General features: G+C 70.7%; 78 protein-coding genes (2 of these 78 running past the window's edge). 42 read left to right on the top strand and 36 right to left on the bottom strand.

Annotated features, from left to right (window positions below; all coding sequences use genetic code 11):
* Both KYK13_RS26900 and KYK13_RS26895 read left to right on the top strand, forming a co-directional pair.
* Window positions 1–1,016, top strand: the 3' end of a protein-coding gene (locus tag KYK13_RS26900) for an alkaline phosphatase PhoX (RefSeq protein WP_223635111.1). Its footprint begins 1,321 nt before the window's first position; 1,016 of the gene's 2,337 nt are visible here — the last part of the coding sequence; the start codon falls outside the window, past its left edge; it ends in the stop codon at window positions 1,014–1,016.
* Window positions 1,017–1,052: 36 nt separating this feature from the next.
* Window positions 1,053–2,714 (top strand): hypothetical protein, encoded by a 1,662-nt coding sequence (locus KYK13_RS26895; protein WP_223635109.1) that lies wholly within the window; start codon window positions 1,053–1,055, stop codon window positions 2,712–2,714.
* 34 nt (window positions 2,715–2,748) lie between these two features.
* Here the strand turns inward: KYK13_RS26895 and KYK13_RS26890 are convergent, their stop codons facing one another.
* The 7 genes from KYK13_RS26890 to cglC all read right to left on the bottom strand — a co-directional run bounded on the left by KYK13_RS26890 (window position 2,749) and on the right by cglC (window position 10,289).
* The gene (locus tag KYK13_RS26890) at window positions 2,749–4,518 is read right to left on the bottom strand and encodes a bifunctional diguanylate cyclase/phosphodiesterase (protein ID WP_223635107.1); all 1,770 of its coding nucleotides are present in this window, start codon (window positions 4,516–4,518) and stop codon (window positions 2,749–2,751) included.
* A 139-nt stretch (window positions 4,519–4,657) separates the two neighbouring features.
* The gene (locus tag KYK13_RS26885; protein WP_223635105.1) at window positions 4,658–5,878 is read right to left on the bottom strand and encodes a hypothetical protein; all 1,221 of its coding nucleotides are present in this window, start codon (window positions 5,876–5,878) and stop codon (window positions 4,658–4,660) included.
* Between the two features lie 80 nt (window positions 5,879–5,958).
* Entirely contained in the window at window positions 5,959–6,435 is a 477-nt protein-coding gene (gene ybaK / locus KYK13_RS26880) for a Cys-tRNA(Pro) deacylase (RefSeq protein WP_223635103.1), read from the bottom strand.
* 4 nt (window positions 6,436–6,439) lie between these two features.
* Window positions 6,440–7,582 (bottom strand): 5-(carboxyamino)imidazole ribonucleotide synthase, encoded by a 1,143-nt coding sequence (gene purK / locus KYK13_RS26875; RefSeq protein WP_223635101.1) that lies wholly within the window; start codon window positions 7,580–7,582, stop codon window positions 6,440–6,442.
* Entirely contained in the window at window positions 7,579–8,082 is a 504-nt protein-coding gene (gene purE / locus KYK13_RS26870) for a 5-(carboxyamino)imidazole ribonucleotide mutase (RefSeq protein WP_223635099.1), read from the bottom strand. Before purE ends, purK begins: the two co-directional genes overlap by 4 nt.
* Before the next feature lie 170 nt (window positions 8,083–8,252).
* Window positions 8,253–9,680, bottom strand: coding sequence for a VWA domain-containing protein (locus KYK13_RS26865; protein ID WP_223635097.1), 1,428 nt, complete (start codon window positions 9,678–9,680; stop codon window positions 8,253–8,255).
* A 102-nt stretch (window positions 9,681–9,782) separates the two neighbouring features.
* Window positions 9,783–10,289, bottom strand: coding sequence for an adventurous gliding motility lipoprotein CglC (gene cglC, locus KYK13_RS26860; protein ID WP_223635094.1), 507 nt, complete (start codon window positions 10,287–10,289; stop codon window positions 9,783–9,785).
* A gap of 272 nt (window positions 10,290–10,561) precedes the next feature.
* On the opposite strand from cglC, the gene KYK13_RS26855 reads away from it, so the two are divergent.
* The 7 genes from KYK13_RS26855 (at window position 10,562) to pcnB (ending at window position 20,026) form a co-directional block, all read left to right on the top strand.
* Window positions 10,562–11,389 carry an outer membrane beta-barrel domain-containing protein gene (locus tag KYK13_RS26855; RefSeq protein ID WP_223635091.1) on the top strand — a complete coding sequence of 276 codons (828 nt, stop codon included), beginning with the start codon at window positions 10,562–10,564 and terminating at the stop codon, window positions 11,387–11,389.
* Window positions 11,386–12,300 (top strand): outer membrane beta-barrel domain-containing protein, encoded by a 915-nt coding sequence (locus tag KYK13_RS26850; RefSeq protein WP_223635088.1) that lies wholly within the window; start codon window positions 11,386–11,388, stop codon window positions 12,298–12,300. The genes KYK13_RS26855 and KYK13_RS26850 overlap by 4 nt, the downstream gene beginning before the upstream one ends.
* Before the next feature lie 5 nt (window positions 12,301–12,305).
* Entirely contained in the window at window positions 12,306–14,390 is a 2,085-nt protein-coding gene (gltC, locus tag KYK13_RS26845; protein WP_223635085.1) for an adventurous gliding motility protein GltC, read from the top strand.
* Between the two features lie 106 nt (window positions 14,391–14,496).
* Window positions 14,497–15,816: an MFS transporter gene (locus tag KYK13_RS26840; protein WP_370645168.1), complete on the top strand. Its 1,320-nt coding sequence runs from the start codon at window positions 14,497–14,499 to the stop codon at window positions 15,814–15,816.
* 10 nt (window positions 15,817–15,826) lie between these two features.
* The gene (gene plsX, locus KYK13_RS26835; RefSeq protein WP_223635082.1) at window positions 15,827–16,861 is read left to right on the top strand and encodes a phosphate acyltransferase PlsX; all 1,035 of its coding nucleotides are present in this window, start codon (window positions 15,827–15,829) and stop codon (window positions 16,859–16,861) included.
* Window positions 16,858–17,904, top strand: coding sequence for a phosphatase domain-containing protein (locus tag KYK13_RS26830; protein ID WP_223635079.1), 1,047 nt, complete (start codon window positions 16,858–16,860; stop codon window positions 17,902–17,904). The genes plsX and KYK13_RS26830 overlap by 4 nt, the downstream gene beginning before the upstream one ends.
* Window positions 17,905–18,301: 397 nt before the next feature.
* Window positions 18,302–20,026: a polynucleotide adenylyltransferase PcnB gene (gene pcnB, locus KYK13_RS26825; RefSeq protein ID WP_223635076.1), complete on the top strand. Its 1,725-nt coding sequence runs from the start codon at window positions 18,302–18,304 to the stop codon at window positions 20,024–20,026.
* Window positions 20,027–20,103: 77 nt separating this feature from the next.
* Here pcnB and KYK13_RS26820 read toward each other — a convergent pair whose 3' ends face one another.
* Entirely contained in the window at window positions 20,104–21,309 is a 1,206-nt protein-coding gene (locus KYK13_RS26820) for a DNA polymerase IV (RefSeq protein ID WP_223635073.1), read from the bottom strand.
* 41 nt (window positions 21,310–21,350) lie between these two features.
* On the opposite strand from KYK13_RS26820, the gene KYK13_RS26815 reads away from it, so the two are divergent.
* Window positions 21,351–21,764 (top strand): secondary thiamine-phosphate synthase enzyme YjbQ, encoded by a 414-nt coding sequence (locus KYK13_RS26815; protein ID WP_223635070.1) that lies wholly within the window; start codon window positions 21,351–21,353, stop codon window positions 21,762–21,764.
* Here the strand turns inward: KYK13_RS26815 and KYK13_RS26810 are convergent.
* Window positions 21,761–22,702, bottom strand: coding sequence for an RluA family pseudouridine synthase (locus KYK13_RS26810; RefSeq protein WP_223635067.1), 942 nt, complete (start codon window positions 22,700–22,702; stop codon window positions 21,761–21,763). The genes KYK13_RS26815 and KYK13_RS26810 overlap by 4 nt on opposite strands.
* Window positions 22,699–23,817, bottom strand: a complete 1,119-nt coding sequence (locus tag KYK13_RS26805) for a serine/threonine-protein kinase (protein WP_223635063.1) — start codon at window positions 23,815–23,817, stop codon at window positions 22,699–22,701. The genes KYK13_RS26810 and KYK13_RS26805 overlap by 4 nt, the downstream gene beginning before the upstream one ends.
* A 128-nt stretch (window positions 23,818–23,945) precedes the next feature.
* Between KYK13_RS26805 and KYK13_RS26800 the strand changes: the two genes are divergently transcribed.
* Window positions 23,946–25,760 (top strand): serine/threonine-protein kinase, encoded by a 1,815-nt coding sequence (locus tag KYK13_RS26800; RefSeq protein ID WP_223635060.1) that lies wholly within the window; start codon window positions 23,946–23,948, stop codon window positions 25,758–25,760.
* A 20-nt stretch (window positions 25,761–25,780) separates the two neighbouring features.
* On the opposite strand, the gene KYK13_RS26795 is transcribed toward KYK13_RS26800, so the two are convergent.
* Window positions 25,781–27,784 carry a MopE-related protein gene (locus KYK13_RS26795; RefSeq protein WP_223635057.1) on the bottom strand — a complete coding sequence of 668 codons (2,004 nt, stop codon included), beginning with the start codon at window positions 27,782–27,784 and terminating at the stop codon, window positions 25,781–25,783.
* On the bottom strand, window positions 27,781–28,623 hold the full coding sequence (locus KYK13_RS26790; protein ID WP_223635055.1) for a tetratricopeptide repeat protein: 843 nt from the start codon (window positions 28,621–28,623) through the stop codon (window positions 27,781–27,783). The genes KYK13_RS26795 and KYK13_RS26790 overlap by 4 nt, the downstream gene beginning before the upstream one ends.
* Window positions 28,624–28,761: 138 nt before the next feature.
* On the opposite strand from KYK13_RS26790, the gene uppS reads away from it, so the two are divergent.
* The 10 genes from uppS (at window position 28,762) to KYK13_RS26740 (ending at window position 38,895) form a co-directional block, all read left to right on the top strand.
* Complete coding sequence (uppS, locus tag KYK13_RS26785; protein WP_223635053.1) at window positions 28,762–29,556, top strand: polyprenyl diphosphate synthase; 795 nt, start codon at window positions 28,762–28,764, stop codon at window positions 29,554–29,556.
* Complete coding sequence (locus tag KYK13_RS26780) at window positions 29,553–30,383, top strand: phosphatidate cytidylyltransferase (protein ID WP_223635051.1); 831 nt, start codon at window positions 29,553–29,555, stop codon at window positions 30,381–30,383. The genes uppS and KYK13_RS26780 overlap by 4 nt, the downstream gene beginning before the upstream one ends.
* 84 nt (window positions 30,384–30,467) lie before the next feature.
* Window positions 30,468–32,102, top strand: a complete 1,635-nt coding sequence (gene rseP, locus KYK13_RS26775; protein ID WP_223635048.1) for an RIP metalloprotease RseP — start codon at window positions 30,468–30,470, stop codon at window positions 32,100–32,102.
* A gap of 11 nt (window positions 32,103–32,113) precedes the next feature.
* Window positions 32,114–32,599, top strand: a complete 486-nt coding sequence (locus tag KYK13_RS26770; RefSeq protein ID WP_223646782.1) for a septal ring lytic transglycosylase RlpA family protein — start codon at window positions 32,114–32,116, stop codon at window positions 32,597–32,599.
* A 22-nt stretch (window positions 32,600–32,621) separates the two neighbouring features.
* Window positions 32,622–33,365 (top strand): tRNA (adenosine(37)-N6)-threonylcarbamoyltransferase complex dimerization subunit type 1 TsaB, encoded by a 744-nt coding sequence (gene tsaB, locus KYK13_RS26765; protein ID WP_223635045.1) that lies wholly within the window; start codon window positions 32,622–32,624, stop codon window positions 33,363–33,365.
* 67 nt (window positions 33,366–33,432) lie between these two features.
* A complete protein-coding gene (locus tag KYK13_RS26760) occupies window positions 33,433–34,464 on the top strand; it encodes an aspartate-semialdehyde dehydrogenase (protein WP_223635042.1) in 1,032 nt (343 codons plus the stop codon).
* A gap of 136 nt (window positions 34,465–34,600) precedes the next feature.
* Window positions 34,601–35,671, top strand: coding sequence for an MXAN_2561 family MXYO-CTERM-anchored protein (locus KYK13_RS26755; RefSeq protein WP_223635039.1), 1,071 nt, complete (start codon window positions 34,601–34,603; stop codon window positions 35,669–35,671).
* Complete coding sequence (locus tag KYK13_RS26750) at window positions 35,668–36,387, top strand: MXAN_2562 family outer membrane beta-barrel protein (RefSeq protein ID WP_223635037.1); 720 nt, start codon at window positions 35,668–35,670, stop codon at window positions 36,385–36,387. The genes KYK13_RS26755 and KYK13_RS26750 overlap by 4 nt, the downstream gene beginning before the upstream one ends.
* A gap of 11 nt (window positions 36,388–36,398) precedes the next feature.
* Window positions 36,399–38,207, top strand: a complete 1,809-nt coding sequence (locus KYK13_RS26745) for a PKD domain-containing protein (RefSeq protein ID WP_223635034.1) — start codon at window positions 36,399–36,401, stop codon at window positions 38,205–38,207.
* A gap of 25 nt (window positions 38,208–38,232) precedes the next feature.
* Window positions 38,233–38,895 carry a molybdenum cofactor biosynthesis protein MoaE gene (locus tag KYK13_RS26740; protein WP_223635030.1) on the top strand — a complete coding sequence of 221 codons (663 nt, stop codon included), beginning with the start codon at window positions 38,233–38,235 and terminating at the stop codon, window positions 38,893–38,895.
* A 1-nt stretch (window position 38,896) separates the two neighbouring features.
* On the opposite strand, the gene KYK13_RS26735 is transcribed toward KYK13_RS26740, so the two are convergent.
* The 4 genes from KYK13_RS26735 to KYK13_RS26720 all read right to left on the bottom strand — a co-directional run bounded on the left by KYK13_RS26735 (window position 38,897) and on the right by KYK13_RS26720 (window position 45,491).
* Entirely contained in the window at window positions 38,897–39,577 is a 681-nt protein-coding gene (locus KYK13_RS26735) for a hypothetical protein (RefSeq protein ID WP_223635027.1), read from the bottom strand.
* Between the two features lie 85 nt (window positions 39,578–39,662).
* Window positions 39,663–43,460 (bottom strand): ATP-binding protein, encoded by a 3,798-nt coding sequence (locus KYK13_RS26730; protein ID WP_223635024.1) that lies wholly within the window; start codon window positions 43,458–43,460, stop codon window positions 39,663–39,665.
* A 163-nt stretch (window positions 43,461–43,623) separates the two neighbouring features.
* A complete protein-coding gene (locus KYK13_RS26725; RefSeq protein WP_223635021.1) occupies window positions 43,624–45,048 on the bottom strand; it encodes an RIP metalloprotease in 1,425 nt (474 codons plus the stop codon).
* A gap of 20 nt (window positions 45,049–45,068) precedes the next feature.
* The gene (locus KYK13_RS26720) at window positions 45,069–45,491 is read right to left on the bottom strand and encodes an NUDIX hydrolase (RefSeq protein ID WP_223635018.1); all 423 of its coding nucleotides are present in this window, start codon (window positions 45,489–45,491) and stop codon (window positions 45,069–45,071) included.
* A gap of 73 nt (window positions 45,492–45,564) precedes the next feature.
* Here KYK13_RS26720 and KYK13_RS26715 point away from each other — a divergent pair, with 73 nt between their 5' ends.
* Entirely contained in the window at window positions 45,565–46,047 is a 483-nt protein-coding gene (locus KYK13_RS26715) for a hypothetical protein (protein ID WP_223635015.1), read from the top strand.
* 63 nt (window positions 46,048–46,110) lie between these two features.
* On the top strand, window positions 46,111–48,063 hold the full coding sequence (gene acs / locus KYK13_RS26710) for an acetate--CoA ligase (protein WP_223635012.1): 1,953 nt from the start codon (window positions 46,111–46,113) through the stop codon (window positions 48,061–48,063).
* 27 nt (window positions 48,064–48,090) lie between these two features.
* Here acs and KYK13_RS26705 read toward each other — a convergent pair whose 3' ends face one another.
* Window positions 48,091–48,246: a hypothetical protein gene (locus KYK13_RS26705; protein ID WP_223635009.1), complete on the bottom strand. Its 156-nt coding sequence runs from the start codon at window positions 48,244–48,246 to the stop codon at window positions 48,091–48,093.
* A 234-nt stretch (window positions 48,247–48,480) separates the two neighbouring features.
* On the opposite strand from KYK13_RS26705, the gene KYK13_RS26700 reads away from it, so the two are divergent.
* The 3 genes from KYK13_RS26700 (at window position 48,481) to KYK13_RS26690 (ending at window position 51,944) form a co-directional block, all read left to right on the top strand.
* Complete coding sequence (locus tag KYK13_RS26700) at window positions 48,481–50,211, top strand: dipeptidase (RefSeq protein ID WP_223635006.1); 1,731 nt, start codon at window positions 48,481–48,483, stop codon at window positions 50,209–50,211.
* Window positions 50,212–50,355: 144 nt separating this feature from the next.
* Entirely contained in the window at window positions 50,356–51,327 is a 972-nt protein-coding gene (locus KYK13_RS26695; protein ID WP_223635004.1) for a squalene/phytoene synthase family protein, read from the top strand.
* 50 nt (window positions 51,328–51,377) lie between these two features.
* Complete coding sequence (locus tag KYK13_RS26690; protein WP_223635002.1) at window positions 51,378–51,944, top strand: hypothetical protein; 567 nt, start codon at window positions 51,378–51,380, stop codon at window positions 51,942–51,944.
* Here the strand turns inward: KYK13_RS26690 and KYK13_RS26685 are convergent.
* Window positions 51,928–52,455: a hypothetical protein gene (locus tag KYK13_RS26685; RefSeq protein ID WP_223635000.1), complete on the bottom strand. Its 528-nt coding sequence runs from the start codon at window positions 52,453–52,455 to the stop codon at window positions 51,928–51,930. The genes KYK13_RS26690 and KYK13_RS26685 overlap by 17 nt on opposite strands.
* A gap of 114 nt (window positions 52,456–52,569) precedes the next feature.
* Here KYK13_RS26685 and dusA point away from each other — a divergent pair, with 114 nt between their 5' ends.
* Window positions 52,570–53,571, top strand: a complete 1,002-nt coding sequence (gene dusA, locus KYK13_RS26680) for a tRNA dihydrouridine(20/20a) synthase DusA (RefSeq protein ID WP_223634998.1) — start codon at window positions 52,570–52,572, stop codon at window positions 53,569–53,571.
* Window positions 53,572–53,573: 2 nt separating this feature from the next.
* On the opposite strand, the gene KYK13_RS26675 is transcribed toward dusA, so the two are convergent.
* A complete protein-coding gene (locus KYK13_RS26675) occupies window positions 53,574–54,641 on the bottom strand; it encodes a hypothetical protein (protein WP_223634996.1) in 1,068 nt (355 codons plus the stop codon).
* Window positions 54,642–54,813: 172 nt separating this feature from the next.
* Here KYK13_RS26675 and KYK13_RS26670 point away from each other — a divergent pair, with 172 nt between their 5' ends.
* The 7 genes from KYK13_RS26670 (at window position 54,814) to KYK13_RS26640 (ending at window position 62,724) form a co-directional block, all read left to right on the top strand.
* Window positions 54,814–55,212, top strand: coding sequence for a cupin domain-containing protein (locus KYK13_RS26670; protein WP_223634994.1), 399 nt, complete (start codon window positions 54,814–54,816; stop codon window positions 55,210–55,212).
* 801 nt (window positions 55,213–56,013) lie between these two features.
* Complete coding sequence (locus KYK13_RS26665) at window positions 56,014–57,705, top strand: chemotaxis protein CheA (RefSeq protein ID WP_223634993.1); 1,692 nt, start codon at window positions 56,014–56,016, stop codon at window positions 57,703–57,705.
* Window positions 57,706–57,732: 27 nt separating this feature from the next.
* Entirely contained in the window at window positions 57,733–59,421 is a 1,689-nt protein-coding gene (locus KYK13_RS26660; protein ID WP_223634991.1) for a methyl-accepting chemotaxis protein, read from the top strand.
* 17 nt (window positions 59,422–59,438) lie between these two features.
* The gene (locus tag KYK13_RS26655) at window positions 59,439–59,993 is read left to right on the top strand and encodes a chemotaxis protein CheW (RefSeq protein ID WP_223634988.1); all 555 of its coding nucleotides are present in this window, start codon (window positions 59,439–59,441) and stop codon (window positions 59,991–59,993) included.
* Between the two features lie 4 nt (window positions 59,994–59,997).
* On the top strand, window positions 59,998–60,891 hold the full coding sequence (locus KYK13_RS26650) for a protein-glutamate O-methyltransferase CheR (RefSeq protein WP_223634985.1): 894 nt from the start codon (window positions 59,998–60,000) through the stop codon (window positions 60,889–60,891).
* A gap of 85 nt (window positions 60,892–60,976) precedes the next feature.
* Window positions 60,977–61,765, top strand: a complete 789-nt coding sequence (locus KYK13_RS26645; protein WP_223634983.1) for an SDR family oxidoreductase — start codon at window positions 60,977–60,979, stop codon at window positions 61,763–61,765.
* A 14-nt stretch (window positions 61,766–61,779) separates the two neighbouring features.
* Entirely contained in the window at window positions 61,780–62,724 is a 945-nt protein-coding gene (locus tag KYK13_RS26640) for a LysR family transcriptional regulator (protein WP_223634981.1), read from the top strand.
* A 23-nt stretch (window positions 62,725–62,747) separates the two neighbouring features.
* On the opposite strand, the gene KYK13_RS26635 is transcribed toward KYK13_RS26640, so the two are convergent.
* Window positions 62,748–63,638 carry a CPBP family intramembrane glutamic endopeptidase gene (locus KYK13_RS26635; protein WP_223634979.1) on the bottom strand — a complete coding sequence of 297 codons (891 nt, stop codon included), beginning with the start codon at window positions 63,636–63,638 and terminating at the stop codon, window positions 62,748–62,750.
* Between the two features lie 100 nt (window positions 63,639–63,738).
* Here KYK13_RS26635 and KYK13_RS26630 point away from each other — a divergent pair, with 100 nt between their 5' ends.
* Window positions 63,739–64,110, top strand: a complete 372-nt coding sequence (locus KYK13_RS26630) for a type II toxin-antitoxin system PemK/MazF family toxin (protein ID WP_223634977.1) — start codon at window positions 63,739–63,741, stop codon at window positions 64,108–64,110.
* A 563-nt stretch (window positions 64,111–64,673) separates the two neighbouring features.
* Here the strand turns inward: KYK13_RS26630 and KYK13_RS26625 are convergent.
* The gene (locus KYK13_RS26625; protein ID WP_223634975.1) at window positions 64,674–65,510 is read right to left on the bottom strand and encodes a nuclear transport factor 2 family protein; all 837 of its coding nucleotides are present in this window, start codon (window positions 65,508–65,510) and stop codon (window positions 64,674–64,676) included.
* Between the two features lie 71 nt (window positions 65,511–65,581).
* On the opposite strand from KYK13_RS26625, the gene KYK13_RS26620 reads away from it, so the two are divergent.
* Entirely contained in the window at window positions 65,582–66,436 is an 855-nt protein-coding gene (locus tag KYK13_RS26620) for a LysR family transcriptional regulator (RefSeq protein ID WP_223634973.1), read from the top strand.
* A 45-nt stretch (window positions 66,437–66,481) separates the two neighbouring features.
* Here KYK13_RS26620 and KYK13_RS26615 read toward each other — a convergent pair whose 3' ends face one another.
* Window positions 66,482–67,360 (bottom strand): aldo/keto reductase family oxidoreductase, encoded by an 879-nt coding sequence (locus KYK13_RS26615; RefSeq protein ID WP_223634971.1) that lies wholly within the window; start codon window positions 67,358–67,360, stop codon window positions 66,482–66,484.
* 93 nt (window positions 67,361–67,453) lie between these two features.
* Between KYK13_RS26615 and KYK13_RS26610 the strand changes: the two genes are divergently transcribed.
* Window positions 67,454–68,362, top strand: coding sequence for a LysR family transcriptional regulator (locus KYK13_RS26610; RefSeq protein WP_223634969.1), 909 nt, complete (start codon window positions 67,454–67,456; stop codon window positions 68,360–68,362).
* Between the two features lie 263 nt (window positions 68,363–68,625).
* A complete protein-coding gene (locus tag KYK13_RS26605) occupies window positions 68,626–70,980 on the top strand; it encodes a M4 family metallopeptidase (protein ID WP_223634967.1) in 2,355 nt (784 codons plus the stop codon).
* Window positions 70,981–71,062: 82 nt separating this feature from the next.
* Here the strand turns inward: KYK13_RS26605 and KYK13_RS26600 are convergent, their stop codons facing one another.
* The 3 genes from KYK13_RS26600 to KYK13_RS26590 form a co-directional block, all read right to left on the bottom strand.
* Window positions 71,063–72,784: a GMC oxidoreductase gene (locus KYK13_RS26600; protein WP_223634964.1), complete on the bottom strand. Its 1,722-nt coding sequence runs from the start codon at window positions 72,782–72,784 to the stop codon at window positions 71,063–71,065.
* Between the two features lie 166 nt (window positions 72,785–72,950).
* Window positions 72,951–73,559 carry a VOC family protein gene (locus tag KYK13_RS26595; protein WP_223634961.1) on the bottom strand — a complete coding sequence of 203 codons (609 nt, stop codon included), beginning with the start codon at window positions 73,557–73,559 and terminating at the stop codon, window positions 72,951–72,953.
* Window positions 73,549–74,022: a MarR family winged helix-turn-helix transcriptional regulator gene (locus tag KYK13_RS26590; RefSeq protein ID WP_223634958.1), complete on the bottom strand. Its 474-nt coding sequence runs from the start codon at window positions 74,020–74,022 to the stop codon at window positions 73,549–73,551. Before KYK13_RS26590 ends, KYK13_RS26595 begins: the two co-directional genes overlap by 11 nt.
* 105 nt (window positions 74,023–74,127) lie before the next feature.
* On the opposite strand from KYK13_RS26590, the gene KYK13_RS26585 reads away from it, so the two are divergent.
* Window positions 74,128–75,915 carry a DUF885 domain-containing protein gene (locus KYK13_RS26585; protein ID WP_223634955.1) on the top strand — a complete coding sequence of 596 codons (1,788 nt, stop codon included), beginning with the start codon at window positions 74,128–74,130 and terminating at the stop codon, window positions 75,913–75,915.
* A gap of 12 nt (window positions 75,916–75,927) precedes the next feature.
* On the opposite strand, the gene KYK13_RS26580 is transcribed toward KYK13_RS26585, so the two are convergent.
* From KYK13_RS26580 to KYK13_RS26540, 9 genes are all read right to left on the bottom strand, one after another.
* A complete protein-coding gene (locus KYK13_RS26580) occupies window positions 75,928–77,001 on the bottom strand; it encodes a hypothetical protein (protein ID WP_223634952.1) in 1,074 nt (357 codons plus the stop codon).
* Between the two features lie 166 nt (window positions 77,002–77,167).
* The gene (locus tag KYK13_RS26575; protein WP_223634950.1) at window positions 77,168–78,055 is read right to left on the bottom strand and encodes a hypothetical protein; all 888 of its coding nucleotides are present in this window, start codon (window positions 78,053–78,055) and stop codon (window positions 77,168–77,170) included.
* Between the two features lie 395 nt (window positions 78,056–78,450).
* Window positions 78,451–79,086 carry a hypothetical protein gene (locus KYK13_RS26570; protein ID WP_223634947.1) on the bottom strand — a complete coding sequence of 212 codons (636 nt, stop codon included), beginning with the start codon at window positions 79,084–79,086 and terminating at the stop codon, window positions 78,451–78,453.
* Window positions 79,083–79,961: a ribonuclease HII gene (locus KYK13_RS26565; protein WP_223634944.1), complete on the bottom strand. Its 879-nt coding sequence runs from the start codon at window positions 79,959–79,961 to the stop codon at window positions 79,083–79,085. Before KYK13_RS26565 ends, KYK13_RS26570 begins: the two co-directional genes overlap by 4 nt.
* Before the next feature lie 279 nt (window positions 79,962–80,240).
* Entirely contained in the window at window positions 80,241–80,630 is a 390-nt protein-coding gene (locus KYK13_RS26560; RefSeq protein ID WP_223634941.1) for a carboxypeptidase-like regulatory domain-containing protein, read from the bottom strand.
* Window positions 80,631–80,697: 67 nt separating this feature from the next.
* Window positions 80,698–82,125 carry a hypothetical protein gene (locus tag KYK13_RS26555; protein WP_223634938.1) on the bottom strand — a complete coding sequence of 476 codons (1,428 nt, stop codon included), beginning with the start codon at window positions 82,123–82,125 and terminating at the stop codon, window positions 80,698–80,700.
* A 13-nt stretch (window positions 82,126–82,138) separates the two neighbouring features.
* Window positions 82,139–83,911 carry a M61 family metallopeptidase gene (locus tag KYK13_RS26550; RefSeq protein ID WP_223634935.1) on the bottom strand — a complete coding sequence of 591 codons (1,773 nt, stop codon included), beginning with the start codon at window positions 83,909–83,911 and terminating at the stop codon, window positions 82,139–82,141.
* A 36-nt stretch (window positions 83,912–83,947) separates the two neighbouring features.
* On the bottom strand, window positions 83,948–85,438 hold the full coding sequence (locus KYK13_RS26545) for an RsmB/NOP family class I SAM-dependent RNA methyltransferase (RefSeq protein WP_223634933.1): 1,491 nt from the start codon (window positions 85,436–85,438) through the stop codon (window positions 83,948–83,950).
* A gap of 513 nt (window positions 85,439–85,951) precedes the next feature.
* Window positions 85,952–87,592: a metallophosphoesterase gene (locus KYK13_RS26540; protein ID WP_223634931.1), complete on the bottom strand. Its 1,641-nt coding sequence runs from the start codon at window positions 87,590–87,592 to the stop codon at window positions 85,952–85,954.
* Between the two features lie 208 nt (window positions 87,593–87,800).
* On the opposite strand from KYK13_RS26540, the gene KYK13_RS26535 reads away from it, so the two are divergent.
* Window positions 87,801–87,998, top strand: coding sequence for a hypothetical protein (locus tag KYK13_RS26535; RefSeq protein ID WP_014398265.1), 198 nt, complete (start codon window positions 87,801–87,803; stop codon window positions 87,996–87,998).
* 324 nt (window positions 87,999–88,322) lie between these two features.
* Here KYK13_RS26535 and KYK13_RS26530 read toward each other — a convergent pair whose 3' ends face one another.
* Together KYK13_RS26530 and KYK13_RS26525 are read right to left on the bottom strand one after the other, a co-directional pair.
* Complete coding sequence (locus tag KYK13_RS26530) at window positions 88,323–88,856, bottom strand: winged helix-turn-helix domain-containing protein (RefSeq protein ID WP_223634929.1); 534 nt, start codon at window positions 88,854–88,856, stop codon at window positions 88,323–88,325.
* A 296-nt stretch (window positions 88,857–89,152) separates the two neighbouring features.
* Window positions 89,153–90,109 (bottom strand): peptidylprolyl isomerase, encoded by a 957-nt coding sequence (locus tag KYK13_RS26525; protein WP_223634927.1) that lies wholly within the window; start codon window positions 90,107–90,109, stop codon window positions 89,153–89,155.
* 178 nt (window positions 90,110–90,287) lie between these two features.
* On the opposite strand from KYK13_RS26525, the gene KYK13_RS26520 reads away from it, so the two are divergent.
* Window positions 90,288–91,196, top strand: coding sequence for a peptidylprolyl isomerase (locus tag KYK13_RS26520; protein WP_223634925.1), 909 nt, complete (start codon window positions 90,288–90,290; stop codon window positions 91,194–91,196).
* Between the two features lie 28 nt (window positions 91,197–91,224).
* On the top strand, window positions 91,225–115,343 hold the 5' portion of the coding sequence (locus KYK13_RS26515) for an Ig-like domain-containing protein (RefSeq protein ID WP_223634923.1). It continues 7,219 nt past the right edge of the window; the window shows 24,119 of its 31,338 coding nt (coding positions 1–24,119); the start codon lies at window positions 91,225–91,227; its stop codon lies beyond the right edge, outside the window.

The raw sequence follows: 115,343 nt of genomic DNA, 5'->3' as shown, positions 1-115,343 counted from the left end.
CGAACTGGAAGCTGCTCGCGAACCAGCCCATCGTCATCTACGGCGGCGATGACCGGCGCGGCGGGCGCATCTTCAAGTTCGTGTCGCAGGGCAGGTATACGCCCGGGATGACCAAGGCGCAGGTGCGCGCGCTGCTGGACGCGGGCACGCTCTACGCGGCGCACTTCGCGGGCCTGGACAACGCGACGGGCGACACGCTGGTGGGCGGGGTGGTGCCCACGGACGCGGCGCCGGGCCACGGCCGGTGGATCCAACTGGGCCTGGACAGCACGGACCTGGCTCCGAACGGCGAGGCCTTCGGGAAGCCGACGCTCCAGGTGGGCGCGGCGCTGCGCGACGTGAACCACAACGCGATGGGCGGCTTCACCAACGACGACCAGGTGCGCAAGCTCTTGTGGACGGCCGCGAACAAGGTGGGCGTGATGGAGCTCAACCGCCCCGAGGACACGGAGTGGAACCCGAAGGACCCCAGCGGCACGCCGCTGCTCTACGTGGCCTTCACCGAGCACGGCGACCCCACGGCGTTGGATCAGCAGGGCCGGGTGGCCACCGCCGAGCTGAAGGACGGCGCGTGGGTGAAGAAGGAGCGCGGCGCGCAGGACAACCGCGCGGTGGACAAGGTGGGCTCCATCTTCGCCATCCGTGAGGCGGATCCGGCGGCGCCCGCGGGCTCGCGCACCTTCGACTTCTTCCGCGTGTGGAAGGGCGAGGCGGCGGCCACCAGCGCGGCGCCGGAGTTCGCGGCGGCCAAGCCGGACAACCTGGTCATCGACCGCGAGGGCGGCGTGTGGTTCGGCACGGACGGCAACTTCGGCGTCAACAAGGTCGCGGACGGCATCTTCTACCTGGACCAGGCGCCCGCGCACCGCGGCAGCCCGTACTTCCGCAAGGCCTTCCGCGTGCTGTCCATGCCGAGCGACGCGGAGGCCACGGGCCCTGCGTTCAACGCGGACATGACCAGCCTGTTCGTCAGCGTCCAGCACCCGGGCGAGGACAACTTCAGCGTCTGGCCGTAGTCCGTTCCGACGGTCCCCGAAGACGGAGCCTTGTGCATGCGTTCATCCGTGCTCGATGGGGTGCGAGGCCCCGTCTTCATCGTCCTGACGTTGGGGGCCTTCGCCGCGGCGGCGGGCGTGTGGCGGTTGCGCGCGCCCGCCGCGGTGGCGCCGCCGTTCGATCCGCTGGAGCAGGCCCTCGCGGCGGGCAGCCGCGTGGCCAACCGCGAAGCCCCGGTCCCGTCCATGTGCTACACGAAGACGGCCGGGGTCTCGAACCCATGCTGGACCTGTCACACGGGCGGCGTGGGCAACAACGTGATGGCCGACGACTCGCTCCAGGCGGAGTACGCCTTCAGCGACGTGGGCCTGACGAACCACTGGACGAACCTCTTCACGGACCGGACGCGCGAGATGGCGTCCATCTCCGATGACGAGGCGCTCGAGTACATCCGTGAGGACAACTACACGCCGCTGCGCGCCGCGCTCCTGGGGCGAGCGGGCGGCTACAAGGGCTGGGTGCCGGACCTGGACCTGACGCGGGGCTTCGACGCGGAGGGCTTCGCGCGGGACGGCAGTGGCTGGCGGGCCGTGCGCTACAAGCCGTTCCTGGGCACGTTCTGGCCCACCAACGGCAGCACGGACGACGTCTACATCCGGCTCCCGGAGGCCTTCCGGAAGGACGCGAGCGGACAGCCGTCGCGCGAGGTGTATCGCATCAACCTCGCGGTGCTGGAGGCCGCGATGACGGTGGATCCGGGCCTCCTGGACGTGAAGCGCGCGAGCCGCCGGGTCGAACCGGTGGACGAGCGCGTGGGCGGCATGGACCTGGACGGTGACGGGGTCCTGTCCGCGAGCGTGGAGCGCGTGAACGGCCTGCCCGCGCACTACGCGGGGAGCGCGGCGGACGTGCGGGTGCGGCGCTACACGTACCCGAAGGGCACGGAGTTCCTGCACACGGTGCGGTACGTGGATCCGGACGCGCCCTCGCTGCTGTCCACGCGGATGAAGGAGCTGCGCTATTCGCGCAAGGACGAGGAGCCGGCGGACGACCGGGTGCGGAGCTTCTACGCGGAGGAGCAGGAGAAGAAGGCGCGGGGCCGGCTGCCCGCGTTTCCGGGTACGCCGGAGCTGGGGTTGATCAACGAGTTCGGCTGGCGCCTCCAGGGCTTCATCGAGGACGCCAGGGGACGGCTGCGCCTCCAGACGTTGGAGGAGCACGTCTACTGCATGGGCTGCCACACGAACCTGGGCGTGACGGTGGACCAGACCTTCGCGTTCCCGCGCAAGGTGCCGGGGCGCGAGGGCTGGAGGCCGCAGGACCTGCGAGGACTGCCAGACGTGCCGCAGGCAGGGCACACCGCGCCGGAGACGGCGACGTACTTCGAGCGCGTGCAGGGCGGCGATGAGTTCCGCGCGAACCAGGAGCTGCTCCATCGCTTCTTCCCAGGAGGCGTGCTGGACCTGCCCGCGGTGCGGCGCGCGGCACCCGGTGGGGACCGCGACCTGGCCTGGCTGGTGACACCCTCGCGGGAGCGTGCGCTCCAACTCGACAAGGCCTACCAGGCGCTGGTCCGGGAGCAGGCGTTCGCGCTGGGACGGGACACGCTGCCGTCACCGCCCGCGAACGTGCACCGTGCCGTGGAGAACGGCTCCACGGGGCTGGAGGCCACGGACCGCCTCTACAAGGACGGACGGCTGCACCTCGCCTGGGAGTAGGGCGCGCTTCACCGGGACGTGAGGCGCGCTCCGGCTACTTCACCGCGCCAGGCTGGAACAGGAACGTGCTGGTCTGCGTCTGCGCGGAGACGGCCTTCACGCGCTTGCGCAGGGACGCGGCGACGGAGGACAGCTCGGCGGGGTGGGGCTGGGCGGACAGGCCGTGGTGGTCCACCGCGGCGAGGCTGAGCGTCACCGGCACCCTGTCTCCCGCCGCCATGGCACCGCCGCGCCGCAAGTCCTCCGGACCGTAGAGCGGCACCTTCTCCGCGTCGAAGCGCTGGCAGAGCGTGCGCAGCACGTCCGGCGCCACCGCGTCCGGACACACGAGCACGAAGTCGTCTCCGCCCACGTGGCCCAGGTTCGAGCCCTCCGGCAGCAGGTGCAGGCACTCCGACAGGATGCTCGCCGTGTGGCGGATCACCCGGTCACCCTGGAGGAACCCGTAGCGGTCGTTGTACGCCTCGAAGTGATCCAGGTCCGCGTAGATGATGGTGAACGCGCGGCCCTGGAGCGCGGCGCGGATCCACCGTTCGATCATCCGGCTTCCCGGCAGGTCCGTGAGCGGATGCGCGCCCGTCGCCGCGTGCTGCTCCAGGTCCGAGGCCCGCGCGATGAGCTGCTTCATCGTCACCGTGCCCAGGAAGTGGCCCTGCGCGTCCGTCACCACCACCGGGTCGTAGACGGACTCGGGCGGACGGCGCATCGCCATGCGCGCCAGCGCCGTGATGGCCGTCGCGTCCTCCACCACCATCGGGGCCTCGCGCGGACCCTCCGGAAGCGCGGACTCCGTGCTGGCGGCGGCACCCCCGAGCCGGGCGTAGAAGCTCCGCCGCGTCACCACCGCTCGCGGCTGCTCTCCGTCCAGCAGCACGACGTGGTCCTCGCCCGGCGTGCGGCGGAAGAGCCGGTCGAGCTCCACGGCCTGCGCCGTCACCGGCGCGCACGGCGGACGGATGATCATGCTGCCCACCGTCTCGTCGTCCTCGTGCTCACGGTGGTGCAGGGCACGGATGGCCTCGCGGCAACGCTCCGCGAAGTCCGCGCCCGGCCGCTGCGGCGAGCTCACGGGCCGCGCGAGCAGATAGCCCTGCGCGTGCCGGATGCCCAGGCGCAAGAGCACCGCCAGCTCGTTCCACGTCTCCACGCCCTCGGCGATGAGGATCGCGTCCACGCGCTGCGCGAACGCCACCAGCGACTTCACCAGGTGCTGCCGGTACGTGTGCAGGTGGATGTCCCGCACCAGCGCCTGGTCCAGCTTGATGAAGTCCGGCGCGCTGTGCACCAGCGTCACCAACCCCGAGTGCCCCGCGCCGAAGTCGTCCAGCGCGATGCCGAAGCCCTGCTCCGCGTACCGCCGCGCGAGCATGCGCAGCTGCTCCGTGTCCTCGAACGTGCTGCGCTCGGTGATCTCCAGCACCAGCTGCTGCGGGCTCAGGCCGTGCTGACGCAGCAGCTCCAGCGTGGACGCGCCGCCAAAGCGCTCGTCGCTCAGCACGTCAGGGCTGACGTTGAAGAAGAAGGGCCCGCGCCGCTGCGCCTCCGGCAGCGTGGCGATGCGGCGCACCGCCGCGGTCCAGCACGCGCGCTCCAACTCGAAGGTGAAGCCCTCCACCCGCGCGCGGTTGAACAACTCGTTGGGGGACTCCACCGGGCCCAGGCCTCGCGACAGCACCTCATGGCCAAGGACCTCGCCGCTGAGCAGATCGACGATGGGCTGGAAGACGGTGGCGACCCTCGGCTCGTCACCGTTCCATAGCCAGGGCGGTGGTGGTGCGGGCGTGCTGGGGGAGGGCAGGCTCATGACCCCCGAAATGTACCGCGCTCTGGCGCAAGCTTCAGTCCCCCCCGACCACCTGACAGGGCCAACATCGAAAACGGACGCTTCCCCCGGGGGCCGCCTCGGGCCCGGGGCGGGGGCGTCCTGGGGGCCTCCCCAGGTTCTATTCCCCCTGAATCCGCTGGATTTCCGGCAGTTTGGCGCCCCCGGAGGCCGTCGGAGCGCCACCCACCGGGGCCACCGGGGCGATTTCCACCGGCGCCACCTGGGTCAGGGTGACCTGAGCCGCGACCGCGTCCATCGCCTGGCCTTCCTCTCCCTGGGCGGTCGAGAGGGCACGGAACCGGCGGGCCAGCGAGGCCAGCTCGGCCGCCTTCAGCTGCGCCTGGCCGCTGCGCAGCGACAGCAGCGCCACGCGCGCACGCTCCAGCAGCGCCACCTCCGCACGCAGCCTCGCGAGGATGCGCTCGCGCCGCTGCCGCATGTCCCCCAGCCGTTCCACCTCCTCGGCCAACGACGCCGCCGCGGCCTCCAGCTGCCGGCGCGCCACCACGTCGGTGCTCGCGCGAGCACTGCGCTCCAGGCTGTCGCGCTCCGCCTGCAACTCCGCCGCGGCGCGCTCCTCCAGCTGTGCTTCCACGCCGGCCCACTCGGACGCGAGCTCCACCGCGCCCTGGGTGATCCGCGCCAGCGTCCGGGCCAGCTCCTCGCGCGCGGGCTCCCGGGGCAGCTTCGCCAGCGACTGCCCGCACTGGCGATAGAGCGACAGCGCGCGCTCGGACAGCGTGTGGAAGTCACCGGTGAGCTGCGGGAGCAACTCCTCCGCGCGCGCCTCCACCGGGTCGGCCGTCAGGCCCAGGTGCGCGGCGATGGCGCCCAGCCCCACGAAGAGCCCCACGATGCCGCCCACCACCGCCGCCGCCAACAACGTGGGCGTGGCCACGGACGCCAGCCGCGCGGACAGGATGTTCGCCACCACGCCGCCCGCGAGCGTGAGCCCCGCGCCCAGCACGGCGCCCAGGCCGTAGTGCACGAGGGTGGGGCGGGCCTCCGCGACCTGTCCCTCCTCGCCCAGGTCGTTGAGGCGCGCGCGCACCAGCAGCGCACCGGCGGCCGCGCCGCTGGTGGCCACCGTCCACGCGGGCGACAGGCCCAACCCGTAAGGCAGCGCGACGAGCACCAACCCCAGGCCGCTCAAGAGGCCCCGGTCCCACCGGTCGCCGCGCGCGCAGGCCAGCACCACCGCGGCGGGCACCAGCCACGTCAGCGGCACCGGCATGCCCGCGCGCAGGCCGAGCCACTGCACGAGCCCTGCCCCGGCGCCTGCCGCCAGCGCGCGCGTGACGGTGTGCTCGAAGGCTTCGCGGTGATGGAATTGCAACACGGCGGCATTCATCGGGACACCCCGGGAACGGCCCCAAGGGCCGGGAATGTCCCTTTGAACGCGCGGCGCGCGAAAAGGGTCTACGCCTTCGGCCGCGAAATGGGTCCCGTCCTGCCCTTCGTCACGCGGAGGTAGTCCGCCGGGGCGAGGACGAGCTGCGTCCCGCGCACCCCCGCGGACACCGCCACCGCGTCGAACAGCTCCAGCGTCTCATCCACGAAGACGGGATAGTCCTTCTTGCCCCCGAGCGCGGTGACGCCGCCCCGGATGTAGCCGGTGAGCGGCTGCAGCTCCTTGAGGGGAACGGTGTCCACCTTGCGGTCGCCGGACAGCCGCGCCAGGGCCTTCAAGTCCAGCTCCGCGTTGCCCGGCACCACCGCCATCAGCACGCCGGTGCGGTCGCCCTTGGCCACCAGCGTCTTGAAGACCTGCTCCGCCGGCATGCCCACCTTCGCGGCCACCGTCTCCGCGGACAGGTCGTCCGGATCCACGTCGTAGTCGCGCAGCGCGTACGCGATGCCGAGCGAGTCCAGGAGCCGGGCGGCGTTCGTCTTCATGGCGTTACATCCCCAGGGCCGTGGCGGCGGCCTTCACCCGCTGGAGCGCGTCCTCGGGCGTGCTGCCCACCGCGGACAGGTGGCCCATCTTGCGGCCCTTGCGCGCGTCGCGCTTGCCGTACAGGTGCAGCCGGACGCCGGGCAGCGCCAGCGCCTGCGCGAAGCGGGGCCCGCCCTCCTGGAGCCACAGGTCGCCCAGCAGGTTCACGATGGCCGCGGGGCGCACCACCTCCACGGAGCCCAGGGGCAGGTTGCACACCGCGCGCACGGCCTGTTCGAACTGGCTCGTCAGGCACGCCACCTCCGTCGAGTGGAAGCTGTTGTGCGGCCGGGGCGCCACCTCGTTGACGAGCAGCGTCCCGTCTCCCAACAGGAACATCTCCACCACCAGGAGGCCCTCCACCTTCAGCCCGTCGGTGATGTCGCGCGCCACCTGCGACGCCTGCGTCAGCACGGCCGGAGGCAGCGGGCCGGGGAGCAGCGACCACGCGAGGATGCGCTCCTCATGGTGGTTGAACGCGGGCGGATACACCGCGAGCTGGCCATCCGGCCCCCGCGCCACCAGCACGGACAGCTCCGCCTTCAGGTCCAGCGCGGCCTCCACCACCACGGAGCGCCCGCCCAGCTCCTTCCACGCGACGGCCGCCTCGGAGGCCGACGTCACCTCGTACTGGCCGCGCCCGTCGTAGCCACCCTCGCTGGACTTGATGAAGCACCTGCCGCCCAGCGCGGTGATGGCCTGGGACAGCGCCTCCTCCGAGTTCGCCTCGCGCCACGGGCCCAGCGGGAAGCCGCCCCTGGCGAGCCAGGCCTTCTGCCGGCCGCGGTGCTGCACCACCTCCAGCACGGAGGCGCCGGGCCGCATGGGCGCGTGCCGGGCCACCGCGTTGAGCGTGGACAGCGACACCTTTTCAATCTCCAGCGTCACCACGTCGCACTGTCGCGCCAGGTCCTCCGCCGCCGCCGTGTCGGAGAAGGACGCGGTGAGGCAGCGGTCCACCACGGAGCGGGACGGGCACGCCGAGTCCGGATCCAACGCCTGCACCTGGTAGCCCAGCGTGCGCGCCGCGAGCGCCATCATGCGCCCCAGCTGGCCGCCGCCCAGGATGCCCAGCGTCCCGCCCGGAAGCACCATGGGGCCGCTCATCCCGCCACCTCGCGCTGCGCCAGCACCTCATCCGTGCGGGCCTTGCGCCATGCGGCCAGCCGCTCGCGCAGCTCCGGGTACTTCAGCGCCAGGATGGCCGCCGCGTGCAGCGCCGCGTTGGCGGCCCCGGGCTTGCCAATGGCCTGCGTCCCCACCGGCACGCCCTTGGGCATCTGCACGATGGAGAGCAGCGCGTCGAAGCCGGACAGCACGGTGGTGGGCATGGGCACGCCCAGCACGGGCAGCAGCGTCTTGCTGGACACCATGCCGGGCAGGTGCGCCGCGCCGCCCGCCGCGGCGATGATGACGGACAGGCCGCGCGACTCCGCGCTGGACGCGTACTCCATCATCCAGTCCGGCGTGCGGTGCGCGGACACGACGCGCACCTCGTGCGGGATGCGCAGCTCGGCGAGGATGTCGATCGCCGGTTGCAGGTGCTCCAGGTCGCTCTTGCCGCCCATGATGACCCCGACCCACGGGGTGCTCGCGCTCGCCGCCATGCTGTTCCGCGCCTCCAGTGCGCCCTGCTTCCAGGGGGTGAAGCCTGGAAGAACGCGGAGATAGGGCCACGCGATTCCGCAGGTCAACCGCGAAGATGTGACGTCGCGGCGACAGGCAGGCAGGGGGCCGGGCGCCGCCCCCTCGCACGTTGCTCCCGGGCTTCGGGCCTTCAGTACGTCGAGCCCATGCGCCCGAAGCTCTTGAGCGCCTTCACCTTGGTGGCCTTCGTCGCGGCCTTCAGGGCCTCGTCGGTCTGCGCGGCGTCGTATTCCTGCATCGTGCGGGACTGCTCCTCCTGATCCGCCGCCACCGCCGCCGCGCCCGCCACCGCGCTCGCCTCCATGAAGAGGGCCTGGTTCTGGGAGAGGTAGCCCTTCGCCTCGGCACGGTTGCCCTGGCTCATGGCCTCCGCGGCCTTCTGGAGGTTCTGCGCGCTGCGGGCCCGGGCCGCGTACACCGTGGCCTCCTTGTCCTGGCGCCGGACGACCTCCTCCTGCACGTCCGTGGCCACCGCGGCCAGCAGGGACTGGTCCTCCACGTCCTTCTGCACCAGCAGGTCCGTGTACGCGACCATCAGCCCCGCCACCTGCACGGACTGGCCCGGAGCGGTCCCCGTCACGTGGAGGCGCGCCACCACGCGCTCCACCTGGCCCGCGGAGAAGTCCGGCAGCGCCACGCGCACCGTGTTGCCGGCCTGGTGGTAGCGGTAGCCCAGTACCTCATCCAGCGTCGTGCCCGGGGGCAGGTCGAAGGACAGCTCCACGTTGCGCGCCACCGCGGTGGTGGCCTGCTGCAGGTCGCGCTGGAAGAGGGTGGACAGCTTGCTCGCGTCCTCGAGGAAGCCGTACGCGCCGGCGCCGTACTCCGCGAAGGCCTGCATCAGGTTCTCGTTGAAGTCCGTGCCCACGCCAATGGAGCTCACCGTGATGCCGGACGCGCGGATCTCCTTCACCACGTTCTTCAGCCCCTCCTCGTCGGACACGCCCTCGGTGGGCTGGCCGTCGCTCATCAGGATGAGGCGGTTCACCGGGGTCGCCGCGCCCATGGCGGAGGCCAGCTGCGCGCGGCCCACGGACAGGCCCGCGCTGATGTTGGTGCCACCGTCATCCCAGATGCCGTCGATGAACTGGAGCATCCGCTCGCGGTTGGCCCCGGTGGCCGGCAGGGACGGCAGGCTCTTCACGTCGCTGCCGTAGTGCACGATGGCCAGCCGGTCCTCGTCGCGCAGCAGCGACACCAGGTGCCGCGCGGCCTGCTTCGCCTGCTGGAGCTTGTAGCCGCTCATGGACCCGGACCGGTCGATGACCACCGCCAGGTTCACCGGGCTCCTCTTCGCCCCGGGCACCTCCGCGCCGGTGAGGTCCACCGTCACGTACGTCTCGGACGGCCCCACCGGCACGTACGGATGCGACAGCCGGCTCGTCACCTGGAGGCTGCCGGAGGACGCGCGCGTCCCCTGCGCCGGGGTGGGCAGCGGGGAGGGCACGACGACGCCGGTTCGTGTGGGGGGGAACATGTCCCCGTGGGGCATGCCCAGCACCAGCGCGGTGAGGGCCAGGCCACCAGCCAGGGCGAGGAACAGGACCGTACGATTCATGGCAGGGCTCCAAAGGCGTTTGAAACGCGGGCCCTGCCTTTACGTACGGGGTGCGCGAAAAGGTCTAACCCTTTCGCGCGAGGCGACTGTTCAGTGCGCCGTTCAGTTGCCCTGGGCCGCCGGCGTGGCGCCCGCGCAGAAGTAGGGCGAGTTGTTCTCGCCGAAGGTGCGCCGGTAGAAGCTCTCGTCGGCGACCTTGATGGCATCCAGCGTGTCCTGGTCCAGGAGCAGGGGGCGGCACGTCATGCGCTCCTTGAGCCCCTTCTCCACGTCATCCACGGTGCGGGTGATATCGCAGCCCGTCGTCGTGCCCTGCACGCACTCCTTGCTGCAGTAGCCCAGGGCCGGCGCCTCCGGATCCTCGCTGCGGGGGCTCTGGTCGTCGCGCACGCAGATGAGGTCCTCGCACTCCAGCGAACCGAAGGAGATGAAGTCCTGATCCGCGGCGATGTCCTTCTCCTTCACCTCCACCACCTCGCGGCCCTGCTCCGCCTTCTCCTGGGCCGTGGCCTTGCGCACCAGGGTGCACGGCTTGCCCAGCTCGGTTTTGACGTCGCAGCCACCCAGCATCAGGACGGCGGACAGGAAGAGCGCGGATCGCACGAACATCTTTGAGACCTCTAGGAAGGATGGAGACAGGGCGCGCGTGGGGGATGACGGCGCCCGGAACCCGGAAACGGTAGCACACCACTTCCTCGCGCCAACCCCTGACCCGCGGGGCCTGAGCCCAGTGGAATTGTGAAGGGATACGAGAGGAATCCAGAGGGTGCGGGCGCATTCTGCTGGTTGATGGTTGGGAATACGGCCGATAGGATGGTGAGGCTGATGTGATGCTGCCTTCCGGTGGCAGTACGTTCCCTCCCCCCACGGAGCGCCCGGACTTGAACCGCCCCACGCTGCTGCTTGCGCTGAGCCTGATGTGGCCCGCGCTGGCCCCCGCCCAGACCCAGGAAGGCATGGGCCTCGATCTCACCGAGGACGCCCAGGCCAAGCCGCCCGCAGAGAACCCCGCGCCGCCGCCGGACGAGGAAGCCCGCCCCGCGTCGCCGCCTGCCGCCACGCCGGCGAAGGACATCCCGATTGAAGCGCTGATGCCGCTCACGGACATCACCCAGGACGACCGGGTGAAGAGCGTGCAGCGCAAGGTCTACCTGAAGAAGAACCGCCTGGAGATCTCACCGTTCGTGAGCATCTCCGTGAACGACCCGTTCTATTCGAAGTTCGGCGGGTCGCTCCGGGCGGCCTGGTACCTGTCCGACACGCTGGCCATCTCCGCGCGCGGCTCGTTGATCCAGGTGCTCCCGTCGGATGACGTCCGCACGGCGAAGCGCACCTTCAACAGCAAGATCTACAACTCCGTGCCGAACTGGTCCGCCATGGGCGACCTGGAGTGGGCGCCGCTCTACGGCAAGGTGTCCTTCCTCAACTCCATCCTCCACTTCGACGGCTACCTGCTGGGCGGCATGGGCGTGGTGAGGACGGAGACCTCCGCGCTGCCCGACCGCGGGCTCAACCCGGCCTTCGACCTGGGCCTGGGCATGCGCTTCGTCACCAAGGACTACCTGGCCGTCAACGTGGCCCTGATCAACACCTCCTATGTGGACCAGCCCCTGGGCAGCAGCAAGGGCGCCATCCAGAACGTCATGACCCTCAACGCGGGCATCTCCATCTTCCTGCCCCTCAAGTCGACGGGGAGGGAGTCCGAATGAAGCCCGCCGTCCGTCTGCTCCTGACCCTGTGCGCGGGCGTGCCCGCGCTCGCCTCCGCCGCCGACCAGGCCCCCGCTCCGGCCGCCGCCGCGCCCGCGGCTCCCGCACCGGCCACACCGGCTCCGGCTCCGGCGCCCGCGGCTCCGAAGACCGCGGCTCCGAAGACCGCGGCCAACTCCAACCCGCCCACCACCTCCCAGGAGGAGGAGGCCGGCGACGTGTCCGAGGTGGACAAGGACGCCCTGGGGCCCCTTCGCGAGCGCATCCGGCCGGTGTCCGGCCACATGTTCCTCAAGAAGGGCCGCTTCGAGCTGAGCCCGTCCGCGTCCGTCACCATCCGCGACGCGTTCTTCAAGAAGTACCTCTTCGGCGGCACCCTCACGTACTTCCCCATGGAGACGCTGGGCGTGGGCCTGCGCGCCGGCTACGCGCTGAACTCCGTGGCGGGCTCCGCGCAGATCTGCACCTTCACGCCGGGCGAGGGCGGTGACACCCGCGGCTGCCGCGCGCCCACCAAGGGCGAATTGGATGGGTACGCGCCCGGCCAGATGACGCTCATGGGCGGCGTGGACGTCCAGTGGGCGCCCATCTACGGCAAGCTGTCGCTGCTGGCGGAGAAGTTCGTCCACTTCGACATGTACGGCGTCGTGGGCGCGTCCGTGGTCCAGTACAAGGGCCCGGCGACGTCGCTGACGGACGGCACGCCCGTCGCGGGCAGCAAGTCGTACCTCACGGGCGGTGGCAACGTGGGCGTCGGCCTGCGCTTCTTCTTCAACCGCTGGATGACGCTGCGCACGGAGCTGCGCGACCTCATCTACGTGGAGAAGGGCCGCGACCCCACGCCCAACTACCTCCGCAACCAGATCATGTTCGAGCTGGGCCTGTCCTTCTTCTTCCCCTCCGGTTCCTGAGACTCATGCGCACCCACCGGTTCCTCCGCCTCGCCGTCCTCGGGCTCACGCTCGCGTACACGGCCCCCACGCTGGCCCAGTCCTTCGAAGGGCTGGACCTGGCGGGCCAGTCGAAGAAGAAGAAGAAGGGGGCCTCCTCCAAGGCCTCCGCGAAGAAGAAGAAGCCGTCCGCCAGGCACGGCAAGGGCAAGGCGGCCGCCACGGCTGACGACGCGGACGCGGACTCGGATGTGTCCCCCTCCGCCGCCACCAGCGCGCCTGCCCCTGCGGGCAACCCGGCCACGCCGCCCGCGGCCCTGACGACGACGCCCACGCCGGCCATGCCCGCCTCTGCCGCCTCCAAGCCCGCGCCCGTCTCCAAGCCCGCGCCCGCCTCCAAGCCGGCGCCCCAGGGCTCCCCCGGGCTGGGCCTGGACCTGACGGGTGACAACGACAAGCCGCCCGCGCCGACGATGACGTTCGACGCGGTGGACGTGTCCGGCAAGACGGCGGACCGCCAGCGCTTGGACGCGGCCATCAGCCTGTTCAAGAACGACGAGTACGAGAAGGCCGCCATGGCCTCCCACGAGCTGCTCGGCGACCCCAAGCTCCAGGGCCTGCACGTCGAAGCGCGCTACGTGCTGGCGAAGTCGCTCTACCGCATGGGGCTGTACCACTCGTCGCTGGGCGAGTTCTCCAAGATCCTCGCCGCGGGCCCGTCCACGAAGTTCTTCAAGACGAGCCTGGAGTGGCTGTTCTTCATCAGCCGCAAGACGCAGAACGAGACGGTCATCCTGGATGAGATCGCCCGGTACGCGAACTACGAGTTCCCGGAGAAGTTCCGGAACGAGTTCCGCTACCTGCTGGCGCGCTACCACTTCGTGCGGGGCCGCGCGTTGGACCAGGTGGGCCAGACGGAGAACGCGGACAAGTCCTTCGAAGAGGTGAAGCGCCTGGCGCTGACCATCCCGCGCACGGATCCGTTCTACCCGCGCGCGAAGTACCTGGAGGGCCTGGCCTTCTTCCGCAACGGCACGAACCACAAGGACGCGGCGGCCAAGCGCGGCAACACGGACGTCATGGCGTCCCTGGAGGCGATGAAGGAAGTCGTGCGCCTCACCCGTCCCCAGGCGGGCCGCACCGGCGAGGCGGCGAAGCTGGACAAGTCGCTGCGCGAGCTGGCCTTCATGCAGCTGGCCCGCACGCACTACGGCATGCAGCAGAACCGCTTCTCCATCTTCTATCTGAACAAGGTGGAGCGCGGGAACACGCAGTGGCTGGAGGCGCTCTTCGAGTCCTCCTGGGCCAACTACCGCATCGGTCAGTACGAGCAGGCGCTGGGCAACCTCATCACCCTGTCGTCGCCCTTCTTCCGCGAGGAGTACTTCCCGGAGGCGCTCATCCTCAAGGCGGTCATCTACTACGAGAACTGCCGCTACCGGGAGTCCAACCTCATCCTCCAGGACTTCGAGCGCACCTACCTGCCCGTGCACGACGAGCTGGACGCGCTCGTGAAGAAGAACATGGACGCCTCCGAGTACTACACGGTGCTCGCGGACGTGCAGAAGAAGAACAAGGAGGGCCTGGAGAAGAACGGCACGGACATCATCCTGGAGCGCATCCTCCGGCTGGCCCTCACGGACCAGGACCTGAAGAAGACCAACGACTCCATCCTGGAGCTCGAGGGGGAGATGGACCTGTTCGCCAAGAAGGGCGACACGTTCAAGTACTCGGAGCTGACCAAGCAGCTGCTGGAGGGCCTGAAGGTCCAGCGCACCAGCCTCATCGCCAAGGCGGGCATCATGGCCAAGGGCAAGCTGGAGACGGAGCTGGGCTCGCTCAAGCTGCTGCTCGCCAACGGCCTGCGCATCAAGTTCGAGACCACCACCAAGGAGAAGGAGTTCCTGGAGGAGCAGCTCAAGGCGGGCGGCCGCACGGCCATCGTCAAGAAGTACAAGTACTCCGTGGCGGTGGCGGACGATCAGCTCTACTGGCCCTATGAGGGCGAGTACTGGCGTGACGAGCTGGGCACGTACCAGTACACGCTGACCAAGGGCTGCATCGAGCGCGACACGGCCAACCGTCAAATCCAGTCCGCCGAGGCGATGTAGACGCCTCGCGCCGAGAGTGGGATTGTCCCCGGCCGCCGGAGCGCCCCGTACGCGCTCCGGCGGTCTTGTTTTTTCCAACGGTCCCGCGCGAAGGGGACGAGGGAGTGTGAAGTTGGCTCGGGAGGCGTCGCTGCGGGTGGTGTTCGGCATCGCCGTCCTGGACCTCATCGGGTTCGGCATCCTGATTCCGCAGCTGGGCGTGTACGGCGTGCGCTTTGGCGCTTCCCCCTTCGCGGTGGGGCTGCTCGTCGCGGTGTACTCGCTGATGCAGCTGGTGGCGGCGCCCGTCATGGGGCGGCTGTCGGACCGCTTCGGCCGGCGGCCGGTGCTGCTGGTGTCGCAGGTGGGGTCGCTGGTGGGCTACGTGCTCTTCGCCTTCGCGCACACGCTGCCCCTGTTGTTCCTGTCGCGCGTCATCGACGGGGTGTCCGGCGGCAACGTGTCCACGGCGCAGGCGGTGGTGGCGGACATCACCAGGCCGCATGAGCGCGCGCGGGGCATGGGGGTGATTGGCGCGGCGTTCGGCCTGGGCTTCGTGCTGGGGCCCGCGCTGGGCGGCTTCCTGGGGGCGTGGGGCGGCAACCGGGCCATCGGCCTGTTCGCGGCGGGGCTGTCCGCGCTGAACCTCTTCAACACCTGGTTCTTCCTGCCGGAGACGCGCAAGGCGGACTCGCCCTCCGCCACCACGCGCACCATGCGGGGCGCGGCCGCCGCGTTGACGCTGCCCGTCGTGGGCCGGTGCGTGGTGCTGGTGCTGCTCTACACGGTGGCCTTCTCGCAGATGGAGGGCACCTTCTCCGTGTACCTGCTGACGCGCTTCCTCTCCTCCGGGCCGGTGCCGCTGGAGGGCGGGTGGCTGGTGCACGCGGTGCATCCGGACGCGGCCATCCTGAGGGAGGCGAGCCTGCGCTCGGGGGCGCTCTTCGCGGTGGTGGGCGTGCTGTCCGCGCTGGTGCAGGGCGGGCTGGTGCGCCGGCTGGTGGCGGCGGGCCATGGCGCATCGCGTCCGGCGGCGCCCGGTGGCCCGGGGAGCAGGGGAGGGCGGGAGGCCCCGGTGGCCGTGGTGGGCTTCGGGCTGACGGCGGCGGGGCTGGCGCTGCTGCCGGTGGCGCCGTCGTACGGATGGCTGTTTCCGGTGATGGGCCTGCTGGCGGTGGGCTCCGCGCTGGTGACGCCGTGCCTGTCCGCGCTGGTGTCACTGCACGCGCCCATGGAGCGGCAGGGCGCGGTGTTGGGGGCTTATCAGGCGTCCGGTTCACTGGGCCGCATCGTGGGCCCGGCGCTGGGCGGGCTGCTCTTCACCCGTCTGGGCCCGACGGCCCCTTACGGGACGGGCGCGGTGCTGGTGGCGCTGGGTGGACTTTTGGCACTGTCCCTGGTGACACAGGTGCGAATGTCGGGGGCGGGCGCGGAGCAAAGCTCATAGGATGGGGACCATGGTGGGCAAGCCGCAGCACATCACCATCGCGTTCGACGTGATGGGGAGCGATCACGGCCCGGCGGAGGTGGTGCGAGGTGCCGCCCAGCTCTCGCTGGAGTCTCCGAACATCCACGCGCTGCTCGTGGGGGACCGGCCGGTCATCGACGAGGCCCTGGCGGGCATCAAGCACAACGGGGAGCGCATCTCCGTGCACCACGCGGGGGACTACGTGGGCATGGACGAGAAGCCCGGTGAGGCGCTGGCTCGGAAGCCCGAGTCCTCCGTCGCGGTGGCCGCCCGGCTGGTGGCGGAAGGGGAGGCGCATGCGCTCGTCTCCGCGGGCAACACGGGCGCGGGCGTGCTCGCGTGCAAGCGCCACTTCCAGCTGATTCCCGGCGTGCGCCGCGCGGCCCTGGCCACGGTGTACCCCACGCGCAGCGTGCGCGGCGCGAAGCAGGACCCCTTCAGCCTCATCCTGGACGTGGGCGCCACGGTGGAGGCCACCGCGGAGGACCTGGTGGCGTTCGCCGTCATGGGGAGCGCCTACGCGCGCATCATCTCCCGCAACGACCGGCCCAAGGTGGCGCTGCTGTCGAATGGCGTGGAGCCCCAGAAGGGCCCGCCCCGGGTGGTGGAGGCGCACCAGCGGCTGTCGCAGATGCCGGGGCTCAACTTCATGGGGAACGTGGAGGGCATCGACATTCCGCGCGGCACGGTGGACGTGATTGTCACCGACGGCTTCGTGGGCAACGTGTGCCTGAAGATGCTGGAGGGCGTGCACGACACGGTGATGGAGCTGGCCCAGTACGCCTACAAGGAGAGCCTGCGCTGGCGCGCGGGCCTGGCCATGCTGTCCTCCGGCATCGAGCGGCTGAAGGACATCACGGACTGGGAGCAGTACGGCGGCGCGCCCATCCTGGGGTTCGACCGCATCTTCATCAAGGCGCACGGCCGCTCCAGGGCGCGCGCCATCGCGAACGCGGGCAAGGTGGCCGCCAAGGCGGTGGCGAACGAGCTGGGCACCGCCATCCAGGAGGGCCTGGCGAAGTGAGCCTGCCGGACCGCATCGATCCGCGTCCCCCGCGCCGCATCTACCGGTGGGACCTGGACAAGACGTACCTCCAGACGGACTTCGAGTCGCTGCGGGACTTGTTCCGCACCGCGTTCCAGAAGGCCCATGAGAAGGTCGCCGTCCCGGGTGCGTCCGCCCTCATCCGCGAACTGGCGGAGCAGGGGGACTCGCGGCTGTGCATCGTGTCCGGCAGCCCCAAGCAGATGCGCGCGGTGCTGGAGGAGAAGCTCAAGCTGGACGGCGTCCAGTGGGACGAGTTCGTCCTCAAGGACAACGTGGGCAACCTGTTGCGCGGGCGCTTCCGGGCCCTGCGAGGGCAGGTGGGCTACAAGCTGCCCGCCATCCTGGAGAGCCGCGTCAACGCGCCGGTGGAGGCGGAGGAGGTGCTCTTCGGCGACGACGCGGAGGCGGACGCGTTCATCTACTCGCTCTACGCGGACCTCATCGCGGGCCGGGTGGACGAGCGCGTGCTGTCCCAGGTGCTGGAGGCGGGCGGGGTGTACCCGGACGACGCCGCCCGGGTGCACGAGGCGTGGAAGAAGATTCCCATCGCGGACCCGGTGCGGCGCATCTTCATCCACCTGGACAAGCTGACGCCGCCCGCGCACTTCACGCCCTACGGCCCGCGCGTGGTGCCCATCTTCAACTACTTCCAGGCGGCGCTGGTGCTGCTGGCGGACGGCCACCTCACGGCGCCGCAGGTGCTGAAGATCGCCGTGGAGATGGTGCAGACGGCGGGGCACAACATCATCACGCTGTCGAACTCGTTCCAGGACCTGCTGCGGCGCGGGCTGCCGCTGCAGCAGGCGGCCATCGCGCTGTCCCAGGCGCTGGAGGGGCCCAACGCGCTGCTCAACGCCATGCGCCCCGTGCCGGACATCCTGGCCGCGTTCAGCAAGCGCCTGGCCGCGCTGGGCACGCAGCCGCCCCCACCGCGCGTGCAGGCGGTGGACTACGTGTCGCTCATCTCCCACGCGCTGCCCCGGACCCACAAGGGGCGCTCCCTGAAGCCCCCGACCTGAGCGCTGGAGCCCGCCGGGGCCCGTCCCGGGGCCCTGGCTGCCCGCTTGCTTCGCGGCCCCTCCAGCGGTGGGGGCCCGCGCGGGGCGGGGTGCGGCCCGGGCCCGGGTGTTATCCAGTGGAAGCGCCTTTCCGATGGGCAGCGGGCGCATGGAGGGCGGGCAGGGGGCCCCGGGTGGACCCCCGGCGTCCCTGAAGAATGTCCTTAAGCGCGACCCCCATGGGTGGGAGGATGCGTGCTAGACGGCTGCCCTTCCGAGGCGAATGACGCGAGACCCGACCCATCCCCCGCCCCCTGGCGGAACGCTGCCAGCCGCGCCCGGAGACGACGCGCGCGGAGAGGCCTCCTTCGAGGCGGCAGCGGCGCAGGCATCCGGGTCCGCGCACGAGGTTCATTCCATGTCTTCCCCCCTGGAACTGACGGGCTCCGAGGAGCGCTCCGAGCGCACCGAGGCCCAGGTGCACGCGGACTCCGCCGAGCACCCCAGCGAACACGCAACCCCTGTCCGGGCCTCCGAGGCCCCGGTGGAACCCCCCGATGCCGTGGACGCGGCGGAGGACGACGGGTTCGACGACGATGACGACGCCGAGGACGCCGGCCCCGAGGTCAGCGACGAAATCCTGCGCGCTACCGAGGCCTTGAAGGCCGCGGAGGCGGAGGACGCGCAGGCCGCCGCCGAGGCGGGCGACGAGGCCGAGGAGCCCGAGGCCGTCATCCTGGAGCCGGAGCCCGAGCCCGCCGCGAACGAGCCGGAGCTGCACGCGCCCACGACCACCCGCACGGGCGAGCCCGCGGAGATCAACCCGGACGAGATGGATCCGGACGCGCTCAAGGTGGTGCTGCGGCTGCATCAGCACGGCCACCAGGCCTACCTGGTGGGCGGCTGCGTGCGCGACCTGCTGCTGGGCCGCAAGCCCAAGGACTTCGACGTGGCCACCAGCGCCCACCCGGGCGAGGTGCGCGCCATCTTCCGCAACTGCCGCCTCATCGGCCGGCGCTTCCGGCTGGCGCACGTCTACTTCAAGGGCGGGAAGATCGTGGAGGTGTCCACCTTCCGCGCGAACCCCACGGAGCTGGAGCCGGCGGCGGGCGGAGCGGAGGAGGGGCAGAGCGGCGAGGACCTCCTCATCACGCACGACAACGTCTTCGGCACCGCGCAGCAGGACGCGCGCCGCCGTGACTTCACCATCAACGGCCTGTTCTACGACGCGAGCGAAGGCCGGGTCATCGACTACGTGCGCGGCCGGCGCGACCTGGATGAGCGCTTCATCCGGACGATTGGCGACCCCGAAATCCGCATGCGCGAGGACCCGGTGCGCATCCTGCGCGCGGTGCGCTTCGCGGCGAAGCTGGACCTGGACATCGAGTCGCGCACGTACGCGGCGATGGAGGGCGCGGTGGAGGACCTGCCGCGCTGCGCGCCCGCGCGCCTGTTGGAGGAGACGTTCCGGCTCATCCGCGGCGGCGTGTCCGCTCCGGCGCTGAAGCTGCTGGCGGCGCTGGACGCGCTGAAGATTCTGCTGCCGCCCGTGGACGCGTACCTGCGCGAGCACGGCAAGGAAGGGGAGAAGACCTTCTACGCCTTCGCGCAGGCGCTGGATAAGCGCGTGTCGGCGGGCGAGGTGCTGGACGACGCCATCCTGCTGGCGACGCTGCTGGTGCCCATCAGCCGCGCGCAGCCGCCGCCGGATGACTCGCAGGACGACGGTCGCGCGTCGGTGTCGCGCGTCATCGAGGACCTGCTGGCGGGCTTCGTGGAGTCCGCGCGGCTGCCGCGCCGCATCGCCGAGCGCTGCCGCATGCTGCTCCTCATGCAGCGCACGCTGACCGGAGAGCGCCGCCGCAAGACGGGCGCCTTCCGCCGCCACCCGCTCTTCAACGAGGCGCTGGCCGTCTACGCGATGACGGTGGAGGCCACGGGCGAGGGCCGCGAGGCGCTGGAGGCCTGGCAGGCCGGTGAGGTGCCGCCGCCGCGCGCTGGTGCGAGCGCCGGTGGGGACGCGGACGGCCCCCGCCGCAAGCGCCGCCGCCGCCGTCGCCGCCGTGGCAATGGGAGCGCAGAGGGCAGCAGCGCGGGCTCGGACCGCCCGGCATCCTCCGGCTCCGACGCGGGCGAGGGGTAGCGCCGCGCGGCATCCGCGCGTCGCGAAGGGGCCGGGGCGCCCAGGTGCTCCGGCCCGTGTCGTGTCCGGGGACCGCGCTACCGCTTCGGCTTCTCCACGGGCTTCTCGGAGCGGTGCGGGGCGTCATCCGACGCCTCCGCCCCCGCGATGTCCGCCATGGTGATGGCCTTGCTGCCGAAGCGGGCCGCGATGCGGTCCATCGCCTCGTTCAGCTTGGACGACCGGGCCTCCGCCGCCGGGAACAACCCCAGCTGGGGCTCGTCCTCGTCCAGTTGCACGCTCACGCCGGTGAGCCGCAGGGGCTTGCCCTCGTGCGCGCGCTCCAGCAGCTCCAGCGCCGCGCGGTAGAGGGCCTGGCCGTCGTCCGTGGCCTCGCGCAGCGTGACGCGCCGGGTGATGAGCGTGAAGTCCGCGAACTTCAGCTTGAGCTGCACCACGCGCCCCTTGAGCGCCGCGCGCCGCAGCCGCCGGGCCACCCGCAGGGCCTGCGCGTGCACGTGCGGCTTGAGCGCCTCCAGGCCCGTCAGGTCCTCGTCGAAGGTGTCCTCCGCGCCCACGCTCTTGGCCGCCCGGTCCGGCACCACGTCCCGCGCGTCGAGGCCGTGCGACAGCTCCCACAGGTGCTTCGCGCTCGCCGCGCCGAAGCGCTCCTCCAGCCAGTCCACGTCGCGCGCCGCCACGTCCCCAATGGTGACGAGCCCCGCGCGCTTCATCGCCTCTTCCGTCTTGGGCCCCACGCCCCACAGCCGCGACACCGGCAGCCCGGCGAGGAACGCCACCGTCTCCTCCGGGCGCACCTCGCGCTGGCCGTTGGGCTTCGCCAGGTCGGAGGCGATCTTCGCCACGAACTTCGCCGTCGCGATGCCCGCGGACGCCGGCAGCTTCAGCTCGTGGGCAATCTCCTGGCGGATCCGCTTCGCGATGTCCGCCGCCGCGCCGAACAGCCCCACCGAGGCGGTGACGTCCAGGAAGGCCTCGTCCAGCGACAGGGGTTCAATCAGCGGCGTGTACCGCTCGAAGATGGCGAACACCTGCTCGCTGGCCTCCGCGTAGGCGGAGAAGCGCGGCTTCACCACGATGGCGTGCGGCGCCTGCTTCACCGCCCTCGCCATGGGCATCGCGCTGCGCACCCCGAAGGGACGCACCTCATAGGACGCGGCCACCACCACGCCGCGCTGTGCATGCCCGCCGACGATGACCGGCTTGCCCCGCAGGGCCGGGTTGTCGCGCTGCTCGACGGACGCATAGAAGGCGTCCATGTCCACGTGGAGGATGGCTCGCATGGCGTGAGTCACTCTAGTGGTCCCCTCTGACAGTGCGAGCCATGAAGACCCTCACCGAATACCTCTGGTTCGAGACGAAAACCCGCCGCGAGCTGGTGCGGCTCACGGACACCGTGGCCGCCCTGGTGAAGAAGAGCGGCATCCAGGAGGGCATGGTGCTGGTGTCCGCCATGCACATCACCGCGGGCGTCTTCGTCAACGACGACGAGCCCGGCCTCCACGAGGACATCTGGGACTGGCTCCAGCACCTGGCGCCCCAGGGCCCCGACTACCGCCACCACCGCACCGGCGAGGACAACGGCGACGCGCATCTGAAATCCATGCTCGTCCACCATCAGGTGCTGATTCCCGTCACCGCCGGCAAGCTCGACCTGGGCCCGTGGCAGCAGGTCTTCTACGCGGAGTTCGACGGCCAGCGCCGCAAGCGCGTCATCGTCAAGGTGATGGGCGACTAGCGGGCGACCGGCCACGACAGCCCGTGCCGCGCCAGCTCCGCCACCAGGTCCGGCGGCAGCGGGCTCTCCACCTTCACGGGCTGCTTCGTCACCGGATGCGGCACGGTGAGCGAGCGGGCGTGCAGGAAGAACCGTCCCAGCTCCGGCGCCTCGCGGCCACCGTAGAGCGCATCCCCCACGAGCGGCGCGCCCACGCCCGCCAGGTGCGCGCGCACCTGGTGCAGCACGCCCGTCAGGATCTTCACCTCCACGAGGCTGTAGTCCCCGGCGCGGGCCAGCACCTGGAAGTGGGACAGCGCCTCGCGGGCGTCCTCGGCGCCGTAGGGGGCGGGCTCCACGCGGTCCGGGTGGCGCGGGTGGTGGCGCAGCGGGACCTCCACCTCGCCCTCGTCCGCCAGCGGACCCGTCACCAGCGCGAGGTAGCGCTTGTCCACCGCGCGGGTGCTGAAGGCCTCGCGCACGGCGGTCCACGCTTCACGCGTGCGGGCCGCGACGAGGACGCCGGACGTCTCCACGTCCAGCCGGTGGCACAGGCCACCCTCGCGCGGGTCCTGGGACGCCCGCGCGACCTCCGGGAAGCGCGCCACCAGGGCGTTGGCCACCGTGCCCGTCTCGCCCGGCTGCAGCGGGTGCGAGGGCCGGCCGGCGGGCTTGTCCACGAAGAGCAGGGCCTCGTCCTCGTGCAGGACGGCGAGCGGGAGCTCCGTGTCGGGCACGGCCTCGCGCGGGGCCTCCTCCACCGTCACGGCGACCTTCTGGCCGGCGGTGACGGTAAGCCCCTTCTTCGCGGTGCGGCCGTCCACGCGCACCTGGCCTTCCTCGAAGAGGCGCTTCAGGCGCGCGCGGGACAGGCCCAGGGCCTCGCCCACGAACAGGTCCACCCGCTGGCCCGCCTTCGGGGCGTCCACGGTGAGGGTGTGCGTCGTCGTCGTGGTCACTCGGAGAGGGCCTCGTAGACTTCCTCGGCCGTCTGGAACCGGTCGTCCGGCTCCTTGCGGATGAGGCGATGGGCCACCCGCGCCAGCTGCGGGTCGCCATGCAGGTTGAGCGCGAGCAGCGGCGGAGGTTCCGTCTCCAGCACCTGACGCCACAGCTCGTGCGGCGTTTTCGCGTCGAACGGCGGACGCCCGCTCATCAGCTCGTACAGGATGACGCCCAGGCTGTACAGGTCCGCGCGCCCATCCAGCGGTTCGCCCAGGATCTGCTCCGGGGCCATGTACCGGTAGGTGCCCACCAGCTTGCCGTCCGCGGTGATGCCCGCGTCATCCGCGAGGAACTTCGCCAGGCCGAAGTCCATCAGCCGCACCTGGCGGTCGTCGTCCACCATGATGTTGGACGGCTTCAGGTCGCGGTGCACCAGCCCGTGGCCGTGGATGTACGCCAGCGCCTCGCACACCTGGAGCATGGCGTCCTTCAGCTTGCCCATGCGCTCCGGGCGGTTGAGGTCCGCCACCTTCGGAGGCGAGGCGCGCGACGGCGGCTGCGGCGTGCGAGGGGCCGCGCGGCGCGGATCCACCAGGAGCATCCCGTCCGAGTCCGAGTCGTCGTCACCGGCGCCGTGGAAGCTGGCCAGGTCCTCGCTGGGCGCTTCTTCCGCGAAGGCGTTGAGGTCGAAGGTGCCGTCGTCCTCGCTGGCGTCGTCCGCGTCCTCGTCCGGGCCGTCCTCGCTGCCGAAGTCGTCGTCCGCGGTGCGGCGCACGGTGAGCGGGAATCGCGAGGAGGGCGTGGGCGTGTGCAGGTCGTTGAAGCTCACGTCCAGGTAGTGGCGCAGCGTGAGCCCTTCGATGAGCTCCATGGCCAGGTACGGCTGGCCCGCGTGGACGCCGGCCTCGAAGACCTTCACGACGTTGGGGTGGGACAGGTCCGCCAGCGTCTCGAATTCGCGCGCGAGCCTCCGGGCCGCGCGGTCGTCCAGCGACGGGCCACCCGTCGACAGGAGCTTCAGCGCGACCTCGTCGTTGCTGCGGCGGTCCAGGGCCCGATAGACGGTCCCGGCCCCGCCACTGCCGAGCGTTTCCAGCACGCGGTAGGGACCAATGGCCTTGGGGGGCATGGGAGCGCGGATCCTACGGAGCACGTCGCGTCAGGGTCAAACGTCCTGGAGGCGGGCCCGCGCCACCGAACGCTCGCTCGTGCGGAGGGTTTCACTTTTCCGTTGAACCGTGGGAAAGCTCACTGTCCATGCAATTGGGGAAGTACCAGCTGATGCGGAAGCTCGCCACGGGTGGCATGGCGGAGGTGTTCCTCGCGAAGGCGGCGGGGCCGCGCGGCTTCGAGAAGACGCTGGTGCTCAAGCGCATCCTGCCGCACCTGGCGGAGGACGAGGCGTTCGTTGAGATGTTCCTGGGCGAGGCGCAGCTGGCCGCCCGGCTGGACCACCCGAACGTGGTGCAGATCTTCGACTTCGGCGAGGTGGACGGCAGCTACTTCCTGGCGATGGAGTACATCGACGGGCCCACGCTGCGCCGGCTCATCAAGCGCTCCCTGGAGCTGAAGCAGCCGCTGCCCCCGGGCGTGTGCGCGAAGATGGTGGCCGCCGCGGCGGAGGGGCTCGCGTTCGCGCACGAGCTGGCGGACCCGGAGACGGGGGCGCCGCTGGGGCTGGTGCACCGGGACATCAGTCCGGAGAACGTGCTGGTGTCGCGGCAGGGCGCGGTGAAGGTGGTGGACTTCGGCATCGCGAAGGTGGCGGGGCAGGGGCACCGCACGGCGACGGGGGTGGTGAAGGGCAAGGTGGCGTACATGCCGCCGGAGCAGCTCCAGGCGAGGGCCATGGATGGGCGCGTGGACGTGTACGCGCTGGGCATCGTGCTCTACGAGCTGCTCACCGGGAGGCGCCCGTTCGAGGCGACGACGGACGTGAGCATGATGCAGGCCATCCTCTTCGAGCCGTTCGTGCCCGCGGTGACGCGCCGGCCGGACCTGCCGGAGGCGATGCAGCGCATCCTGGAGAAGGCGCTCGCGAAGGACCGGGAGCAGCGCTACCCGGACTGCCGCGCGTTCCAGGCGGACCTGGAGCGCTTCGTGCTGTCGCTGGGCGAGCCGGTGGGCGCGTACCAGATTGCGCGGCTGGTGGCGCAGGTGATGGAGGGCGTGGAGGGTGCGCCCGCCGCGCCTACGCCCGCGAAGGGGCGGGATGCGGCGGCCCGTGCGGCGGAGGCCGCGACGACGCCCATGCCGGGCCGGGCGGGCACGGCGTGGGCGCCGTTGCCCTCGCGAGCGTCCATGGACGTGCCCTCGGTGACGGCGCCCAGCGCGGACATGCCGTCGAGCCGGTTCGACGCGGCGACGGACCCCGCGACACCGTCCGCGGGGAGCCTCCTGCCGGAGGCCTCCGCGTCGCGGGCTCCGCGCGTTCAGAAGCCTCCCGCTGCCGCGCCGCCAGCGCCGGTTGACGGGGCGGGGGCGCCCCGGCGGAAGTGGGTGGGAGCGGCGGTGGCGGTGAGCGTGGTGGGGATCCTGGGTGGACTGGCGCTGATGGGGCGCGGGGAGAAGGCCGCTCCGGTGATGGCGCCCGCTCCGCTGGTCCGGAAGGACGACGCACCCGTGAAGCCGCCGGAGCCGAAGGTGACGCCGGCCGTGCCTGAGCCGCGCGTGGAGCCAGAGCCCCTCGCCTCCGTGGACAGCGGCACGCCGGTGGCTGAGATCGAGGTGAAGCCCGAGGAGGTGGCTCCGCCTGTGACGCCGACACCTCCGTCCACGGTCGCCGTGAAGCCCGCGACGACCCACACGAGCACGCCGCCCGTTCGCCGACCGCCTCCTCAGACTCGCCGCGAGCTGCCCAAGGGAAAGGTGGAGTTCCGCGTCCGTCCGTTCGGCACGGTGTACCTGGACGGCAAGAGCCTGGGACAGACGCCCTTCGCCGCCGTGGATGTGACGGAGGGCTCACATCAGGTGCGCGTCGTGAACAAGGACCTGGGCAAGGACGTGACCCGCGCCTTCGAGGTGAAGGCGGGGCAGGACAACGTCTTCAAGCTCAACCTCGCGGCGGAGTGACACGCGGGTCCGAGGAGGCGTCAGTTCAAAGCCCCCGGACCTGTGATCTGCTTGGGGGCAAGGACATCCATCGACGAATCGTCGATCAGCCCATCGGCGTTGAAACCCCAACCCCAGACGCTGCCGTCCTTCTTCACGGCCAGGGAATGCTCACTGCCCGCGGCCAGGGAGGCGACGTCGGTCAGTCCGGGGAGCTGTACCGGCTGCTTGCGTTCCGTGGTGGTCCCGTCTCCAAGCTGGCCGCTGGAGTTGGCACCCCATGCCCAGACCGTTCCGTCCTGCTTGAGCGCGAGCGCATGGTCGCCGCCAGTCGCGAGGGTCACCACGGTGGCGATGCCCGTGAGCTGTTGGGGTGGGGCCTTGGTGAGGTCCCTTCCCCATGCCCAGAGCGTTCCATCCGCCTTCAAGGCCAGGTCAGACGAGGCGGTTGCTGCGATTGCCGCGACGCCCGTCAGCCCGGGAACCCTCGAGGGGAGGGCCCCGATGGCTGGGCTGTCGAGCCGCCAGACCGTGCCATCGGCTCTCAGGGCAAGCGACCTGTCACTCGTCGCGGCGAGGGCCATGACGCCTGTCAAACCCGGGACCCTGACCGGAGCCACTCGCAGGTCCCGAGTCCCGTCACCCAGCTGCCCCGAATCGTTCCTGCCCCAGGCCCACACGGTGCCATCGCGCGTGAGCGCCAGGGAATGGAACTCTCCAGCGGCCACTGCGACGACATTGGTGAGGCCGGGGACCTGTTGGGGTGACGAGACGGGCGGAGCCCTGTTTCCCAGCCCCAGTTGTCCGTAAAGGTTGTCTCCCCACGCCATGACCGTCCCGTCTTGCATCAGGGCCAACGCATGAATCAGGCCGGTGGCAAGCGCGGAGACGTGGCTGAGCATGGATTCGTGGATCCGGCCGGGATGGGTGTAGTCGGCGCGGTCTCCCTGGAGCTGGTAGACGCTGCTCCCCCATCCCCAGACCGTTCCCGAGGGCGTCAGGGCGAGGTTGGTTCGCTGCGTGGCGGCCATGCGCGGGCCTGGGGTGAGCCACTCGTCGATGGCGCCGTTGCAGTTGTTGTCCCTGAGGTCCCGGGTTTCAGGGAGCCCGGGATGGATGTCCGCGCGGGTGTCATCGCAATCCGTGGCGATGGCCACATGGCCCGGCGGCGGTGCGCAACCCGAGACGGCCTGGGTCACGTCTCCATAGCCGTCTCCATCCGCGTCCCGGTACCAGTCCTGGATGGGCAGGTCTTCATCCTTCGCGCCATCGCAGTTGTCGTCGCGGCCGTCGCACCGGAACTCGCTCTGTCCGGGATGGACGGAGGCGTCCTGATCGTCGCAGTCGCCGCCCTGGTCCGCCAACCGCTCCGCGGGCTCCACGCACGCCATCACGGCTTCGCCGTAGCCATCCCCGTCCCGGTCCACGTACCACGTCCGCATGCCCGGGGCGTCCGCCTCGCCGTCCACGCAGTTGTTGTCCACGCCGTCGCACAACTCGGTGGCGCCCGGATGGATGTCCGCGTTCGTGTCGTCGCAGTCCGTCCCCCCCGTGGCGATGGACGGGTAGCCATCTCCGTCCTCGTCACTCTGGGACACGTCGAGCTGGACGCGGTGCACCCTGGCCTGGGGGAGGTCGACGAAGCGCAGGACCTTCGTGGTGGGAGCACCGTCGCAGGCATTGCTCGCGAAGGCCTCCGCCAGGAGCCAGAACGTGGTCCCCTGCGCCTCTGAGAGCAGGACGCGCAGGCCGCGCGGTTGCTCCGGAGTGACCTGCGTGGGCCCCGACAACTGGGTGGCGGCAATCCGCCGCTTGTCTCCACCCTGGAGCGAGACCTGGACGCACCCGGGGCGGAAGGTCCCGCTCCGGACCTCCACCTCCATGCCCCGGTCGCACGCCGCCGGATCCGTCAGCCGGAGCGTCGCGTCCTGGAAGTCCCGTCCGGTGTTCGAACAGAACCTCCGCAGGAGGACCTCGTCGTCACCCGGCACGGTGCAGCCGCACAGCAACAGCAGCCCCAGCGTCCACGCGAGCCCGGCCCTCATGGCGTTCCCTCCGCGGCCGTGGACCCACCGCCCAGGAAGTACGTGGTGATGGCACCCACCGCCGCCGCCGCCGCGGTGCCGAAGAGGACGTTGGCCACGACCGCCTGGCCGCGCGCATCGTCCAGGTGGCTGCTCACGTCGGGGGAGGACAGCTCCGCCTCGCGCGCCGAGCTCACATTCCCTCGCGACTGGAGCCCGAACACGGTGCCGACGCCGCCGGCCAGCACCCCCGTCCCCAAGAGCACCCACGACACCGTCGGCACCCGGCGCACCCCGCGCTCACGAGCATCCGCCCTCAAGTCCACCCCGGGTGAAGGCGGAGCGGCCGTCACGACCGTGGGCGGCGCGGCCGTGCGCGGGGCCTCCACCGGCGCCTGGACGGGCGCATCCGCCGGAGCGGGCCGCGCCAGCGCCGCGCGCTCCTGCCGCACCGCCTGCCGCACCGACTCGAAGTCCCCCTCCACCTTGGGAGACACCTTCGCCGGCAGCTTCGCCTCCGGCGCCAGCGCCAGCCCCGCCCGGAACGACGCCAGCGCCTCGTCGCGGCGCCCCAGGTCCGCCAGGATGACGCCCTCGTAGATGGCCGCCGCGCTGCGCTCCTCGTCGGACCGGGCCAGCCGCCGCGCCCGGGTCACCGCGGCGAGCGCCTGCTCCGACTCCAGGTCCTCGTAGAGCCGGGCCGCCTCGGTCATCGCCGCGTCGAAGTACGTCCCCGAGGGCCGGGACGCCGCCGTCTCCGTCCCCGCCACCTGTCCGAAGGCCGGTCCCGTCCCGAACACCCAGAAGCCGAGCAGCCCGCCGAGCAGCCGGAAGGAGGGGAGGGCATGAAGAGTTTTCATGGAAACCCACTCTAGCTGGTCTCCTGTCCCCTCATGAACCGTTCCCCCCCGGCAGGCGACCATCCAACAGCCCAGGGGGACCGGGCGGCCACGCGCCCGTGGACGCGACGCGAAGCCGCCGCTAGGGTGCGCGGCTTCATGGATCGCCCCACCGTGTTGCCCACCGCTCTCGAGGTCCAGGTCAAGGCCCGGCCGCTCCCGCGCCACGTGGGCATCATCATGGACGGCAACGGCCGCTGGGCGGAGCTGCGCGGCCAGCCCCGGCTGGAGGGCCACCGCGAGGGCAGCGTGAGCGTGCGCGAGGTCACCCGCACCGCCCGCCGCCTGGGCGTCCAGGCCCTCACCCTCTACGCCTTCTCCTCCCAGAACTGGGCCCGCCCGGCGGAGGAGGTCGCCGGCCTGATGGACCTCCTGCGCGAGTACCTGGAGTCCGAGCGCGCGGAGATCCTCGACAACGGCATCCGCCTCAACGCCATTGGCGAGGTGGACAAGCTCCCGCGCTTCGTCCGCGAGCCCCTGGAGCGCCTCAGGGCCGACTCCGCCCACAACACGGGCATGGTGCTCACCCTGGCGCTCTCCTACGGAGGCCGCGAGGAGCTGCTGCGCGCCGCGCGAGAGCTGGCCCAGGCCGCCGCCCGCGGTGAGCTGGACCCCGCGCGCCTGGACGCCGACGACCTGGAGTCGCGGCTGTGGACCGCCGGGCTGCCGCCGGTGGACCTCATCGTGCGCACCAGCGGTGAGCAGCGCATCTCCAACTTCCTGCTCTGGCAACTGGCGTACGCCGAGCTGTGCTTCACCGACGCCCTGTGGCCTGACTTCCGCACCGAAGAGTTCCTGCGCTGCCTGTCGCAGTACCAGGGCCGCGAGAGGCGCTTCGGGCTGACGTCCGCCCAGGTCAACCGGGACGACACCCCCCAGCGGGCCAAGGCGTGAACGAGAAGAACAAGAACCTCCTCATCCGCGTTGTCACAGGCGTCACCCTCCTGCCGCTGGTGCTCCTGCTCCTGTTCCTGGGCGGGTACTACAGCGCCATCCTCCTGGCGGGTGCCGCCGCGGTCTGCGCCGGCGAGTACTACCTCATCACGCAGAAGCGCCTGGGCGCCGCCGCCTGGGTGGGCATGGCCGCCGCCTTCGTCATGCCGCTGCTCCCCCTGAGGGACGCCGCGCGCACGGGCGAGACGGCCTTCTGGGTCACGTCCGTCTTCTTCTTCTTCGCGTGGATCTACAACCTGTTCCGGGGCTCGCTCGCGGAGGCGCCCACCCGGGCCGCGCACCTCGTCACGGGCTTCCTCTACGGCTCCATCGGCCTCACCGCGCTGTCCGCGCTGCGCCTGTTGCCGGGGGAAGGGCACGCGTGGGTCATCTGCGCGCTCACCATCACCTGGGCCAACGACACGCTGGCGTACTTCGCCGGCCGCTTCCTCGGGAAGCACAAGCTCTACCCGGCGGTGAGCCCGAACAAGACGTGGGAGGGCTTCTTCGGCGGCATGGTGGGCTCCGTGCTCGGCATGTTCATCGCCAAGCTCGGCTTCTTCCCCATCTTCACCGTGTGGGACTGTGTGCTGCTGGGCATCGCCGGTGGCCTCCTGGGCCCCGTGGGCGACCTCTGCGAGTCCATGCTCAAGCGCGCCTACGGCGTGAAGGACTCCGGAAAGCTCATTCCCGGACACGGCGGCGTGCTGGATCGCATCGACGCGCTCATCTTCAACGCGCCGCTCGTGTTCGTCTATGTGCAGTTCGTGAGGCACCTGCTGCCGTAAGTGCCTGATATCGCGCCTGCTCGCCCGGCTTGCGCCTTGCGTTGTGCGTTGTCCCTCCCGGGGGGCGCGATTACTCTTCTGCCCATGCTCCAGAACCTCGGGTTCTTCATCCTCCTCTTGGGCGTGCTCGTCACGGTGCATGAGCTTGGCCACTTCCTCGTGGCCAAGGCCTGCGGGGTGAAGGTCCTCAAGTTCTCCATCGGCTTCGGGCCCAAGCTCATCGGCTTCACCAAGGGCGAGACGGAGTACCAGGTGGCGCTGCTGCCCCTGGGCGGCTTCGTGAAGATGGCGGGCGACCTGCCCCACGAGGAGCTCCCGCCGGAGGAGGCCGCGCGCGGCTTCCTGGCGCAGCCGCCCTGGAAGCGCGGCCTGATTGTCCTCGCGGGCCCGGCCTTCAACCTGCTGTTCCCCATCCTCGTCTACTTCTTCGTCTTCCTGGGCCCCCAGCAGGCGCTGTCCACGCGCGTGGGCTCGGTGACGCCGGACATGGCCGCCGCCGCCGCGGGCATCCGCCCCGGGGACCGCATCCTGTCCGTGGACGGCGAGCAGGTGCGCACCTTCGAGGACATGCGCGACGCGTTCATCGGCAAGTTCGACCGCCCCATCCCCGTCACCGTGGAGCGCGACGGCAAGACGCGCGTGGTGGAGGTGACGCCGGAGAAGAACGTGGAGGTGTCCCAGGTGGACACCGTCGAGCGGGGGATGATTGGCGTGGGCCCCGTCCCGCAGCCCACGGTGGTGGGCGTTCCCCAGGGCTCCGCCGCGGCCGCCGCGGGCCTCAAGACCTTCGACCGCGTGCTGGCCGTCAACGGCGTGAGCGTGCAGGACGAGGACGCGCTCTACCGCGAGGTGGGCAAGGTGGCGGAGGGCACGCCCCTGGAGCTGACCGTCGAGCGCCTGTCTCCCGTGGCGGTGGGCGGCGTCACGGGGCGGGTGCCGGAGGTGGTCAAGGTGACCCTGCCGCGGCAGCCCGGTGAAGGCGTGGCGGCGCTGGGCGCGGACCCCGTGGACCTCTACGTGGCGAGCGTGGCCGCCGGCAGCGCCGCGGAGGCCGCCGGCATCCAGGCCGGAGACCGCATCCTGGCCATCAACGGCCAGCCGCTGAAGTCCTTCACCCGGCTGACCATGTGGCTCAGCCGCCTCCAGGCCGAACCCTTCACGCTGACGTGGCGCGGGGCGCAGGGCGAGCGCACGCAGAAGCTGGCGCTCGCCCCTCTCAAGACGCGCGATGACTTCGGGCAGACCAGCACGCCGCTGGTGCTCGGCGTGCGCCCGTGGTCCTACAGCGCCGCGGACGTGACGCCCCCGTTGGACAAGGTGACCGTCGACCTGGGCCCGGCCGCCGCGTTCAAGGAGGCCGTGCTCATCGTCCCGAAGATTGTCGGGCAGATGGTGCAGGTGCTGGGCGGGCTGGTCGTGGGCAAGGTGTCGCCCAGCACGATTGGCGGCCCCATCATGATGTACCAGCTGGCCGCCAAGAGCGCCGAGCAGGGCCTGGACAGCTTCCTCAACCTGATGGCCATCATCTCCATCAACCTGGGCGTGATGAACCTGCTGCCCATCCCGGTGCTGGACGGCTTCCACCTCCTGTCCGCGGCGTGGGAGGGCATCCGCCGCCGCCCCATCCCCGTGCGCGTGCGCGAGGTGGCGAACATGGTGGGCCTGGCGCTGCTCATCCTGCTCATGCTGCTGGCCGTGACCAACGACGTGACCCGCTAGCCGAGGTGATGATGCGAGGACGGACCGCGCTCCTGCTCCTGGGGATGGGATTGTGCGCTGGCTGCGCGACGCGCGCGGCGAAGCCCCAGCCGCCGGAGCCCGCCTCCGGCGGCGACGAGGGCACCCCGGTCACCCGCCGGAAGAACATGCCGCGCAACTACCTGGGCGAGGGGCTCGCGTCCTTCTACGGCCCCGGCCTCCACGGCCAGCGCACCGCCAGCGGGGAGAAGTTCAACCAGAACGCCTTCACCGCCGCGCACCGCACGGAGCGCTTCGGATCGTGCGTGAAGGTGATGAACATGGAGAACGGCCGCCAGGTGGAGGTGCGCGTCAACGACCGCGGCCCCTTCGTGGACGGCCGCATCATCGACGTGTCGAAGGCCGCCGCGAAGGCGCTGGGCATGCTGGACAAGGGCCTGGCGCGCGTGCGGCTGTACCGGTGCGGGAGCGACCGCGTGTCGCAGGTGCCGGTGGAGTTCTGGGCCGCCGTGGCCTGAGTGCCTTGAAACGAAAGAAGGGATGTCGCCTGTGTTGCTCGCGCTGGACACCTCCACGCTGACGCTGTCGCTTGCCCTGGTGGAACGCCACGGGGACGCCGTGCGCGCCGTGGAGCACGTGGTGGTGCCTCCGCCGGACAAGCAGAGCGAGGTCCTCCCCGGCATCGTCGGGGAGCTGCTCCAGCGCCACGGGCTGAAGCTCCAGGACCTGGAGGGGCTGGCCGTGGGCCTGGGGCCGGGCTCCTTCACCGGCCTGCGCATCGGCCTGGCCACGGTGAAGGCGCTGGCGTACGCCACGGGCCTCAAGGTGGCTGGCGCGTCGTCCCTGGCGGCGGTGGCGCTGGAGGGCCCGGAGGGCGTGCCGCTGTTCTGCCTCGCCGTGGCGCGCAAGGACGACCTCTACCTGGGCGCCTACCGCCGCGTGGGCCACGTCGTGGAGGCGCTGGCGCCGGAGACGGCCATGCCGCCGGAGGAGGTGGCCGAGCGCATGGCCGCCGAACCGCGGGCCGTGGCGCTGGGCCCGGCGCTCGCGGACTACCGCCCCGCGCTGGAGAAGCACGGCGTCGCGCCGCACCGGCTGTTGTCCGGCCCGGCCTTCCCGTCCGCGGTGGAGGTGGGGCGGCTGGCGAGGCTGCCGGAGGCGTACTCGCAGGAGGCGCTCTTCGCCCTGGAGCCGCACTACGTCCGCGCGTCCGAGCCGGAGCGCAATCCGAAGTTCCCGCCGCTGCCGGGCCCGGCGCCCACGGCGCGGCTGAAGGAAGACTGAAGCCTCCGCCCCAAGGGCGCTTCGTCGTGCTCGCACGGGCGGGGGCGCTGACGTAAAGGAGCCCCGCATGAGAGAGAACCTTCGGATTGGCGTGGTGGGCGCCACGGGCGTGGTGGGCCGCGAGGTGCTGGCGAACCTGTACGCGCGCGACGTGCCGGTGGAGCAGGTGCAGGCCTTCGGTTCGGAGCGCTCCAAGGGCCTGGAGGTGGAGTACGGCGAGGACACGCTGGAGGTGGAGCGCGCCTCGGCGGACGCCTTCCGGGGCCTCCACGTCGTGCTGCTGGCCACGCCGGCGGAGGCCTCCCGCACGCTGGCCCCGGCCGCGCAGGCCGCGGGCGCGTGGGTGGTGGACGCGAGCTCCGCCTTCCGCGGTGACGGCAACGTGCCGCTGATCCTCCCGGGCTTCAACACGGAGGCCCTGGGGCCGGGCTTCAGCTTCAAGGGCCGCGTGGTGAGCCTGCCGGGCATCGTCACCAGCGCCGCCGTACACCTGGTGGAGCCGCTGCGCCGCGCGTTCGGCGTGGTGCGCGCGCAGGTGACGGCGATGATGGGCGTGTCCAGCGCGGGCGTGCGCGGCATCGCGGAGCTGGAGAAGCAGACCGCGGACCTCCTGTCCGGCCGCGAGCCGGAGCCGCAGGCCTTCCCGCACCGCGTGGGCTTCAACCTGGTGCCCCAGGTGGGCGGCTTCATGGTGAACAGCCCGTGGACGGAGGAGGAGGGCGGCTGGACGCTGGAGGCCGCGCGCCTCTTCGCCGCCCTGGGGGAGACGCCCGTGCTGGCCGGCACCGCCGTGCAGGTGCCCACCTTCCACGGCCACGGCCTCGTCGTGAACGTGCAGTTGAAGAAGGCCGGCCCGGTGGAGCAGGTGCGAGCCGCGCTGAAGACGTCGCCCTCGCTGAAGGTGCTGGATGCCCCCGGCGAGCGCGTCTACCCCATGCCCATGCTGGTGATGAGCGACCCGGCCGTCCACGTGGGCCGGGTGCGCGCCTTCCCCCAGGCCCCGGAGTGGGTGACGCTCTTCGCGTCCGTGGACAACGCCGGGCGGGCCGCCGCCCACCTGGTGGACGCGGGCCTCAAGCTGGCGGAACGCCCCGCCTGACAATTTGGCAAAGCCCCCGGGGACGCCTTGCCTGTTTGGCGCGCGAAGGCGTCAGAACCGGGGGGTTTTCTTGGGGAACAGGGCGTCTGGATGGGGGTTGAGGGTGGCCCCGCCCTTGCTAGCCTCTGGCCCATCCATGCGCCTCCCTTTCATTGGCCTCCTGCTCTTCGCCTCCACGGCCGTGGCCCAGGTGCCCGCGGTGCAGTTCACGAGTGCGTCCACCAGTGGAACGTCCCTGGTCCTCCTGATCCCCCAGTCGGACTGTGCGACGCCGCGGCGCTTCAACTTCACGCGCTCCGGGAAGCCCTGTGAGGAGTCGCTCTATATCTACGTGACCACCAACAGTTGCGGCACGAAGCCGCAGCCCGGGGATTTGACGCTGGCGACCTTCAGCGCGTCGGACACGACGCAAACCGGGACCGTGTCCTTCACCGTGGCGGACCTGCTCGCGGCGCACAATGCCGCGGACGCGGGCACCCCGTTGACCTGCGACACCAAGCTCGAGAAGACCTTCAACCTCTGCGCGTCGGCCCGGAGGACCGACACCGGCGGATTCAACTGTCAGACGACTTTCTCGAGCGTGGGGACGCCGGCCTTCGTGGTGAAGTACGACCCGGTTGAGCCCAACCCCCCCACCATCGCCAAGGTCATCGTCCGGGACTCGGCGCTGTCGGTGCAGGTGGATGGCGCGGAGACTGGCTCCACCATCGCGGTGGAGGCCGCGATGGTGGCCACGGCGGGCACCGACGCGGGCACGGAGGGGGATGCCGGCACGGAGGAGGATGCTGGGACGGACGCGGATGCTGGGACGGACGCGGGCACGGACGTGGATGCGGGCACGGACGTGGACGCGGGCATGGACGACGCTGGGGCGGGGCTGGTGGGCGCAATGGCGCTGCAGGGCACCACGGGGCCGGTGACGCGCGTCACCAAGGCGGCCGGCGAGGGCAACGTCGTCATCAGCGGCCTCACGAATGGCGTGACGTACCGGCTCCAGGCGACCATCATCGACGCCGCGGGCAACGTGAGCGACGGGTCCGCCCAGGTGGACGCGACGCCCGTGAAGAGCAATGGCTTGTTCGACGCGTACAAAGATGCTGGCGGCGAGGAGAGCGGCGGGTGTGCCGCGACCGGTGGCGGCATCGCGGGTGGCGCGGTGCTGGCCGCGCTGGGCATCTGGTGGTCGTCTCGGAGGAAGGTGTCATGAGCAGCAGGGCTGTGGGCCTGGGAGTCGCGGCGCTTCTCTTGGCGGTACCGGCGGTGGCGCAGGAGGTGACGGCCCCGACGCGCTCGCCGCGCACCGGCGCGGTCATCTTCCGTGGCGGCGCCTACAAGCCGCGCATCGACAGCGAGAAGGCCCTGGGCGGCAAGACGCCGTACAAGGACACCTTCGGTGACGCGTCGCTCCTGCTCATCGAGGCGGAGATCCAGCGCTTCTTCTACCAGGGCGTCGGCACGGCGGGCCTGGGACTGAGCCTGGGCTACGGGGAGAAGTACGCGGACGCGAAGCTGGATAACGGCTCGGCGGCGGCGGACAAGGCGGCGCTGAAGGTGCTGCCCATCCAGGTCAACGCCTTCTACAAGTTCGACTACGCGGCCTTCCGCTGGGGCATCCCGCTGGTGCCGTACGCCAAGCTGGGGCTCGTCTACACCCCGTGGTGGATGACGGCGGGCAGCGCCACGGAGGTGGTGGGTGACAGCAAGGGCAGTGGCGGCAAGTGGGGCTGGGCGGGGACCGCGGGCGTGTCGTTCCTCCTGGACGTGCTGGAGCCGCGCTTCGCGCGCGACTTCGACTCGGACCTGGGCGTGAACCACTCGTACCTCTTCGCCGAGTACACGCACGCGGATGTGAACAACTTCGGCGGCAAGGGCCTGGACCTGGGCAGCCGGCGCTGGATGTTCGGTCTGGCGTTGGACTACTAACCGAACGGCCCATGGCCTCCCGACCCCGCCCGCTCCCGTCCCCGCTTCGCCGTCTCCTCCTGCTGGCCGCCGTCGGGCTCGCGGCCGCCGGCTGCCGGAGCGTGAGGCCGGACCTGGGGCCGGAGCGCACGCTGGAGGCGGGAGTGCCGGAGGCCTTCGGCTCCTCCGCTGCGAAGGCGCCCTCCGTCACCTGGGACTTCGGGGACGGCACGCCGCCCCAGACGGCGCCGGGCGTGAAGCACGCGTGGGCCACCGCCGGCCGCTACACGGTGCGGGCGCTGGACGGGGACAAGGAGCTGGCCCGGGTGGTGCTCACCGTGGTGCCGCGCCCGGTCTTGCGCGCGGTGCCCGAGGACGCGCAGACGGTGCTGTGGGTGCCCCGCCTGCGCGGCAACGTGGAGGGGCTGGTGGGCTTCTACGGGCGGCTGGTGGGCGAAGCCAACGCGAGCCGCACGCTGGAGGACACGCCGCTCGTGCCGCTGCTCCTGCGCGGCCTCTCGGCCGGCCCCTCGGAGGTGGATCCCGAGGAGGGCTTCGGCTTCTTCATCCTGCCGGACTTCGACGGCGTGGTGGCGCTGCTGGGCGTGACGGATTCGAGGGCGGCGCTCGCGGCCGTGGCGCGCGAGCTGCGCGAGGCCGGACATCACGTGCTGCCCCGCGAGGACGGCAGCGCGCGCGTGGACCCGGCGGACGGCGGCCGGTCCATGCTGCTGTTCGCGGACCGGGGCTACGTGTACCTCGCGGTGCCGGACTCGCCGGAGCCGCCGGCGCCCGGGGAGACGGTGAAGGCGCTCGCGGTGGAGGAGGCGCCGGACGTGGAGCATGTGCGCCGCCGGGTGGAGACGCTGTCCGGGCCGGGCATCTCCGAGAACGCGCTCCTGGGCGAGCTGCGCGGCAAGGTGCGCGACGGCAGCGTGTTCCTCTTCTCCTCGCCGCCGGTGCCGGAGGCGGAGAAGGAGGACATGCCGGTGCGCGGCTTCTTCGGCGCGGTCGCGGTGCAGGCGGACCAGGCGGAGCTGGACGGCTTCCTGTCCTCGTCCCGGCCGCTGCTGGGCGGCACGAAGGGGCCGGCCTCGGGGCTGCTGGGGCGCGCGGCGGTGGGGCCGGTGGCGGCGGCGCAGCTGTCGGTGCCTCCGGAGGAGCTGGCGCGGCTGGTGTTCGGCTCGCCGGGGTCGCCCCGGCGGCAGCGGACGCTGGAGCGCTGGCGCACGCAGGGGCTGGACGCGGAGCCGCTCCTGAAGGCGCTGCGCGGCGACGTGGCCATGCTCGTCTACTTCAACGCGGCGGCCTTCTTCCAGAGCTTCATCCGGGATCAGCACCCGGCGCCCAAGGGCACGGTGGTGATGGAGGCGGGCCTCAACTCGGTGCAGCCGGTGCAGCAGCTCATCCAGAAGCAGCTGCAGGACAACGGGCTCGTCTTCCAGAAGGAGGCGCAGGACAGCACCACGCGCTTCCGCACGCGGCTCCTGGAGCAGCCGGTGTCGCTCACCCTCAGCCCGGAGCGCGCCACGCTGGAGGCCGGTGAGGTGCTCACCGGGCGCGAGCTGGGGGACGTGGGCACGACGCTGCGCACGCGCTTCGGCGCGGAGGCGTTCGGCCCGGGCCACCTGTCGCTGATGGTGGACATGGGGCGGCTTCGGGCGGACCTCGCCGGGGTGCGCTCGGTGCCGGGCGTGAACGGGGCGAAGCTCCTGGCGAGCCAGGTCTTCGTGTCGGCGCTGCTGGAGCGGCTCACGCCGTTCGAATACGGGTTCCTCGACTTCGCCCCCGTGGAGGGGGGCGGCCGGCTCCAGGGCCGCATCGTGCTGCGCGAGCGCTAGGATTCACGCCAGGAGGCATCAGGCCATGCCCGTGACGGTGCTGTACTTCGCCGCGGCCCGCGAGCTCGCGGGCCTGTCCCGTGAGTCGCTGGACGTGCCGCCCGGGGCGCGCGTCTCGGATGTGCTCTCGCTGCTCGCGGCGAAGCACCCGCCGCTGGCGCCGCTGTTGCCGCACCTGCGCGTGGCGGTGCAGCAGCAGTTCGTGAAGCTGGACTCGCCGGTGTCGCCGGACGCGGAGCTGGCGCTGATTCCGCCGGTGGCGGGCGGGGCGCCGGCGCGCTTCGCGGTGGTGGGCCGGCCGCTCCAGCTGTCGGAGGTGGTGGACGCGGTGGCCTCGGTGGGCGCGGGCGGGCTGGTGACGTTCTCCGGCGCCGTGCGAGACCAGACGAAGGGCCGGCGCGTGCTGCGCCTGGAGTACGAGGCCTACGCGCCCATGGCGGAGGCGAAGCTCGCGGAGATTGGCGACGAGGTGGCCCGCACGTGGCCGGGGACGCGGCTGGCCATCGTGCACCGCGTGGGCACCCTGGTACCGGGCGAGCTGGCCGTCGTCATCGCCGCGGCCTCCGCGCACCGCAAGGAGGCCTTCCTGGGCTGCGAGTACGCCATCGAGCGGCTCAAGCAGGACGTGCCCATCTGGAAGAAGGAGTTCTTCGAGGACGGCGAGGTCTGGGTGGGCCTGGGGCCCTGAGCTAGCGCACGCCGAAGCTCGCCGGGACGGTGACGCGTGCGCCGCCGTCCTGCTGCTGCGCGGCGCGCTCGGCCTCCGTCAGCGGCTTGAGCGGCTGATCCAACCCCAGGGCCTTGCGCCGCGCCTCTTCCTTGTCGTGGGCCACCTGCAGCGCTCGCGCGTTGTTCGCGGCGATGCGCGCCGGGTTCGGCCCCATGGCGAGGAAGGCGATGGGCGCGCTCAGGAAGAGGATGGCCACGGTGATGAGCCAGGCCACGTCCCGCGCGCGGAAGCGGCCCGCGCGCTCCTTCACCACCGACGGCTGCACGAGCAGCCGCAGCTCGCCCTCCATGAGGCGCAGCGTGGTGCCCTCGTGCAGCTCCACCGCCGCGCGGCCCGGCGCGCCCGTCAGCTCCTCCGGGCCCACCGGGTGGAAGTCCGCGCCCTGGATGCTCTTCTCCACGCGCGCGGACGGCGGCACGTGGATGCGCCAGCCCTTCGGGGTGCGCTCGGCCAGGAGGAATGGCTCCTCCGGCAGCGTGAAGCCGTAGAGGGGCAGGGGGGCTGCCTCGTCCGGCGCGGCGTGGACCTGGCCCCGCTCAGGGCCGTAGCTCCAGGCCTCCGCCAGGGAGGTGCCCCAGTACAGCTCGCAGAAGAGTCCGCCGTCCGCCACCGGGGCGGAGCGCGTGGAAGGCGTGGACATGGCGGGCCGGAGCATAAGGCCTTCGCGGCCGCCCGGCCCGGCTTCGTGGGACGCGACGTCCCCTGGATGACGGGCGGCCTGCTCTTCAGGCGCCCGTCAGCTCCTTGAGCAGCGTCTCCAGCGTCTCGAAGTGCAGCGGCTTCACCAGGTGCGCGTCGAAGCCCGCGGCCCTGGAGCGCTGCCGGTCCGACTCCTGGCCATACCCCGTCACCGCCACCAGCTTGAGCGAGCGGGGATCCTCCTGCTGGCGCAGCAGCCGGGCCAGCTCGTAGCCATCCATCACCGGCAGGCCGATGTCCAGGAGCGCGATCTCCGGGCGGAAGGCCTTCGCCGCCTCGAGGCCGCTGGGGCCGTCGTAGGCGACATGCGTCGTGCAGCCCAGGAACTCCAACGACTCGGAGAGCACGTCCGCGGCGTCCCGGTTGTCGTCCACGATGAGCACGCGCGCGCTCACGGAGGCGGGCTCCTGGGGGACGTGCGCGCCGGGCTGCGGTGGGGGCAGCGCGGCGGGGACCTCCGCCTCCAGCGCGGGCAGCCGCACCGTGAAGGTGCTGCCGCGGCCCCGGCCGGCGCTGTGCGCGCTGATGGTGCCTTCGTGCAGCGTCACCAGGCTGCGCGCGATGGCGAGCCCCAGCCCCAGGCCGCCCTGGGAGCGGTCCAGGGCCTGGTGCTCCTGCACGAAGAGGTCGAACACGCGCGGCAATATCTCCGGCGCGACGCCCACGCCGGTGTCGCGCACGCTGATGACCAGCTCCCGGCCCTCGCGCGTGCCCGTCACCGCGAGGAAGCCGCCCGGCTCCGTGTACTTGGCGGCGTTGGTGAGCAGGTTGGCGAACACCTGGGCCAGCCGCGTGGGGTCGCCGTTCAGGTCCGTGCCGCGCTCGGGCAGGTCCACCTCCAGCGTGTGCTGGCGCTGCTCGATGAGCGGGCTGACCTGCTCAATGGCCTTGGCCAGCACGTCGGCGAGCGTGATTCGCTCGCGCTTGAGGGTGACCTTGCCCCGGGTGACGCGGCTGACGTCCAGCAGGTCGTCCACCATGCGCACCAGGTGCGTCACCTGCCGCTCGATGAGCGTGCGCTCGCGCTCCGCGGCCGTCTCGCCGCGCAGGCGCATGAGCTGGAGCGCGGTGAGGATGGGGGCCAGGGGGTTGCGCAGCTCGTGGCCGAGCATCGCGAGGAACTCGTCCTTGGCGCGGTTTGCGGACTCCGCCTCGCGCCGCGCGGTGGCCAGCTCCGTCACGTCGAAGACGACCACGATGATGCTGTCCACCTGGCCCTTCGCGTCGCTCATGGGCTGGTAGACGAAGTCGAAGAACACCTCGCGCGCGGACTGGTCGGGGCCGTCGTTGAAGACGACGCGCAGGGAGCGCCCGATGTACGGCTCTCCCGTCGTGAAGACGCCGTCCAGCAGCTCGTAGATGCCCTGGTGGGCCAGGTCCGGCAGGGCGTCGCGGATGGGCTTGCCCGCCAGGTCGCGGTGCGCGACGAGCTTGAGGTAGTTCTCGTTGGCGAACTCGTAGACGTGGTCCGGGCCCCGCAGGATGGCGATGCCCACGGGCGCGTGCTGGAAGATGCGCGCCATCCGCTCGCCGTGCGCGGCCTCCAGCTTGCGCAGGCGGGAACGGGTGAGCTGCGCGGTGACGCGCGAGAGCAGGTCGCGCGTGGAGAAGGGCTTCACCAGGTAGTCGTCCGCGCCCGCGGCGAGCCCCTCCTCCTGGGCCTCCTCGCCCGCGCGGGCGGACAGCAGGATGACGGGCACCGTCCGGGTGCGCTCGTCGGCGCGCAGGGCCTGGAGCAGCGCGAAGCCGTCCAGCCGGGGCATCATCACGTCGGACAGGATGAGGTCCGGGGGGCGGGCCCGCGCCGCCTGGAGCGCGGCCTCGCCATCCGCCACCGCCTCCACCGTCCAGTGGGCGCCCAGCAGCCGGCACACGTACTCGCGCATGTCCGCGTTGTCGTCCGCGAGCAGCACGCGGGCGCGCTCCTCCATGCCCGGCGAGGCCGCGTCGAGCGACGACGCTTCATCCCCCTCGCCCGGCCGGGGCGAGGCGTTCGCCAGCCAGCCCAGGGCGTCGCGCACGTAGGGGTCCGCGCTCGCGGGCAGCGAACGCTGGCTCTTCGTGGCCGTCACGTGCTCTGGCGGCAGGTGCGCGAAGCCCGTGGGGATGCGCACGGTGAAGGTGGTGCCGCGGTCCAGCTCGCTCTCGACGGTGAGCGCTCCCCCGTGCAGCCGCACCAGCTCGTGCACCAGCGCCAGGCCGATGCCGGACCCTTCGTGCGAGCGCGCGCGGACGCCGTGGACGCGGTGGAAGCGCTCGAAGAGGCGGGGCAGCTCGTGCGCGGGGATGCCGGTGCCGGTGTCGCTGACCCGCAGCTCGATGTGCCCGTCCCGCACGGCCTGCGCCACGGTGATGGTGCCGGTGAAGGTGAACTTCAGCGCGTTGGAGACGAGGTTGAGGACGATCTTCTCCCACATCTCGTGGTCCACCCACGCCGGCTCCGGCAGGGGCGGGCAGTCCACCTCGAGCACCAGCCCCGCGCGCTCGATGGCGGAGCGGAAGGCGCTGGCGAGCCCGGTGGTGAGCGCGGCCAGGTCGGTGGGCTCGTAGGCGGCGCGCACGCGCCCGGCCTCGATGCGCGCGAAGTCCAGCAGCGTGTTGACCAGCTTGCGCAGGCGCACGGCGTTGCGGTGCACCGTCTCCAGCGCGTCGCCCTGGAGCGCGCGCTCGGGGCTGGCGAGGGCGTCCTCGGTGGGGCCCAGCAGGAGCGTGAGCGGCGTGCGCAACTCGTGGCTGATGTTGCTGAAGAAGGCCGTCTTCGCGCGGTCGAGCGCGGCGAGCGCCTCCGCGCGCAGGCGCTCGTCCTGATAGGCGCGCGCGTTGGCGACGGTGGCCGCGACGTGCTCGGCGGTGGCCTGGAAGAAGGCGTGGTAGGGGGCGTCCAGGAGCCGCCGGGGGCTGACGCCACCCACGAGGAAGCCGGCGGGCCGCGACTGTCCCGGCCGCGTCAGCGCGCGCACCACGGCGAGCGACGGCGGCGTGCCCCAGCGGCCGCCGGGCAGGGCGGAGAGGCGCGCGCCCACGTCCTTCACCACGACGGCGTCGCCGGTGAGCGCGGCCTCGGCGAAGGGCCAGTCGGTGCCGGCCCCGGCGGACAGCGACTGGCGCACGGGCAGCGCGGCCAGGACCGCGTCGGGCAGCCGGCTGCCGCCCGCCAGGTGGACGGTGTCGCCGTCCGCGTCCAGCAGGTAGAGCAGGGAGAACGGCAGGTCCAGGTCGTTCTCCGCGAGCACGGCCAGGCTGGCCTGACACGCCTGCTCCGGGGACTTCGCGTCGGCGGAGCGGGCCGCCAGGTCGCGCAGCATGCGCAGCTGCCGCTCGTGCTGCACCTGCTGCGTCGTCTCGCGCACGGTGACGAGCACGCCTCCCACGTCGCCCTGCTCGTCCGGGATGGGGCTGTACGAGAACGTGTGGAACGTCTCTTCGATGAACCCGCGGCTGTTGAGGAACAGCTCCAGGTTCTCGCTCCAGGTGGCGGGGCCGCCGCCCAGCACGCTGCGCGCCATGGGGCCGACGACGTCCCAGATCTCCGACCAGACCTGCTCCCCCGGCGCGCCCAGGGAGCCGGGGTGCTTGTGGCCGAGCACCGGCCGGTACGCGTCGTTGTAGACCTGGATCATCTCCGGGCCCCACCACATGAGCATGGGGAACCGGTTGTGGAGGACGACGCCCACCATCGTCTTCAGGCTCACGGGCCAGTCGCGCGACGGGCCCAGCGGCGTGCGGGACCAGTCCATTGAGCGGACCAGCTCGCCCATCTCGCCACCTCCCGCGAAGTGGCGCTCCTCGGAAGAGGGGATGGACGGCGAGGGGGACTGGGACATTCGGGGCTCGGGGGAGGGTGTGCGCGATGGGAGGTGACCCTGGGTTGTATTGGCGCACGTATGGCCGTGCAATCAACGGGGTTGATTGCAACCGTGCAGCATCCGCCATTGCGTGGGGCTCCGCCTCCAGGACGGAAGACAGCGGGGCAGGCGTGCGGATGCCTCAGGGAGGCGCGGGCGTCACGACGCGGGGCAGGCCCGCATCGGGTGCGGGGGGCGCGGCAGCGGTCATGGGCGCGCCCGCATCCTGTCCCTGGGGAACGCTGGCAGCCATGGAAGTGCCCGCGTCCTCGGCATGCGGAGGCGGTGCGGCGGCAGCCGTGCCCGCGTCCTGCCTGGGAGGGACGCGGGCCGTCGCGTCCGTGCCCGCATCCGGAGCCGCGACCGCCGGAGCGACGCCCACGCGCACTCCCGCATCCGGGACCGGCGGCACGGCGGCTGCCGTCGGCTTCGGAGCTCCCTGCGCGACGCCCGCCGAGCGGAGCACGCCCGCGTCCGGAGCCGCCGGTGCCGACGTGGCGACGGGGGCGGCCATCGGGGCCTGCGGTGTCGCGGACGACGGCAGCGCACGGACGATCTCCGCGCCCGCGGTGGCCACGATGCCAATGGACAGGAAGAGGAACCCGGCCGTCTGCGCCACCGTCTCCACGCGCGGCGGGATGCGCCGTCCGCTCACCGCCTCGATGGCGAGCAGCAGCACCCGGCCCCCATCCAGCCCTGGCACCGGCACCAGCGTCAGCATCGCCAGCGCCACGGAGGCCGCGACCAGCGCGCGCACCAGCGCATCCAGCCCGGACGCCGTGGACGACGCGACGTCGGAGGACTCCTGGCGCATCAGCGCGCCCGGCCCGGCCTTGCCCGCGACCTCCGGCCCGCGCACCATCGCCAGCAGCGTGGTCAGCGCCTCGGTCGCCACGCGCCGGGTGTGCACCAGCGACTGGGTGAGGGCCTCGCCGGGCTCATGCGTGCGGAAGACGTACTGCTGGCTCACGCCGATGCGCCCCGCGCCGCGCTCGTCCGCCCGGGGCCGCACCGTCACCTTGCGCGGCTCGCCGTAGCGGTCCACGGACAGCTCCAGCTGCCCGCCCACGCCGTCCGCCACCCGCGCGACGAAGTCCGACCAGCTCGCCAGCGGCTTGCCGTCCACCGCCACCAGCTTGTCGCCGGGGAGCAGCTGCGCGCGCGCCGCCTCCGAACCCGGCACCACCGTGCCCACCGTCAGCGGCACCACCACGTGCGTCCCCGACGAATACAGCGCGAAGAGCAGCCCCAGCGCGACGGCGTAGTTCGCCAGCGGCCCCGCCAGGATGATGGCCATCCGCTTGAGCGGCCCCAGCGTGCCGAACCCGGACGTGTCCTCCTCCGCGGAGCGGTGCGGGTTCATCCCCTGCAGGTTCGCGGACGCGCCCAGCGGCACCGCGCCCAGCACGAACTGCGTCCCGCCCAGCCGGAACGACAGGAGCGGCGGCCCGATGCCCACGGTGAAGCGCGGCACCCGCACGCCCAACAGGCGCGCGGCCACCAGGTGCCCCAGCTCGTGGACGATGAGCAGCGCTCCGAGCGCCAGCAGGACGAAGAGGTAGTGCATCCGTGGTCGTCCGCGTGCGCCTACAGCTTGCGGCGCTTCCCCGTGCGCTTGTACGTCAGGTAGTCGGACAGGATGGTCCCGTGGTCGAAGCACAGGTCCTTGGGCAGCGCGTCCACGGAGAACGTCTTCGCCTCCGCCGCGTCGTCCGCGCCGACCGGCTCGCCCGTCGCCTTCGCGATGAACACCGTCGACAGGGTGTGCTGGCGCGGATCCCGCTTCGGATCCGAGTAGGTGAAGAACTGCTCCGTCAGCTCGACGTCCAGCCCCGTCTCCTCCTTGGCCTCGCGGATGGCCGCCTTGTCCAGGGGCTCGCCCTCGTCCACGAAGCCGCCCGGCAGCGCCCAGCCCACGGGCGGGTTCGCGCGGCGGATGAGCACGATGCGCTCTCCGGACAACTCGATGATGCAGTCCACGGTGGGTTTGGGGTTGCGGTATTCAGGCATGGCGTCGCACTCTACCCAAAGCCCCCGGGCGAGCGCCCGTTCCGGATGCCTCCCAGGGGCGATGGTGCGTGCCGTGTCTACCCTGCGACGCCTCTGCCTCCCCGTCGTCCTGGCCTCCGTCCTGACAGGCTGCCTGCCCTACAGCCAGAACCAGGGCGAGTACGAGCTGCGTCCCACGGAGACGCTGCGCGACGACTGCGGCCTCCTGGAACAGTTCGAGGGCAACCTGCAGCTGAACCTCCAGATCTCCGGACGCGTGGTACGCGCGGACTTCGGCGTGGAGAACATGCAGCTCATCGGCTACTTCCTGGAGGACGATGAGGCCTTCACCGCCGACGGCAGCGTGGCCAACGTCAGCACCACCGTCGACGGGACGAACGAGTGCCTGCTCGACCAGGTCCGCGTGCACCTGGACGCGACGACGCTGTGCTCCACGGAGTTCAGTGGACAACTGCGGCTCGCGTATGACGCCAGGAACAACCCCGGCTGCACCTGCGAGCTGTGGTTCCGCTTCGACGGCGTTCAGGGGAACACCCGCTGCGAAGGGAACCCTTGAGATAGCCAGAGGGGCTTCCTACAACAGGAGGGCTGTTCCCACGCACCATCTGGAGGGACGCCCATGTCCGCCCCGCAGGGAATCGACTCGCTCCTGACCGAGTCCCGCGTCTTCCCCCCGTCCGAGGACTTCTCCCGGCGGGCCCACATCCGCAGCATGCAGGACTACCAGCGGCTGTGGGACGAAGCCGCGAAGGATCCGGACACGTACTGGGGCGCCCGCGCCCGCGAGGAGCTCTACTGGAAGGAGCCCTTCCAGACGGTGCTGGACTGGAAGCCGCCCCACGCGCGCTGGTTCGTCGAGGGGAAGACCAACCTCGCCTACAACTGCCTGGACCGGCACCTGCCGAAGTTGAAGGACAAGCCCGCCATCCTCTTCGAGGGCGAGCCGGGCGACCGCCGCGTCCTCACCTATGGCGAGCTGTCCCGGCAGGTGAACCGGCTGGCCAACGGCCTCAAGTCGCTGGGTGTGAAGAAGGGTGACCGCGTGGGCATCTACCTGCCCATGGTGCCGGAGGCCGCCGTCGCGATGCTGGCGTGCGCGCGGCTGGGCGCGGTGCACTCGGTGGTGTTCGGCGGCTTCTCCGCGGAGGCGCTCCAGGACCGCATGAAGGACGCGGGCGCGAAGGTGCTGCTCACCGCGGACGGCGGCTGGCGCAAGGGCGCGGTGGTGCCGCTGATGAATAACGTGGAGGCCGCGCTCCCGAACGCCCCCAGCATCGAGAAGGTCGTCGTCCTCACCCGCACCGGCGACGGCCGGCTGCCCGAAGGCCCGAAGTTCGTGGCGTGGGACGCGCTGGTGAAGGGCCAGTCCGACGTCTGCGAGCCGGAGTGGGTGGAGAGCGAGCACCCGCTGTTCATCCTCTACACGTCCGGCTCCACCGGGAAGCCCAAGGGCGTGCTGCACACCACGGCCGGCTACGCGGTGAACGCGTCGCTCACCACGCGCTGGGTGTTCGACCTGCGCGACGACGACGTCTACTGGTGCACCGCGGACGTGGGCTGGGTGACGGGCCACACCTACGTCGTCTACGGCCCGCTGATGAACGGCGTCAGCACCATCATCTACGAGGGCGCGCCCACGCAGCCGGGGCCGGACCGCTTCTGGGACATCATCGAGCGCTACAAGGCCACCATCCTCTACACCGCGCCCACCGCCATCCGCGCCTTCATGCGCCTGGGCGATGCGCCGGTGAAGAAGCACGACCTGTCCTCGCTGCGGCTGTTGGGCAGCGTGGGCGAGCCCATCAACCCCGAGGCGTGGATGTGGTACCGCGACGTCATCGGCGGTGGGCGGTGCCCCGTCGTGGACACGTGGTGGCAGACGGAGACGGGCAGCATCATGATCTCCCCGCTGCCCGGCGCCACGCCCACCAAGCCCGGCTCGGCCACCTTCCCGCTGCCCGGCATCCACGCGGAGATCCTGGACCGCGACGGCAAGCGCGTGGCGAAGGGGCAGGGCGGGCTGCTCTTCGTGACCCGGCCCTGGCCGTCCATGCTGCGCACCGTGTACGGGGATCCGGAGCGCTACGTGAGCACGTACTTCAGCGAGCTGCCCGGCATGTACTTCACCGGTGACGGCGCCCGCACGGACAAGGACGGCTACGTGTGGCTGCTGGGGCGCGTGGACGACGTGGTGAACGTGGCGGGCCACCGCCTGGGCACCGCGGAGGTGGAGAGCGCGCTCGTGGCGCACCCGAAGGTCTCCGAGGCCGCCGTGGTGGGCCGCCCGGATGACCTGAAGGGCACGGCGCTCGTGGCGTTCGTGACGCTCAAGCAGGGCAACGCTCCCTCGGACGCGCTCAAGAAGGAGCTGGCCACGCACGTGGGCAAGGAGATTGGCGCCATCGCGCGGCCGGATGTGATCCGCTTCGCGGAAGGGCTGCCCAAGACGCGCTCCGGGAAGATCATGCGCCGGCTCCTGCGCGACGTGGCCGCGGACAAGCAGTCCACGCAGGACACCTCCACCCTGGAGGACCTCAACGTGCTGGCGGCGCTGCGCCAGGGCGACGAGTAGCCTCCGGGTACTCCAGCGGCCGCTCCCTCAAGCGTCCTTCGGGTCCTTGGTGGGGCGGCCGTACTTGTCCTTCATCTGCGCGCGGTCCGCCTTGCTCCACCAGATGCGGGAGCTCCAGAGGGCGGGGCCCAGCACGACCGTGAGGACGAAGAACACCACCAGGCCCACCACGATCTCCGTCACGTCTACCTCCCAAGGGACGCCCGGGGGTCGGAAGGCCCCGGGCAGGCAAAGCGCAACCCTAGCGTCCCCGCGCGGCGGGGGCCATCGCGCGGGGGGGCCGGGAAGTAGCGCGGCGTTCGCGGGCCATCGGCTTCACGCATGGTGCCTGTGGCAGGGCTTCGGGCCCGGGGACCGGACGGCCGGGCAACCTGCCCGGGCGGGCAGCGGGCGACGGTCCTGCTAGATTGCGCCGCCATGAACCGACTCCCCTCGACCCTCCTCACCGCGCTGCCGCTGACGGCGGTGCTCGTGGCCCCCGTCGTCGCGGACGCCTGCACCAGCATGCTGGTGACCAAGGGCGCCACGACGGATGGCTCCACGTTCATCACCTACGCGGCGGACGCGCACGAGCTGTACGGTGAGCTGTATTACACGCCCGCGCGCCGCCACGCGGCGGGCGCCATGCGCGACGTCGTGGAGTGGGACTCGGGCAAGTTCCTGGGCCGCATCCCGCAGCCGGCCTCCACCTATTCGGTGGTGGGCAACATGAACGAGCACCAGCTGTCCATCAGCGAGTCCACCTTCACGGGCCGCAAGGAGCTGGAGGGCCCCGCGGGCATCATCGATTACGGCTCGCTCATCTACATCGCGCTGGAGCGCGCGAAGACGGCGCGCGAGGCCATCCAGGTGATGACGGACCTGGTCGCCCAGTACGGCTACGCGTCCACCGGTGAGACGTTCTCCATCGCCGACCCGAAGGAGGCGTGGATCCTGGAGATGATCGGCAAGGGCGAGGGGCAGAAGGGCGCGGTGTGGGTGGCCCGCAAGCTGCCGGACGGCTACATCTCCGCGCACGCCAACCAGTCGCGCATCCGCCAGTTCCCGCTCAACGACAGCGCCACCACGCTGTACTCGCCGGACGTCATCTCCTTCGCGCGCGCGAAGGGCTGGTACTCGGGCGCGGACAAGGACTTCAGCTTCGCGGACACGTACCACCCGCTGGACTTCGGCGGGCAGCGCTTCAGCGAGGCGCGCGTGTGGAGCATCTTCCGCCGCGCAGCCCCGTCCCTGAAGCTGGGCGTGGAGTACGCGGACGGCGCGGACCTCACCAAGCGGCTGCCGCTGTGGGTCAAGCCGGACAAGAAGGTGTCCGTGCAGGACGCCATGGCCCTCATGCGCGACCACTTCGAGGGCACGCCGCTGGACATGTCCAAGGACGTGGGCGCGGGGCCCTACGCGGTGCCCTACCGCTGGCGCCCCATGACGTGGGACGTGGACGGCAAGAGCTACGTCCACGAGCGCGCCATCTCCACGCAGCAGACGGGCTTCTCCTTCGTCGCGCAGATGCGCTCGACGCTGCCGGACGCCATTGGCGGCGTGCTCTGGTTCGGCGTGGATGACACCTTCACCACCGTCTACACGCCCATGTACGCGGGCATCCGGCAGGTGCCGAAGAACTTCGCGCAAGGGGTGGCCAGCCGCGGCGAGTTCTCCTGGGATTCGTCCTTCTGGGTCTTCAACTGGGTGTCGAACCAGGCCTACGGGCGCTGGAGCGACATGATCGTGGACGTTCAGAAGGCCCAGGGCGACCTGGAGGGCCAGTTCCTCGCGGATCAGTCCAACGTGGAGAGCATCGCGCAGGTGCTCTACAAGCGGACGCCGGAGCAGGCCCGCCAGTACCTCACCGAGTACTCCATGCAGCAGGGCGACAAGGTGCACTCGCGCTGGCGCAAGCTGGGGGAGCAGCTGCTCGTGAAGTACATCGACGGCAACGTGCGCGACGCCACGGGCAAGGTGGGCCACCCGCGCTACCCGGACTCCTGGTACCGCCGCATCGCCGCGGACAACGGCAAGATGCTGGAGTCGCGTGAGCCGCCGGAGCCGAAGCCCGCGGCCCCCGCGGCGGCCCCGGTCCCCGCCGCGCCGGCCCAGCCCGCCGCCCCCGCGCAGCTGGCCCCGAAGCCCACGGTCGCTCCGGCGCCCTGAAGCCTCGGGAATTCCCGGCGCGCGGTGTCCGCTGGTGGGACTCCGTGCGCCGGGCCCGCACGTTCTCGCGTGTGTCGGTGGATGGCTTGTGGCAGTGAGAGCCCCGGGCGGGAGAGTGCGCGCCCGTTCCCGGAGGACGGTTCCTTGAGTGACGCCCCCACCGAAATGGCGCTGCCGTTCCGGGATGACGAACTGGCGGACTTCCTCGAGCGGACCAGCCGCACGTTCGCGCTGGCCATCCCGCTGCTCGACGAGCCGCTGCGCCGCGAGGTGGGGCTGGGCTACCTGCTCCTGCGCGTCGCGGACACGCTGGAGGACGCCGCCCCCTGGACGCGCGACGAACGCCGCGACGCGCTGGCCGGCTTCGCGGCGCTGCTCCAGGAGACGCCGGGCGTGGACGCCGGGGCGCTGTCCCGCGAGTGGCTTTCGCGCCGTCCCAGCGAGAACGCGGGCTATCTGGATCTGCTCGCGCGCACCCCCGAGCTGCTGGCGAGCCTGGACGCGCTGCGCCCGGAGGCCGGCGCCATCCTGCGCCACTTCGTGCTCAAGACGGTGCAGGGCATGGGGCAGGTGCTGGCGGGCGCGTCGGACACCGGCCTGGTGAAGCTCGGGTCGCTCCAGTCCCTGCGTGACTATTGCTACATCGTGGCGGGACTGGTGGGCGAGCTGCTCACGGAGCTGTTCGTCCTGGACGCGCGCCTCGCGCCGTACTCGCCGAACCTGCGCTCGCTGGCGCCGCTGTTCGGCGAGGCGCTCCAGCTGGTCAACATCCTCAAGGACGCGCGGCAGGACCGGAAGGAGGGGCGCGTGTGGCTCCCGGACGGCGTGCAGCTCCAGGACGTGGAGCAGCTCGCGGGCCAGGACCTCATCGCCGCCGCGCGCTATGTGCGCGCGCTGTTCCTGGCGGGGGCGCCCCGGGACATGCTCGCCTTCACCGCGCTGCCGCTGATGCTGGCGCAGGCAACCCTGGAGCTGCTGGTGCGCGACGGCGCGGGCGCCAAGGTGTCGCGCGCGGTGGTGGCGGCCCAGCTCACCACCCTTCACGCCGCGCTCGAGCGGGGCACACTCCCGGAGTCGGTGGAGGCGCTCGCGGGGCCCATGCCGGGCGGCCCCTGAAAAGCGTTGTCCGGGAAGCAACTCCACGGCGGCGGGGCGGGATAATTCCCATGAAGGTGTTCCCCCCTGGAGTCGACTCCATGAACTGCGCCCGCTCGGCCCCGGCGGTCATCGTCTATTTCCCCGCGCGTTCGGAGTCCTCGCCCCTGCGGGTGCAGCGCCGGGCGCTCCAGCAGGAGCGGAAGGGCGTCGCGGGGGGGCCGCCGTTCGCTGCGACGCGTCAGCGCGGGCTGTGGACATTCCAGACGCCCGCGGGGCCTGAGCGGTGGTTGCCCGGCCGGGTGCGGGGCAAGGACCGGATGCAGGCGTTCCTCCTGGACGTGCTGGGCTTCGGCGCGCTCATCCAGGCGTACGACATGACGGGGGACACGCGCAGCGACTCGCTGCCCGGGCACCCGGACTTCGCGAAGAACTTCGACCTGTTCCTGCACCACTACGCGGGCGCGCTGCTCAAGCGCGCCGCGCCAGAGGTGGCCTTCGCCCGCGCGCTGGGGCAGGTGGTGATGCTCAACGGCCAGCAGTGGGCCGGGCTGGGCTTCACGCTGACGGACGCAGGCCAGCGGCTGGTGGACGCGTGGCTGGAGGAGCAGGGCGTGGTGCTCAGCCCTCCCTTCTGAGCCACACCCGCAGCGGTCCTCCCGCCTCGAAGCCCAGCGCCCGCCAGGTGTCGAGCGCCTCGCCGCGCTCGTAGCCGACGACGGGCCGCCCCGGGAAGTGCGCCCGGAGCCGCGCGAGCAACTCCGCGTCCAGGCACGCGGGCGCGCCTTCGACGCGGAACGTATTCGACAGGCCGATGACGTCCGCGCCGAAGAACGCGATGCCACCGGCCACGAGCCGCTTCCCATCTCCCGCGGCGAGGAAGACGACGCCCTCGTCCTGGAGGAGCGCAGGGGGGAAGACGCGCGAGGGTCGGGCTCCCTCGGGCTGGCCGCTCCAGGCCGCCTCCCAAGCCTCCAGCTCCTCCGGAGTCCCCACCGTGCGCCACGCCACCTCCGAAGAGGACTCCGGCGCGGGGTTGAGCCACAGGCCCTGCTCGAACCGGCCCGGATGGCCATGGGCGCGGCAGACGGTGTCGCACCACTCCGCGTTGTTCTGGACAGCGGGAAGCCAGGGTGGGGCAGGGGCCATGGCCCAAGAGCATAGGGCCGGCGTTGCCTGCCGGGGCTCGGCCACCCGCCTGCCTCCAGAGGGGGCCTCGGGAGACCCTGGGCGGACGGCGGGAGTCCGGATATGGGTAGGGCGATGACTGCCCTGGCCTACCCCATGCCGCTGTGTATCGCGCCGATGATGGACTGGACGGACCGGCACTGCCGGTACTTCTTCCGCCTCATCTCCCGCCACACGCTGCTCTACACGGAGATGGTGACCACGGGCGCGGTGCTGCACGGCAAGCGCGACCGCCTGCTGGGCTTCTCACCCGCCGAGCACCCGGTGGCCCTCCAGCTGGGCGGCTCGGAGCCCGCGGACCTGGCCGCCTCCGCGCGCATTGGCGAGGAGTGGGGCTACGACGAGATCAACCTCAACGTGGGCTGCCCCAGCGACCGCGTGCAGTCCGGCCGCTTCGGCGCGTGCCTGATGGCGGAGCCGGACCTGGTGGCGCGCGGCGTGGCCGCCATGCGGGAGGCGGTGCGCATCCCGGTGACGGTGAAGTCGCGCATCGCCATCGACGACATGGAGGAGTGGCCCACGCTGGAGGACTTCGTGAAGCGCGTCTCCGCGGCGGGCTGCACGCGCTTCATCGTGCACGCGCGCAAGGCGTGGCTGCAGGGCCTGTCCCCCAAGGAGAACCGGGACGTGCCGCCCCTGCGCTACGAGCTGGTGCACCGGCTCAAGGCCGAGTTCCCGCACCTGGACATCACCCTCAACGGCGGCATCAAGACGCTGGACGCGGCGGCCGAGCACCTGGGCCGCGTGGACGGCGTGATGATGGGCCGCGCGCCCTATGAATCCCCCTACCTCCTGGCGGACGCGGACCGGCGCTTCTTCGGGAGCACGCAGCCGCCCCTCACGCGCCACGAGGTGGTGGACGCGATGCTGCCGTACATCGAAGCGCAGATGAGCCAGGGGGCGCCGCTGGGCGCCATCACCCGGCACATGCTGGGCCTCTTCCAGGGGCTGCCCGGCGCGCGCGCCTGGCGCCGGCACCTGAGCGAGAACGCGCACAAGGACGGCGCGAGCCCGGAGGTGGTGCGCGTTGCCGCCGCGAAGGTGCCGCGCGACGCGGACCTCCAGGCCGTGGCCTGACTTCAGCGCTTGGGCACGGTGGTGCAGCACCCGGTGCGTGCGCAGCGCACCCAGCCCTGGTCCTGGCAGAGCTGATCATTCGTGCACGCGGGCCCATGGCCCGGCTGCCCGCAGAGGGAGGACGGACCGCCTCCGCCCCCGCCGCTGTCGAAGGGCATCGCGGCCTGGATGTTCACGGTGGGGCAGCGGGGGTGGGCGGCATTGCTCGCGCAGTCGTTGGCGTTGGTCGTGATGACGTTGCGCGGACACGCCATGAGCGCCGCGGGGCGCAGCTGGTCATCCACCGAAAGGCAGACGCCCACCGCCGTCAGGTTGCAGTCCGGGTCGCAGCTGAAGACCACGCCGTCGTCCCGGCCGAACGAGGCCCGAAGCTCCTCCAGCGCCACGCTCCCGCCGACGTTGCCTCCAATCGCGGCGGGCGTCCCCCGCTCGCCCGGCAATGACAGCAGCGCGTCGAGGGTGCTCTGGAAATAGTTCCGCGCATCCATCCCCGTGCAGCTGCCGTGCTTGGGCCACTCATGGTTCGCGAGGAAGAAGTTGTCCGTGACGAAGCCCGGGCCGTAGGTGCCCATGGCGTGCGGAATCGCGGCGGGGTCGGGGAAGCACCCCGGGGGGGCGTCGCTGTCCTGGCACTCACAGAGCCCGCCGCAGTACGCCGGATAGGTGCAGTGCAGCTGCCGCGCCTGCTCGTCGTTGAACTGCGGCCACAGGCCGTGGAGGGTGAGGTGCGTCGCGCCGAAGGTGCCTTCCAGGTGCTCGCACTCCTCCTTGTCCGGATGGCTGCGGCAGAAGGTGGGGGCCCACGTCAGCGCCAGCACGTACGTGTCAAAGCGTGGCGTGGCGCATGCGCCCGCTTGCGGCGTGTCGCAGCCGCCGGCGAAACAGTTGCAGGCGGTGGCCTCGGGCCGGCCGAACTCGAACTCGATGGCGTTGGAGTTCGCCAGGTGGCTCGGCCGGGCGGTGACGGTGGGGGGCGCGGGCGGAGGCGCGGGAGGCGGCTCGTGATGCGTACGGCAGCCCTGCGCGATGACCAGACATGCCCACAGGGCAGGGCGCGACGGTAGGCGCATGGCTCGATTCCCTCGGGACCGGGTCGCTTCGGCGGCACGAAGGTACGGAGGTGGGGACGGGCGCTACAGCCCGTGCTCCGGTCCACCTCCCGCGTCCGGGCTGAACCCTTTCCTCCAGCGGGGGGGACGCCCAGATTGCCCGTGGAACCCATCCGCCGGGAGGGACGGCACCATGGCACGCGCCATCATCAAGAAGGCCAACGAGGCGGACGAGCGCCGGCCCTTCGTGTCGCACGGAGAGGCTTCAATCCTGAACCTGGGAGCGCTCAGCATCGGCAGGGGCTACTTCGAGCCGGGCTGGCAGTGGTCGAAGCACGTGAAGCCCCTCGCCGGCACGGAGAGCTGCGAGGTGGTCCACACCCTCAACGTCCTGTCCGGGCGGATGCACATCCAGATGCGCGACGGCCAGGAGCTGGACCTGGAGCCCGGCGACATCGCCTTCATTCCGTCGGGGCATGACGCCTGGGTCGTGGGGGATGAGCCCTGCCGCGTCGTCGACTTCACGGGCGCGGAGGACTACGCCCGGACCGTGATGGGCAGGGGGGAGCCGGAGCAGCCGCCGCTCCAGTAGCCCTGAGGCGGGGCGCGCGGATCAGCGGATGCCCAGAGGTGCGCGGCATGGCCCGCGGCCGCCGCTGGAGCTCCGGCGCGGTCGCACTGGCCAGACCGCCGGTCTTCACGGGATGAGAGGAATTGGAGGCTCGCGTCGGCCTCGTCGAGGTCCAGCTTCTGGGAGAACAGCTCCGGCGCCCCCAGGCGGACGCAGGGCCTGTCCGGCTGCGGGAGGTAGGAAGCGGTGCCAGGTGTCCGCGTCGATGAGCGCGATGGCGCTCTCCGTGCTCGCCCGGCAGGTCGCGCCGTCCGCCCTGCGATGCCGCCTCCCACCGCGAGGACGCCGGGGATGTGGCCCCTCTGTCTATCCGCCCTCCGCTCGAGGCGGCGTCGCGCACGTGCCAGGGAGTCCGCATCACCCCAGTGTGCGAGTGAAATGACTTGTACGAACGTACGAGACGCACTGTGTTGGATGTGGATGGGATTGAAACATGTAAATCGAGACAGGCGAGACACGTTTCAGAGGGAACGGGTGTCGCCTGACCTGTGACGCCGTGGCTCAATGCGGGGCATTTTGCCCCGTCTTGAAACAGGCTGCGTGAAATCATCCGTAACCTTGTTGAGTGTGGCTGGGTTTGTTATTGTTGAATGGTTGAAATATTTCTCGTCGTGGGGGTCGGCCCACCTTCATGGCAACACCTGACAACAAGCAGGGCATGGCGCGCGAGCACGTGCCCTCGAGAGCGCCTCCCTCCGTGTCCCTACGTCCGCCGATGTCGCTGCGCCCCCGGGGCGGCACGTGATGACGATCCCAGGTGACATGCCGTCGGAGACCGCAGCGGAATGGCAGAAGGTGCTGGCCGTCTTCGCGGACGAGGCGGAGGGGTTGGTCTCCGCCATGGAGGAGCACCTCCTCGCGCTCGAGGTGTCTCCCTCGGAAGCGCTGCTCCCGGACGTCCTTCGCGGGGCCCACACGCTGAAGGGAGCGGCGGCGTCGCTCGGCTTCCAGGCCGTGACGGACTACACGCACGGCGTGGAGGACCTCCTCCAGGCCCTGCTCCACGGGGACCTCGTCCTGGATGAGAAGCGGGTGTCGCTGCTGCTCGGGGCGGTGGATCACCTCCGGGAGCTGTGCCGGGCGTCGCTTTCGGGCGTGGACTCGCTGGGCTTGGTGCATCAGGCCCACCTCTCCCGGCTGCGGGAGGGCATCGTCGCGGGGGCCCCCACGAAGGCGCTGGCCTCTCCCACCGGCCTGCCGCGCGCGCCGGAGTCCCGGAGCACCGCGCGGTCCCGCGCGCGCATGGACCTGGAGCGCCTGGACCGCATCGTCACCCTCACCGCGGAGCTGTCCGTGGCGCGCGGGCGGATGGCGCAGTTCCTGGCGCGCGCGGAGGAGTCCGGCGCGCGCTGGGAGGACGCCCTCACCCAGCAGCGGGAGATGGATTCGCTCTTCGAGTCGCTCCAGGAAGAGGTGATGCGGGCGCGGATGGTCCCGGTGGGGCCGCTGTTCCGTCAGCACCTGCGCACCGTGCGCGAGCTGGCCCGCTCCCAGCAGAAGCTGGCCCAACTGGAGCTGGAGGGCGAGGACGCCACGCTGGACACCGCGGTGCTGGACGCGCTGCGCGACCCGCTGCTCCACCTCCTGCGCAACGCGCTGGACCACGGCATCGAGTCGCCGGACGAGCGTCGCGCCGCGGGCAAGGATCCCCGGGGCCGCCTGCGGCTCCGGGCCTACCATGACGCAGGCAGCGTCGTGGTGGAGCTGTCCGACGACGGCCGGGGCATCCAGCGCGAGCGGGTGCGCGAGCGCGCGCGGCAGAAGGGGCTGGTCGCGGCGCCCGAGCGGCTGCGCGACGACGAGCTCTTGCGCCTCATCTTCGAGCCCGGCTTCACCACCGCCACCGAGGTCACGGAGCTGTCCGGCCGCGGCGTGGGCATGGACGTGGTGCGCCGGGACATCGAGGCCCTGCGCGGCACCGTGGCCATCCAGAGCCAGGAGGGGCAGGGCACCACGCTGACCCTGCGGCTGCCGCTCACGCTCGCGGTCATCCAGGGCTTCGCCATGGGCGTGGGGGACCAGGTGTACGTCGTCCCCATTGAAAGCGTGCAGGAGTGCATGGAGGTCCCCGGCGGCGAGCGCACGGCAGAGGCCTCCGGCGTCCTGTCCCTGCGAGGTCAGCCCCTGCCGTACCTGCGGCTGCGCCAGGTGTTCTCCCTGGGCGGGGACTCGCCGGCCCGGGAGAACGTCGTCGTCCTCAAGCATCCGGACGGCGTCATCGGGCTGGCGGTGGACGAACTCCAGGGCGATGGTCAGCGGGTCATCCGGCCCCTGGGGCGCCTCTTCCAGGGCGTCCCCGGCATCTCCGGCTCCACCATCCTGGGCGACGGCCGGGTGGCGCTCCTCCTGGACACGCCCGCGCTGGTGCGCAGGGCCATCCTCCAGGCCTCTGCCGCCGCGCCCGCTCCCACCGCTCCGCAGGAAGTCCCCTCTTCCGCCCCCCGGGCGCCCTGAATCATCCGTCGCAGCATCGGAGTCACCATGTTCAACAACCTGAGCATCACCGCGAAGCTGGCGCTCGCCTTCAGCGCGATGGTCGCCATCATCATCAGCCTGGTGGTGGTGGTGTATTCGACCCTCACCAAGGTCTCCGCGTCCGCCGAGGGCGACACCGAGAGCCACAAGGTGATGATCGCCTTGCGCTCCCTGGAGGGAGACATGGCCGACCTGGAGACGGGACAGCGCGGCTTCATCATCACCGGCGATGACAAGTTCCTGGAGCCCTACAACGTCGCCCGGCTGAGCGTGTCGCAGAACATGGACACCGTCCGCCAGCTCACCCAGCGCGACCACCGCCAGCAGGAGCGCCAGCAGGAGATCCGCGACCTGATGCAGCAGTGGATCACCCAGCACCTGGAGCCGCTCATCGCCCAGCGCCGTGAGGTCACCGCGGGCCGGAGCGAGCTGTCCGCGCTCATCGCGGTGGAGCAGTCCGCGAGCGGCAAGCAGACCGCGGACCGCATCCGTTCGCTGCTCACCCGGCTGGGAAACGACGAGGAGGCCCTCCTGAATGAGCGCACCGCCCGCACCGCGGCCATGACGGAGGACCTCTACAAGCTGCTCGTCAGCGGCGGTGTCCTGAGCGTGGTGCTCGCGGCGCTGATGTCCGTCTTCCTCACCCGCAGCATCGTGCAGCCGCTCACCGAGGCCGTGCAGGTGACGTCGCAGGTGACGGCGGGCGACCTCACGGCCCACATCACCGTCCGGGGCACGGATGAGACGGGCCGGATGATGGGCAGCATGCGGGACATGATCCACCGGCTGTCGGGCGTCATCAGCGAGGTGCGCGGCGCCTCGGGCTCGCTGTCCTCCGCGTCGCTCCAGGTGGCGTCCGCCGCGCAGAGCCTGTCGCAGGGCACCAGCTCGCAGGCCGCCTCCGTGGAGGAGACCACCGCCAGCCTGGAGCAGCTCAACGTCAGCATCCGCCAGAACTCGGAGAACAGCCGGGAGATGGAGCAGATGGCGCTCAAGGGCGCCCGGGACGCGGAGGAGAGCGGGAGCGCGGTGAAGGAGACGGTGGAGGCGATGAACGCCATCGCGGAGCGCATCTCCATCGTGGAGGAGATCGCCTACCAGACGAACCTGCTCGCGCTGAACGCCGCAGTGGAGGCCGCGCGCGCGGGCGAGCACGGCCGGGGCTTCTCCGTCGTCGCCACGGAGGTGCGCAAGCTGGCGGAGCGCAGCCAGAAGGCCGCGAAGGAGATCGGCAGCCTGGCCACCTCCAGCGTGAAGGTCGCCGAGCGCAGCGGACAGCTCCTGACGGAGCTGGTGCCCTCCATCCGCCGCACGTCGGAGCTGGTGCAGCAGGTGGCCAACGCCTCGCGCGAGCAGTCCATCGGCGTCTCGCAGATGACCCGCGCCATGACGCAGGTGGATGGGGTCACCCAGCGCAACGCTTCCGCCGCCGAGGAGCTGTCCTCCACCGCGGAGGAGATGGCCACCCAGGCCGAGTCGCTCCTGCAGATGATGAACTTCTTCCGGCTGGTGGAGGGCCACGGCTTCAACAACCCCACCGCGCCGCGCGCTCCGGCCTCCCGGCTCCCGGCCTCGCCCGTCCGGGGCCTCCAGGCGGCGGCGCAGGGACCGCTCCCCACGTCCTCGAACGGGGCGCTGGCCCGGCTCCAGAACGGCGCGGAGCCGCCGGCTCCCCATGACTTCCAGCGGTTCTAGGGGGAGGCACGCGAACCATGAGTGATTCCACTGAACCGGGCGGCGGCACGTCCAGCTACCTGAGCTTCATGCTCGCGGACGAGGAGTACGCCGTGGGCCTCCTGCGCGTGCGGGAGATCATCGAATACCGCCCCGTCACGCGCGTGCCGGGGATGCCCGCGGCCGTGCAGGGTGTCATCAACCTGCGCGGCAGCGTGGTGCCCGTCGTGGACCTGGCGGTGAAGTTCGGGCAGCCGCCCCGGCCCATCACCCGCTGGTCCTGCTTCGTCATCGTGGAGGTGGCGCTCGACGGGCAGCAGACGGTGCTGGGGCTGCTCACGGACACCGTGCGCGAGGTGCTGGAGCTGGGCCCCGGGGACATCGAACCGCCCCCCGCCTTCGGCACGCGCGTGCGGCTGGAGTTCCTCCGGGGGATGGGCCGCCACAACGACGCGTTCATCCTGCTGTTGGACCTGGACCGGCTCCTGTCGCTGGAGGAGCTGCTCCGGCTGACGGCCGCCACGGAAGAGCCCACGTCTCCCGAGCCGCCGCCCGCGGTGTCGCCGGCTCCGGAAGCGTCGGGCAGCGGGTGAGGGGATGAGCGGGGACCCGCTCTGGCCGTCCGCGCTGCCTCCGGCGTTGTCGCGCTCGGAGCTGGCGTTGTTCCAGGCCCTGGTGGAGGCGGAGGCCGGCATCCACCTGTCATCCGCGAAGAACGCGCTGGTGGCGAACCGGCTGGCGCGGCGGCTGCGGGAGCTGGGGCTGCCGTCCTTCGCCGCGTACCATGCGTACGTCACCGCGCGAGGGAACGAGGCGGAGAAGGTGCGGATGCTCGACAGCCTCTGCACGCACGAGACGTCCTTCTTCCGCGAGCCCCGGCACTTCGACCTGCTGCGCGAGCACATCTTCCCGCAGTGGGCGGCCCAGGCGGCGCAGGGGCGGCGGCCCCACGACATCCGCGTCTGGAGCGCCGGGTGCTCCACGGGTGAGGAGCCGTACTCGCTGGCCATGGAGCTGCTGGAGGCGTTCCCCAGGGGCTCCGGCTGGAACCTGGAGGTCGTCGCCACGGACCTGTCCACCTGGGCGGTGAAGCGCGCGGAGGAGGGCGTCTGGAGCATGGAGCGGGCCCGGACCATTCCGCAGGCGCTGCTGCGCAAGTACATGCTGCGGGGCGTGCGCAGCCAGGAGGGGCAGATGATGGCGGGCCCGGAGCTGCGGCCCTTCATGCGCTTCGCCCGGGCGAACCTGCACGCGCCGGCCACCTGGCCGATGGGGGCGTTCGACATCATCTTCTGCCGCAACGTCCTCATCTACTTCGGCGCGGAGGCGCGGGCGCGCGTCATCCAGGGGCTGCTGTCGAGGCTGCCAGAGACGGGCTACCTCTTCCTGGGGCACGCGGAGAGCCTGATTGGCATCACCGCGGCGGCGCGCTCCGTGAGCGCCAACGTGTACACGCCGCGCCCGGGGCCTCCGCTCCCGTCACGCGAATAGCGGCCCGCGCCGCTTTCCATTTCTGGAAAGCAGGTGCCCGGCGCTGTCTGTTGTTGCGAGGACGGCCCGCGCCCATCCTTGTCCCATGAAACGATTTGATTTCGCGGGCAAGACGGTGCTGGTGACAGGGGCCTCCATGGGCATTGGCGCCTGTTTCGCGCGGCGGTTGTCCCGGCGGGGTGCCACGCTGGTACTGGTGGCCCGGAGCGAGGCGAAGCTGGAGGCGCTCGCGTCGGAGCTGGGCCGCGCGCACGTGCTTCCCGCGGACCTGACCGCACCGGGGGCGCCCCAGCGGCTGCTCGACGCGGTGCGCGCGAAGGGCCTGGAGGTAGATGTCCTGGTGAGCAACGCCGGGTTCGGGCTGCATGGTGGCTTCGACGTGCTGCCCTTGAAGGACCAGCTGGAGCAGATCGACCTCAACGTCCACGCGCTGGTGGAACTGACGCATGTCTTCATGCCCATGCTGGAGCGGCGCCAGGGAGGCGTCATCCACGTCGCTTCGATGGCGGCGTACCAGCCGACGCCGTACATGGCGGTCTATGGGGCGACGAAGGCGTTCGTCCTGTCCTTCAGCGAAGCGCTCTGGGCGGAGTACCGCGAGCGCGGCGTCCGGGTGCTGGCCCTGTCGCCTGGCGCGACGGACACTCCGTTCTTCGAGCGTTCGGGGGAGGGCGCCTCGCCCGGGAGGAAGGCGCGGCCGGAGGATGTGGTGGAGGTGGGGCTGGACGCGTTCATCGCGGGGCGCTCATCGGTGGTGCATGGCCTGGGAAACCGGCTGGCTGCCTTCGCCAACCGGTTCTTCTCCCGGGAGTTCAGCGCGAAGATCATCGCCGGGATGACCCGGCCGAAGACGCCCGTGCTTCCGGCGTCCTAGAGTGTTTTCCATCCATGGAAAACAAACTGCCCGCCTGGGATGACCTCCGCGTCCTGCTCGAAGTGCATCGCGGCGGCAGCTTCCTCGCGGCGGGGCTCCAGCTGGGCCTGTCCACGTCCACGGTGGCTCGCCGCATTGGGGCGCTGGAGAAGGACCTGGGGCGCGCGCTGGTCCACCGCACCTCGCAGGGCGCATGGCTGGAGAAGGAGGCCCTGGAGCTCATCGTGCTGGCGGAGCAATTCGAGCAGTCCTTGCGCGCGCACCGGCGTGATGGGGGCGGTGGCTCTCCCTACGCGGGCCGGATTCGCATCTCGCTGCCGGATGGCTTCCTGGTGGGGGCGGCGGAAGCGGCGACGCGGTTCCGTCGGCGGCATCCGGAGACATTGATTGAGGTGATTTCGGAGCTGCGGTTCGTGGACCTGGCCTCGCGGGAGGCGGACATCGGCGTGCGGGGCGGCCGGTCGTCCTCGCCGGTGCTCATCGACAAGCCATTGGGCGAGGTCATGAGCGGCCTCTACGCGAGCGAGGACTACCTCAAGCGCTTCGTTCCCAAGCGCTTGCTGGGAGCGGACGACTACGCAGGGCAGGACTTCATCGTGGAGGACGAGACGCCCCGCGGACAGGGCCCCGCGCAGTGGTTGATCCAACGGGGCGCTTCCCGGTTCCCCTTTCGCTCCAATTCGATGGAGGCGCGGCTGCACGCGGCGAAGGGAGGCATGGGGTTGGTCATGCTCGGGGTCGGGGCGGAGCGGGAGCACCCGGAATTGCTCCGGGTGGGACTGGAGACCCCGCTGCCGTCGCTTCGCTTCTATCTCACGATGCACAAGGACCTGCGCAAGGTGCCGCGCATCCGTAAGTTCGCGAAGACCTTCGAGGCGGTGTTCGCGGAGTACCTGGCCGCGCAGTCTGAAGCGGAGGCCACGTCGCGCCCGAGGGCGCCGCGTGCCCGGAGGCGGTAGCGAGGGCACGCGGTGTCGCTGGGCTACCCTTGGGGTGCGGGAGCCTCTACAGGGCGGGCCATCGCCCTCGGTTCCTGCGCGGCGGAACCCTTCCAGCGCGTCAGGGCAATGATTGCCAGACCCAGCACAACGACGCCGAAGACAGACGCCTCCAGGCCGTAGGCGCCGCCCGTGACCCACTCCGGGCGACCCTGGAAGACGGGCATCCACCAGCCGTGGGACTCCTTGCCGCTGACGCCGAAGCCCATCATGCCCAGGAACCAGTTCCAGCCCATGTGCACGCCGACCGACAGCGCGAGGTGCCGCGTGCGCAGGTAGCACAGGCCCAGCATCCAGCCCGCGAGGAAGGTGGTGACCATCGCCACGATGCGCGTGGGGACCTCCATCTCCGTGTTGAACGGGTGCGCGAGGCAGAAGAGGAGGGAGATGACCACCTGCGCCCAACGCTCGCCCAGACCCCGGATGGCGCGCTGGAAGAGGTAGCCGTGGAACAGCGCCTCCTCGAAGAGGCCGACGCCCAGCATCAACCAGGCCGCCTTCACGACCGCGGTCAGCTGGGCATTCGCGGCGCGCTCCAGATGGTAGCCACCGGCCGCCCAGGCGCCGAGTGCCACCAGGCTCACGAGCCCCACGCCCGCCAGTACTCCCATGCCCAGCTCACGGCCGGCCCTCCGGCCCAGTGACATGCCGAGCGACGTCAGGGGCTGCTTTTCGAGGTACAGGAAGTCGAGGCTCACAAGCAGCACGCCAAGGAAGCCGAAGAACGGATTCGGCACGAACGACCTCACGGCGGCGGGCAGCAACGTCTGGAGCCACATCAGGATGCCGGCCAGCACGGAGGACACCACGACGAAGCCCAGGCCCTTCCAGCCGTTGCGCAAGCGCCCTTCGCCATCCCGGAAAACAGCCTTCATGGTGTTCGACCTCGCTGCGTGATTGTGCACCCTGCCTACAACCAACGCGCGACCCGGGGAAGGATTGCTCCCCCTCATTCAGCATGGGAGAACCCGGCGCATGAGCGCGGCCCCGAAGCTGATCCGCCGAGGCGACCTGTTCTGGTGTGAGCCGGACGAGGCCCGAGGCTCCATCCCGCCCATCGCGCACCCCTACCTCGTCATCCAGGACGACGTCTTCAACCGCTCCCGCATCCACACGGTCATCGTCTGCGCCCTGACCTCCAATCTGAGAAAGGCAAGCGAGCCCGGCAACGTGTTGCTCGAAGTGGGGGAGGGCAACCTGGTGAAGCAGAGCGTCGTGGTCGTGTCCCAGGTGTCCTCGGTGGAGAAGTCGAGGCTCGGTGAGCGCATCGGGGCGCTCTCTGACGCGAGGGTTGAACAGGTCCTCGCGGGCCTGCGCTTCCAGCAGGCCTCGTTCTTCCGCGACTGAGCCCACGGACCGCACGAGGTCCCCCTGGCGGCCGCGGTCGTCCAAAACCTGTCCGACTGTCGGACAGGTTTTTTCCGTGCGCCTCCGCCAGGGGACCTGGCTGGTTTCTCGTTTTCTCATCTCTGGGAGGGGCCATCCGAGCCCTGCACCGCAGGGGACCGGAGACCGTGTTCGCCGCCGCCAGCCTGCTGCTGCGCTCGCGCGTTCCTCACGAGCGCATGCGGGGCGCCGACATCCTCGGGCAGCTTGAATCGTCCGCCGACGTGCGGTCTCGCGCTGTGGACCAGCTGCTGCCGCTGCCCTGGAGGAACAGGACCCGCAGGTCCTGGAATCGCTCATCCTGGGATTGGGGCACTTGACCGACACGCGCGTGCCCGAGGCGCTCTCTTCCTTCCGGGGCCATTCCTCCGCTGGGATCAGGGGCGCGGTGTTGATGAGCCTCTTGAAGTCGCCGGGGGCGGATCCGCTGTCCGTCATCGGTGGGACAGCGTCAGGACGATGGGCCGTTCACCCGCGCTCTCGCCCAAGCCATCGCCGCGTTGGAGGCCGTGGCCTGAAGCGACTCAGGTCGGATTGCCCCAGGCCGCGGCGGAGATGCGCCACTGCCCTCCGGTGCGCACCAGCAGCAGATGGTCGATGAATCGCACGCCTCCGACCCGCACCTCCAGCTTCGCCGCGGCCACGTTCCCCCGGACCTCCACCTTCACGATGTTCCAGGGGTTGTCCCGGTCTTGGATGCCCGCCTCCGCGTTCGCAGCGTAGCGGGCCGCTGCCTCCGACAGCGTCCCCCATGCGAACGGAACGCCGTCCACGTGGACGCGGTAGTAGATGCAGTCCGGCGTATGCGATTGGTCCAGCAACGCGTGGCTGAAGAGCGCGTGCGCTTCGATCTTCGCGTCGAGCACCGCGCGGATCTCCAGCTCCGCGGATGGTACTCCCGCCGCATGCTCGCCCGGCGCGAGCCGCTGGAACACCTTGCCCACGATGCGCCAGCCCGCCGGTGTCTCCACGACGAGCAGCAGGTCGTCGAACGTGTGGTCCGGCCAGTGGGAGACCGCCTCCATCAACGCGAAGGGGCCCTCGCGGTCGAGCACCGACAATCCTCGTTCGGTCGCGGGCTGGGGTGCCCGGGCGCTGGCGTCCAACAGCTGCCACCACTCCAGCTGCGTCCGCGTCCGCAGCACGCCGTCGGTCCCGTCCACCCAATGCATGCGCACGTCCGGATGGAACGCGGACCGCAGCAACCGGCTGGAGCCGGTGTCGGAGGCCTGGAAGTACGCCTGCACGGCCTCTTCGGGAGATGCATGCAGGCGCGCCATCGGGGCTGGCGCCGGAACGGGACGGGTCGGCGCACAGGCCGTGAGCAGCGCGAGCGTCACCAGCGGGAGTGTCTTTGGCATGCTGGCAAGGTGCGCGTTTGGACGCGTGGACGCCAATTGATAGTGGCGCCTCGAGTCCATAGAAAGCCTCGATGGACTTCCCCGACCTCCCCTTCCTGCGCACGTTCGTGACCGTCTACGAATCCCGGAGTGTGACGGAGGCCTCCGCGCGACTGCATCGCACCCAGCCCACGGTGAGCTACCAGCTGCGCAGGCTGGAGGAGACGCTCGGCGCGCCCCTGTTCGAGCGGCGGTCCGCGCGGCTCGTGCCCACGCCCCTGGCGGACCGGCTCTTCCGCTTTCTCGGTGGCTTCGCCCGGGACGTGCAGGCGGTGTTGCAGGGGGATGAGGAGGATCGCCCGCTGGAGATCGCCGCGGTGTCTGGCTTTGGCCGCTATGTGCTCTTCCCGCTGCTGCGGGAGTCGGAGTCGCTGCACCGGGCGCTGACGCTGCGCTATCCACCGGCGGAGGAGGTCTTTCGCCAGGTGCTGGAGGGACAGGTGGACGTGGGCTTCTCCTTCCGGAGCACGGTGCACCCGCGGCTCACGCTGACGCCTGTCCATGAAGAGGAGCTCGTGCTCGTCGCGGGCAGGACCTGGGCCCGGCGCCTGCGCGTGCAGGAGCACTTCAAGGATGTGCCCATGGTGACCTATGACGAGGGGGACTACGTGGTGGGCCGGTGGCTCGGACACCACTTCGGCCGGCGCCATCCCCACTGGTACAGCACCGCGCACTTCGAGGAGCTGGAAGAGGTGCTGGACTGGGTGGAGCAGGGACGAGGCGTGGCCGTCGTCCCCGGCTTCTGCATCCCGAGGGGACGGGGCCTGGGCGTGGTGAGCTGGGGCAAGCCCGCGCTCACCAACACGGTTCATGCCGTGCAGCGCACCCAGGCGCCCGTGCGGCCCGTCGTCGCGGAGCTGCTGAAGCGGCTGCGCGACGGCGGGTGAGCGCTCAGCGGGTCGGGTCTGGGTTGTCTTGTGATTGAGAGGTAATCAAGCGGGGCGGGCGCTCGCCACCGAGTCCAGCTCCTGGAGCGCGTCCTCCGGCAGCTTGAGCTCGCCCGCGGCAAGGTTCTCCCGCAGGTGCCCGACGGACGACGTGCCGGGGATGAGGAGCACGTTGGGCGAGCGGTGCAGCAGCCACGCGAGGGCGGTCTGCATGGGCGTCGCGCCGAGGCGGGCCGCGACGGAGGACAGGGTGGAGGACTGCAACGGGCTGAAGCCTCCCAGCGGGAAGAACGGCACGTAGGCGATCCCATCCTTCGCGAGCGAATCGATGAGCGCGTCGTCATCGCGGTGCGCCAGGTTGTAGTGGTTCTGCACGCAGACGATGTCCGCGATGCGCCGCCCCTCCGCGACCTGCCTCGCGGTGACGTTGCTCAGCCCGATGTGGCGCACCAGGCCCTTGCGCTGGAGGTCGGCGAGGACGGTGAGGGCCTCTTCGATGGGGCCTTCGGCGGGACCGTGCGTGTCGAACATGAAGCGCAGGTTGACCACGTCCAAAACGTCGAGCCCCAGGTTGCGCAGGTTGTCGTGCACGGCCTGTGTCAGCTCCTCCCGCGAGAAGGCCGGGAGCCACGAACCGTCGTTGCCGCGCCGTGCGCCAATCTTGGTGACGATGACGAGGCCGTCAGGGTACGGCGCGAGCGCCTCGCGAATGAGCTGGTTGGTGACGTGCGGGCCGTAGAAGTCACTCGTGTCGATGTGGTTGACCCCACGGGCCACGACCTCGCGCAACACGGCCCGAGCGGCGTCCGGGTCCTTCGGTGGGCCAAAGACGCCAGGCCCCGCGAGCTGCATGGCCCCATAGCCAAGGCGCTTCACGGGGCGGCCCCCGAGGGGGAAGGTGCTGGAGGAATCGATACCGGGCATGCTCATCTCCTTTTGAGATGGGGCATGAATAGCCACCTTGGACTCTCGGGATAACGGGGCACGACCCGTACAGGTTGTGCGGAGCGGCGAACAGTGAAGGTCGACCTGGGTGATTTGAACGCCTTCGTGGTGGTGGCGCGGGCCCGGAGCTTTCGCGAGGGGGCGCGCCTGAGCGGGAGCAGCGCGTCCTCGCTGAGCGACGCGGTCCGCCGGCTGGAGGAGCGGCTGGGCGTCCGCCTGCTCAACCGTACGACACGCAGCGTCGTCCCCACCGAAGCCGGGGAGGGCCTGCTGGAGCGCCTGGCGCCCGCGCTGACGGAGATGGAGGCCGCGCTCGACGTGGTGAACGGCTTTCGCAACCGGCCCGCCGGCGTGCTGCGCCTCAACGTGCCCATCAGCGCGTCGCGGCTGGTGCTGCCGCGCATCGTCCCGCCGTTCCTCGCCGCCTATCCCGACATCCGCCTGGAGGTCATCACCGAGGACAGCTTCGTGGACATCATCGCGGCCGGATGCGACGCAGGCATCCGCTACGACGAGCGGCTCGAGCAGGACATGATCGCGGTGCCCATCGGGCCCCGCGTCCAGCGCCACGCCACGGCCGCGGCCCCGGCATACCTGGCGCGCCATGGGCGGCCGGAACATCCTCGGGACCTGCTGCGCCATGCCTGCCTGCGCGGCCGCTTCGCGAGCGGCGCGATGACGCTCTGGGAGTTCGAGCGCGACGGCGAGGTGGTGACGGTCGAGCCCTCGGGACCGCTCATCGTGCGGGCGGGTGGGGGGACGGACCTCGCCGTCGACGCCGCGCTCGCGGGCACGGGCATCGTGCACCTCTTCGAGGATTGGCTGCGCCCCTCTCTTGACAGCGGCGCCCTGGTGCCGGTCCTCGAACCCTGGTGGCAACCCTTCCCGGGGCCCTTCCTCTACTACCCCGGGCGGCGCCTCGTGCCCGCCCCGCTGCGGGCGTTCATCGACTTCATCAAGACGCGGGATGAAGCGCCCTGAGGGCGAGCCGGCGCAAGGCCAATGCCACACACCTTCAGGGGGAAGCGCGGCTCACGGACCGTATGGAGACGTCCTCGACGTGACAAACGTGTCATACGCGAACGCCGCATGCACGGGGGTGGCTACCCTGGAAGATACGCACTGTGGGTGTTGGTTGGATATTGACTGTCGGTATTTCTGTTTTTTATGGTTGTTCTTGGAGAACGGCTATCGCGCGCTGCATCCCGTAGCGGTCGTGACCCCGCGCTCCAGGAGCGTCCGACGTGAAATTCCTTCGCCAGAAGCCCACTCTCGCCGTGGCCCTGACGTCGCTGCTGGCCGCGGGCTCCGCCTCCGCGGCGAGCCGGGTCGACCTGCAGCAGCAGGACCTGGGCGCGATCCGCCTGCGGAGCGCCGCCTTCGCCCCGCCCAACAGCGTCATCCGCGAGCCGGTCCGCCACGCGCAGGCGCTCGGGCTGGAGGCGGGCTCGGGGCTGACCCTGCTCGACAGCGTCAGCGACCACGGCGTGCGCAACCACCGCTATCAGCAGACCTTCCGCGGCCTGCCCATCTTCGGTGAGCACGTCATCGTCAACGAGGACGCCAACGGAGAGCTGCGCGCGCTGTTCGGGCGCAAGGTCACCGGCCTGGAGCGGGACATCCAGGAGGGGACCCCCCGGCTGTCCGCCGCGGAGGCGCTGGACATCGCCAAGAGCGCGAGCCTGGGCAACCGCGTGCGCGCCATGCTCGTCGAGAACGAGCGGTCCGAGCTGATGATCTACGTCGACGATGACGGCCGCGCGCACAAGGCCTACGTCGTCAGCTACTTCGCGGACCTCGCCGGTGGCGGGGCGCCCACGCGTCCCATGGTCATCGTGGATGCGGAAGGGGGCCGGGTGCTCAAGCAGTGGGAGAATCTGCAGCACGTGCTCATCGGCACGGGCCCTGGCGGCAATGCCAAGACAGGCCAGTACGAGTACGGCACGAACTACGGCTATCTGGACGTGGCGCAGTCAGGCACCACGTGCACCATGAGCAACACCAACGTCCAGACCGTGAACCTCAACGGCGGGACGAGCGGCTCCACCCCGTTCTCCTATACGTGTCCCCGCAACACGGTGAAGGCCATCAACGGGGCGTATTCGCCGCTCAATGACGCGCACTTTTTCGGCAGCGTCATCTTCAACATGTATCAGGCCTATGTGGGCCAGGCTCCGCTGACGTTCCAGCTCACGATGCGGGTGCACTACGGCACCAACTACGAGAACGCGTTCTGGAACGGCTCGGCGATGACGTTCGGAGACGGGTACACGACGTTCTACCCGCTGGTCAGCCTGGACGTGGGCGCGCACGAGGTGTCGCACGGCTTCACCGAGCAGAACTCGGGGTTGATCTACTCCGGCCAGTCCGGCGGCATCAACGAGGCCTACTCGGACATCGCGGGCGAGGCCGCCGAGTTCTACATGCGCGGCACCAATGACTTCCTCGTGGGCGCGGAGATCTTCAAGAGCAGCGGGGCACTGCGCTACATGGCCAACCCGCCGCTGGATGGCCAGTCCATTGGCCATGCCTCCAACTATTACAACGGCCTGGACGTGCATTACTCGTCCGGCGTGTACAACAAGGCCTTCTACCTGCTGGCCAACACGCCGGGCTGGGGCACGGTGAGGGCCTTCCAGGTCTTCGCCCGCGCGAATGACCTGTACTGGAGCCCGAGCACGGACTTCAACCAGGGCGCGTGCGGCGTGCAGACCGCGGCGCAGGACTACGGGTTCAGCGTCTCCGACGTCGTGTCCGCCTTCTCCGCGGTGGGCGTGGGCTGCGGCGGCGCCGTCGAGCTGTTCCGGCAGTCGGACACCAGCGGCAAGCTCACCATCGCGGTCTTCGAGCGTTATGCGACGGCGAGCGCGGGCACCCACACCAACTTCACCGTGACCGTCCCCAGCGACTTCGTGGTGATTGGCGGTGGAGGCGAGGGCAAGGAGTCCCCGTCCGGCAACCTGCTGACCGCTTCGTACCCCGACACCGGGCTGACCTCGTGGCTGGTGTCCACCAAGGATCACCTCGTCGCGGATCCGGTGCAGGTGCGGGCGTGGGCCATTGGCCTGAAGGTCGCGGGGCTGACGCCGGCGCAGTTGCGCACCTACCTGACCGTCAGCACGGCGACGAGCGGCACGGTCGCGCACCCTGACGTCACCGCGTCCCTGCCTTCGGGCTACGTGCTGGCGGGCGGCGGCATCCGGGTGAACTGGAGCGGCGCGGGCAACCTGGCCACGGCCTCGGCGCCCGCCAGCTCGACCTCCTGGCGTGTGCGCTCGAAGGACCACACCAACTCGTCGCCCGCGACGGCGACGGCGTATGCCATTGGCATCAACGGCACCATCCCGGGCGTGGGTACCCTCGGCAATGTCATCAACAGCGGCACGTCGACGGTGGTCTCGCACCCCAGCTACACCGTGGGCCTGAGCAGCGGCTATGCGCTCAGCGGCTGCGGTGCGTTCGTGAACTGGAGCGGCTCGGGCAACATGCTCTGGCGTATCAAGCCGGTGAACTCGGGCTGCACGGCCGCGTCGAAGGACCACGAGGTCGCCTCCCCGGCGTCCATCTCCACCTACGCGCTCGGCCTGCGCGCGTTCTGACCGGGAGCCGTTGAAGGGCGAGCCCGGGCCGTGTCACGCGGTCCGGGCTTTCCGTGCGTCTGGCGTGGGGGGGGGCGGCGCCTCAGCCGCGCAGCCGGTCCGCCAGGTCCTGCGCCAGGCCGCACATGGTCAGCGTGGGGTTCCACGAGCCCGAGGTGGGGAAGAGCGCGCCGCCCGTCACGTAGACGTTGTGGACGCCGTGCGGGCGGTAGTCCAGGCCGACCACCGACGTCGCCGGGTCCTTGCCCATCCAGAGCGGCGAAGCCTCGTGCACGATGATGTTCAGGCGGATGTCCTTCTTCGCCGGCCGCTCCGGCTGCCACTGGCCGCCGTTGCCGCCCGGGTTGTCCACCCAGTACTCCAACTCCGGGCCCGAGCCCCCCGCGCGCCCCGCCAGCACGTCGATGGTCTGATACGTCGCCTCGTCGAGCACGTCCCAGAGGCGATGGTCCTGCACGCCGGGTTGGAGCTGGAGGGTGATGTTGGTGGAGGGGTCCGTGCCGCCGTTCAGGCGGATCCAGTTGTCGGGGTTCTTCTCGCTCACCTCGCCCAGGGTGGCGCAGACGAACACGACGTAATCCTCGGAGCCCTTCAGCTGGGCCATGGACGCGACGGCCGCCGCGTCCGGGGCCTCGTGGGCGATGGTGCTCTCGTCGGCCTCCGGGTTCGCGGCGGCGAAGGCGCTGGCCTGCACGTGGTACTGCAAGCCATTGGGCGCCTTGCCATCCAGATAGATGGCCCCAATCTCCAGCGCGGACAGGTCCTTGAACGCGGACCGCTTCACGCGCGCCGTGATGTGAGACATGAAGTGCCCGGTGTAGCGCTTGCCAATGTTCGGCAGGGCGTCCTTGAACGAGTTCATCAGCAGCGTCGCGGGCGGGATGGTGCCCATCGCCAGCACGACCTTCGCCGAGCTCACCGCCAGCGGACCGCGACAGGTCTCCAGCGCGGTGACCGTTCCATGGCCGTCATGCACCAGCCGGTCGACGACGCAGCGGTCGACGAGGGTGAGGGGCTGCCCCTTGCCCTGCGCGGCCAGCGCCTTCTGGGATTGCTGCAGGTCCAGCAGCGTGCCCACGGTGGAGTACTTGTAGAACTTCACGCCCTTCCACGGCGGATTGCCGACGGCGATGGGCGCGGGGAACGCGTTCTGCGCCGAGGGCACGTGCCGGCGGAAGTTCTCCCGGAGGTTCACGTCGAGCTGGTGCTGGAGGCTGCCGTAGACGCCATCGTGGATCTTGTCCATCGTGGTGACGTGCAGGAAGGCCCGGGCGCGGTCCCAGAAGCCCGGCTGGAGCGTGACGTCGATCAGCTCCTGCGGCCAGTCGCGCATCAGGTCGGGGCCCGGCGCCGGGCACCAGGCGCTCCAGTAGGTGGAGCGGCCGCCCAGCACGGGGATGTAGCCGGCCTGGAAGAACTCCAGCTCCGTGGTCGCCATCCGCGTCGTGCGGGTCCAGGGATAGGTGGTGGGCGGTGAGCCCGTCGCCGCCTGGAAGGCGAGCGGCAGCATCTGGTAGTGCGTGGGCAACCAGAAGCCGCCCCGCTCCAGCACCAGGATGCGCGCGTTCGGGTTGTGCTTCAGGGTCTGCTCGATGAAGGCCACGCCGGTGGGCCCGGTGCCAATCACGATGAAGTCATATGCGGACGATTGGATGGTGCTCCAGTCGTTGGGCGTGGCGAAGAACGCCTGTCCGGCGATCTGATCCGCGCTGGCCTCCTGCGGCCCGGGGACGGGATACCCGAGGGAGATGCCCTTCGGGATGTTGCGGGAGCCAGCGAAGAACTTCTTGTAATTGGCGGCCATGGGAGCTCATCAAGCAACGGAGGCGGGAGGTGCTTGCCTTTGACTTGCAGGGGCCATGCCGCATCCAGAACACCTGACACGCCGGCTCTGCGTGGATGAGGGGCGCGTCGCTCCAGGAAGCGCTGGCGTCTTCCGGGGACGCGGGGGAGAACGGAAGGGGGACCGCCTACGACCCGGCGTCGGGGACTTCCCCCAGGGCCACGGCCAACTCGGCGCGGTCCGCGAGGGCCCGTTCCCGCTCTTGCTCCGTCCCCGCGTCCGGCTTCTTGAGCGCGGCATCCAGGACCCTGGCGGCGGCCGCGTCATCGCCCTTGAAGTCGCGCAGGCGCCGGGCCGTCTTGAGGGCCTTGCCGAGCACGGAGGTCGCCGTGTCCCCGTCGTCGCCGTAGCCGTCAGGTTCATCGCGGCGGATGAACATGACCGAGTTTCCGTTGGGATCGGCGAGGGTGAATCGCGTCTGCCCCTTCCGCATGCGAGTCATTCGTGGGAGCCCCCGGACGGGAGTCCGGCCATAGGCCTTTCGCAGCGCGTCCAGGAAGCGCGCGTGCAGTTCCTCCACTTCGTCCACGATGATCAGACAACTGCTGAAGGCCTTCTGGGGATCCAGGCCCTTCAGGCCGAAGAAGTGGAGCTGGGCGCCTCCCCGCTGCGTCGCCGCGTAGGGATTGGGTGCCCGTTGTTGGTACGTCACCTTGAACCCGAGCAGCGCGTAGAACTCCAGCGTCGATGCGAGCTCCACACAGGGGAGCAGGGGGATGCTGGTGTCACTTTTCACGGGAGCGCTCCGCTTCGGCCAGGTCCTCTTCGAGCCGCAGGCGCGCTTCGCGGACGCCCTCGACCGCCGCGGTGAGGAGCGCTGGGGCGAGGCTGGCGCCCATCCGGTCCGCCCACGTGGCATGTGCCTGCTCGACCTTGCGCAAGGCGCGGCGCCCGGAGGCCGTGAGGGCGACGCACTTCGCCCGCTGGTGATGTGGGTTGTCGACGAACTCCACGAACCCGTCGCTTGCGAGCGCGTCCGCGGTCTGCTGCACGCTCTGCCGTGCCAGCCCCATCGTGCGCGCCACGGCCGCGACCGTGGCGGGGCCATGGTCGATGACGCCCAGCACCTGCCAGCGGGCGCTCGTCAATCCCGCCGGAGCGCTCAGTCGATCTCCGGCTTGGAGCAGCAGCCCGTTCAACTGGAACACCTCCAGGACCAGGGCGCTGAAGGTCTCTGCTTTCTGGGTCAACGGTGGCATCGGCAGGAGCCTGTCAACATGGCAGGTTCCTGTCAATTCTCCGGACCCCTTGTCGAGTGGGGAGGCTTCGGCGACGCTGGCGCGTCTTCTTCCCCCAGAGGCTCCATGAAGGCACTGCGAACCCCGAGCGTCCTCGCCGCGTTGCTGCTGCTGTCCCCTGGATGCACCACGTCACGCCCCGCGGCCCGGGCGGACGCTCAAGCCACCGCGCCCACCGAGTCACCCGCGCAGGTGGCGTTGCGCGGCTTCGTGGATGCGTACTTCGCGGAGCACTTCCACCGCTCGCCCATGTCCGCCACCTCCTCGGGCGTGCACACGTATGACGGCGAGCTGCGCGGCTTCCGGCCCGAGGAGCGCGCGTCGCACCTGGCGTTCCTCAAGGATCGGCTCGCGGCGCTGCCCAGGGCGGTGGACCGCGCCGCGCTGCCCCCGGGCGACCGGGCCGACTACGACATCCTGGAGAACCACCTCCGCGCGCGCATCCTGGACCTGGAGACGGTGCGAGGGTGGGAGCGCAACCCGAACACCTACCTGGGCTTCGCGTCCAACGCCGTGTATCAGCTGATCAACCGCGACTTCGCGCCGCTGGAGGAGCGGATGCGCTCGGCACTGCGGCGGATGGCGCTGGTGCCGGAGGTCTTCGCGGCGGCCCCGGCGAACCTCCAGAACCCACCGAAGCTGTGGACGGAGATCGCCCTGGAGCAGGCGAAGGGCACGCGCTCGCTCTACGCGCAGACGCTGCCGCAGGCCTTCGCGCCGGTGAAGGACGCCGCGCTTCAAGACGCCTTCCAGGCGGAGCAGGCGCGCTGCCTCGCGGCCATCGACGGGTACATCCGCTTCCTGAAGGATGACCTGCTGCCTCGTTCAAATGGGGACTTCGCCATTGGCGAGGCGACGTACCGCCAGAAGCTCCAGTACGAGGAGGGCGTCACCGACAGCATCGATTCATTGCTGACCTGGGGGCGCGCGGAGATGAAGCGCACGCAGGCGCAGTTCGCGGAGGTGGCCGCGCGGATTGCTCCGGGCAAGGCGCCCATGGATGTGTACCGCGAGCTGGGCAAGGAGCACCCGGCCGGGGCGGAGCTGGTGCCCACCACGACGGCGACGCTGGAGGACATCCGCCAGTTCCTCATCGATCACCGCATCATCACCGTGCCCAGCGAGGTGCGCGCGAAGGTGGCGGAGACGCCGGTGTTCAGCCGCGCGCTGTCCTTCGCGAGCATGAGCACGCCCGGCCCGTTCGAGACGAAGGCGACGGAGGCGTACTACTACGTGACGCCGCCGGACCCGGCGTGGAACGCGGAGCAGACCGAGCAGCACATGAGCTTCTACAACCGCTACGCGCTGCCGCTGGTCTCCATCCACGAGGCGTACCCGGGGCACTACGTGCAGTTCCTCTGGACCAACCGCATCCAGTCCAAGGTGCGCCGGCTGTTGGGCTCGGGTTCCTTCAGCGAAGGCTGGGGCCTCTACACGGAACAGATGATGTTGGACGAGGGCTACGGCGGCACGGGCCCGCAGGCGGACCGGCTGCGGATGAACCAGCTGGCGCTCTACCTCCAGCGGCTCGCGCGCTACATGGCGGGCCTGTCCCTGCACACGCGCGGGATGACGTATGAGCAGGCCGTGCGCCTCTTCGAACAGGAGGCGTACATGACGCACGTCAACGCGGAGCGCGAGGCCCGCCGTGGCACGTCCGACCCGACGTATCTGGTGTACGCGCTGGGCAAGAAGATGCTGATGGAGCTGCGCGAGGAGGCGAAGGTGAAGTGGGGCAGGGACTTCACCCTCCAGCGCTTCCATGACGCCGTGGTCTCCCACGGCTACCCGCCTGTGCCCATCGTCCGCCAGTTGATGCTCGGCGAGGACGCGGCGGCCTCCTCGTCACGGTGAGCGCCGCCCGCATCACACTTGGGGAAGCGCGATGGCGCGCAGGTTCTTCTCCGCGCCGCCAACAATCAGGGAGGCTCCGTCCGCGGAGAACGCAATGGCTCGAAGCGAACGGCCTCCCGCCTTGTACGCGCACCAGCGTCCATCCCTTCCGAGTTCGATGATCAGGCCGTTGCTGGTGCCAATGATGCCCAGGCCATCCTGGCGGAAGCGGATCGCGTCACCGCGGGTGGACGTGCCGCCGGTGATGCCGCGTGCGAGCGTTCCCAGCGAGTGACGCGAGAGCTCGGTACCGCTCGCGGCATCCAGCACGAGCATGTCATGGCTCACACCTCCGCCGACGGTCAGCAAGCGGTTCGACGTGGGGTCGAGGGCCATGGCCACGACAGTGCCTTCGGTGACGAGCCGCGAGGGCGCGCGCTGCCAGAGCAGAGTGCCGTCGGCGATCCGCACGGCGGAGATGCGGGCAAAAGACGTGGCTGTATAGAGGACGCTGCGGTCTGGCGAGAGCACCGCACACCGTTCCTCATCGAGCAGCCGGGTCGGCAGCAATGACTGGCAGCGAAGGGTGGCCAACGCAACCCGCACCATGGATGGCTCGGGTGTGAGCAAAGCGGGTGCGGCGGCAGCGATCGCCGGGTCCACCCGGCGCGTCTCCGCCTGGGCCACACCGCCGTCGCGAAGCGCGGTCTTCCAGTTCGGGGACTGCGCAATGAAATCCTCGTCATCCATCCATGCGAAGGGCCGCATGACGGGCAGGGTGTGAGCGACCTGGAAGGTGTTCAGGTCGATGACCTGGCAGCAGGCCGCCTCACCCGCGAGCAACGCGCCTCCCGTGAGGAGCCAGCGCCCGCTGGGCGAGAGCACGCCGGGGCCTCGCACGCCCATCAGCTCGGCTTCAATCTCGAAGTGGGTGGCACTCCTGCGCCGCAATCGACCTGTTTCGCGGGCATGATTCGGCGCCTCGATGACCAACAGAGAGCCCCGTGGCTCGAAGGCGAGGAACTCGACGTAGGGGACGGTGTCCTTCGCGATGACCGTGGACGCCGCGCGGGGGGCCGTTGGCCCTGAGCGGGGGAGCAGCTCCACGCAGTCCGTCAATCTCATGCGCGGACGCTACCACGCCGTCGCCGCGTGCCCTCTTCCTCTCAGCGCGCGCTGCAGGTGGACCATCGCCTCATCCGGCGCGGACGCCGCCACCATCAAACGGGGCGTTCACCATGCCCAGCGCCGTGCCCGCTGCGACAACCGCGCGTCAGGGCGCGCAGCCGGGATCCGCGGGGCTCCAGGCGTACTGGGAGTCCAGCGTCAGCTTCCGGTCCACCACGGCACCGCTCACTCCGAGCGCGGTGAGGAGGAACGTCTGCTCCGGCGCCGTGCCCGAGACCTCCGCGCGGTAGATGAAGCGGCAGCCGGCGGTCCACGTGTCATCGGGCACCGGCGCACGGGAGCCGTCGAGGCAGGGCTCCGGAAGGAAGCCCACCTGGGCGGCGCTCTCCGAGTAGCGGTCCTTCTCTCCGCAGTACGACTTCTCGGCCGTGAAGAGCGCCTTCAGGTTGCTGGCCCCCTCGCACAGCGGGGCGGGCAGGGGCGTCCCCTCCGGCCTGCGCACGCCATGGCAGTCCTCGAGGACGAGCTCCGAGGGCCACACGCGTACGGTCTTCCCGTCGGAGTACCCGTGCGTCAGGGTGTACGTGAGCCCTTCGGCGAGTCCGCCCACGCCCACCGCGCGCACGCTGAATGTGCTGTCGTTGGGCGTCGAGCCGGCCACCGAGACCGCGTAGCGGAAGTGGCAACCCGCGAGCCAGGCCTCATCCGGTGGTGTGGGCACGCGGCTGCCATCCGTGCATGCCGCTGGAGTGGGGAGTCGTGTGACGTCCGCGGTCCAGGCGTCCTTCTCCCCGAAGTACTCCTGCTGGCCCGCCAACAGCCCACTGAGGCCCAGGAGCGCCTCGCACCTCAGACGCTCGCGCAGCTCCTGCTCGGTGGTGCTCTGCGAGGGCGCAATTGGGGCGGGCGTGCTGGCCTTGACCGGAGCAGGCGCGGATCGCGTGGGCGCGGGACGCTCCTCCTGACGCTCACAACCGCCCAGCACGACGAGCGCCGGGACAAGACAGGTGCTCCAGGATGAGAGGCTTCGCACGCAGGACTCCTCGGGCTGGCATTTCCTGGCATCCATCATGGCGTTTGCCGCGCTCCCATGGCCATATTTGATTGAAGGACTCCCTGCGACCGTCGAACTTGACGGCAATGCCCTGAGGGCCAGCACGCAATCACATCCGGGAGTTCAGCGCGTTGGGCCAGCGCCTCATCACTCCTGGACCTGGGACAACGGAATGTGACGCATGTGCGTTTCGGGCCTGCCAGGGCCGGTGTAACGGTTGCCATTGGACGGGAACTCGCCGGGCCCTGAACGCCGCGCGTGTCTGGGGCCCATGGACGCCAATGGCAGCCGCGCCGTGCTCCTGCCGGCCACGTGCGAATCGGCTCGGGGAGGCGCCAGCGGCGGGAGCCTCCTTCCGAGGTGCGTCTTGCTTCCTAGCGCGCGCGCTGCAGGTGGACCATCGCCTCATCCAGCAGCGCGGCCACGCCCCGGCGCACCACGTGCACCACCTTGCGGTGGTGCGCGGAGGCCAGGTGCGTGTAGTGGCTGGACACCTTGTGGTGCAGCTCCGTGGCGCCCCACACCAGCACCAGGTCCGCCCACTCCAGGTCGCTCTTCGCGCGGTCCGCCGTGCGGCGCTCCGTGCCGTCCACCATGCGCAGGGAGATGTGGCCGCCCAGCCGCTCCTCCAACTCCTCACGCACCGCGGGCGAGCCGCCCACCACCACCACGCGCTGCACGCCGCGCTGGTGGCACATCTCCACGAAGGCCACCTCCGCGCGCCGGTTGGCGCTGCCGCCGCACCGCGCGCAGTGGCTCCGGGGCTCCACCCGCAGGGGCTCCCGGCCGCTCGCCGTCGCCACCTGGAGGCAGGCGGGATCCGAGCACACCTGGAAGAAGCGCTCGGCCAGCACCTCGGCGGCTCTCAGCAGCTTGGGCTCGCTCATCCGCGCCTTGCCCGGCCGCGTGAGCCCTGCCTCTTCCAGCACGCCCCGCGCCCGCGCGCGTGCGTCCATCAGCGTGACGCCCCGCTCGGCCAGCCACCCGTCGATGTCCCGATCCGCGCTCATCGCTTCGCCATCGGAGCAGGAGTAGCGGCGAACAGCTCCGACTGCATCGGGACGGGCCCGGAGGGCTGCGCCAGCCCGAGCGCCTCGCGCACCGGACCGAAGCTCCGGCGGTGGATGGGCAGCACGCCCAGGGCCTGGATGGCCTGCACATGCTGCGCGGTGGGGTAGCCCTTGTGCGCCGCCAGCCCATAGCCGGGATACTGCGCATCCAACTCTGCCATCAGCCGGTCGCGCGTCGTCTTCGCCAACACGGACGCCGCCGCGATGCTCAACGACAGCGAGTCGCCCTTGATGATGCCCCGCTGCGGAGCCGGGCACTGGGGAATCGTGCGCGCGTCCACCAGCACGTAGTCGGGCGTCAGCCCCAGCCCCTCCACCGCGCGCCGCATGGCCAGCAGGCCCGCGTGGTAGATGTTGAGCTGATCAATCTCCTCCACCTCCGCCCGGCCCACCGCCCACGCCACCACGTCGCGCTTGAGGGCCTCCGCCAGCGCCTCGCGCTTGTCCGGGTCCAGGATCTTCTTCGAGTCATCCAAGCCCTTGAGCCTGTAGCCCTTGGGCAGGATGGCCGCGGCCGCGACGACGGGGCCCGCGAGCGGCGCCATGCCCGCCTCGTCCACGCCCGCCACCTTGAGCAGCCCCCGCTCCCACAACTCCGTTTCGAACTTCAGCAGGTGCCGCAGCCGCTGCCCCTCCGCCCGGTTCTTCTCCTGACGGGAGCGGAGCCTCTTCGCGAGCGCCTGCGCGCCCTGACGCGGGTCTGCCTCCAGCGCTTCGAGCAGGCCTTGGGGGATGGGCTGCGCCTGGGTGACGAACCGCCCGGTCAGCTCGGTCACCGAGCATGCGAGCAGTGCCTGCACAATTTCCGCGGACATGGGGGAACCTTCGGGATTGCCTACCCTGCGGGTAGCGCGGTTGCACGGCTTACTGGAGCGGAGGAACACCAGTGCCGCGACAACACGCCCGCACGCACGCCGTCAGGCCAGACGGGCGGGCGGCGAGGCTGGGGGAGAGCCGGACCGACGCGAACGTGGGCATGCGGGCTTGACGCATGGCGTAAGTGGTATCGCGCACAGGCGGGTCCACACAACCGTTCGCCGGCCCGGGGCGGTGGATTTTCCGCGCGCCCCGGTCCCAGTGTCACGTCTTCCGGCTCAATCCTGGAGCTTGAGCGTCAGCGAGCCGGGAACAGGCGTACAGTGACAGCCGTCGCACGTCCACTCCACGCGCTCGGCGTGCGTCACGTGCGAGCCCGCGGTGGCCACCACGCGGATGGGGCTGGGCGCGAGCGTTTCGTTGATGGCCGTGGTGACGCCCCGGTCATCCGTCATGCCCGTGATGCTGACGTTGCTCTCCATGTTGGTCGCTGTCACGGACGCGCCCTGGACGTACGCGCCGTCCGAGGACATCACCTCCACGCGCAGCGACAGCGGCTCCGCGCAGCTGTCCTCGTGCCGGTTCGCGCTGGGGGCTTCATCACAGCCCGTCACCAGCACGCCCGCGAGGAGCCCCAAACACCCCAACCGCTTCAGCCGCTTTCCCATCCCCACGCCCCCAACCCGTTGCATGCATGGAATCTGATACCGGGGGGCGGGGGCTGCAATGCATGTGTCAGGCGGCGGGAGACAGCCGCGCGTGGGCAAAACGTGCGGCCTCCGTGTCCGGATGACGGTGCAGGATGTACCGGTAGATTTCCTCCGCGCGCGACGTGTTTCCCAACTTCTCCCCCTGCACGCGCGCCAGCAGCACCAACGCGCGGGGCGCGGTGGGTTCATCCGGCGCCGCGTCCGCCGCGGCTTCCAACGCTTTGACCGACAGTGGGAAATCTCCTTCCACTGCCGAGGCCTGTCCGATGAACAGGTGGTGTGACGGCGAAATCTTCAGGCGTGGCAGAACGTGGAGCACGCGGTACAGCGCCAGCGCCTTCGCCACGTCGCGCGCCTCCACCGCCGCGGCGAGCTCCGCCACCTGCGCCCCGGTCTGCGCTTCGTCGAGTCCCACGGCTTCGGGGACGGTGGAGCCGCGCAGGGACTCGGGGGCGTGCAGGGGCGCGGTGTCTCCCAGCGTGGGCTCCAGGAAGTCGCGCTCGGGCAGGTAGCCCAGCGTGTCCCCGTGCACATAGAGCACGAGCCCCAGCAGGCTCGCCGCCGCGAAGGGCGCCAGGCACGTGAGCGCCTCCGCGAGCAGCCGGGGCACGATGAGGATGGGCAGTTCGAGCACCGCCTGCGCGGCCACGTGCAGCCCCCCATGCGCCAGGCCGAGGAGCAGGAACACGCCCGTGACGACGCGCGCGTCGCGCCCCACCGCGCGGATGCAGGCGAGCGCGCGCAGGGGATGGAGCGCGGTGAGCACCGACCGCGTCATCGCGGCCACCAGCAGCGCCCACGGCAGCCACAGGAGCCCCAGGACCGTCAGGCCCCAGAAGAGCGGATCCGCCCAGACGTCCGGAGCTCCCAGCGTGTCCAGCGGGTGCGTGATGCGCGCCAGGACTTCGTTGGAGGATGCGGACGGTAGCAGCCGCCACACACGGACGAGCGCGGGCAGGAAGACGCCCACGGTGACGCCCAGGCCGGTGAGGCCGGGCAGGAGGTTGTCCCGGGCGAGGTCGGTGAAGCCGGGGGTGTCCGTCGCTGGCTCTCCCCGCGCCGCGCCGCGCACGATCGCGAAGAAGGCCGCCCAGAAGACGCCCAGCGCGAGCGTGAGGGGCAGCACCGCGATGATCACGACGCCCACCACGCACATGCGCAGCACGGCCAGCACCAGCGCGACGGCCACGAGCGCCTGGAGGCCCGGCCCCGTGAACGGGAAGCGCAGGGCCTGGACGAGCCGCGCCCCCAGGGGGCGATGCCTGCGGTGGCGCAGGAGCACGTTCGCCGTGCCCTGGCACCGGGCGCAGACGGAGTACTCCACCGTGCCCATGCGCCGGGTCTGCACGCAGGCGGGGCACAGCAGGGCTTCGCAGTGCTCGCAGCGCCAGCCGGCGGCGGCGTCCGGGTGGCCTGCGCAGGTGGGGAGGGCGGCGGGAGCGGGGGCGGCCATGCGGCCGGCAAGCCTACGCCGGACCGGGAGTCTCATCCCAGGGGGAGCCCAGCCACGCCTGGAACGCGGCCTTCTGCGCGTCCGTGGGGCGCTCCACGCGCTGCAGCCACGCGGCGTCCGCGGGCTTCTGGCCCAGCACCACCGGCACCTCCAGCAGGCGGTCGCGGCGGAACAGCGTCACCCGCACGGTGTCGCCGGGGCGCTTGTCCTCGCAGCGGGCGATGAGCCCCGGGCCGTCCACGCGCCAGCCGTCCAGCGCCACCACCTCGTCCTCCGGGTACAGGCCGGCCTCCAGCGCGGGCGTGCCCTCCGGCACGGTGGAGAGCGTGGAGGAGCCGCGCACGGTGACGCCCAGCCAGCCCTTGGGCTTGGGCTCGCCCTTGAGGCGCGGCGGCGTGCCGCCCTTGTCGTTGGGGGCCTCCCGCACGCGGAAGGACACCTCCAGCCCCACGTGCGCGAACACGCTGTAGTCCAGGTCCTCCGTGGAGCGCACCGCCCGGTCGAAGAAGGGCGTCAGGTCCACGCCCGCGACCTCGCTCGCGGCCTTCTCCACGCCGTCCTCCGGGACGCCGGAGCCGTCGCCATGGCGTTGCCACAGCAACCGCATGACGTCATCCAGGCACTTCGCGTCGTTGGTGGCGCGGCGCACCTCCAGGTCCAGCAGCGCGCACACCACCTCGCCCTTCAGGTAGTAGGAGATGGCGCTGTTGGTGGAGTGCTCGTCCGGGCGGTAGTGCTTCACCCAGCTGACGAGCGACGCCTCCGTGAGCGTCTGCACGCGGCGGCCCGGGGTGGAGTGCAGCAGGCTGAGCGTCTCCCCCAGCCGGGCCAGGTAGCGCGTGGGAGACATCAGCCCCGCGCGGCGCACGAAGAGGTTGTCGTAGTACGCGGTGCCGCCCTCGAAGGCCCACAGCAGCGTGGTGTAGTTCTCCTGCGCGTAGTCGAACGGCACCAGCGCGCGCGGCTTCACCCGCTTGATGTTCCACAGGTGGAAGTACTCGTGCGCCACCAGCGTGAGGAAGTCCTCCCAGCCCCGGTGCGTGGAAAGGCCCGTGCGCGGGAAGAGCAGCGCGGTGGAGGCCTGGTGCTCCAGCCCGCCCCGGCCCTTGTCGGTGAGGTAGACGAGGAACAGGTAGCGCTTCAGCGGCAGCCCTTCGTACATGCGCGCCTGGGCCTCGCAGATGCGCTGCATGTCCGCGCACAGCCGCTCCGCGTCCGGCACGCTGTCGCCCCACACCACCACCTCATGCGGCACGCCCGCGGCGGTGAAGGTGAGCGGCGTGTGCGGGCCCACCTCGAAGGGGCTGTCCACGAGCGTGTCGTAGTCCGGCGCGACGAAGGTGCCCGCGTCCTGGTCCAGCGCGCAGAACGTGCGCCAGTCCCGCGGCGCGTCCACGGTGACGTGGTGGGGCAGGGCGCGCGTGGCTTCCGTGTAGAGGAACACCGTGGCGCCGTTGAAGTAGGCGTGGCTGCCGTCCAGGTGGCTGGTGCGCACGGACAGCTCGTTCGCGTAGACGCGGTAGCGCAGGGTGACGGCCTGCCCCTTCGCGTCCACGCGCCAGGTGCGCTTGTCCACGCGGCGCACCGGCAGGGGCTGGCCGTCCGCCCCCCGCGCGGTGACGTCCTGCACCTGGCGGGCGTACTCGCGCACCAGGTAGCTGCCCGGCGTCCACACCGGCATCACCGCGTCCAGCACGTCGGGACCGGCGGGGAAGGTCGCCTCCACCTCGAACAGGTGCGCATGCGGACGGGGCATGGCGACGCGGTAGTGGACGGCGAGCGACATGGACTTGAGGCCTTTCTTCGTCGGGGGACCGCGGGGTTACTTCGCCTTGACGAGCACGGCGCCGAAGAAGCCATCGGTGCCGTGGGTGTGCGGGGCCAGGCGCAGGTACGGGCCGGGGCCGAGCTTCCCGCCCAGCTCCGCGCCCAGCACCTCCGCCACGGGGCGCACGCTGAAGTCGGGGTGCTTGGACAGGAAGTCCTCGACCACCTCTTCGTTCTCCTCGCGCAGCACGCTGCACGTGCCGTAGATGAGCCGGCCGCCGGGCTTCACCAGCATGGCGAAGCGCGCGAGCAGGGCCTTCTGCCGGCCCACGTGCATCTCCAAATCCTCCGGCGTGAGGCGGTAGCGCGCGTCCGGCTTGCGGCGGAAGGTGCCGGTGCCGCTGCACGGCGCGTCCACCAGCACGCGGTCCGCCTGGCCCTTGAGCGGCGTGAGCGCGGCGTCCGCCTCCGGGCCCTCATGGGGGATGAGCTGCGTGCGCACGTTGTGCACGCCAGCGCGGCGCGCGCGCTTGCGCAGGTCCTCCATGCGGCCTTCGTCCACGTCCAGCGCGTGCAGGTCGCCGCGGTTCTTCATCTGCGCGGCCAACTGCAGCGTCTTGCCGCCCGCGCCCGCGCACGCGTCCACCACGCGGGTGGGCGGCGCGTCCACGAGCATGCCCAGCAACTGGCTGCCCTCGTCCTGGATCTCGAACCCCCCGTCCTTGAAGTCCTGGAGGGAGAAGAGGTTGAGCCGCGTTTCCATGACGAGGCCGAAGGGGGACAGGGCCGTGGGCTTGGTGGACTCCACGTCCTCCGCCGCCAGCCGCTCCTGGAGCTGGGCGCGGTCGCCCTTGAGCGTGTTGGCGCGGACGATGAGCGGGGCGCGCTCGTTCATGGCCTCGGCGGCGCGCGCGGCGTCCTTGCCGAAGACGGCGAGGAAGCGGTCCGCGAGGAAGTCCGGCAGCGACGCGGCGATGGGGAAGCGCTTCGCCTCCGGCAGGGCATCCAGCTCCGCGGCGGCGTCCGGCAGCCGGTCGAGCACGGACACGTCCGGGCCGGTGAGTCCGCTGGTGCGCGCGACGTAGGCGGGGTCCTCGCCGTGGAGGATGCGGGACGCGGCGAGCCGCATGACGTCCTGGCGGGTGGCGTCCAGCGCGTCGAACTTCCGGTGGGACTTCTCCAGGAGGAAGTCCACGGTGCGCTGTCGGCGCAGCAGGGCGTAGACGCGCTCGGCCACGGCGCGACGCTCGGTGGAGTACAGGGCTGTCTTGCGGCGCAGCACGAACTCCAGGGCGCGGTCGGACAGGCGCCCCTCGCGGCGCACGCCGCCGTAGGCCTCCAGGCAGGCCTGGAGCACCAGGTCCTCGCGCAGGGGGCGGTTCGGGTTGGGGCGCGCGCGTTCATGCTGGGCGCGGCTGAGCTTCGGTTTGTCGGCGCGTCCACCGGCGTCCTTGCGCTTCGGAGCGCCAGGGCGGGACGGGCGGCGGGGCCCGCCGGACTTCGGGGCGCCACTGCGGGAAGGTCCAGGCTTGCGAGTCGTGGCCATGTCGCATGGGCCTTCGCATCCCCCAGGCCGCGTTGACAAGCAGGGAACGCAAAAGACGCCCCCGGAAGGCCCTGGAGGGACCGGCCGGAGGCGTCTGGGAGCCGCGTCAGAGGCTCTCGGGGCCCGTCCCCCGGGGCCGAGGGGCCCAAACCTGTCCGACTGTCGGACAGGTTTCCGCGGCCTGGCTGGAGCCAACGCCCCAGCCACGCGGGGCCGCCGGGAGTGGTCCCCAAACCTGTCCGACAGTCGGACCCGTTCGCGCGGCCCGCTCCTGCCGGAACCCGCGGTCACGGGGCCGCCCGTAGGGGACCCAACCCTGTCGGACAGGTTCGAGAGGCCTCTCTGGGAGAGCCACCTGGACACGGGCCCGCGCTGGGGGCCCACAAGACCTGTCCGACAGTCGGACCCGTTCGCGCGACCTGTCCGGGACAGCGGCCCAGGGCGGGGTGGGGCCGCGGTGGTCCAAAACCTGTCCGACAGTCGGACAGGTTTCCGCGCCCCGCCTCCGGGGGCTCAGCGGTCGCGGCGACGGCGGCGCACGAGTCCGGCCACGAGGGCCGTCGCGGCGGGAATCAGGGCTGCGGACGGGCCGGCGGCGCAGCCACTCCCCCCGTTCGAGTCATCCCCCGGCGTCGTGGGCGTGGCCGGGACCTCGGGGCGGGGGGCGGGGTCGGACGGCGTGGTGCCGGCGTCCTCGCCCGTGCCGGGGTCGGTGGTGCCGTTGGCCGTGACTGTGACGACGGTGGTCGACGTCAGCGGAGCGGTGCCCTGGACGGTGGCCGTGGCCGTCACCGTGTAGGTGCCGGCCTGCGCGAAGACGCGCTGGGCCTGCGTGCCCTGGGCGGTGGCGCCGTCGCCGAAGTCCCAGGTGACGGTGGCGTTGGCCTGGGGGGCCGTCGCGGTGAACGAAGCCGTGTGGGGCGCGGTGCCGCTGGCGCTGTCGACGGCGACGTTCAGCGTGCCCTGGGGTTGCTCGGGCGGCGGGGGCAGCGTCTTGGAGAGGGTGAAGGTGTCCAGGATGCCGCCATCCGTCTTCACGAGCTTCGCGGTGAGGGTGCCCTCCACGACATTCACGTCGAGGAAGCCATGGGCCACGTCGTCGCGGATGACGCTCCAGGACGGGCGCGCGTTGGCGAACGTCCGCAGGGTGGCGCCGCCGCCGCCGACCACGAGGTAGGGAATGCCCTTCTCGTTCTTGCCGGCCTCGGCGTCACCGAGCATGGGCTTGCTGCGTTCGTAGTCGTGATCATGGCCGGTGAGGACCAGGTCCACGCCGTACTTCTCGAACAGCGGGCCGAACTGCCGGCGCATGGTGAGCTGGGAGCCGTGCTCGCCGCTGGACCAGGGCGGGTGGTGGAAGAAGACGATCTTCCACGGCTGCGTGGTGGCGGCCAGGTCCTTCTCCACGAAGGCCTTCTGCGCGGCGGGCGTGCACTTGGACGCGGACGCGAGGCCCACGGCGCAGTTGGAGTCGAGGGACACGAAGTGCACATGCCCCCAGTCGAACGAGTAGTAGCGCTCGGAGCCCTCCGCGTTGTTGGTGGGCAGGTAGAGGTTGTCCAGGTACGGCTGGGCCTCGTTGGTGACGTACTCGTGATTGCCGGGCGCGGCGAACATGGGCACCTGCGAGAGCAGGGCGGCCATGGGGGTGAAGAGGTTGTTCTGGAACTCGGCCTCGGTGCCGGACGAGTAGGCGTTGTCACCCAGGGCGACGAAGAGCTCCGGCTTGTCGGCGAGCATGGCGGCCGCGACCTTCTTCTGGTCGCTGCCGCCGGTGCCGAAGTCACCCACGGCGGCGAAGTGCGCGCGCCGCGTGCCGGGCACGGGAGCGGTGCTGAACGTCTTGGGGAGCGACGCCTCACCGCACGCGTCCACGGCGTACGTGTAGGTGGTGGCGGGAGTCAGGCCGGTGAGGACCACGGCGTGGATCTTCGCGGTGGCCGAGGACCGGGCCGTCTGGCTGATATCACCGACGCCATACCGCACCTGCGCGCTGGAGCAGTTGGACGACAGCCGGAACGCGACGGTGGCGGTGTCGGGGCCCACCTTCTGCAGATAGGGATCACGCGGCAGAGCGATCGCCTCGCACGAAGCGAGCCCCCCAACCATCAGGGCAGCCAGGGCAGCGAGCGAGAGAGACTTCGTCCGGTCCATGCATCCTCCGGCCCGAGACATTCGGGACGCAGGCGCAACCGTTCATCGTCCAACGTTCATCCGATAAACAGGCATCCGGGAGTAGGCAGGGGAACGGGCGCCCGTTGGAGCGGAAAGACAGACGGACAGGCATTCGCTGAATGTTTCACGGGACGGCGGGGAGGGGCCCAGGCTTGCGGAGGTCCACGGCTGCGTTACCCCTGAAGACATGACCGAAGTCCACTCCCAGACCCGTGAGTACACCCTGCCCGCCGGGTGCCCCGTGTGCGAGTCGGACCTGCCGGTGCGGGTCACCGCGACCGGTCCGAACGCGGTCTGCACGCACTGCGGCTGGATGGGCCGCCCGTTCATCACCGTGACGCACGACGGCCTGCGCGTGTCGTACGACGACGCAGCGCGGGCCTGAGCGCCGGAACGTCAGGCAAGCTGCGCATCCGACGACCTTGCCCGGCCGAAAGGAGGCGCGGTGGCGATAGAAGGTAAAGTGCGGCGTCGGCTTTTGGGGCTCCTGGACCGGGAGGACAGGAACCTCTTGGCGTGGGACGTGGGCGCCACCGGGAGCCGGGGATGACTCTCTCCTGGTACGCGACCTGTGCCATGTGTCACGGCCAGGTGCGCCTCTTCGAACGGCTTGGCGAGTAAGTAGGCACTGGCGGAGGAGGGAAGGGGCAGGAGCTCGCTTCGTTCGGCCTTGTGGGCGCAAGAACCGGATGAAAAAACGAGTCCTGCCTCAGGGAAGGCAATAGCTGCGTCTGCGATAGGCGTTTTTTCCGCTCAACTCCCGCAGGCCTTGCTGCTGCCGAGCCGGGCCTGCGCTCAGAAAGCGGTAGGTGGGCCGCTGGAGCCGGATGCCATGGCGGCGGAAGAAGTCGCCCATGGCCGTCTCACGCACGCGAATGCCTGTCTGCCGGTGGAGAAAGTCGGCCAGGGCGACGTGCGTCCAGTTCGCGCGCTTGAGGCAAGACAGGCGGCCCTGACGAATCCAATTCAGCAGGGTGGGCGCCAGGTGCTCTGGAATGACAGGCGTCTTGCCTGTCGCCCACTGAATCTTCAGCCCTGCCAGGCCACCAGCGCGGTAGCGAGCCAGGAAGCGCTGCACATTGCGCGTCGTCGTCCCCAGGTCCTCGGCAATCTGCTGCTGAGGACAGCTCCGGGCGGTTATCAGCACTGCCTGGCACCTGTCGCGCAATCGGCGGTCATCCGTCGTTCGAAAGCACGCTTCCGGCTGGCTCCTCTGTCCCTCCCTCGGCTCCAGTCGGCTCATGCGGATTCGCCCCGTGACCACCGACGGATTCATCCGAGCCGTGAATCAGGCCGTGCTGTCCCTGATGTGGCTATGCGCGGAGCTGGAGCTCTCCATTGCCGATGCACGTGTCCTGAAGGCCCGATTTCCGGGCGTCTTCCGAGAATGGAACTGCGCAGAGAGATGCACTGGTTGGGGTGGCCAGGACTGATTGAACCAATGGCATATTCCAGCGCCTGAGCGGCACCGCCTCGCGGGGGCTGCGGGGGCTCACGTGATGGCTTGATGAATCGCGCCCATCCATGCCCCCAGTTCCATCAGGGCGAGGGTTGCGCGACTCCCAAGCCATCCTTGTCAACGGAAAGGCTTCCAAGCACCTTGTCGTCGACCTCCACTTTCGTCTTGCTCATCAGCCCGGCCACCAGTTCATCCATGGACTTCGAGCGCTTTTCCGCCATGAGGCGGCTTTCGATGCGAGGCTTCACCTGCTCCACGGTCTGCGAGAAGCCTGGCTGACGGGCCACGAGCTTCAGCAGATGCATGCCCCGGGGGGATGCCACCAGCCCCAATTCGCCCAGCGTCTGAAGGCCGAATGCCGTGTCCGCCATCGGCTGGCCCCATCTCGCCGCCAGTTCCTCCCGGGTCAGCAACCCCAGGTCCCCGCCCGCGTCGCGCGATGTCGCATCATCCGAACGCTTCCGGACCTGCTCCCCAAAGGCGGTTTTCACTGGCCCCGCGTCCTGCTTGCGCACGTCCGCCAGCAGCTTGTCGGCTTCCGCCTTCACCGCCCCGCGCTTCGGGTCTCCCTCTGCGGCAGCAAGAAAGACCTGGCTGACTCGCACCTTCTCAGGCCGGGAAAATTCCGTAAGGTGTTCCTCATAATACTTGCGCACCTCTTCGTCGGATGGCGGCGTTGGCGTTGTGCTCGCGGCCTGCTTCTGGACCCACCGCTGGACCAGCAGTTTCTCCACTGCGGCCTGGAACTCAGGGTCTTTCTCCAACCCCTGACGCCGGGCCTCCTGCGCCAGCACCTCGAAGCGCACGAGGGTGTCAAGGAACTCCTTTTTCATTTCCAGCGAGCCATAGCGAGAACGGATCAAGGGCGGCTGCTCGTTCATTCTGGCTTGGAATTCACTAGCCGTGATGGTGCCCGGACCGACCCGGGCCACGACTGGGTCATTCGCGCTCCCCTCTTGAGACGTTCCTGAACCCTTGCATGCATTCAGCAGCAACAGGGCTGTTGTGGATGTCGCAATGATTTTAGCGATATTCATGAAATACAAATCCTGGCGGGAATTCCTCGAGCCTGGGCCCCAACGCCCGGCAGTGAGTCGGCGCGAACCCTAACAAAGGGCGCGCGCGAAATTCAAACGAGTCAGGGGCCCCTGGTATTGCTGCTCAAACGCCAGATCGTGCACACTGCGCCAGTCTTCACCGCCTCAGAGGAAGCCTTTGCAATCGCCTGTTCGCGCCCTCCGTGGCGCGCTCCTGTTGTTCGCGCTGTGCTCCTGCGAGGGGCGACCCGGCGACGTCCCGGCGCCCACCGCGTCCAGGCTGCCGCTTCCTCCCGGCGTGGTGGCGCGTTTCGACGGCGGCGTCGTCACCCGGGAGGAGATGGATCGGGAGGCGCGACGGCTTCCCCCGGCCCTACGTGAGCAGTTCGGGAGCGAGGCCGGTCAGACGGAGTTCGCGTGGTCGCTCGTGGACAAGCGGCTGCTGGTGGAGGAGGCGCGGCGCCGCGGGCTCTCCAACCGGGAGGACATCGTCCGGCAGGTGCGCGAATTGGAGGAGCGGCTCATCGTTCAGGCGCTCCTTGCGGACGAGTCGAAGGCAGCTGTCGCTCCAGGTGAGCAGGAGTTGCGCGCCTGGTACGAAGCCAATCGGGACGAATTCGCGCAGCCGGAGCGGCTCCGCCTTGGGCGCGTGCTGGCCCGCTTCGAGAACCCGGGCAATGCGGTGGACCGGGCCCGGGCACGCGGCCGTGCGGAGCAGTTCGCGAGGCGGCTCCAGGCGAAGGAGCCGCTCGCCCAGGTGCAGTCCAGCGGGGATGGGCCCGAGCGCGCGCGGGGAGGTGACCTGGGCCTGTTCGCCCGCGGTGAGTTGCCGGACCGAAAGATGGAGGCGGCTGCGTTCGCCCTCCAGGCACCGGGACAGGTCTCGCCGGTGGTGGAGACGGCTGAGGGGTTCGCGGTGCTGCAGTTGCTGGAGCGGCGTCCCGCGCGGATGCCGCCATTCGAGGAAGTGCGGGCGGAGGTCGAGGGGCGGGTGGCGCCGGTACGGCAGCGCAGGGTGTTCGATGCGCTGCGTGCGCGGCTGCGAAGTGGTTCGGACGTGCAGGTCGAGGTCACGGCGCGTCCCTGACGTGCCGGCGGGAGAGGGGGAAGTACCCATGGAGCGTATCTCCACACCGCGCCTGCGGGCGCTGGCGCTGATTCTCGCATTGGGCTGCGCCCTGCCGGGCCTTGCCCTGGCACAGTCGGCGTCCTCGGTGTCGTCCATCCATCCCCTGCGCTCGTTCCAGCAGGGGGCACGCTCGGTCGAACTGGGCTTTGACGTCGACGGCGCCGCGTCACAGGTGGTCGTGGGCCTCAAGGGCACCTCCGCCTCCAAGGGCGTCTTCGTCGACCTCTCGCGCGTGGTGGTTCCTCGCGACCAGGCCGGCGCGGTTCCCTTTCACGTGCTCGTCCCGCTGTCACAGCCGTTCCCCGCGGACGGCCAGCTGGAGGTGACCGCGTCGCCGGTGGCGGACGAGGGAACGACCGTCACGCAGGCGCAGGTCGCCTTCGGCGCCACCTTTCCGCCCCCGGCCTTCGCTCCCGATGCGGTGAGGGCTCGGGCGTCCGTGGACACCGGCCAGTTGCTGGTGGACGTGGCCTTCCAGGGCAGCGTGGCACGCGCGGAATTGACCGTGATGGGGGCATCTTCGGCCCTCCTGCGCACGGTGAAGGGCGACCTGGCGGAGGTCGAGTCGCACGCGTTCGCGGTGGGGCGCCGGCTCGTTGCCTATCCGAGGTTGGCCACGCCGGGCCATGTGGCGTTCGCCGTGCCGATCCAGGGGGAGCGTATTCCTCCGGATGGCGTGGTCGTGGCGGACGTGTCGCTGATGGACGCCTTCGGGCGCACGGTGCACACCTCCACCGTGGAGTTCACGGATTCGACGGCCTTTGATCCGCTCCTGGACCTGCGCCCCAGTCCCTCGCCGCTCCTCCTGGCGGAGGGCTTCGGGCAGCAGGTGCCCCTGAAAGTGACGGCGGTCTTCGCCATCGCGGGCGAAGTGGATGTCAGTGGCGCGCGCAATGGCGCCACCTATGAGTCGGACGACCCGGGCGTGGCCATGGTCACGCGCGATGGCCAGGTCGTGGCGCGAGCGAACGGGGAGACCACGGTGCGCGTGCACTACGCGGGCGCTACAAGGGCCGTGCCCGTGGTCGTGGACTCTACTGCGACCCTTGAGGCCCTGGAGGTCACCCCCGCGCCGCCCGCGACCTCCGCCGCGATTAATCGAGTGGGAGGGACGCTTCAACTGCGGCTGCGAGGCCGGCTGTCCAATCAGCAATGGGTGGATCTCACCGCGTCAGCGCTGGGGACCCAGTGGCGCGTGGAGGACCCGACGCGGCTCCAGGTGTCCGCGGAAGGGCGCGTCACCGGACTCAAGGCCCAGCCTTCGCGCGTGTTCGCGAAGTACCCGGATCAGCCCGAGGTCTCCCTCTGGGTCGATGTCCAGGACGCCTTACCGCAAGTCAAGCTGATCGCGCCCGCGTCCGTGGCGGCCGGCGGTGAGGTGGAAGTGAAGGCCGTGGCCACCGACGATGTGGGCGTGGCGCGGGTGGAGCTCCGCGTCAATGGCGTGCCCACGGTGACGGACACCACCGCGCCGTTCACCTTCCAGATCAAGGCGCCCCCCACGGCGGGCTCCATCCTGGTGCTGAGCGCAGTCGCGGTGGACACCGCCAACCAGGAGGCCCCCTCCTCCGAGCTGCGCATCCCGGTGACGGCAGCTCCGGCGCCCAGCAGCCGCATCGTCGTATACGACGCTCCCACGGCGGGTCAGGTGTTGATCGCCGGCCTGCCCCAGACACTCCGCGTGACGAGCGGCGACTGGAAGGCCGGAGGCCTGACCGCGAGCGACTTCCAGTCCGTCCGCTTCACCGTGGATGGTGCGCCCCTGGGGCAGGCGTCCGCGCCCCGCGTGGAGGTCCGCTCGACGACAACGGAGAAGGGCGGTGCGATCCAACTGCTGGTGCCGTTCTGGGAGGTGACCTTCATTCCCCCTCTGACAGCGGCGGGAACAGGCATGATCCTCCGTGCGGAAGCAGTGGACGGCGCGGGTGCCCCGGTGCCGGTACAGGCCTTGCCGGTCCGCGTCGCGGCGGACTCCGCGCCGCTCGTCACCCTGAAGACGCCTGCCCGGTCCCCCGTGGACGTCACCGCGGGGGCGCCCTTCACCGTGAGCGGCGCTGTGGCGGATGACGCCCTGGCGTTCGGCGTGGACGTGCGGCTCCTCGTGCGGGGGGCCGTCGTCGCCACCACGCGGCTCGTGAAGGACTCCTTCGAAGGTCCCCCGTCGGGCTCCGCGGACTTCTCCTTCCAATGGACGCCTCCCGCATCGCCGCTGGAGGAGCCCGTACAGGTGGAGGTGCAGGCCATCGACGTGGGCGGAAACACGCGCACGGTGGCCTTCACGGCGAAGCTCAAGGCGGACCGCCCACCGCAGGTCAATATCGTCAGCCCCGGCGCCTCCGACCCCGTCCTCGCGGGATCGCGCCTGTTGCTGACGGCCGACGTGTTGGATGACTCGCCGCCGCCCATGAGGGTGAGCTGGTACGTGGACAACGTGCTCGCGGGCGTGGCCAGTGCGCCCCCCTACGAAGCGGCGGCGCTCGTGCCCGAGGGCGCCGTCGGCAAGACCCTGGTCATCAAGGCCGTGGCGCGCGACTCGACCGGCATGGAGACGACGGCGACGCGCAACGTGACCGTGTCTCCGGACCTGCTGCCGCCGGCGGTGTCCATCGTCACTCCGCTGATGAACGCCTCCGTGGTCGCCACGCAGGACCTGCTCGTCACCGTGGCCGGCCAGGATGACGTCGGCGTGCGGAAGGTGGAGCTCTTCCTCGACTCCAAGGTCGAGCCTGTGTTCACGGACTCCGCCCCGGCGCGCAACGGCACCGCTGTGGGGTCGTTCATCTCCCACTTCATCATTCCCAAGACGTCCATCTCGTCACTGGGCAGGCACTCCCTGCGGGTGCATGCGACGGACGCCTCCGGCAACATAGGCATCGCCCCGGAGGTCTGGTTCCAGTCCAATGCGGACAGCGGCCCGACGGTCGCGTTCGTGCGTCCGCTCGCCGGGACCACCGCGACGCTGGGCACGCGGCTGGAGGTGCTCGTCAACGCGGCGGACGACGTGTCCGTGACGCAGGTGGAGCTCTTCCTGGGCACGGGCAGCACGCCGGTCGCGACCCTGAAGGCCGCGCCGTACCGCTTCGAACTGCTCTTGACGGGCGCCGCTCGCACGGAGGTGCTCCGCGCGGTGGCCATGGACTCCGGCGGCCAGACGGCCGAGGTGACCCGGAGCCTGGTATTGATCGAGGACGACCAAGCCCCGCTCGTGGGCTTCCGGTCGCCCTCGGAAGGCGCGCGGGTCTTCTCCGGCTCCTCGTTGAGCGTGGAGGTGATGGCGTCCGACAACGTCGGGCTCTCGTCGGTGGACCTGTACCGCGGCTCGACGCGCGTGGGCCATCTCACCAAGGGCACCGGGCAGGGGCTCTACCAGGTCTTCACCTTCCAGGTACCGCTGTCCTCGGCGGACGTGAACCAGGACGTGACTTTGCGCGCCGTGGCCTCGGACCTGGGGTCTCCGGCCCGCACCGCTGAGCGGAGCTTGACCGTTCGCGTGGTCCAGGATGCGCCCCCGTCCGTGACGGTGCTCGCCCCTCCGCCGGGGAGTCCCTACAAGGAAGGCGAGGACGTGCGCGTGACGGTGTCGCTCAGCGATGACGTCGGCGTCATCGGCTGGGTGGGCGTCTCCGGCGGCATCCCGCAGGGGACGCTGCCCGCTGCGGGCGCGGCTCGCGACGTCACTCAGCCACAGACGGTGGTGGTGCGCGCGCCCATCATCCACCTGGGCCAGCCCGCCACGGTGGGGGTCATCGCGCGGGACACGGCGAAGCAGGACTCGGACGCGGGTACGGTCACCCTGGCCGTGACGCGCGACGTCCAGCCGCCCCGCGTGAGCCGGGTGGCTCCTACGTCCAACACCGTGGAGGTAGCGGCTGGGGGCTCACTGGGGCTTCGCGTGGAGACACGGGATGACGTGAGGGTGTCCTCCGTGGAGCTTCTCCTGGATGGCAGCCCGCTGTCACCGCCGGTCCTGCTGCAGAACGTCGAGGAGCGCTTCGACGAGGTGAGGACCCCGGATCCGCTCGGCCCGGGCACCGTGCTGCTGAGGCGTGAGTACGTGGGCACGTATGCGGGCACCGTGACACTGCCCTCCTCGCTGGCCCCCAAGAGCTCGCACGCCCTCGCCGCGCGCGCCTACGACCCCGCCGGCAACCACGCAGACACGGCGGTAACGCTCCAAGTGCAGGAGAAGGTGGACCGTGAAGCGCCCCGGCTGACGATGACCTTGAAGAACACCCCGGATGACGCCACGTGCGTCGCGGGCTCCACCGTGGAACTGGTGCTGCAGGCCAGCGACGACGGGCAGGTGAAGTCGCTCGAGGCGCGCCTGGGGGACACGCCGCTGACGCTGCCGACCATTACGCCCGGCAGCTTCGTCACCGCGTCCGTGTCCGTCCTGCTGCCGACGCTCGCGTCCGGGTCCAAGCCCCTGGTCTTCTCCGCTCGCGCGGTGGACGCCTCAGGCAAGGCCACGGAACAAGCCCTCACCCGCGTGTTGCTGCCGGATGGCCCGCCCACGGTGGCGTGGCTCGTCCCCGCGTCTGGCGCGGCCCTGACGGAGGAGCGGTCCGAGCGCCTCCAGGTGGAGCTGCGGGACGACGTGGCGGTGGCGTCCAGCTTCGCGGTGCTCGCAAATGCCGAGGCCACCTCCGTCGAGGGCACTCCCGAGGCGTTCGATGTGGCGGCGCCGGGTGCCACCGGTGACGGCCTGGCTTCGCACGTGACGTGGCTCATGGGGGATGCGCGCACGGCCCGACTGGACGTGGCGTCCGGGAGCGTGCGCGTGGTGCCCCCCGCCGCGGGGCTGGGGAGCCAGGCCGGGCGCGCGAGGCTGAAGGTGTCCGCGCCGCCAGCCGGTCAGTCACTGAAGGCGCGCGTGGGGTACCGCTACCGGTTGAAGGCCGGCGCGGAGGCCATTGCGGAGGTGAAGACCTTCCTGGCCTCGCTGAGCGCGGGACACCGCGAGGTCGAGTTCAAGGCGCCATCCTACGAGGTGGACGTGGGCTTCCCCGCGAGCTTCGTGACCGTGGATGAAATCGACGTGGAGTTCATGTCCGGGAACGCGCCGGCCGCTCCCGTGGACGTCCGCCGCACGCAGCTCGTGTACGAAGGGAGTTCGGTCCAGGTCCGGGCGGAGGTGGCCGGGACCTGGCTCGCTGTCGCACGTTGGAGCGTCGCCGGTTCGGCGCCGGGCCGGGCGCTGCAGCCGGTCACGTTCATGAAGCCCGCGCTGGGGTGGGCGCCGAGCACGGCGGTGCTGACGGCCTTCGCCACCGATGCCCAAGGGAACCGGGCTCGCGCGGTGTCCTCGATGCGCGTGCAGCGGGACCTGGAGGTGCCCGTGGCGGCGGTGGTCCAGCCCGCCACCGGAGCGTCTGCCGTCGCGGGCGTGCCCACTCCCGTGGTGCTGTCGTTCCAGGACAACGTGGAGGTGGAGTCCGCGGACCTGCTGGTGGACGGCGCGGCGCGTGAGTCGTTCACGCGCCCCGAGGCATCGGTCCAGCGCATGGTGGTGCTCCAGCCGACGGCCACGGGCGCTCCCGTGGCGTTGACGGTGGTGGCACGGGACCGTGCGGGCAATGCCTTCATTTCGCCCGCGACCTTCGTTCATGTGCGCGCGGACACGGTGCCCACGGTGAAGTGGGTGAAGCTCCAGTCCTCCGTCGAGTCCGTCTCCGAGATGGAGCTGGGCAGCGGCCTCGTGCGGCTCGTGCAGGGCGTCGAGGCCACCCTGTCACTGGAGGCCACGGATGATGTGGGCGTCGTGGGCATCACGACCGTCTTCGGCGACGCTCCTCCCAGCAGCCACACGGTGGCTCCGGCCCAGGCGAAGGTGTCGCACGAGGTGAAGTTCACGCCGCCCGTGTCCTGGGATGGCGCGCCGTCCGTGCTCAGCGTCATGGTGACGGACACCGCCGGCAAGGTGGGGGTGGGGCGCCTCGTGGTGGAGGGCCGCAAGCCCCAGGCCCCGGTGGTCGTGCTCGCCTCACCCGCGCAGAACGCGACCCTCATCGAGGGAAGCATCCAGCTCTTCGTGGAGGCCCTGGCGGGGGATGACACCGGCGTCGAGAAGGTGGAGTTCTTCCTCAACGGCCAGTCGGCCCTGAAGGTCGAGGCAGCGCAGGGGAAGGTCATTCCCGTCCTGCAGGACCGGCTCGTCAACGGGTTTCCGTTCCCCGTGGATACGGACGTGCGCACGGCCTACCAGCAGCTGCTTGGCTGCGATGGGGGGCCTCAGGGCACCCAGGAATGGGCTGGCTGCGATGAGGACTCGCCCTACCGGGATATCTCGCGGCTGAAGTCCTACGGAGGCCGCGTCCGGCTTCCGCCGGGGTTCATCTCGATGGATGGGTTTCGGACCCAGACGTACGTCGACGTGCGGGTGGTGGCCACCGACAAGGAAGGCCATTCCTCCGTCGTCGAACGCGCCACCCTGGTGGTGGCGGACAGCAAACCGCCGTCCGTACAGGTGCTGCTCCCCACCATGAGTCAGGCCGTGGTGGAGAAGACGTCGTTCCGCGTGTCCGCGATGGCCTGGGACAACGTCTTCGTGAGCCAGGTGAAGCTGCTCGCGGGCCCCAGCCTCGCGGAGCTCCAGGTGTTCCACACCGCCGGGGGCTTCCCACTGGAGAACGCGTTCCCCTCGTCGGAGGTGGATATCTACGCCCCGCTCATCAGCGCGCAGGCGGTGGCGCCCGCACTGCCCGAATCGGGCAGCGTGAGCATGGAGTACTTCGTGGCCGCGGAGGCCTGGGACCTGTCGGGGCACAAGGGCACCTTCGTCCAGCCCTTCCGGGTGGTGAGGGATCGTGAACCGTCGGTAGCCATCGTGTCTCCGCCAGATGGCCGGACCGTCGTGGAAGGAAGCGTCGTGCCGGTGGCCGTCGCCGCCGAGGACGACGTCGGGATCGCGTCCGTGCAGCTGCGGGTGAACGGCGCGGACATGAGCGCGGTGACGCAGCCGCCGTTCTCCTTCCAGGTGCCGGTGCCGACGGGCGCCCAGACGCTCACGCTCCAGGCAAAGGCCATCGACACGTATGGCCACGTCGTCTCCAGCCAGGTGGTCGTGCTGCCCGTGGGCGCGGATGCCCCGCCCACGGTCGCGGTGGCCCAGCCCCACACCGGGGACACCCTCACCGAGGGCCGAGACTTCGCCCTCGTCGTCGCGGCGCAAGATGACGTCGGGATTTCGTGGGTAGAGGCTGTCGTCGAAGGCGGGGTGAACGGCCCTCTGCGCTTCACCGCCACGGCGAAGCCCTACTCGTTCCGAGTCCCGCTGCCATACGGCTCCGCCAATCATCCTCTCATCGTGCGCGCTCGCGCGAAGGACACGTTCGGACACGTGGCCGACGCCCCGGTCGTGACACTGAACGTCCAGGCGGATGAGCAGCCGCCCACCGTGAGCTTCCTCACTCCGGCGAACAACTCACAGATCGTCGCGGGCATGAACCTGGACCTGGAGGTGGTGGCGGATGACAACGTCGGTGTCGCCGCGGTGGTGTTCACGCTCAAGGACAAGCCGGACGCACCGTTGGCCACGATGCCGGTGGCGCCGTACCGCTACACCTACCGGGTGGCCAAGACGGACCTGGGCAAGGCGCTGACGTTCGTGGCGCGCGCGGTGGACACCTCTGGCAATACGAAGACGGCCGAAGTGACGGTCACCGCGGTGGCGGCCCCGCCGCTGGCGGTGGCGCTGCAGGGCGCGAGCGACATGGTGGTGGGGCTCGACGCGGACTTCTCCGCGAAGGTGACCAACGAAAGTCTGGGGGTCGCGTACGTCGCCCTGCATCTGGGGCCGGAGGGCAACACCACGGAGGTGTCACGGCGCTACCTGCGGCCCTTTGACTTCACCTATCGGGTGCCCGCGACGTTGACGGGCCAGACGGCGCGCATGACCGCCTACGTGCTGGACGTGGCGGGACGCGAAGCCTGGTCTCCGCCCCTGAACGTGCTGGTGAAGGAGGACCAGAAGCCGACGGTGGCCATCCGGAAGCCGCTCGCCGGAACCAACGTCTTCGACGGTGGCAGCATCCGCATCGAGGCGATGGCCCAGGACGTGGACAGCGGCATCAAGGAGGTCATCTTCCTGGTGGACGGCAAGCGGGTGGACGTCGCCCGGACGCCCGCGGGCATCCCAGGATCACCCGATGTCTATGTGGGGACGTTCGTCGCCCCCGTGGGCAGCCGCAACCGGCGCTTCGCCATCACCGCCGTGGCGGTGGACAAGGCCGGGCAGGAGACCGTGTCCGCGGCCGTGGACGTGGGCACCGTGAGCGACACCGTCCCCCCGGACGTGGAGTTCGTGGATCCGCCCGCGGGCGACCTGGTGACGGGCGGAAGCCTCGTGACCCTGAGGGCAGCGGCCCGGGACAACACAGGCAACGTGACCTCGGTGGGGTTCTACTGGGATGGCCAGTTCGTGGACTCCACGACACAGTCGCAGCCCGGGCCCGCGGGCCGGCCGCTGTATTCGCTCAACGTGCTGGCGCCGAACGATAGGGCTGGGCAGGAAGTGCCCGTCTTCGCGACCGCCAAGGATCCCTCGAACAACGAGGGCACTTCCCAGACCGTCAGGGTGGAGCTGGGCCTGCAGCCTTCTCCCGCGCGGCTGAGCCCCTTCAACTCCGGACGACTGGGGCCCGTGGCGGTGGATGCGACGAACCGGGTGGTTGTGGGCGCCCAGGGCATCAGCAGCCAGGAGGTGAGCCAGGGGAACGCGCTCGTTCTCGCGCAGCTCTCCACCGGCGCCATCCAGCGCCTGTCCCACGTGCCCTTCACGGCCGCGCCGGCGGCTGTGGCCTTCCACGGCAACTACGCGCTGGTGCTGACGCCCGCGCATGCGACGGGCGCGAATCAGTACATGCCACCGCTGCTTTCGGTGGTGTCACTGGCATCGATGCAGGTGGTGGGCAGCGTGGACCTGCCGGGTGAGGAGGTCCTGGGCGTGGCGGTGAAGGACCGGCTGGCCTACGTCGCCAATGGCACCGCGGGCGTGGTGGTGGTGGAGCTGTCGGACCCGACCTTGCCCCAGCGCGTGCGCGCGGTCCCCGTGGTGGGGGCGGGGGGCGCGCGGGGCGTGTTCGTTTCCGGGAACCTGTTGCTCGTTGCCGCCGGGAGCGGCGGGTTGCGCATCCTGGACCTGCGCAACCCCAAGCTGCCCATGGTGTCGCCGGAGAAGAGCTTCGTGGCTGTGCCTGGTGCCGCCAGCGCGGTCTCGGCCGTGGGGACGCGCGCCTTCGTGGCGTGCGAAGGTGCAGGGGCCTACTTGGCGGAGGTGGACTTCTCGCGGCCGGAGGCGCCGCGGCTCGTCTCGCTGTTGTCGCACGCCTCCCGGCGCGCGGACCTTCTGACCACGGGGCTCGCGTCGGTGAGCGTCTCCGGGAACCTGGCGCTCGCCACCAGCGAGCTGACGGACCAGGACGCGACGCCGGTGAAGGGCATGCTGTCGGTGTCCACCTTCTCCGCGCACGGGGCGGGGAAGACGCTCGTGCGCGCCAACCTCCCGCGCGCCGCCCAGGTGGTGGGGGCCGCGAGCGGCGCGGTGACGGTGATGGACCGGGAACTCGTGCGCTTCGGGTTGCAGCGGATGGTCGTGACGTCCGTCACGCCGGAGGATGGCGCGCGCCAGGTGCCCGTGTCCTCCAACGTGGAGACGGGCGTGAAGATCGACGTCTTCCTGTCGGAGGTGATTGACCAGGGCAGCGTCATGCCGGGCACGGTGGTGCTGCGCTCGGGAGACCCCCTGCTGGGACCGGTGGTGCCCATCACGGTGGATGTCACGGACCGGCGGCTGCGGGTGCGTCCCAGCGAGCCTCAGGGGCTGACGCTGTCCACGGAGTACTTCCTCACGGTGGACAAGGACCTGGCGTCCAACCAGGGCTGGACGCTGGGCACGTCCTTCCTCACCCGGTTCACGACGCGCGCGGCGAACGCGGAGCCGCCGACCGTGTCGTTCCTCACGCCTGCTTCGGGGGCGCAGGAGGGCGGGACCCTCGTCACGCTTTCGGGCTCGAACCTGATGCCCGGTGCTCGCGTGTTCTTCTCTGGCGTGGAGGCGACCGACGTTTCCGTCGCCGCGGGTGGCCTGTCCCTGACGGCCAGGACCCCGCCCAGCGCCGAGGAGGGCGCGGCCACGGTGACGGTGGTCAACCCCAACGGCCTGGAAGGATCGCTGTTCGGTGGCTTCCTCTACCTCAAGGTCCTGCACGTCGACTTCGTGTCGCCTGCCACCGGCCCGCTCGCGGGTGGCAACACGGTGGAGGTGACCGGCGCGGGCTTCCAGCGCGGCGCGACCGTCACGGTGGGCGGCACGCCCGCCACGCAGGTCCGCGTGGTGTCTCCGGGGCTCATCACCCTGACGGTCCCGGCCGGCGTGTTCGGTCCCGCGGACGTGGTGGTGACGAACGCGGATTTGAAGAGCGTGGTGGCGCCTGGCGCCTACCTGTACACGGACCTGGGGGTGTCGTCCTCCGTGAGCCGGCACGTGCCCACTGGGGTAGACGACCCGCGGCCGAGCGAGAAGCTGCCGTCGCAGCCCCCCATCAAGGTCGCGCTGTCCGGCGGCTTCGCGTGGGTGCTGTCCCCGACGAACGTATTCGTGTCCGCGATGGACGCCGCTCAGTTGAGGGAGAAGAGCATCCACGGCGCGCTGTCGCTGGTGGACGTGTCCGACCCTGCTCACGCAGCCCTCAAGGGCCTGGCGGGAATTCCTCCGCCCTATCAACCGGTAGCCCTGTCCGTCCGGGGCTCGTACGCGTACGTCGTGGCGAACGGTGCGTCGCTGCAATATGTCGACGTCGCGGGCGAGGGCGTCCCTTCGTTGCTCGTCTTCGACGCGGCCGACCCCTCGCAGCCCGTGCTCAAGGCGATCTTCCCCTCGGTGGGAGTGGCGAAGGGTTTGGCCATTGCCGGGGATCTGGCGCTGATGGCGGCGGGGACTGGTGGCGTGGCGCTGTACTCGCTGCAGGACCCCGTCCGGCCGGTGCTGCTGGGCTCGGTGACGCAGTTCCTCTTCGGTGGGCAGAAGCGGTCGCCTTCCATCGAGGATGTCCAGGTGTCGGGTCACTACGCGGTCCTCACCGCGAAGGTTGGCGCCGACGAGCGCCTGCTGGTGGTGGACTTGCTGAAGCAGGACCTGCCGGTGATGGGGGAACTCACCGGGAGCTCCAGTGACGTGACCGTGTCCGGTCGCAACGGCCTGAGGGTGTCCTCGGAGTCGCTGCGCACGCTGTCGCTGGCACAGCCCATGCGTCCCCGGGACGCGTCACCGGTGGTGCCGCTGGTGCGCGGCATGAAGTTCACGAACGCCGCGATGGGGCCGCACCTGGGCGCGGCGTCCGCCTACGGGCCGTCCGCACTGGTCCAGGTGCTCCTGGCCTCGGAACCTTCGAGGCCCCAGTCCGTGAACGCGGTGGACCTGTATCCCGCGACGAGGCTGTCCGACGTGGCGGTGGACGGTGGCCTGCTCGTGGCCACGGTGAAGGAGACGGTGGGACGCGCGGGCCAGCCCGTGGCTCAGGAGGCGCTGAGCGTCGTCGCCATGCCCTTCCCGCTGGTGACCGGTAGCACTCCCGCGGACGGCGCGGATGACGTCATCGTGACGCTGCCGCTGAAGGTGACGCTCAACCGGCCGGTAGCCAATGCCACGAACTCCACGGTCCGCCTGGTGCTGCTGGATGGCTCCGCCAACGGCGAAGACGTGAGCGTGGGGGTGGAATCCGCAGGGACCACGGTGACGGTATATCCCGATGGGGCGGGCCTGCTGCCCGGCAGGACGTATCAGCTGCGGCTCGATGGGCTTGTCGGGACAGACGGCGCCCCCATGCCGGGGCGGTATGTGGCGGAGTTCACTACCGCCGTGAACGCGGACGAGCGCCAGCTATGTGTCAAGAGCGTGTCGCCGCGTCAGGGCCCTGCTGGGAGCCGGGTGCAGGTCCTCCTGACGGGCACCGGTCTCAAGTCGAGCCGTGAGCTGGAGGTCTACTTCAATGGCAACCGGGCGGATGTCGTCAATATCAACGAGAGTGGAACAGAGGCCCGGGTCCTGGCTCCTGAAGGAAAAGCGGGCGCGGCCACCATCACCGTCCAGCGGGCCGGAGGCCAGCACGTCGAGCTCATTGGCGCCTACCTCTACGTGGATCCGCTCGACCTGCTCGCGGTGACGCCCGCACGCGGCCCGTCGTCTGGCGGTACGCGTGTGCTCCTTTCGGGGAAGGGCTTCTCGCCCGGAGGCACCGTGGAAGTGCGCTTCGGAAACAAGCCCGCCTATGACGTACGGGTGCTGGGCCTGGGGCTCCTGGAGGCGACCACGCCGGATGGTCTTCGTGGCCCGGTGGATGTGACCCTCCGTCAGGCCGACCCGACGAACCCGGGAGGGTTCATCGAGGACACCCTGGTCAAGGGCTTCACGTTCGACCAGCCGACGGGCTCGGCCGTGCCGCTGTCTCGTGCGTTGCGTGACGTCGCGGTGACCGGCGACTGGGCCTTCGCGGTGGGCGACCACTCGCTGGACGTCGTGAGTCTGTCGGGGCGCTACCTGCGGGGAACCAAGGCGGGGGACAGCATCCCGTTCGACCAGCGGGGCGGCCTGGTGGACCTCGATAAGGACGGCCGTGATGACCGCCTCGCCGCTCACGTGGACCTGCCCGGCGAGGCGACATCCGTGGTGTACGTGCAGGGCTCGGCGTCCAGGCCGCACCTGCTCTACGTCGGCCTCGTCAACCGGGACACGAACGATGTCGCGGTCCGAGGGTCGGTCGCGGTCGTGGACGTGCATGATCCGCTGGCGGGAGTGTCGGTCCTCCGCACGGTGCCCGTCGGCACCCATGGCGTGTTCGGCGTGGACGTGCATGACGAGCGCCTGATGGCGGCAGCGGCAGCCAGTGGGTTGCGTTCGTTCGACATCTCCGTGGAGACGTTCCCGGTGCATACCGCGGACGCGAACCCAGGCGCCCAGGCGATCGCGGCCTGGGGCCGCAAGGCCGTGGTGGGCACGGGAGCGCGGGCCGCGGACTTCAAGGTGACTGGGGGAGAGCTCCAGGTCTGGAACGTGGAGGCGACGCCCATCCTGGTGCCCGATGCATCCGCGCCTCTGTCCGTCCAGCGCATGCGGATGCTGGGCGACGTGGCGGTGGTGGCGGCGGGGGCAGAAGGCCTGGTGCTGGTGGACGTTTCACAGCCGGAGCCGCAGCGGCTCGCCACGTTGGATGTTCAGGGTTTCGCCTGGGATGTCCGGCTCGCGGGTCGCCTTGCCTACGTGGCCGCGGGGGCCGCGGGCGTGGCGGTGGTGGACCTCAATGACGTGCTGAACCCGAAGCTGCTCTACCATGTCATCGGCACCCAGGGCGGCGACGCCCGTGCCGTGGCGATGGCCGGAGGCCGGCTGGTGAGCGCGCGCGATCGGGGCACGCTCGGCTGGTCGTTGGACTTTGGCGATGCGGCGGAACTGTCCGTCGCCAGCGCGAGCGTGGCTGAGGGTGACGTCGTGCCCACGGACCTGCCGTCCGTGCTCGTCTCCTTCTCCGCGGCCGTTGATGCGGCGTCGGCGATCCAGGCCTTCTCCTTCACGGCCAACGGTGTTCCCGTGCCGGGCCTCCCCCTGGAGGTCGGCTCTTCCGAGGAGCTGCGCAGCACGCTGACGTTCCGTCCGTCCGGCCCGCTCCCGGCGGGCGCTGTGTTGACGCTGCACGTGTCGCAGGCGGTCCATACTCCGGGCAATACCGCGTCCCTCATCGCACCCTTCTCCGTGTCGTTCCGCACGGCGGACCTGGCGGGGGCCGTTCCCGTCATCTCGCAGGTCGTGCCCCGGGTGGGGCCCACCTCTGGTGGCAACCGCGTGGAGGTGCTCGGCAGCGGCTTTGAGCCGGGCGTGACGGTGAAGGTGGGCGGAGTCGCGGCGCAGGTGGTGGAGTGGTCTCCCACGCGCCTGCGGGTGATGGTGCCTCCGGGGGCCGTGGGCCTGGCGGACGTGGAGTTGACGCAGCTGTCAGGCCTGTCCGCGCGCAGGACCGGTGGCTACCTGTACGTGGCGCCGCTGCAGGTGGGCACCGCGACGCCCCGTTTCTTGAATCCTCGCGGCAACAGCAAGGTGACGGTGTCGGGCAACGGCTTCCTGCCGGCGTGGGCGGACGCGCTGGGCGCCACGCGTGTCCTGGTGCGTGGCCTGCCTGCGTCGTCCGTGTCGGTGACGTCCTTCACGGAGTTGACGGCTTTGGCGCCGCCTGGCTCGTTCGGTGCGGCGGATGTGACGCTGGTGTCGCCGGATGGCCTGTCGCGCGTGCGCTCGACGTCCAAGGTCGGTTATGGCCTGGCGTTCTCTGGTGAGGAGAGCGTGGTATCGGCCTCGCCGCACGCGCTCGTCGCCAACCCGGCGGACCCCTTCCAGCTGTTCGTTGCGGCCGGCGCCAGTGGCAACGGCAATAGATTCCCGCGGAACTACGCCGGATCGCTCACCGGAAGCGGCACCATCCCGGAGTCCTACCGGGCGCTGGTGTTCGACGCATCCAAGCCCGGCCGCCCCCTGGCGTCGGGCGTTGCGACCGTCGACCCGCCCGACGCGCTCGTGGACCGCTTCTTCGCTACGCGCTTGGGGCTCTTGGGGAAGGTGGATCCGCCGGACGTGGAGGTGATGCCGGACTCGCTGGACGTAGCAGTCCGTGGGGGCCAGCTGCTGGTGGCCAATGGCCAGAGCGGTCTGGCCGTGCTGGATGCGACACAGAGCTTGAGGCTGACGCTGCTGGGGCAGGCGCCGTTGGACAAGGGGAGCGGGGATACGCCGCCGCTGGCAACCCGCGTGCTTCCGACCCCCACGGGGGCCTGGCTGCTGAGCACCGGGCTCACGCTGGATCCCAAGGCGCAGTGCCCCGGCCGTCCGAAGGCCCATGGCACCGATGGCAAGCTGGTGCTTTACGACACGCGTGTCCCAAGCGACCCGCTGCGCATCGGTGAGCTGGCGCTGGGCGAGGACGTCTTCGGGGCAACGTTCGCCCAGGGTCGCGCCTTCGTGGTCACGGGTGTGCACGAGGGTGTCTTCAACTGCGCGACCGGTGCGGGCCCGTTCGACCTGCCCCCGCCGCCGGAGTTCTCGCTCATCGGCCATGCCACTGGCGACCATGCGAACCCGTTCGAGGGCTATACGCCGCACGGCCGGCTGCACGTCTTCGCGTCGGCACGTCCGGGGGCGACGTCCAAGTCGATCCTCGCGGACTCGGCCCTGACGGACGTGGTGGTGGTGGACGACGTGGCAATCGTCGCCGCCGCGGACAAGGGGCTCCTGTTCTTTGACGTGTCGAAGCCGCAGGGCCCGACGCTGCTGAAGACGCTGCCCTTTGACGAGGAGATGTCCAATACACCGGGCCATCCGCAGCGGTTGCGCCTGCTGGGCGACATGCTCTTCGTCGCCGCAGCCGAGGGCGGCGTGGTGCTGGTGGACGTGGCGAATCCGCTTGAGCCGAGGCTCGTGAGCGGCGGCAACGTGGAGACGGCGCTGGACGTGGTGGCGGTGGAGGATCGCCTGCTGCTGGCGGGGGGCCCGAAGCTGACGGAGCTGGCTGTGCCGTTCCTGTACGTGACGGGAATGGAGCCCGCGCGGCGGTCGCTCGTTCCCCCTGAGGGCGTGGCGCTGAAGGTGCGCTTCAACCGTCCGCTGGCCGCGCCGTCCTTCACGGACAGCAGCGTCCGGCTGCAGCTTCTGCCCGGCGTGGGGGGCGCCCCTGGCGACACCGTGGACGTGACCCTGGAGACCAACGGCGCAGTTCTGACGGTCCGGCCGGAAGAGGCCCTGTTGCCAGGGCGTGACTACCAGCTGTCGGTGGACACGTCCGTCACGGATCAGCGCGGCGGAGCGTTGCTGATGCCGTTCCAGCTCGCGTTCCATACAGCCGCCGCGGGGAGCCGGACGCCGAGGATCGCCTCGGTGTCGCGTGCATCCGCGTCCATGGCGGGAGGCACGCTCCTGACCGTGGTGGGCGAGCACTTCACCGGTACGTCCAACGTCCTCGTGGGCGGCAAGCCCGCGGCTTTTACCCTCATCAGTGACACCGAGCTGAGCATCGTGGCTCCCGCGACCACCGAGGCGGGCCCTGCCGACCTGGAGGTTCACGACGCCGGGGGGCCGGTCGCGGTGTTGCCTTCGGCCGTGCTGTACCTCCAGTCCCTGGAGGGGATTGGCGTCAGCATCTCCCCGGACCATGGACCGGTGGCGGGAAGCACGACCGTGTCGGTGTCTCTCTCGGGACCCGGCCTGGCGCCTGGGACGCGCGTCTTCGTGGCCCCCGATTGGGAATTGGTGAAGGACAGCCAGAAGCTGGACGTGGACGTGCACGACCTGTCATCGCTGCGCTTCGTCACGCCCCAGGTGGATCACCCGTCGCTGGTCCCGGTGTGGATTGCCCGCCCGGACGAGACCCCGGTCCAGGTGGGCCTCTTCGCGTATGATCTGCCGGTCGGCTCCTCGTTGGACCTGCCGGGCTTCCCGCCCCGCGTGGCTTCGGAGATCTCCCTGAGGGGAGATCAGCTCGCGGTGGGCGTGGCCAACTCCGGGTTCTGGGGGTTGGAACTCTTCGACGTGAAGGTGGAGGAACACCCGCTGCGGCTGGGCGGGCTGTCCACGCTGGCGCCGGTGCGCGGCCTGGACCTCTCCGGCTCGCTGGCGTTCCTGGCGATGGATTCGATGGGCCTCCAAGCGGTGGACGTGTCGCGGCCGGAGAAGCCCTTCCTCGTGGCAAGCGGGGACACGACGGGTTCGCTCGCGACGAGCGTCCGCGTGGAAGGGGAGTCCATCTACGTGGGCGTCACGGACCCGACGGCTGCCTGGGGCGGTGTGCGGGTGTTCCAGGGCACGGGACCCCGGCTGGTCGGCGTGGAGACCGTGTCGCTGAACAGCGACGTCCTGGCGCTGGAGTTGGGGACGGACCGCTTCTACTCGCTCACGTCGTCGGTGGCCGCTGGGAAGGGCCAGGGCCTGACCCTGTCCATCAACACGCGGAGCGGAAGCCACGTGGGGCATGTGGCGGTGCTCTCTGGTGAGCGCACCTACGAACAGCTGGTGTCGAGCCGCCTGCTCGTGCGCGCGGGCCGCGCCTACGTGACCGTCGGGACGAAGCTCTACGTCTTCGACCTTTCCAAGGAGACCGCGCCCAAGGTCCTCCAGTCGTCGGACCTGGGCAGCCCGGTCATGGGCCTGACGTTCGTGGGCGGCTCGCTGTTCGCCTCCACGTCGTCGGGGAGCACCGTCATCGAGGTGCCTCCCTCGGAGTTGCTGGCGGTGGAGCTGTCGCCCGCCCCAGGCAGCGTCGTGCTGTCGGGCCAGTCCATCCAGGCGCGCTTCAGTCTGCCCGTCAAGAAGGAGACGGTCACGAGCGCCACGTTCCAGGTGGACGTGAACGAAGGCTCGGGTTGGAGCCCCTATACGTCCGGTGCATACGATGTGGTGTTCGCAACGCGCGGCTCGACGGCGGTCTTCACGCCGGATCCGGGGCATCCCTTCGCACCCGGTGCGCAGGTCCGCGTGAGGATCACGACCGGCGTGCAGGGCTTCGACACGCGCTCGCTGGCGGCGCCCGTGGAGGCGCTCTTCACCATCGCTGGCCCGGATGCGAGCCAGCCGATCATCACCCGCCTGGAGCCTGCCTCCGGGCGGACGAACGTCACCACCGAGGTGACGCTCACGGGTGCCGGCTTCCGCGCGAACGGTCTCACGACGGTGCGGGTCGGCGGTCAGGCCGCGGCGGTGACGTGGAAGTCCCCGACGGAACTGAAGGTCCTCGTGCCCCCGGCCCTCGCCGCGGTCGCTGGACCCGCGATGGTGGAGGTGCTGGACGCGCCGTCGGGGCTGGTGGCGCGGCGTCTGGGCGGGTTCCTCTATCGGGACCCCCTCCAGTTGGTGGCCCTGTCGCCCGCGCAGTCGCCGCAGCAAGGCGGCGTCCAGGTGAAGCTCACGGGCCATGGCTTCGCACCAGGCATGACCGTGTCGTTCGGTGGATCGCCGTCGTTCGACGTGCACGTGTCGTCCATGGAACTCGCGGAGGCAAAGGCCCCGCCTCATGCCTCCGGTCTGGTGGACGTGACCCTGGGGCTGCCGGATCAACCTCAGTCCCTGGGGCTGCCGTTCCTCTACGGCGCGGGCGCGGTCTCCCAGCTGCCCTCGCTGCCCGTGGCACATGTGCTGGTGGAAGAGGGCGTCGCCTATGCCGCGCTCGGCGGAGAGACGGACGTCACCAACGTGGACGGTTCGGTCTACGAGCAATCGAAGGCCACGACGCAGGGCGGTCTGCTCATCGCTCGGCTGAACGACCTGCCCCTGCTGCGTGAGGAGAAGACCGTCACGTTCACGGCCAGGGGCGGTGGCCGGCGGCTCGCGAAGGCGGGTTCCATCCTCTACATGGCCGCGGGCCCCGCGGGCGTGATGCGGTGGAACGTGGCGACGCCTGCTTCGCCGACGGATCTGTCCTCGCTGCCGGTGACGGGTGAGGCCTACGACGTGCTGGTGAAGGACGACCTGCTGTTCGTCGCGGACGGGGCAGGCGTTTCGATGTACCGGCTGGGTGAGACCGCCGCGCCGCTGCCCGTGGGCCAGCGGCTGCTGCCGGGGGGCGCCAGGGCGATGGTGCTCCATGGTTCGCACCTGGTGGTGGCGGACGGCAACGTGAACCCGTCCCGGCTGCACGTGCTGGACGCGGCGAAGGGCTCGCTGTCCGAGGTCGGTGATGGCTTCGCATTGTCCATGCCGGCCAGTCACCTCACCATGAGCGGCACGCGGGTGTTCGCGTCGCTGGGCAAGGCGAAGCAGGTGCAGTTGGTGGAGCTGGCGGATCCGCCCCACCCGGCCTCGGGAGGCGTGCTGGTGCTGACGGATCCGTTGGGCCGGACGTGGATGTCCGCCGAGCAGACCTGGGTGGCGGGCGGCGTGGCCTATGTCTCCGCGGGTGGCGGCAAGGTGCAGCGCTTCTCAGTGCCGGTGGGGGGCATGCCGGTTCCGCTGGAGCGGATGCAGGTGGTGGGAGACGCGCGGACGGCCGCCTTTACAGGTGACTCCCTGCTGGTGGGTACGCTGTTGCTGAATGCGCAGGGCTCACCGGTGGAGCTGCCGCTGTCCCAGCCGCCCTCCGGGGCGACCTCGCTCGTGGGCTCGTTGTCGGTCGTGGAGTTGGACCATCTGGAGGTTGTCGGAACGACGCCTTTCGAGGGCGAGACGGTGGCGGTGGGCACGGCGCCCCAGGTGCACGTGACGGCGCTCGCCGACCTCAACACGGCGCAGGGCGTGACCCTGTCCCGGATGACGGCGAACGGCGATGAGCTGGTCAACGTCGCGCGGCGCGTGGTGGCGACGACGCGTGGCTCTGATGTCCTCCTGGAGCCCTATGCCCCGCTGAATCCCTCCGCGCAGTACCGGCTGCATGTCGGCTCCACGTTGGCGGACCTTGCCGGTGGCAAGCTCGGCACGGACGTGGATGTGCGCTTCAAGACGGCCTCGCTCGTGTCGGCGGAGTCGCCGGAGCTCACCGCCGTGGTTCCGGCGTATGGCCTGGAGGCGGGGGGCAACAAGGTGACGCTGACCGGCGAGCACTTCGTGCCGGGCTGCATCGTGAAGTTCGGCGGCGCGTCCTCGACGGGTGTCGTGGTCGCCGCCGACGGGCGCAGCGCTTCGGTGACCGTGCCCGAGGGCGTGGTGGGGCCCGCCGCCGTGGAGATCATCAATCCCGGCGGCCTGTCCGCGATGCGGCTGGGGGCCTATCGCTACCTCCCGGAGCCTGCGCTGACGGCGGTGTCGGCAATGTCCGCACCGTTCAACAGCCAGACGTTCATCAAGCTGACAGGGCAGGGGCTGTTCGGAAGCAGCCGGGTGTACTTCGGCACGGTGCTGGCGCCGGTGGTCGAGCTGCTCTCTGCGACCGAGCTGCGCGTCCGCGTACCGGACAACGTCACCGGCTCCGTCGCGCTGCGCGTGGCGACGCCGGGACCGGACGAAACGGAGCTGAGCGCCTTCTGGCCCACTCCGTTCACGTTCATGCTGGAGGAAAAGGGGACGTTCTCCCCCGGCGCGGACGCGATGGCGCGGGTAGGCGACAAGCTGCTGGTGGCGCGTGGCGGCCGGTTGGTGGTGCGGGGGCTTGCCGCGAACGAAACGCTGTACGACGGGAACGATGTCCTGGGCGTCCCCAACGCCACGGCCCTGACGGTGAGCGGGGACGAGGCGTTCCTCATGGGGCCGGGCCTGCTCGTACGCTACGCGCTGGGGGCCTGCGCGACCGCGGAGCTGGACGCGTGCCGGCCGCAGGAGCTGGAGCGGGTGTACCTGGAGCCTCAGGGCGTGGTGCCCATGGCCGTCGTGGCCTCGCGCGACGCGGCCTATGTCGCGGTCGCGGGCGGCACCGAGGTTTCGCTGCTGGGCCGGGTGAACGGGGAGTTGCGCGTGGTCGCCCAGACGTCCCTGTCGGGCGGCACGCTCCGGGCCCTGGAGCGGGTCCAGGGCGCGCTGGTCCTGCTTGTGGACCAGGGGAACAAGTCGCGCTTGGAGCTGCGTGACTTCTCGGACGGTCAGCTCACCGTGAAGGGCACGCTGGAGGGCCTGCCGGCGCCCGCGTGGTCGATGGCCGTGCAGGGCAACCAGGTGCTCATGGGCCTGGGGACGGGCATCGAGTTGGTGGACGCGACGATGCCCGAGGCCCCCACGCGGTTGGGCCACTGGGACTCGCAGACGCCGGGAAATGACGCGCTGTCCGTGGCGCTGTCGGGCCCCTGGGCGTGGGTGGGCGGCCGCACCCGGCTGTCGTGGGTGGACACCACCCAGCCTGGTGCGGGCGTGTTCCAGGAGCGCACCTGGGCCCCGGCGACCGGGGTGCAGGGGGCGCTCACAATGGTGGTGGGGGGCGTTGCGGTGGCGGCCAACACCTCCACGATGAAGACGTTCCATCTGCCGTATCCGGTGACGGTGGCGACGGCCCCCCTGCCGGGAGGCGAGCTGCCTCCAGGCGGCACTGTGTCGATGACGTTGTCGCCCTTCCTGCCGCAGGTGGCGGCCTCAGCGAGCACGTTGGTGGTCAAGCCCGTCGAGGGCTCGAGTCCGGTGTCTGGAACGGCCCTGGCGGGCTCGGGATACCTGCGAGGCTACACGCCGTCGCCGTCGCTTTCCGTGGGGACGGTGTACGTGGCCGAGGCGCAGTTGGCTGCGTCGGGGGCGGTGGGGGGCACCCTGCTCGGGCCCTGGCGCTTCCCGGTCGTGGGCGGCGCGGACGGCACCCAGATGAGCCTCACGTCAGTGGTCCCCGACCATGGTGACGTGGCGGGCGGGACGTCCGTTCTCCTCACCGGAGCGAACCTGGGCGCCGTGTCGAAGGTTCACTTCGGTGGCGCGAGCGTCGTCCCCGAACCGGGCCAGTCCGCGACCTCGTTGCAGGTCACCACTCCGGCCTCGTCCGTCGCGGGTCCGGTGACGGTGGCGCTTGAGGCCGACAGGCAGCCCTGGCTGCGCTGGGCGGGTGCGTTCACCTATGTCGCCCAGCCCTTCGTCTACTCAGTCACGCCTTCGTTGATTCCGCTCGAGGGTGGGACCGTGACGTTCACAGGCGACAGGTTCGCGCGCGGACTCGCCGTCTTCGAGGATACGGAGCCGACGCCGACGTCCGTGGAGATCGTCTCCCTGACGGGCACTTCGCTGACCGTGAAGGTCAAAGAGGGACCTTCTGGGTTTGTGCCGCTGCGGTTGGAGTCGCCGGGAAGCGCGCCCGTGTCGCTGGCATCGCTGGTGCGCCGCGCGGATCTCAAGCCGCCGGCCGTGGTGTCGTGGTCGCCGGCCGGGGTGCAGGGTGGACAGAGCGTGCCCGTGACGTCGCAGTTCACGGTCCGCTTCAGCGAGCCCATCGCTCCCGCGAGCGTCGCGCAGGCGAAGCTCACCCGGGTGCTCACGGGGCTTGCGGTCGAGGCAACTGTGACGGCGGCCGCGGACGGCCTGGGCCTCACCCTGGTGCCGGCCGCGCCTCTGGCGCAGACGACGCAGTACCAGTTGAGTGTTCAGGGTGTCACCGACCTGGCGGATAACGTCCTGACTCAGGGCGGCACGGCGACCTTCCGCACTGTCGATGGCGTTCCGCCGCAGGTGGAGCTCATCGAGATGGGCTCGGGTCGCACGGTGGTGACAGGCGACCGGTTCAGCGCGGGGACGCCGTGGACCTTCGAGGTGCGCGCGGCGGACGATTCGGGGCAGATCTCCGGCCGCAAGCTGTCCGTCAATGGCCAGAACGTGACTGGGAGCAACGGCCTCTTCACGTACACCTGGCCCGCGTCGTCGTTGGGGAGTTCGCAGCTGGTGGCGTGGGCCCAGGACGCGGCGGGCAATGTCACGGAGCTGCCGCCCATCACGATCCAGGTGGTGAACGACATGCCGCCGACGGTCACCTTCACGGCGCCCGCTGTATCGCAGCTCACCTTGGAGGAAGGTGCTTCGCTCGCCGTGGCGGTGACCGCCACGGACAACGCGAGCGTGAGCAGCCTGGAGCTGCGGCTCGACGAGGCCTCGCTGAAGCTCGTCCTGAACCCCACGGGCCCGCTGACGTACACGTTGAAGGCGCCGCGGGTGGGCTCGGGTCCGGAGACGCATGCGCTCACAGCCCGTGCCCAGGACAACGCCCAACTTGTGGGCACCGCGGCGCCGGTGATGCTCACGGTAACGCCCGACACCACCGCGCCGGTGGTGGCGTTCCTGTCGCCGAGCGCCAACACCCGCGTCGTTTCCGGCATGCCGCTGGACCTGCGCGTGAGCGCCACCGACACCAACGCCGTGAGGTCCGTCCGCATCACGAAGAATGGGGCGGACTTGGAAACCCTGCAGGGGCCGAACTGGTTGACGCAGTGGACCGCTCCGGTGGTGACTCAAGCCACGCAGGTGACGTTCGTGGCCCATGCCCTGGATGAGCGGGGCAACGAGGGAGTGACCCAACCCCTGGTGGTGACGGTGGAGCCCGCCGAACCGCCCGTCATCAGCATCAACAGTCCGCTCGCCAACGAGAGCTACACCGAAGGAACCCAGGTGACCGTGGTTGCCACGTTGGCGGCTCCCGCCGGGGTCAAGGAGGTGCGGCTGTCCCTGGATGCTCAGGAGCGCATCCTCTTCGAGCCGCCGTGGCAGGCCACGTTCAGCGCTCCCCCCGTGGACGCCGCGGGAGGTGTGGCGATGGTTCGTGCCTGGGTGAAGGACAATGCGGGCATCGACGCCACGTCGGCCCGGCAGATCAACGTGGTGAACAGCAACGCCGCGCCGCCGACCCTGGCGCTGCCGGTGGAACTCGAAGGGCCGGTCTTCGCCGGTGGCGCTTCCGTGGCCGCGCTGGCCACGGCCAGCCAGGGGGCTACGGTCGAGCAGCAGGTCTTCGTGTCGGATGCGGGAATCGCGACGGGCGCGGTGGGGAACGTCCTTCCCCTGCGCCCGGAAGGCGCTTCCGTTCGCGTGGTGGCCCGGGCCGTGGGCCTGGGCGGAACGGTGGACGCGGGCGTCGAAGGTTCGCTCGCCGAGTTCGCACAAGGCCCGGCGGTGCGCTCCGCATTGGAGGGGACCGCCAACGTAACGGCCCTGGCGTTCCAGGGGGCGGACCTCTTTGTCCTCCGGGACGATGCCGGCGGCGGCGCCGAGGTGGAGCGCCGGAACCGCGCGACAGGCGTGTTGGTGTCGCGGCGGTCGCTGGAAGGCACTCCCTCGGGTCTCGCTGTCCTCGGCGACCGTCTGGCGGTCGTGCTGCGCTCGGCGGGGACGGGAACCCTCGCGCTGCTGTCGGCCGAGGATCTGTCCTCCTCGGTGGGCAGCAGTGTGGCTCTTCGCCGCGAGCCCACGTCGGTGGGGGCCTTCCGGGGAGGCTTCGTCGTCGGAAGCGACGACGGCCTGGAGTTGTTTGATCCGAAGGGGGTACCGCGCGCGCGCCTGCCGTTGGGGAACGTGACGGCGCTCTCCATCCAGGCCGACTGGCTGTACGCGCTGGCGGACGCGAGTCTGTTCGCGGTCGACCTGACAGTGCCTCCCGCGCCGAAGCAGGTCGCGCAGGTGCAGACCGCGGGTGTGGCCGTCACGGCCCTGGGCGGCGGCCGGGCCTGCGTGGTGGGCGGGGCGGCACGCTGCTT

Source organism: Corallococcus sp. EGB (assembly GCF_019968905.1).
Taxonomy (GTDB): Bacteria; Myxococcota; Myxococcia; order Myxococcales; family Myxococcaceae; genus Corallococcus.
This window is presented reverse-complemented; position numbering and strand designations above follow the sequence as displayed.

Coding starts and splice junctions, on each gene's coding strand:
- KYK13_RS26895 (WP_223635109.1), top strand. CDS start 1,053: ATGCGTTCATCCGTGCTCGATGGGGTGCGAGGCCCCGTCTTCATCGTC.
- KYK13_RS26890 (WP_223635107.1), bottom strand. CDS start 4,518: ATGAGCCTGCCCTCCCCCAGCACGCCCGCACCACCACCGCCCTGGCTA.
- ybaK (WP_223635103.1), bottom strand. CDS start 6,435: ATGAAGACGAACGCCGCCCGGCTCCTGGACTCGCTCGGCATCGCGTAC.
- purK (WP_223635101.1), bottom strand. CDS start 7,582: ATGAGCGGCCCCATGGTGCTTCCGGGCGGGACGCTGGGCATCCTGGGC.
- purE (WP_223635099.1), bottom strand. CDS start 8,082: ATGGCGGCGAGCGCGAGCACCCCGTGGGTCGGGGTCATCATGGGCGGC.
- KYK13_RS26865 (WP_223635097.1), bottom strand. CDS start 9,680: ATGAATCGTACGGTCCTGTTCCTCGCCCTGGCTGGTGGCCTGGCCCTC.
- cglC (WP_223635094.1), bottom strand. CDS start 10,289: ATGTTCGTGCGATCCGCGCTCTTCCTGTCCGCCGTCCTGATGCTGGGT.
- KYK13_RS26850 (WP_223635088.1), top strand. CDS start 11,386: ATGAAGCCCGCCGTCCGTCTGCTCCTGACCCTGTGCGCGGGCGTGCCC.
- gltC (WP_223635085.1), top strand. CDS start 12,306: ATGCGCACCCACCGGTTCCTCCGCCTCGCCGTCCTCGGGCTCACGCTC.
- plsX (WP_223635082.1), top strand. CDS start 15,827: ATGGTGGGCAAGCCGCAGCACATCACCATCGCGTTCGACGTGATGGGG.
- pcnB (WP_223635076.1), top strand. CDS start 18,302: ATGTCTTCCCCCCTGGAACTGACGGGCTCCGAGGAGCGCTCCGAGCGC.
- KYK13_RS26820 (WP_223635073.1), bottom strand. CDS start 21,309: ATGCGAGCCATCCTCCACGTGGACATGGACGCCTTCTATGCGTCCGTC.
- KYK13_RS26815 (WP_223635070.1), top strand. CDS start 21,351: ATGAAGACCCTCACCGAATACCTCTGGTTCGAGACGAAAACCCGCCGC.
- KYK13_RS26805 (WP_223635063.1), bottom strand. CDS start 23,817: ATGCCCCCCAAGGCCATTGGTCCCTACCGCGTGCTGGAAACGCTCGGC.
- KYK13_RS26800 (WP_223635060.1), top strand. CDS start 23,946: ATGCAATTGGGGAAGTACCAGCTGATGCGGAAGCTCGCCACGGGTGGC.
- KYK13_RS26795 (WP_223635057.1), bottom strand. CDS start 27,784: ATGAGGGCCGGGCTCGCGTGGACGCTGGGGCTGCTGTTGCTGTGCGGC.
- KYK13_RS26790 (WP_223635055.1), bottom strand. CDS start 28,623: ATGAAAACTCTTCATGCCCTCCCCTCCTTCCGGCTGCTCGGCGGGCTG.
- uppS (WP_223635053.1), top strand. CDS start 28,762: ATGGATCGCCCCACCGTGTTGCCCACCGCTCTCGAGGTCCAGGTCAAG.
- rseP (WP_223635048.1), top strand. CDS start 30,468: ATGCTCCAGAACCTCGGGTTCTTCATCCTCCTCTTGGGCGTGCTCGTC.
- KYK13_RS26770 (WP_223646782.1), top strand. CDS start 32,114: ATGCGAGGACGGACCGCGCTCCTGCTCCTGGGGATGGGATTGTGCGCT.
- tsaB (WP_223635045.1), top strand. CDS start 32,622: ATGTCGCCTGTGTTGCTCGCGCTGGACACCTCCACGCTGACGCTGTCG.
- KYK13_RS26760 (WP_223635042.1), top strand. CDS start 33,433: ATGAGAGAGAACCTTCGGATTGGCGTGGTGGGCGCCACGGGCGTGGTG.
- KYK13_RS26755 (WP_223635039.1), top strand. CDS start 34,601: ATGCGCCTCCCTTTCATTGGCCTCCTGCTCTTCGCCTCCACGGCCGTG.
- KYK13_RS26750 (WP_223635037.1), top strand. CDS start 35,668: ATGAGCAGCAGGGCTGTGGGCCTGGGAGTCGCGGCGCTTCTCTTGGCG.
- KYK13_RS26745 (WP_223635034.1), top strand. CDS start 36,399: ATGGCCTCCCGACCCCGCCCGCTCCCGTCCCCGCTTCGCCGTCTCCTC.
- KYK13_RS26740 (WP_223635030.1), top strand. CDS start 38,233: ATGCCCGTGACGGTGCTGTACTTCGCCGCGGCCCGCGAGCTCGCGGGC.
- KYK13_RS26735 (WP_223635027.1), bottom strand. CDS start 39,577: ATGTCCACGCCTTCCACGCGCTCCGCCCCGGTGGCGGACGGCGGACTC.
- KYK13_RS26730 (WP_223635024.1), bottom strand. CDS start 43,460: ATGTCCCAGTCCCCCTCGCCGTCCATCCCCTCTTCCGAGGAGCGCCAC.
- KYK13_RS26725 (WP_223635021.1), bottom strand. CDS start 45,048: ATGCACTACCTCTTCGTCCTGCTGGCGCTCGGAGCGCTGCTCATCGTC.
- KYK13_RS26720 (WP_223635018.1), bottom strand. CDS start 45,491: ATGCCTGAATACCGCAACCCCAAACCCACCGTGGACTGCATCATCGAG.
- acs (WP_223635012.1), top strand. CDS start 46,111: ATGTCCGCCCCGCAGGGAATCGACTCGCTCCTGACCGAGTCCCGCGTC.
- KYK13_RS26700 (WP_223635006.1), top strand. CDS start 48,481: ATGAACCGACTCCCCTCGACCCTCCTCACCGCGCTGCCGCTGACGGCG.
- KYK13_RS26690 (WP_223635002.1), top strand. CDS start 51,378: ATGAAGGTGTTCCCCCCTGGAGTCGACTCCATGAACTGCGCCCGCTCG.
- KYK13_RS26685 (WP_223635000.1), bottom strand. CDS start 52,455: ATGGCCCCTGCCCCACCCTGGCTTCCCGCTGTCCAGAACAACGCGGAG.
- dusA (WP_223634998.1), top strand. CDS start 52,570: ATGACTGCCCTGGCCTACCCCATGCCGCTGTGTATCGCGCCGATGATG.
- KYK13_RS26675 (WP_223634996.1), bottom strand. CDS start 54,641: ATGCGCCTACCGTCGCGCCCTGCCCTGTGGGCATGTCTGGTCATCGCG.
- KYK13_RS26670 (WP_223634994.1), top strand. CDS start 54,814: ATGGCACGCGCCATCATCAAGAAGGCCAACGAGGCGGACGAGCGCCGG.
- KYK13_RS26665 (WP_223634993.1), top strand. CDS start 56,014: ATGCCGTCGGAGACCGCAGCGGAATGGCAGAAGGTGCTGGCCGTCTTC.
- KYK13_RS26660 (WP_223634991.1), top strand. CDS start 57,733: ATGTTCAACAACCTGAGCATCACCGCGAAGCTGGCGCTCGCCTTCAGC.
- KYK13_RS26655 (WP_223634988.1), top strand. CDS start 59,439: ATGAGTGATTCCACTGAACCGGGCGGCGGCACGTCCAGCTACCTGAGC.
- KYK13_RS26650 (WP_223634985.1), top strand. CDS start 59,998: ATGAGCGGGGACCCGCTCTGGCCGTCCGCGCTGCCTCCGGCGTTGTCG.
- KYK13_RS26645 (WP_223634983.1), top strand. CDS start 60,977: ATGAAACGATTTGATTTCGCGGGCAAGACGGTGCTGGTGACAGGGGCC.
- KYK13_RS26640 (WP_223634981.1), top strand. CDS start 61,780: ATGGAAAACAAACTGCCCGCCTGGGATGACCTCCGCGTCCTGCTCGAA.
- KYK13_RS26635 (WP_223634979.1), bottom strand. CDS start 63,638: ATGAAGGCTGTTTTCCGGGATGGCGAAGGGCGCTTGCGCAACGGCTGG.
- KYK13_RS26630 (WP_223634977.1), top strand. CDS start 63,739: ATGAGCGCGGCCCCGAAGCTGATCCGCCGAGGCGACCTGTTCTGGTGT.
- KYK13_RS26625 (WP_223634975.1), bottom strand. CDS start 65,510: ATGCCAAAGACACTCCCGCTGGTGACGCTCGCGCTGCTCACGGCCTGT.
- KYK13_RS26620 (WP_223634973.1), top strand. CDS start 65,582: ATGGACTTCCCCGACCTCCCCTTCCTGCGCACGTTCGTGACCGTCTAC.
- KYK13_RS26615 (WP_223634971.1), bottom strand. CDS start 67,360: ATGCCCGGTATCGATTCCTCCAGCACCTTCCCCCTCGGGGGCCGCCCC.
- KYK13_RS26600 (WP_223634964.1), bottom strand. CDS start 72,784: ATGGCCGCCAATTACAAGAAGTTCTTCGCTGGCTCCCGCAACATCCCG.
- KYK13_RS26590 (WP_223634958.1), bottom strand. CDS start 74,022: ATGCCACCGTTGACCCAGAAAGCAGAGACCTTCAGCGCCCTGGTCCTG.
- KYK13_RS26585 (WP_223634955.1), top strand. CDS start 74,128: ATGAAGGCACTGCGAACCCCGAGCGTCCTCGCCGCGTTGCTGCTGCTG.
- KYK13_RS26570 (WP_223634947.1), bottom strand. CDS start 79,086: ATGAGCGCGGATCGGGACATCGACGGGTGGCTGGCCGAGCGGGGCGTC.
- KYK13_RS26565 (WP_223634944.1), bottom strand. CDS start 79,961: ATGTCCGCGGAAATTGTGCAGGCACTGCTCGCATGCTCGGTGACCGAG.
- KYK13_RS26560 (WP_223634941.1), bottom strand. CDS start 80,630: ATGGGAAAGCGGCTGAAGCGGTTGGGGTGTTTGGGGCTCCTCGCGGGC.
- KYK13_RS26555 (WP_223634938.1), bottom strand. CDS start 82,125: ATGGCCGCCCCCGCTCCCGCCGCCCTCCCCACCTGCGCAGGCCACCCG.
- KYK13_RS26550 (WP_223634935.1), bottom strand. CDS start 83,911: ATGTCGCTCGCCGTCCACTACCGCGTCGCCATGCCCCGTCCGCATGCG.
- KYK13_RS26545 (WP_223634933.1), bottom strand. CDS start 85,438: ATGGCCACGACTCGCAAGCCTGGACCTTCCCGCAGTGGCGCCCCGAAG.
- KYK13_RS26540 (WP_223634931.1), bottom strand. CDS start 87,592: ATGGACCGGACGAAGTCTCTCTCGCTCGCTGCCCTGGCTGCCCTGATG.
- KYK13_RS26535 (WP_014398265.1), top strand. CDS start 87,801: ATGACCGAAGTCCACTCCCAGACCCGTGAGTACACCCTGCCCGCCGGG.
- KYK13_RS26530 (WP_223634929.1), bottom strand. CDS start 88,856: ATGAGCCGACTGGAGCCGAGGGAGGGACAGAGGAGCCAGCCGGAAGCG.
- KYK13_RS26525 (WP_223634927.1), bottom strand. CDS start 90,109: ATGAATATCGCTAAAATCATTGCGACATCCACAACAGCCCTGTTGCTG.